Raw genomic sequence first — 114,592 nt, 5'->3', positions numbered from 1 at the left:
TGGGTCTGTGGGCTTTTAACGACGATTGGCGAACCGCTTTTTATGTTCCTGCATTTTTTGCCACTCTCGTTGCTATTTTTATTTGGTTCACAGTAAGAGACACCCCTCAATCTTGTGGTCTACCGCCAATTGAAGAGCACAAAAACGACTACCCAGATGACTACGACAAATCTCACGAAACTGAGATGACAGCGAAAGAGATCTTCTTTAAGTACGTATTCAATAACAAACTGCTGTGGTCTATCGCAATTGCAAACGCGTTCGTTTACCTAATTCGTTATGGCGTACTGGACTGGGCACCTGTTTACCTAAAAGAAGCGAAAGACTTCTCTGTAGATAAATCTTCTTGGGCTTACTTCTTGTATGAGTGGGCAGGTATCCCTGGCACGCTATTGTGTGGTTGGATCTCAGATAAGCTATTCAAGGGGCGTCGTGCTCCAGCTGGTATCTTGTTCATGGTATTGGTGACTATCGCGGTTCTAGTTTACTGGTTTAACCCGGCAGGTAACCCAACTATTGATATGATGGCATTGGTTGCAATTGGTTTCCTAATCTACGGTCCGGTAATGCTAATTGGTCTATACGCACTTGAACTTGCACCTAAGAAAGCTGCGGGTACAGCTGCTGGTCTAACAGGTCTATTTGGTTACTTAGGTGGCGCAGTTGCAGCAAACGCAGTACTTGGCTTCATGGTTGACCATTACGGATGGGATGGTGGTTTCACTATCTTGGTGGGTGCTTGTGTTGCTTCAATCATCTGTCTGCTGTACGCGTTTGTCGGTGAGCGTAAGCACCATAAAGAGAAAAGCCTTGAGCGAGAGAAAGAGGCAATAGCTTAATCATTCTTTAACTCAAAATCATCATACTAATAATTAAACGAGGCAGGGATAACCTGCCTCTATTTTATCAAGGAATAGAACAATGAAAACAACGTCACTGTCCCTGACTCTATTGGCTCTAAGCTTATCGGCTAACGCCTTTGCCGATCCTTTGGTTATTGCTCACCGAGGCGCATCGGGCTACTTACCTGAGCACACTCTGCCTGCTAAGGCTCTTGCGTACGCAATGAAGCCGGACTACATCGAACAAGATGTTGTGATGACCAAAGACGACCAACTCGTCGTACTTCACGATCATTATCTAGATCGCGTTACCGATGTTGCAGAGCGCTTTCCTGACCGTGCGCGTGAAGATGGGCGCTACTACGCGATAGATTTTACACTCGCTGAGATAAAATCATTAAGAGTGACAGAAGGCTTTAAGCTTGATGAGCAAGGGAACAAAGTCGCAGGTTACCCAACACGCTTCCCAATGTGGCAGTCTGATTTCCGAGTACCAACGTTTGCAGAAGAAATCGAAATGATCCAAGGCTTGAATAAGACCCTTGGCTATGACGTTGGTATCTACCCAGAAATCAAAGCACCTTGGTTCCACCGTCATGAAGGCAAAGACATCTCTAAAGCAGTACTGGCTACCTTGCATCAATATGGTTACCTATCTAAAGACGATAAGGTCTACTTGCAGTGTTTCGATGCGAACGAACTAAAACGTATAAACGACGAACTCATGCCTGCGATGGAAATGGACCTTAAGCTTGTTCAGCTAATGGCTTACACGGACTGGAATGAAACCATGACTTACAAAGGCGATGTAGCGACGCCTTATAGTTATGATTGGATGTTCGAGAAGGGCGGCATGGCAAAAGTCGCGACTTATGCTGACGGTATTGGTCCTTGGAAGCCTATGCTGGTGGACGATGCATCAACCAAAGACAACATCATTATTAAGCCATTGATGAAGTCAGCGAAAGACGCTGGCTTAGATGTTCACCCATATACATTCCGCGCTGATCCAGGCCGAATTCCAGGCTATGCTGATAACTTCGATGGGATGTTGGATGTGTTTTATAACCAAGTGAAAGTCGACGGTGTGTTTACCGACTTCCCAGACAAAGCTGTAGACTTTTTAAACCGTTAATTGGTTAATCGACTATAAATTACAAAGAGTTAAAAGCACTGCCTGAAGGTGTTTTTAGCTCTTTTTTTGATCTAACAACCCTGCGTTAAATCTGCTTTCTTAACACACTTTCATCGTTACTTGGTTTACACCGTTTACGCTCCTTGATAGGTTACGCGCAATGCAGTCAGTTGCTCAATATGTTGTGATTCTGGCTGAAACAAATATTGAAAATGGACCCATCATGGAAGAAAGAAGCAAAGCTTATCTAGATAGCTATCTCAATACACTGCCGGCTGAGGTTGCCAAACAATACACCTCATTCAGTGCCGACTATTACTGTGCGGATGAATACAATGCCAACCTGTGTGCGCAGCTGATACTGAAAGGTGAAAAACAAGCCTCGTGCAGCTTGGAGTATTGGTACAGCCATGAAGGCGAAACCATACCCGTTGTTGGACATTTACAGGTGGTCACTGATTGGAACGGTGATCCTGTCTGTATTGTTGAACTTACCTCGGTGTCATTGTGCCCATATAACCAAGTGACGGCTGAGTTTGCTGCCGCTGAAGGCGAGGGGGACAAAACGTTGGCATGGTGGCGAGAAGCGCACTGGAACTTTTTCTCTCGTGAGTGTGAAGAGCTAAAGATTACGCCAAGTGAAGACATGATGTTGGTGCTTGAGCGTTTCAAAGTCGTCCATCAATAATTGGTTTGATTTATAGAGAGTGTCACAAGTTAGATGAATCTTAACCCGTGGCACTTAACGCTCAAAAATAGCAAAGCAGTAGAACAAGGAGTGTGAAGTGAAAATTGCGATATTGGATGATTATCAAAATGCAGTAAAAAGTCTCGAGTGTTACCGAAAGTTGGAAGATCATGACGTAACCGTATTCACCGAGACCTATCCAGAAAATGAACTAGCGTTGAAGCTGTACGATTTTGAGGCGCTTGTGCTGATCCGCGAGCGTACCGAAATTACGGAGTCGCTGCTATCTAAACTGCCAAACTTAAAAGTGATCAGCCAAACCGGAAAAGTCAGTAATCACATAGATCCTCAGCTGTGTGAACGTTTCGGTGTTAAAGTGCTAGAAGGGCGAGGTTCACCTGTCGCGCCCTCTGAGCTCTGTTGGGCATTGATTATGGCGGCATCTCGTCACATTCCTACTTACGCTTCAAACCTTAAACAGAACCAATGGCAAGATTCAGGTGTACTCGGTTTAGGCAGAACGCTAAGGGGCCTAAAGCTTGGCATTTGGGGCTATGGAAAAATTGGGCGCTGCATCGCGCAATATGCCAAAGCATTCGGGATGGATGTTATGGTGTGGGGTAGCCAAAATTCGCGAGAACAAGCACAAGCCGATGGGTTCGAGGCGGCAGCAACCAAGCAGGCATTTTTCGAGAGTGTTGACGTACTCTCATTACACCTCCGTTTAAACAGTGTCACTAAAGGCTGTGTTACTGCTAATGACCTGAGCGTAATGAAACCTGATTCACTATTCGTGAATATCAGCCGTGCGGAGTTAGTCGAGCCTAATGCGTTATTTAATGAACTCACCAAGGTACCAAGTAAACGAGCAGCAATTGATGTGTTTGATATTGAACCTGCGACTCCGAATAACGAACCTCTGTTATCTCTACCAAATGTGACTGCAACGCCGCATTTGGGCTACGTTGAACAAAATAGTTACGAACTCTACTTTGATATCGCTTTTGATAACATTCTGTCCTATCACAAAGTTGGCATATAGAGCTAGAATCTGCCCATACAAAAAAGGTAGAGAAAGTATGAACTTAACAGTCAGACAAGTCGTGGTAAGCGATGCTCAAGGCATAATTGACGTATTGAATCCAATTATCACTGAAGCGCGTTACACTATCTTGGATAAGACGTTTACGGTCGAAGAAGAAAAGGCATTTATTGAGTCGTTTCCAGAGCGAGGTGTATTCAGTGTTGCTGTCAATGAAACGACTGGTGACCTGCTTGGTTTTCAAAACGTAGAGCCGTTTGCCTCATATACCAAAGCCTTTGACCACGTCGGTATTATTGGGACTTATGTTGACGCAAATAGCCGTGGGCAAGGCGTCGCAAAGCATTTATTTGAACATACATTCGAAGTCGCAAAAGCCAAAGGCTACGAAAAGCTTTTTGCTTATGTCCTAGCAGATAACGAGCGCGCATTAGCGGCGTACCTCAAACAAGGCTTTGAAACTGTCGGAATTGCAAAGAAACACGCCAAGATTGGTGAGCAATACTTTGATGAGATTCTTATCGAGAAATTCTTGTAAGTACGGTAAAACATTCGAAACATCATCGATGCAGGAGGCATGATGAACAAGGGTACAAAATCAACGGTTGCAACCAAGCTGACCAAAACAGTGTTATTTGATTGGGGCAATACCTTAATGATCGACTTCCCAGACGCACAAGGGAAAATGTGTGACTGGGAAATCGTACAAGAAGTGAGTGGAGCACAAGCTTTACTCGCTGAATTGTCCAAGCATCACAACATCTACATCGCTACTAATGCGGCCGATTCAAGCAAAACTGACATCATCTGTGCGTTTGAGCGAGTTGGCCTGTCGCAATACATTGATGGTTACTTCTGTAAGGCGAGTATTGGTTTATCTAAATACGAGCCGGGCTTCTATCCTGCGATCATCTCGCAACTCGGGATAAAGCCAAAAGAGATCACCATGATTGGCGATACCCTAGAGAAAGATATCTACCCAGCGCTAGAAGCTGGCCTACAGGCAGTTTGGCTCAACACAGAAGGTGATATTCCAGATACAATCTTACCTATTGTTGAGGTTCAAAACCTGATCGAACTACTGGAGTTATGCAATGGATGAACATTCTGAGATTTGGCGTCAGTATTATCAAAAAGCCTTAGATAAGCCTCATTCAAAAAGAACAGAATTCGCTATGAAGCTGAACGAGTCAGGCTTAAATGTCGCGATTGACTGCGGTTGTGGTACAGGAAGTGACATTGAGTTTTTAGAGCAGCAAGGCCACCAAGTTTATGGCTTCGACGTTAACTCTGACTCGATATCGATATGTCGAGACAGGTTCGGTCAAAAAGCTTTGGTCGAGATATCTCAAAGCGCATTTGAAGGTTATGATTATCCCAAAGCCGGGCTAGTGATTGCGAACTCCAGCCTATTTTTTGCAGAGCCAAATCAGTTCGATCAGACGTGGCAGCGAATCATCGAAAGCATTGAAATCGGTGGTGTATTCGCGGGCGATTTCATGGGGGTAGACGATAGTTGGGCTTATGGTTATCGAACCTCTACAACGCCCCTCACAAAGGCAAAAGTACTGAGTTTATTTGATACGTTCGAAGTTATCCGTTTTCACGAGCGAGACGAACAAGCGCTTACATCATTAGGCAAGATGAAGCATTGGCATACTTACTCTGTTGTGGCGATTAAGCGACGTCCAACCTAGTAACGTTAATCTAAAATTTTCTGTGCGTTCATTTTGAAAGCAATCTCTCATTTGTTGTCTAATTAATACTCTAAGCTAAGCCTATATTTCTAATAGAAGGGCTAGGTTATGAGTGTCGAACGTCATGGAATATCGGTTGGAATTGAGCGTGTTAGCGGCGAAACCATTATCGTGTTCAAAGCGAAAGGGAAACTAACGCACGACGACTATCAAGCGATGATACCTATCTTAAAAACCACCATAAAAGAGATCGATTCATCAGCATTAAAGATGATGGTCGATATCTCAACGCTGACGGGGTGGGAATTACGCGCCGCATTGGATGATTTCAAACTCGGGTTAGAGCTCAACTCCAAGATAGACAAGATCGCTATTTGTGGTGATAAAAGCTGGCAAGAACTGGCATCAAAAGTGGGGAGCTGGTTTGTGTCTGGTGAAATCAAATCATTCGAAGATCACGACTCTGCCATAGAGTGGCTTGTTGATTAGATTCATCACATCTTATTTCAAATGACAGCCAGTGGTAAGCGTTGACCTTTAACTAACCACCAGCTGTCATTCATCGACTCCCAACGTTATTTTTTATGTAATTCAATAGAATATGCTGAGTGCTGCAGGTAACATACCGCTCGTGCGATAACGTCGCTCTAACCAGAATAAGAAACGCTATAACAAGGTCTAACAATATGAATAAGGTAATTGATAAGCTCGCTTGGATATTTATTCAAGATGGCAAGCTGCTGATGGTGAGATCAAAAGGCAAAGAACTATTTTACTTACCGGGCGGAAAACGCGAAGCGGGTGAAAGTGATGAGCAAGCATTGCTTCGTGAAATCAAAGAAGAGATTTCAGTCGATTTAGTACCTGATTCAATCAAATACGTTGAGACGTTTACTGGCCAAGCTGATGGCAAAGCGGAAGGCGTTTCTGTGCAATTGACTTGTTACGCTGCTGACTACACAGGTGAACTATCACCAGACGCTGAAATCGAAGAGCTTAAGTTTGTCGATGGCAATGACAGAGAAGTATGTTCATTGGCAGCACTGGTCGCGCTAGATTGGTTAGAAGAGAATCAGTACTTGTCGTAAAGGCGAGGTAAGCTCCCCAAAAGATCACAATTATCAAAAGCTTGAAGGGCGACTTCCTTTCATTAAAAGGTCGAGTTTTCTTTGAGCTTTTTTCGTATCTTGCAGATCCACTACTTCAATCATCTCACACTCATCCCTGACCATCTCATTGATTAGACTAGGGTAGTGTCGGCAATCCTCTGGGCGGTCTAAGTAAATACTGCAGGTGTATTTGGCTTGAGCGTTTGTGTTTTTATTCGGGGCGACCTCTAGAAACGGACAACGAGTTAAACGTTCGCCGGATAGAGGATCGAACCAAATTTCACCACCGCGAACATATTCAAAGATGTCCGGGTTGAACAGTTCCCACAAATCAATCTCTTCTTGAGTTGCGGCGAGGTCGCCATCCCCATATTTGATGCAACATTTTCCGCATTGATTACAATCTTTCATTCTTGGCTTCTTCGTTGGCTGACTCTTTTAATGTTACCACTGATACGCGTGGCACGTTGATTTTGTTGTTCAAAGTATAAAAATGGCGCGATAAACAGTGATACAATTTGGCTTCATAAGTGATTAATACTAAAGGCTTCAAATGAGAACTATCTACACCACTGAAGGCGATATAAACGCAAAGAAACAGAAGGACGCTTACCCAAAGCTAGCATTATGTGAAAGTTGCGTGCGTGATTACGTGGTAATTGAACAAGGCGAACGTACTTACCAGCCTTGTGCAAAATGTGGTGCTGACGATTAACTCATATTCAAACCCTGCACGTTCAATGAGGTGGTTGTTACGTGACAATGTCACCTAACATTTACCTCATTGCTAAGCTCAACATCAATCACTAAGGAATGGCCTGTAATGGAGAAGGAAATGTCCAACGTAGAAAACCTGAAAGTCACTGAAATAAAATCGTTTGTTCCCGCAGAAGATTTCGACCTATCTAAGAGATTTTACCAAGCTCTGGGGTTTGAACTCATGTCTGAATTCCATGATATCGCTTATTTTCGTCACGGCGATTATGCATTCCTGTTACAAGATTTTTACGAACCTGCGCACTGTCACAATTACATGATGCACTTGCTCGTAGAAGACGTAAAAAGTTGGTATCAGCACCTACAAAACTCTAATGTAATGGCGGAATTTGAAGTAACCGTTACCGAGGTTGTTGAGCAACCTTGGGGAATGCTTGAGTTTTGTATCACTGACCCAAGTGGTGTGCTTTGGCGTGTAGCCGAGAACATAAAGCCGCGTAACTCTTAACTTGTTTTAAGGCCAGTGAAACGCTTCAAATTATCCATATGTCGCTTTATTTATGCCGGTCTTCGGTAATTATCAAATAGGTTCAAACATGGATATAAAGGCAAAAATGCACAGCCAAGACGTTTATTACTGTGATGACGTCGATCTGGTCGCCGAGCAAACACAATGCTTAGAAGTGCTGTACGATTTCAACCACACTCGCCCGAGTGAGGGTAAAAAACGCCAACAAATTATGAAGCAACTGTTCGCAGAAGTCGGCGAGGGTTGTTACATAGAGCCACCACTGCACGCCAACTGGGGGCGTCACACTCACCTCGGTAACAACGTATACGTAAACTTCAACCTAACGCTTGTCGACGACACCGACGTATTCATCGGTGATAACGTGATGATTGCACCTAACGTAACCATCGCGACAGGCACACATCCCATCAGCCCAGAACTCAGGCTCAAAGCTGCGCAGTTCAATGTTCCTGTCCGTATCTGTAACAACGTATGGCTTGGTGCGCACACAGTTGTGTTGCCGGGCGTCACCATAGGTGAAAACTCGGTAATTGGCGCTGGCAGCATAGTCACGAAAGACATCCCAGCCAATGTGGTAGCTGTTGGTAACCCTTGCAAAGTCGTACGAGAAATCAACGAACACGACCGAGAGTACTATCACAAAGATCGCCGCATTCCAGAAGAGCTGAAGTAAACCGTATTGACCAAATTCTTATGTTGGGAGTTTGGTCATACTAGACAGAAATATTCCGTACTTTACCAAAAGCCGACACTAGCTGTGATATAAGTCGTTGTTATATAATGACTAGATTGCATATGAGCTGTGAACGGTAGAAACTAGACAGAATTAATCTGCATTTAAATACAGAATTTTTCAGTCTAATAGAGCTGTTAGATGAGCAAGGAGGCTCTAGTGATTGAAAGGAAACGTGGGGTATATCAAGGACGCAATAAGTCATCTGCATATAAAGACTTAGTGTGGACGGTTGCTACGGCGTCAAATACAGAGCTTGGGATCGCAGAACAAACCAAGTCAACTTTAGAAATAATCGAGCGCAATTTAGAAGAATTGGGCTCAAATAAGTTTCAAATTGTCAGTTCTCAAGTTTATATCGCAGACATAAAAGATAAACCAATTATGGACTCAATTTGGTGTGACTGGCTAGGTGATAATCCAGATAACTGGCCTCAACGAGCATGCCTAGGTGTTGAACTAGAGGGCAAAGTACTGATAGAAGTAACCGTCACAGCGGTACGTGGGTAATACTCATCTAACAAAATGTTCAAGGCAGATTCCCAACGCTTGCGATCTTCAGGGTTAACTTTGGCTTCTGTGTTTACGGTGGTATGGTTTGAGTTAGGTGGAGCGTTGCTCACTACTTAACATGGCGTTATACAAAATTAGAAGTATCGTACTAGAGGTTAGTTTACTAGATGAGTATTAGAGAGCACCTAACTGCATTGGTTGCCGAGTTAACATATATTCATTCGAAAGAGTTTTCTTGGGGTAGCGAACATGGTTTTCCTTGTTTCGTAACAGATGACACTCACGGATATCAAATTAGCTTTACACCAGACGCGAATGAGCACTTAAGAAAGCTAACGACAGTTATATTTGAAAACCGAAAAAATGGGTTACCAAGGATTGAGCTGGGAAGTTACATGAAAGTAACGCAACAAATCGTTGCAAATATGTTCGTAGAAGGCGCTTTTGACAATGAATATATGGCTGGTGATAAATCCGCAATTAAAGAACTTAAGTGCAAAATTGAACAAGTAATTTCTGATAACGTAACATCATTTACTCATTACTTCCCTGCTTGGACTTTGGGAATAGAGTCTGAAGCTCCTTTTGAGTTAGGTCCTATTACATTTATAACTAGAGACAATTGGATTGATGCAGTTGATTTCCCACAATCTGGCAAGGATAGTTATCTAGGAGAAAAAGAAGCTAACAATAATTGGAAAATATTAGTAAAAGAGGCTTTAAATAACCCGAAGCATCGAGAAAAAATACCAGGTTTGGGTTCGGATATTTATCTCGCGATAAAAGATTGCCCGTCTTTAATTAAGGTGACTATTTCAGGTTTTGAAAGAGATTATTCTCGAAAGCTTGCTCAAATTGTCGCCAAAAGTGCTCTTGACTCGCTTTCGTTACTTCTTGGAGGGCGCTCTTTCTTTTTGCAGCAAGCACTCCATGAAGAAAGGTTAGGTCCTGTTAGTACCCATCGGTTAATTGAAACAAATGGCAATCTTTGGCTCCCTGGATCAGGATTAAGTGACCGATTTATTGGAGTATCTAAAACTAGGCTCGAGGAAGCTATGTCGAGTATAAAATCATTTATTCCATCAATCGCTTCAATTTTAGAAGGGTTACTACATCCAGGACAACATTCTCATCCTAAGTTAGTTGTTCGTTGGGCTACAGCTTTAGATTGGTTTGGCGAAGCATGTCGTGAATCGAGTGATGCAGTTGCTATTGCAAAGTTAGGGACAAGTTTAGATGTTCTTTCAAATGGAGGTAAGTCCGGCGGTATCTCAGACATGGTTTCAACTTTGCTTGGGGTTGATGGACAAGAGGTCGTAACGAAAGGAAACAAACCTAAAACGTTAGATCAATTGATCAAGCAAATTTATGACGATGGGCGTTCAAAGGTATTGCATGGCACTTACTATGACAGGTTGGAGTCTCTACACGCTGAAAGGAAAATTGCCTATGAAGTTGCCAGAAATACGCTGATATCTGCTGCGATGTGTTTGTATGAATACACAGGTGATGATAACGACAAAGCATTCAGAAGTATGCAGCCTATATAAGCTAATTAGTTTCTTACACTTTTTGTATAACAAACTGTTTAAGAGTGATTCGCAACGCGTGGCATTTTTACCACGCGTTGGTTTTAGTGTTTAAGGTGGTATGCGGCTACTTCGGTATTGCGTTGCTCACACCTTAACAGGGCGTTATGTAATATGGAGGTTCAATGAAGATCGCAGTAATACTAGGTACTTCTAAATCTGATGGAAATACACGAGTTTTAGTTGGTTCATTCATAGAGAAATCAGGCGCAAAGTTGTTTGATTTATCCAATTACATCATTAGCTTCTATGATTATGAGCACAATAATAGAAGCGATGATTTCCTATCAGTCATCCATGACTTAGCGGACTATGACCATCTTGTCTTTGCCTCTCCAGTCTATTGGTACTCAATGTCAGCGCAATTAAAGGTTTTCTTTGACCGCTTGTCTGACCTGCTCACGATTGAAAAAGATTTAGGGCGTAAGCTAAAAGGGAAGTCTATTTCAGTGCTATCAACTGGGTACAATACAGAACTCCCAGATTGTTTCATACAACCTTTTAAACTAACCGCAAACTATATGCAATTTGAGTTCAAAGGTTGCGAATACCTAGCTATACAAAGTGAATCAGATTTAGGTAAAGTGGCAAATAGTGCAGTGCGACTGGTTGAAAATATTACATAACAATGCATTTAAGAGTGATTCGCAACGCTTAGCAGTTTCGCTTCGCTCAAGTATAGCCAAGCGCCGCTCACACCTTAATGCGGCGTTATGTGAATGGCGAAAAATCACAGAATCTAATCTCTAACTTCTTGCTACAACTCATATTTACAGCAGCTCCAATTCGGTAAAATGCTCGAATATATTAGTCGTAGTCTGGTGAGTTATGATCGCAGTAATTTTTGAAGTACAGGTAGCAGAGGGTAAAACTTCTGAATATCTAGATATTGCAAGTGAACTAAAACCGCTGCTATCAGATATTGATGGTTTTATCTCAATCGAACGTTTCCAAAGTCTAACAAATGACAGCAAGGTTCTATCTTTGTCATTTTGGCGTGACGAAGAAGCAATTCAAGAGTGGCGGAATCTAGAATCTCATCGATTTGCTCAATTAAAAGGTCGTAGTGGTGTTTTTGAAAGCTACAGACTCAGAGTTGGGGGTGTCATCAGAGACTATGGCATGGACATACGTTCAGAAGCCCCAAAAGATAGTATCGACGCACACGGCTAAAATTCACATAACAAAGCGTTTAAGACAGATTCCCAACGCTTGGCATTTTGCGTTTGAATCAGCTTTAGTGATTAAGGCACAATGGATTAGGTTTGGTACGGCGTTGCTCACTACTTAACGCGGCGTTATATTTTTCTTGGCAACGGAGAACTTGCTTGAGAGTTAGAAAACTAAACAAATACAAATTCAAGCGTATGAACGATAGTTATCCTCTGTACGCAAGGTTACTTGCTAGAGATATCGTCAAAATTCCAGAACTGCCAGATTTTAGCTCCGATGATGGGCTATTTATAATGTCAGATTTTGGAGGCGAGCACAAAGGTGCTGATTTCTCAACTTACGCATTTCTTATATTGTCAGCAGATAAGCGTTTTGTATTTGAAGAACACGTAAAAGAACTCAGGGAAAAGCATTCTTTGAATGAACCATTCAAAGAGCTTAACTATAAGGACTTGAGGTACGGTCCAATCAAGAGAGCACTATCAGAATATTTAGAATTAGTAGATAAATATATACATGGTGCTTTAGTTACTGTTTCAATTGACCGAAATATTGAAACTGTTTTTGGCTTGAATGCACAAGCATCTCATAAAGAATTAGTGGCTCTTTTATCCAATCATGGTTTCTCAGGCTGGAAAGGAAAGGACGCGGAAAAACTCTTTAGAGTGTTACATCCGCTTTGCATGTTTTTAAGCGCGCTTGGACATCATGGACAGAAAACCTTGTGGCTTTGCGACAATGATACAATTAATGAAGATGGCAATGAACGGTCATTTGAAGACACGCAAAAAATATATAGTAATGTCCTAAAAATGTACTGTGATTATGAGTTTGATATTCTAGGCTTTGCTAAACCGTTTGATAACGAGCCATTAACGAGCGACTTGTTAAGTGTTACAGATTTTGCTGCTGGGACGATACAAGATATTTTACAGTCCCATGTAAAAAAGAAGGATTATAAAGGTAATGAGTCTAAGGTTAAGCTAGTCAAATGGATGGCAAAAGAGAGCACGTTTTTGTCGAAAATAAATCTCATAATTACCAGGTTAGAAGATGGCGATTGGGGATGTGGGACAGTCGAGTTGGGTGAAAAAATATAACAAATTGTTTAAGAGTGATTCGCAACGCGTGGCATTTGTACTATGCGTTGGTTTTAGTGTTTAAGGTGGGTTATTTAGCAGGGTGGCAGGTTTGTTAGCCACTTAGCTTGGCGTTATAAGCCTTACTTCATGCACTGTTTGCATATACAGTTATCATGTGGTTGAATAGGAGGGAATTATTAGATTGCTGTAATTACTATGGAACAAAGTAAAAAAGAACTACGAATCAAGCTTTTTAGTTGGATTGCTGTACTTTGCATAGCACAATTCATGGTAGATAAAGTGATTTTTGACATTCCTAAGCCTATGATGGATAAGGATATTGAATTTTATCAGCCCAAAAGTGACTTAGATTCTAACTTGCGAAATATGAACCTATATATTCACGATAAAGATTTGATATCGGAGCTTAGTATCGAAACTGGGCAAAAAACCGTCAATGACGAATATATTGCCATTTTGCGTGAATACCATAACCAAATGTTAGAATTGTATAACCTTGTATCTTCCAAGCCTGTTCTAATGTCGATCGAGAAGATGGCTGATAATATCGCTGTATCTCTTGAATACACTAATTCAGATCAGTGTTTATTCATTGATGATTCAAAGGATATATATAATAAGTTAGTCCAAGAATACCCTACACTAATTGAAAGGTTGAGCCAAAGACCAGATGCTATTATGCGGATACATAAGCGAATATATAGTGTCAAGCCGGAAAGAAATGAAAATGGTGAGTACAACCTCGATGGGATGGTTGAACGAATCGAAATTATTCGTGATTTAATGCAAGACCAATACTTAGCCGTAAGAAAAGGCAATACTGAAGCGTTGCAAGAAATTAACCAATTCCTAGTTCGTTTTGATGATCTTCATGCGGTCTATACTCGTTGTGCCAAAAACTATAACAGTGAAGTCAAGAATATGACAGACATAAGGGACGTAGTTAGCTTTCTTATCTTTATAGTGTTAACTGTACTCGTTTATCGTAAAGAAATTCTCAGCTAACAATTTAGCTGGCGGCTTATAACAAAGCATTTAAGAGTGATTCCCAACGCATGGCATTTTTCATTCCATCGTTGGGGTTTGTGTTTACGGTTGTATGGTTAAGTTCCGTGGTAGCGTTGCTCACACCTTAATGCGGCGTTAGGTTTTCGGAGTCACATGAAGAAAGTTCTGTTTATTTTTTGTATGCTGATGTCAGGGGTAGTAATGTCTGAGGGTTTGTTTTTAATCTCATATAACGAAGTGTCCGAACGTTATGCAATTCTCGATGAGTTTGAAGAGTCTGGGGTTCTTTACCTAACTAAGCCTCAAACTCAAAAGCCAGAAAGAGATGCTGTGGCGTACATACAGTACGCACCTGTTTCCGAGGAATCTTGGAAGGAGAAAATGAGAGCAGGGGAACCGCCACAATTACACCAAGGGCTAGTTTCCAAAACAGCAATTATTGAGAAGACAGTAGAGCAAGATTTTAGCTTTCAATGGTCGGCTGATGGTAATTCAGTAGCCTTACTATATAGAAGCGTTCCTATAGCTTTCGTTACTAAAAGCGAAAAGTATGGTTTTAGCAAAGCGGTTGTATCAGATTCGCCAGTTGTTTCAGTCTGGAATTCAGAGAAGTTTAGTGAACTATTTGAGTAAAAACCTAACAAAGAATTTAAGAGTGATTCGCAACGCTTGGCGCTTTCGCTGCGCTCAAGTATAGCCAAGCGTCGCTAATACCTTAATGCGGCGTTATAAATACCATCTACTTTTGAGTCTGGTGGTTCTTGGAAGCATACATATTCGAATGTGAGGGAGAGTACATTGAAGTTTTGGTTTGTAGGCGAAGCTATATGTTTGGTCTTTTATATCTACGTTTTTTCAGAGATTAACTATGATGTAACCCATAATTTTCTTTACTCTGCTGTAGTAATGCTTGTATCTGCAGTCATTGTCTATTTAATGTTTGTTGTGAAATTTATTAGGGTACAGTCTCGAAATCAGACTGCGGTTGAAAGCAATACATTCAAACAATATGGGCCTAAGAAAAGCCGTTGGTATGAAAAATACTCGAAGTCAACAGTTGCTTTCTTATTATGGGTAGCAATAACTTTCTTACTTTCGACGATTGATCAAAGTATTGAGCTAGATAAAAGAGTGACTACTGGGCTGAGCATACTTGAGTCAAAGTCAACGACTATTGGAAGATCTTGGGCAGCGTTAGTAGAGGTTTCTGAAGACGGGAAAAGCATAACTTGTCGGGGATCTTACAATCACATTATTGAGAAAAATCTGCCCGCTACAGTTAGCCTTATATACTCTAAGACACTAATTGGCTTCGAGAAGATCAACTGCCAACTACATTTAGACAAAGAGTAATTCTCTGTGTTGTGAGAATTTAAGCGGGATGCTTGTAAGCAATGTATTTATAACAAAGTGTTTAAGACAGATTCCCAACACTCGGCATTTTCAGTTTGATTTAGCTTCAGTGTCTACGGCCTAATCTTTTAGGTGAGGTGGCCTGCGTTGTTCACCACTTAACGCGGCGTTATATGCCAATACAGCTAGGAAGTAAAAATGAACCTTGTATATGAATTTCTATATGTGCTTTCATTATCCAAACGCACTCAATTAGCATTGATTCTTGGCGTCGTTTTTCACTTCGTCATTTTATTGGTCGGCAAATACTACATCGCTGAAATTGAGTTCCAAGGGGTAATGAAACCTTTGGAAGATGCCATAGTTGGGAAGCTATTACATAGGTACGACAAGGTAGCATTGTTTGCCTTAGTTTCGTTCTGGGTCTTGGCTTTTAAGTGCTATCGTAAAGATCGCAAAAGGCTATATAGCTTGTAGCTCTTGCTTTGGGGACTCACTAAGGGACTCTCCGGCTTTGGGTTGAGGCATATAACAATCTGTTTAAGAGTGATTCGCAACGCGTGGCATTTTTACTATGCGTTGATTTTAGTGTTTAAGGTGGTATGCGGCGACTTCGGTATTGCGTTGCTCCTCCCCTCAACAGGACGCTATGAGTTCTAAATGGAAATCGAACATGAAATTACCAAATTTGAGACAGCGAGATGGAAGCTATCTATGTGGAGCCTACAGTGTAGTTGCCTGCATTAGGTATTTTGGGTTGGAAAATAGAAAGGTTAATATCCCTGTTTTTGATGTAGAAAGAGAGTGCTTTTCTAACAAATCTAAAGAAGTAAATACCTCACTGGAATCGAATGAATTAGCAAATGTCATTTACCAAATCACGGGTATTGGCTTACCAATGAGCGATGGGAAGTATGTGAAATCAGGTGGTTTTAGCCCGATGTTTATGGTTGTTCACGTGCTTAGAACTTTTGGATTTGATGTGGCATTAGCCTGTGCTCCGGGGGCAGAAGAACTTTTGAATACTCGGTATCCGGATGAGTACAATCGACTAAAAAGTTCAAACATTATATTTGAGCTAGATGATGCTGAACAATTCACAAATGAATATAGTTTGAAAATATCAGTGATATTTTATGAACTACCAAATGGGAGTTTAACTAGTCACTATATCGTTAATGATGAACAAGGGAATTGGTTAGACACCGAACTGGACGAACATCCTTTGTATTGGGACAGAATCAATGATTGGCACACTAGTAGTAATAAACGTAAAGGTAGCAGTTGGGCTGGGATATCTTTGATAGTGAGACTCCCGAACTCATAACAAAACGTTTAATTCAGATTCGCAATGCGTGGCATTTTTACAGTGCGTTGACTTAAGTGATTAAGGCGGTATGGAGCGGCTTCGGTATTGCGTGGCTCACCCCTTAACAGGGCGCTATCTATCACATGAGGATTTATGGAACTAGCTAATTTTAAAGATGACTTTTGGCACCTAAGGAATGGAGAAAAATGTCATAGAGACAACCCAGATACCTTTTGGATTCCTTCCTTAAATGACCGGAAAGCTCTGAAAGTTGGAGATGCAGCTAAGATAATCTTGGAAATTGAGTGTGAAGATGAAATGGGTCAAGTCCACATTGAATCTGAGCGAGGGTACGTAATTATATCTCAAATCGTTGACGATAAGTTTATCGGTATTCTGGATTTTCAACCTTGTTGTATCGAACCTAACGAGGAAAGTGTATATCTTGGGTTTGGGGTCGAAATCCCGTTTGGTATAGAACATATAATCGATATAGATCGACCACCACAAGACTATATCGATTGGCAATTAGATCGGAAACCTGAAAAAGTCTGGTATCGTCGGTGATACATAACAAGCGTTCAAGACGAATTCCCAACGCTTGGCAGTTTTGGTTCAAAGTGTTTTGTGTAATCGAGAGCTAAAGAAAGAATGAAAGTACTGATAGCAGGATCTAATGGGTATATTGGTAGCCACGTGACTAAGTTGTTTGTCGAATGTGGCTTTGAAGTTTCGACATACAGCAGGACTCTCGGTGTCTTATCTTCTATTCGGAGGCTCAACCAAGCCCCATCAGATTTCTCTGGTTACTTTGATATCGTTATAAATTGTGCTCGCCCACATTGGTCAGAATTTTCGCCGGAGGAAATAGCTGATTTAGAGTCCAAGCTGCTAACTCAGTTGGATAGATTCGCAGCTGAAGGTGCGACAAAAATCCACACATCGGGTGTTTGGCTATTCGGTAATGCTTCGTGCCATGACCTCAAAGAGTTTAGGCTTAGGCCTCTAGAGGTGGTGAAACCGGACACGGTTACAATAGGCGACGCTATCAAGAGGAAGTGGCATGTCGTTTACTGTCCTAGTTTGGTTTATGGTGGCGAAAACTGCCAGCTAAAGCGAATTGTAGATTCTTTATCCGACCAAACTCTCCAAGTAGCGATACCATCTAAAGGCAATAACCAATATATCCATGTTGATGACATCGCTAAATTTTATTTGGCACTAGTTCGAGGTAAACGTCCCGCTATGCAACATTTTATTGCAGAGATTGAAGGGTATAGTCCTGAGGCTTTTTCCCAGCTGTTACTAGACTGTCAAATCGTAAAGCGGGTTCATAAGATCAGTTGGGGTGAATTTGAGAGGCAACATGGCGCTTCAGCAGCCGAAATTGAAAAGCTAAATCTTAACCTTCCAATTAGTCCTTTGTTTGAACCGACAGAGTCATTGAGGAAGTATATAGAAAATTATACATAACAAACTGTACAAAATTGATTCGTAATGCATGGCATTTCGTACCTCACATCATTACTAGGCGCCATGTATACGCGCGAATATCTACGAAGGCTTAAAACAGATGGTTACCAACGACTATATAAAAAATACGGAGTTTACAGAGCTCCCTAATGATTTGCTCGATATCAGTAAAGTGCCTGATGATATAGCGGGTATATGTAAGTTTGTTCAAGGAAACCTTATTCACTCGTATTGGCTTGAGCATTATGGTGTAGAGGCTGACCCGCTAACCAAACTTACAGAAATGCAGACTCGGCATGCTAAAGACTTAGTCTCTTTGGCAATGTTGAAATCAGCTGAACCTTCTCATACGTTCAAGAAGCCAAACCAGCGAATTATCAGTATTTGTAGAGACTTTTCCCTGCTGGTTTGCGCTATCTTGAGGGACAAAGGAGTGCCAGCTCGGCTAAGGAGTGGGTTTGCGACTTATTTGGCTCAAAACCATTTTGAAGATCACTGGGTATGTGAATATTGGAACGAAGGGAAAGGGTGGGTATCCGTGGATGCTCAGCTAGACGAGGTTCATCGTCAAGTCCTGCAGTTTGAATTTGAACCGTGTGATGTACCGTCATCAAACTTTATAGTAGCAGGCAAGGCTTGGAAGTTATGTCGTGAAAATAGGGAGTCGGCTGATAAATTTGGTTTTCGAGATTTTAAAGGCTTAGCGTTTATCAAAGGGAGCCTCATTCGAGACCTGTATGCATTATCAAAATTTGAAATGCATACATGGGATACAGGGTGGGGCATACTGCCTAAATTCATAAGCCCGATTTCTGGAGAATCTGAATTAGCTTTACTGGATGAACTTGCCGAGGTTAGTTGCTCTTCAGATAGCGCCAAAGCTGTTGAGTTAGTTAAGTCGTGCAGTGAAATAAAGCTTCCAAGTGATTGGGATTGCTCTAAGTTCCCGACTTTAACTGAGCTCTATGCGTCACTGTAGCCGCATAATTTGTATAACACTGTAATAACTCGACATTTTCAACCCATCCTAGGGTTTTGTGTTTATGGCACAATGCTTTATGTTAGACACAAGCACTACTTGATGTAGCTTTATACGTTCCGAATATATTTGAGGACAGATGCATGAAACACGCTCCAATTAAAGATGAAATCACATTTGATGACTTCGCAAAAATCGACATTCGTGTGGGTTTGATCGTTGAGGTTTCCGAGGTTGCTAAATCCGATAAGCTGATGAAGTTGACGGTCGATTTTGGTGACCATAAGCGTTCGATCTTGGCTGGCATAAAGCAAGAGCGTGAAAACCCGAAGGAAATAGAAGGTAAGCAAGCATTGTTCGTTGTTAACCTACCTGAACGTAAGATGGCTGGTCAAGTGTCTCAGGGTATGTTGTTTGATATCGGCTATGAAGACAAATTACAGCCATGTTTAGCTTGCCCAGAGAGTGAAATGCCAAACGGCGCCAGAGCAGGGTAAACCTCGCATCAGAGGTTATGGCTAAGTCATTTAACGTAACAGCCTAGTCTGCAATTTGATTGAATGTAAGGAGGCTCAGTGGTTTCTTATCAACAAACAAAAGATCTATCTGCTTCTGCGCAGATGACTTTTTTAAACATGCGTTCTTACTATGAGCAATACTCGGTCGAATGGGATTGCTTGAAGATCGAAGAGCAAATTCGCGATTTAACCAACTTCGATATTTTGCTCAATGGCGAAATCGTTGGTGCAATCCGCTTAGTCTTTGATGATGACAGTTGTTATATTCGAGACTTACAGGTCAGTGAGCAACACCAAGGTAAAGGCATTGGTGCACTTGCCTTTACGGAGTGTGAGCGTTTAGCGGTTGAGGCTGGTGTAAATCGACTTAAGTTACGAGTCTTTAAAATTAGCCCTGCATTCCGACTTTATGAAAGAGCGGGGTTTGTAGTAGATAGGACTGATGACAGGTTTTACAACATGTCGAAAAAGCTCTTCTAGCTAACTGTTGGTGTTAAATGTAGGTCCTCACACTTGGTACCAAGTGCTCTATGAATTCACCGGATATAATGTGATGAAAAATATAGAAATAGAAGGCGTCTTGGAGTTTTTAAGAGGTGCTGAGCAGCTTAAGAACACATTGCGAACAGCTCGCACTTCAAATGGTCGACATGAAAGTACCGCTGAACACACTTGGCGTTTATGTTTGATGGTAATGATGTTCTCAGAGCAGTACCCACATATTGATTCGCTCAAACTGATAAAGATGTGCATCATTCACGATTTGGGTGAGGCCATTGGTGGTGATATTGCCGCCATCGATCAAGTCGAAGGTTCGAATAAGGGAGAGCAAGAAAGGCGTGATCTGATTACGTTGATTGAACCTCTTCCTGATAACTTGCAAAAAGATATTCTTGTGCTTTGGGATGAATACGAAAACGCGTCATCAGAAGAAGCAAAGTTAGCTAAAGCTCTCGATAAAATTGAAACCTTGCTACAGCATACTCAAGGGCAAAACCCAGATGACTTTGATTATGGCTTCAATTTGTCTTATGGCAGAAAGTACACTGACAACGATGAACTCACAGCTTCGATACGCAAAATTATAGATAAAGACACAGAAGCTTTAGCATCTGCAAACAACACGCTTTAAAGACTAAGGTAACGAGGAATTATGGCTAAAATCTATTTCGTATGTGGTTTCATTGGTTCCGGTAAGACGACTTACTCCAAGCAGCTTGCAGATAAACATAACGCTTTTCGTTTCTCGATTGATGAGTGGATGATTCCCCTATATGGCGAGCACATGGAGCGCGATGTGTTCGATAAACGGCTCGCTACGCTACAAGGCTTGTTTAAAGAATCTGCGCTTCAGCTATTTTCTCTCGATGTCCCTGTTATTTTCGACTTTGGCTTTTGGAAGAAAGCAGACCGTGATGCTTTTATAACATGGGCATCGACTGTCGGTGTTGAAAGTGAAGTTCATTATCTCGATGTATCGTTTGAGACATGTAAGCAGAGGGCATTGAAGCGCAACGCAAATCTGAACGGAAAGTCGTATGAAATGACGCCTGATATGCTAGCGTTGTTCTGGTCTTGGTTTGAAATACCAACCTCAAATGAAAATGTGGTCTGGGTTCAGCAGACAACCTAGGCATTAATCAAAAGGTTTAACGTTTTCATCATAATCATTCAAGGAAGAAGCATTGTGAAACTCGCTCAATTAAATATCGCACTCGCGAAATACCCTTTAGACGCACCAGAGATTAAAGACTTCGTCGATAATTTGGAATTGGTAAATGGCATTGCCGAAAGTAGTGAAGGGTTTGTGTGGCGCCTTAAAGATGAATCTGGCGATGCAACCAACATAAAAGCGTTTGATGATCCGAACATGATCGTCAATATGTCTGTCTGGGAATCGGTCGACGTGTTAAAGAACTTCATGTTTCGAACTCACCACCGCGACTTTATGCGAAGAAAGGGCGAATGGTTTCATCGTTTAGCGGAAGACACATATGTGCTTTGGTGGGTTAAGGATGATCACATCCCAACCCTTGATGAAGCGATTGAACGTTTAGAGCACCTCAGAGAAGTGGGAGACTCTCCTTACGCATTTACCTTCAAAACAAACTTCACTGAGGAAGAGGCTCCAAGATAGCCTGCTGTCGGAACTTGTTGGTGATCGGCTTACCTCAATAACTGGGTTATAAAACATTTTATCCATAGTAGCTCTTTGTTAATAATGTGTATCACTACGCACTTCCGCATCTATCCGGACTGGAGGCATATTTGCTATGGTAGTCAGTACGTTACGGAAATGTATTAGCCAGTTAGCGAAGGTTTATAACTTCTTTTCACCACTCAGTTTGACCTTTTGCTGCTGTATTCTCCTTTCGTAACATACTAATTATTAACAGGGCGCCTCCGATAAATAAGTACCACATCAATGTGTCAACTTGGCGGTAGTAGAATCCGTGTTGCCATAAATTTGGTTTAGGAGGAAATTCATGATCAGGGAAATGTCTAAATCTGACTTTGAGTCATTTTGGCCTACTTTCTCGGCTGTGATTCAAGCACAAGAAACCTACGCATTTGATCCGGAGATGACGATGGAACAAGCTTTTTCGGTTTGGTGTGAACAGCCATCAAAAACTTATGTCTACACCGAGAATGACGTTGTTTTAGGCTCGTACTACATAAAGCCTAATGCAATGGGTCCAAGCGGTCATATTTGTAACTGCGGTTACATGGTTTCCGAAGAGGCAAGGGGGCAGGGAATCGCTCGGTCTTTGTGCGAACACTCACAACAAGTCGCGATTGAATTAGGCTTTGAGGCGATGCAATTCAACAGTGTCGTGTCGACGAACAAAACTGCAATCAAGCTTTGGGAAAGGCTTGGCTTTAGTATTATCGGTGCCATCCCAAAGGCATATAAGCATCCTAAATTTGGTCCAGTTAACAGTTACATCATGTACAAGTCACTCAAAAAATAATGAAGCGCTATGTACGTCCTATAGCTCGTTAAGAAGGTTAATGCTCAAAACTGAAACTTGGAGATTTTAAATGACAATAGTCGAAAAAATTGTTCGCCGCGAAATGGAGGCTGTCATCGTTTATGAATCCGATGACGTGATTGCTTTTGCTGACCACAATCCTATCAACTTTGGGCATATTTTGATTTGTCCGACACATCCGTACGCCAACTATATAGATCTACCAGAAGGTGTTCTTACCGAAATTCATTCCGTCGTTAGGCAGGTGTATAGACGTATTGAAGAGGCGTTTAAACCTGATGGTATTTCATTCTTGCAAAATAACGGTGAGTTTAATGAGTTGTCTCATTACCACCTGCATATCTTTCCAAGATTTGAGGGCGATCAGTTCGGTTGGCAGAGTAGTGAACTCGGCATTCAAAGTATAGAGAAACTGCACGAGTCATTAAAACACTTGTAATTTATAGTAAAAATTAGATGCACAAAAGTGCACGAAAAGGCTTAACAATGAGTGAAATAAAAACATTAGAACAATTGAATGAGCTTTATGCTGAGCCGAGTAAAAGGGCTAAAAATAAAGTACTTCCAGCACTGGATGCCCATGCGATTACTTTGATCAACCATTGCCATTTCGCCGTGTTGGGCACGACAGACTCGCACGGCTTTGGCGATTTGTCTCCAAAAGGCGGCGAGCCCGGTTTTATTAAGGTTGTCGATGAGTCTACGGTTCTAATACCTGACAGCTCGGGAAATAATCGAATTGATGGTTTAAAAAACATCATCAATAACCCTGAAGTTGGATTGCTGCTGATGGTTAATGGGATTGATGAGGTGGTACGTCTTAAAGGTAAAGCCAGCATCCATACCGATCCAAATTTGCTTGCCGCTTGTCCTGATGGCAAGAAAGCCCCAAAAGTCGTGATTAAAATCGCTGTAGAGTCTATGTACTTTCATTGCGCTAAAGCGGTAATGAGAGGCAAGCTTTGGTCTGAAACGTTTAAAGTCGAGCGTTCTATTCTGCCTTCACTTGCACAGATCATGAAAGATCAACAGAGCTTAGAAGGCCCAGCGATCAATCAAGACGATATGGTCAAATATTACCAATCGACACTGTGATACTCATGAAGAATGTAGTCCAAATTATCTTTGTGTCGGGTTCTAAGTTTCTGCTCGGCTTTCGTCAAAACACAGAAGCGTTCGACCAATACTGGGGATTTCCTTCGGGAAGGATAGAGCAAGGGGAGTTGCCTCGGACCGCAGCAGAGCGAGAAGCACGAGAAGAGGTCGCAGTTGACGTTGGTAACTTAGCACTGTTCGCGATTGTCTCTGACCCAGCGCTACCCATTTGTCACTATTTCTACTTATGCCATGAATGGACTGGCGACATACAGAATGCTGAGCCCCATTTATGCCAAGAGTTACGTTGGTTTGACCGTGATGAGCTACCCGAAAATTGCACACCGATAACTTACTTGATCACTCAGCAATTGAACGATGCGCCACGTGTCGAACACTTAGATCGAAATGCCAGTCACCATTCATTTTGTGCGTAGTTCAGAACCAGTATGGTGAGCGTTGACTAGTGGTTAGTGAACGGTGGTTACCGAAGAAGCGGATTTGGAATACCTCGGGGTCTGTTTGTTCGGCAGCACCGATATTCTGCGTGAATTTACGAAAAAGTTGAGTCTGTACAAATAGGCCTTTGTGCTACAGCGCTCAATACCTCCAGTGACAACTAGGCTATGTATTTAAATAACAATAATTTAGTGCTAGTTTTACGAGTCTAAGATACTAAGCAGTATTATACGATATTGGTCATTTTCATGGAGTAGATTCGGCATGAGCGATGAATACAGTGACGAAATTTCTAAACACTATGCGGCGTATCGCCCTCCAATTCATCAAGAAATCCTGGGCGTCGCCCTTCCTAATGACACTCATTTCGAACTAGGTTTGGATATAGGTTGTGGAACCGGTGTTTCGAGTGAAGCACTTATTAAGTTTTGCAGCCGAGTGATTGGTATTGATCCAAGTAGCGCGATGCTTGCACAGGCAAGTCGTGCCGAAGGTTTAAATTACCTCCAAGGTACTGGCGACAATATTCCTTTGGGCAATAACTCAGTCGATGTTGTCTCGTTTGCAGGTTCGTTATCTTATGCAAAATCTGAAGCATTGATCGATGAGATTGTTCGAGTCTGTCGAAACAATGCTTGGGTGATTGCTTACGATTTTGAAGTTCTGCTCGACGAGCATCTTGAGTCACTTGGCGTTACGCTTCCTTCTAGAGCTTCAACTTACAACCATGCTGAGAACTTCGAAGGAAGCAATAGTATGGTCGAACAGCAAGTTAACCAAGCAACAATTACGTTAGAGGTTAGCTCAGATCAACTCGCTCATGTCTTGTTCTCATCATCAAGACGCTACTCGGCACTATCTGAACACTATGGTCCTAATCACACGTTTGGCGCGGTAGTGAGTGCTTTGAGTGAAATGAACGAACGTCATACAATTTCTGTCGATACATACTTCTCCACGTATCAAGTTAATGTGTCGACATCGCTGGTTTAGGAAAAATTAATGGAATACACGTTAGATACCGAGCCATCGGATAGTGACATAAACGAAGTTCGTTCTGGTCTAATTAAACACAATACGCCATTTCTTGAAGGCATACCTAAATCTCAAGTGGGCTATTACGCCATGGAAGAGGGTGTTAAGGTCGGTGGTGTTATTGCGGATCTTTGGGGAAACTGGTTATTGATAAAATTTCTTTGGGTTGATGACTCGATGCGAGGAAAACAGGTGGGTAGCAAGCTACTGCAACGCCTAGAGGAGTATGCACAGTCCCAAGGCTGCACGTCGTCATTGGTCGACACGTTAAGTTTTCAGGCCAAACCTTTTTATGAGAAGCATGGCTACCAATGCCAAATGGTGCTTGAGAATTATCCTCTAGACTCATCACTAGCGTTCCTCACTAAGGCGCTCACAAGGCAGTAAACTGCACAATTATTAAGGAGCAAGATTTGCCACATTGTATTATCGAACACTCGTCGACGATTAACGCCGAGCAACTGAATAACAAAGTGTTTCTAGGAGCGCTTAACTCAGAGTTATTCGAAGCAGACGGGCGAGACATCAAAGTCCGAAGCATTGCTTATGAGAACTACCAAACGGGTACAGAAAAAGAAGATTTTATCCATGTGACGGTGCGGATATTGTCTGGCCGAAGTGATACAGACAAAGCAATGCTATCTGAGACAGTGATGACGCAACTGCTGTCTTTGTCCCTCAGCAGAGCATCGGTCACCGTTGAGGTGCTTGATATGGACAGAAACAGTTATGCAAAGGTCGTTGTTTAACAGGCTGGAAGTCGCATTTTATACGCTGATCTTTGTATCTTCACTCCAACTCGCTGCAGGAATATTGGGAAATGTTGTTTATCCATAAATCTCAACCTTTGGTTCATGGCCCAGAACTATGCTCTGAGCTCACCGATTTTTTAACTGACAATAAGAGTAAGTTTGAGGACAAACTGGTTCCAGACCTGTCGTACATCGATGATATGGCACATGTGGTCAACGGAATCAAAATCAAAAGTGTGCAACATGTGAATCATAACCAGTATCGTCTTGAATATGCGTTCGACTGGGAACTCTTTCTCGGATGTTCTGATAGAAATGAAACGGGCGTTGAAAATGGGCGTGTTCTGTTTATCTTGCAAGACGATAATAATCTGAATTTTGATTTTCCAGATAGGATCTCTCGCGATACCTGTGACGAGTTTTAACTGACCCGAGTGGCATTGTTTTGTATCGATGTCGATTCTTTAGATTTGGCATTAACGATATTCAATGTCTAAGGCGACAAAACATTTCTGCCATTTGAGGCAAAGTTGGAATAGGAGTAGTAATGAAAATAGTAGAAGCACAACACTCTGATATAGAGAGTTTGTTCGTATATCTGGATACACAGTTGTCAGAAATCGCATTAGAAGAGACACCGCTATTCCAACCAGTCTCAAAGTCAGATTGTAAAATGTCGGAAGCACATAGGGCTCGCTTTTCTGATGGGTTTAAGTTTGAGTTTGGAGAGAATGGCTGGCGAAAAATTTGGTTAGCTAAAGATTCGAATGGTGCTATTCGCGGCCATATCGATTTGCGCCATCATAAGGGCAATTACTGTTCTCACCGTGTGTTGCTTGGCATGGGTGTCGACAGCAGTGTGAGAAAGCAAGGCTTAGGCTCCAAGCTAATGGATGTGGCGACTCAATATTGCAGAGAGAACGAAGCGATTGATTGGCTAGACCTTAATGTATTGTCAAACAACCTTCCTGCTAAAAATCTTTATTTGAGAACGGGGTTTACGGTTGTCGGCGAAATGGAAGACTACTATCGAATTGATGGTCAGTCGGTGTCTGAGCTAACTATGACGTTGCAGACGAAAGGAAAACAATGATCACTATCGAAAGACTCAATGAGGCTCATATTGAGCAAGTTAACGAAATTCAGCTCGCAGATGAGCAGGTTAAATTCGCAGGAACAGCAACGGACTTTTTGTCAGACGGTAGCGAGACCACGCATCTACATATTATTAAACATGGCAATGAGGTGGTGGGCTTCTTTAAGCTTGATGTTGCTTACCCGGCTCACTACAAATTTTGCCCTGAAGGCAGTATTGGCTTAAGGGCGTTTGCTCTAGATAAAAATCAACAAGGAAAGGGGTTAGGTACAGGCGCGGTGAAAGCGCTATTTCCTTATCTAGCAGCCAATTATGAAGGGTATGATTGGATCTACTTAACCGTCAATTGTAAAAATCCCGCAGCCTATAACTGCTATGTTAAAGGTGGTTTTGAGGATACCAATGAACAGTACCTAGGCGGCGCTGCCGGCCCACAGTTCATTATGCGTGGCCTAATCAGAGATTAGTCACTTGGTTTAGATGGACAGTTGTGAGGGATAATGGATAGTTTGAATACTTGGTGTAATGTTACTGAGAGAGACATCGATTTGCTTCTAGTCGAAGAATTGCATGTATCTCAATCATTTGCCAGTTGGTTTGTGTCTAAAGCTTTTGAACAAAATATTGTTCCAACTATCTTAGGTTGCTGGCATTCCGTAACAGATGGTGCGCTTGGAGAGTCCGATATAATATTCAAATTTGTCGATGAAACTGGGGTATCGCAGTCTCTTCTGATTGAGAACAAAGTGGATGCTTGTCCGCAACCAAGCCAAGGAAAGCGTTACCAGCTCCGAGGGGAAAAAGGAAAACAAGACGGTTTTTGGTCGTCTTTTAAAACATGCTTGATGGCACCAAATGCATATTTGGACCGAAGTAGTGAAATCTATGACAGTTATATATCGTACGAATCTATTGTCCAGCATTTCCAAGAGGCTGGAGATGAGCGCAGTAAGTATCGCGCTAGTGTCTTAATATCAGCCATAGAGAAACAAAAAAGAGGTTATGTGTCATCCGTGTCGGATGCCATGACTGAATACGCAAAAGACTACTTGAGTTACGTAGCTAAGAATTACCCTGAGCTAAAGCCAGAACAAGCGAAACCAAGAGCTGAGGGACATACTTGGATTCATTTTCATCCCTTTAGAGATCACCAAGGTATTAAGATAATTCATCAGATATATGGTGATGTAGTTAAAGTTATGTTTTCAGCTCAAGCAGATAGATATGACGAGCTTAAGCTAATTTTTAATGAATTTGCTTCTTATCCAATAAGTGTGAAGCAGTCTGGAAAGTCGGTCGTTGCTGAAGTGAAAGTCCCCCCAATTGATCCTATAAAAGAGACTTTTGATAGCTCTCTTTTTGCCGCTGAACAAGCGATAGCGGTAGCATTGGAGTTGTTTAATTATATGGAATCAGTTCGCCATAAGTTAATAACGTAATAATATAAAAACAAGGAAAGGTCATGAAAGTTCAATATCTTGAAATTGTTACCCCTGAAGTAGATACGGTTTGTGCAACTTACGCGCAGATCTACGATGTGAAGTTTAGTGATGCGGATGTGAACTTAGGTGGCGCTCGTACCGCTAAGCTCTCAAATGGTGGAGTTATTGGTGTGAGAGGACCACTTCGTGAAACTGAGGAGCCAGTCGTTCGCCATTACACGCTGGTGAAGGACATTGAAGCGGCAGTAAACGCAGCTAGATGGGTGCTGAAGTTGCAGTTCCACCAATGGAGTTACCACGTCACGGAATGTGTGCCATTGTCATTCAAAGTGGTGTTGAGCTCGGTTTTTGGCAATTGTAGCTGTCGTTTGACCAAGAAGTTTAAAATTTAAAGTGGCATTTGTTCTAAGGAGGGAACATGTCAATTACATCTGGTATCGCCTTGTTTCTAGCTATGGCGCTGTCTGCGGCCATACCTGGGCCAAGTGTTTTAGCTGTAGTCTCTAGGTCAATTAGTCATGGATGGCGACAAGGTTTGTTAGTTGTATTTGGTGTACTCATCGCAGACTATATCTTTATCTTCCTTGCTCTTTCCGGTCTCACTGCACTGGCCAGTGCGATGGGAGACTTTGCAACAGTCATCAAGTACATCGGAATTACGTACCTGTTTTGGTTAGCTTATACGACATGGACTTCAAGCAATGATGTTTCACCAGTTAAAACTTCGGAAGCAACAAGGGCGTCAAGTGTCATTGTCGGTGTTTTGATGACCCTTTCAAACCCTAAAGCGATACTGTTTTATATGGGCTTTTTTCCTGCCTTTATCGATCTCCAGTCATTCTCTTCGCTAGATGTCGCGACTGTATTAGTTATCTCAACGTTTTCTGTTGGTGGCGTGTTGGGAATCTATGCGTGTATGGCATCAAAGGCGAGTTTCGTTTTTCAAGGGCGAGCAGCTAAGACTTTACTTAACAAGGTTTCGGGCGGCTTTTTGGCGACATGTGGGGTGTTACTCGCAACAAAGTCATGAGGTTATGTTCTAGAGTAGTGCGGTCTTAACTGCGGGAAAGAAAGGAGCTCACCCAATATGAAGACTCGTTTTAAAACGGTAACTTTCTTGTTGGCGTCACTCGCTCTATTTGCTTGTAAAGACAAAGCCGATATATACGCCAACCCACCAGCTAACCTTGTGGAACAGATCGAAGCGTATTATCCGCTTTCGATAAAGTATGTGAAAAAGCATGAGCAAATCGCATTGTCTCAAGGTGTTCCTTTACGCCCTCAGTATCTAAAGATTGCACGCGACATCGGTATCCAACATCCAGAAAAAATACGCGTTCTTTATGTCGATAAAATGCCATTACCTGAAAATGAGTCACTGCGTTTTCAGATGCAAAGGTTGGGCTTAGATTCACCTTATTTTACGGGATCGGCTTTCGGATATGGTATTTGGATTGCGAATAGGGCCAAAGGAGATAAGTTGTTGCTTGCCCATGAGTTGATCCATGTAAAACAGGCAGAAGATCTTGGGATAGAGGCGTTTACTAAGAAGTATTTATTGCAGTTAGCGGTGTTTGGTTACGGTGAGGCTCCGATCGAGTTAGAAGCTTATCACAATGCGCCCAATTACTTGTAATTCAGAACAATATGGTTTGTTTTAAGCTACGCACCAGGAAGCTTTTTCTCTATTTTAAGGAATCTATTTCTAGAGTATGAACTGAAGGCATGGCATGATTTTGGTCTTGCTTAACCCATAACAAGGTACGTTATGAAACAAAATATTGTTCATATTGCACTTGTCGTAAAAGACTACGATGAAGCCCTAGATTTCTACGTGAACAAACTCAAGTTTGAGCTTATCGAAGATACCTACTTACCAGAAGAAGATAAGCGTTGGGTTGTTGTTGCTCCACCCAATTCACACGGTGTGAGCCTATTATTGGCGAGAGCATCCAAGCCCGAGCAACTGGATTTTATCGGTAATCAAGCTGGTGGTCGTGTATTCCTGTTCCTAAATACCGATGATTTTTGGCGTGACTATGAACGTATGGTGTCTTTGGGAATCAAATTCGTTCGGGAGCCGAAAGAGCAAGCCTACGGCACTGTGGCGGTATTCGAAGACCTTTATGGAAACTTATGGGATCTTCTGCAATTAAATCCCGATCACCCGATGGCGAATCGATAAGCCTGAACCTTAAAAGCCAACACCAAATGGTATCGGAGCAACATGGACATAATCAAAATTTCAGCGGCTGATGTGCTGCCCATTCGTCATCAAGTACTGTGGCCAAGCAAACCAATGTCGTTTTGTGCGGTAGAAGGCGATGAGCATGCCACGCATTATGGTGCCTATATTGATGACCGATTAGTTTGTGTTGCGTCTGTTTACGTCCAAGAGAAGCAAGCCAGACTGCGTAAGTTTGCCACATTGCCAGAATACCAAGGGCAGGGTGTTGGCTCTAAGGTCATCGAACACATCATCAAAGACCTACAAGCGGATCAAGTGAGTTATTTTTGGTGTGATGCTCGTACAACTGCTTTGGGTTTCTATCAAAGGTTTGAGATGCAGGTCGAAGGCGTTGAATTCCAAAAATCGGGAGTCTCTTACTACAAGATGTCGGTTCAGTGGGGGGAAAGACTCTCCCTGTAACCCTGTGCATCACTAAAACATCAATTCAAGTTAAGGAAGCGTATCGTGGAAGAAATCAAAGGCATTTTGGAATTCATGGCTGAAGTGGAAAAGTTGAAGGATGTTCATAGACAAACGAAGCCAGTCGGTCTGGATCGCTATGAAAACTCCGCTGAGCATAGCTGGCATGTCTGTTTGAGTGCTCTGATGTTGAAAGACTATGCGAATGAAGAGATCGATATTACCCGAGTGATGAAGATGTTGCTGATACACGATCTCGGTGAAATCGATGCAGGTGACACGATTATTTACGCCAGTGAAACGGAAGAAAACAAACTTAAAGAGAGAAACTGTGTCGAGCGTTTGCTTGAGTCATTGCCGAGCCAACTAAAGTCCGAATATTTGGAGTTATGGCTAGAATTTGAAGCGGGTGAGTCACCGGAAGCAAGGTTCGGTAAAGCGATCGATAGAGTGCCCCCTTTACTTCATAACATCCATGGTGGCGGTCATAGCTGGAAGAAGCACAATATATCCAAAGATAAGGTACTGACATTTAACGGTGAACGCATTTCTAAAGGCAGCAAGGCACTGTGGAGCGAACTAGAAGTTCAACTTGAAGCCGCCGCCGACCAAGGGTTATTGAAGTAAATTTAAATCCAGCTTGCCAAGGACGATGGACAAGGAATGACATCATCCTCCTTTTGGGCTGTTATATGCCCTTTAGATTGTGACATTCTCATCAAAATATCGAGGCACTGTTTATTTATACAGTTATGGTGTGTATTCTCACTGCTCATCATAAGGAGCAGTAAAAATGGCGTTCAAATACGAAGAAAAAGTCCCAAATCCAGCCGAGTTTTGTGAGATGCGGGTGAAAGCAAAATTGTCACCGAAGTCACTGAAAGCAGCCACAATCGCTTTACCAAATAGTTTATACGGTATCTCAATTCGAGATGGTGACCAACTCATTGCGATGGGGCGTGTTGTCGGTGATGGTGCATGTAATTTTGAAGTGGTTGACGTCGCTGTCGATCCAATCTATCAAGGGCAGGGTTTGGGCAGAAAAGTGATGGAATACATCGATAATTACCTATCTTCTGTTGCACTGGAAGGGTCGTATGTTTCCATGATTGCTGATGAACCAGTGTTTTATGAGAAACTCGGTTATAAGCTTGTATCTCCTTCTAGCCAAGGCATGACAAAGAAGTTTCCACCCAAGCACATGTAATAAAAACTTGTGGCTCTACCATGACGTTATGCAAAGAGCCCCAAGTTTAAAAGGAACACATCAATTAATGAAAAATAGAATCCTAGCGTTATCGCTGCTTGGCCTATCAAGCAGTGTATTCGCTGACAGTGAATTACCAAGCAGTAGTTATGAAATGACCGTTACAGTGGTAGAGCAATCCTTAAAGCGCGACTTTCCATCGGTTAAATTTGATTACCTTGGCCAGACGCTTACCACAAGCGTTGATGAGTGTTCGTATACAGGAACGCTCTCTGAACATGATGACAACACGATTGTTCTATCGGCCACGATGTCATGTACTAATGAAAGTGGATCAAGCTACAGTGAGATGCCAGATTTCGTGCTCAAGCCTGAGGGTGGTGAAGTGAGTATGAGTTTTGGTGATGACGACACTGATGTGTGGACATACGCCGTCACAGTAAAGAAGCTCGATTTATAGTTAACCTTCTTTAGCTAGTTGACACATTAGCCACGGCACTCTCGTCGTCTTGTGTAGCGTAATTACATGCCATAAGACGTCGATCAATATAATAAGTTAGATAATCCAACGTTAGCTTGTTACTATGCAATTAACTTTATAAATGTGTGTTGGTTTATATAAATGATTGATAGTAAATACATTAAGCACCCATACTACTGTGAAAACTGTAACTCAATGACTCCACACCTTGCTATGAGCAGCTCTGTAGAGGAGCAAAAGGAGCAAGCGGAATCAGAAGCAAGACAGTGGAAAATAGGGATGTTAGTGGAGTATATCGTAAACCTGTTCTTTAAAGACGACAAAGACACGCCTGGATTTTTCCTAGACCAAGAATATCAATATCAGTGTGAGAAGTGTGGCACCAAGTCATGGCATTGATATTATTGGATTTGGTTTCATTCGATACCTAACTTTTAGGATCTAAAACTTCTGCTACTCAGCATCTTAGATTACAGTAACCTGTCTATGTGAGTGTGCCTATATCTTGAGGTTTAAATGGAATATGTCGTCGTCGATGCTACGCAAGTCCCAATGTCATTGTTACTTGAAGCGGACCCGTCTGAAGCAAGTATTGCATCGTACTTAAGCGAATCATGGTGTTACGCAGCGAAACGAGATAACCAAACTCTTGGTGTCTGTGTTGTTAAACGAATCAGTGACGATACTGCAGAGATTTTTAACGTGTCAGTCTGCCCTGAACATCAACAGCAAGGCATTGGGTCTCAGGTTTTAAATTTCGCTCTCAAGCAAGTGGGTAACCAAGGAATTAAGCGTGTTGAACTGGGAACGGGTACGTTCGGTTATCAACTCACTTATTATCAACGAGCTGGTTTTAGGGTTGATCGCGTGGTTAAAAACCACTTTATCGACCATTATCCAGAACCCATCTTTGAAAACGGTATTCAACATCAAGATATGTTGAGGTTGTATATCGAGCTTTAATTGTGCTGGATGCACTGTTTAAGCAGAATAAAGACAAGCTCGAATAACCTCATCTAATAAGGCTCATGATGCCGTTTCCTTTTTGTTATGGAGGACAAAGGAAGTGATTTACCCAAAGGCTTTAAACATCGGTGACAAAATTGGCTTTTTCTCACCGTCTTCCCCAGCGACAGTGTTCGCTCCCAATCGGTTTGCTCGCGCTAAAAATTACTTGGAATCGAAAGGTTTTACCTTAGTCGAAGGCTCATTGACGGGTAAGTCTGATAGCTACCGTTCTGGCACTATTCAAGCAAGAGCCGAAGAGCTAAACCAACTGATTCGAGATCCTGAAGTTCGCTGCATTATGTCTACAATTGGCGGCAATAATAGCAACTCGTTATTACCGTATATTGATTATGAGGCACTCAAAAAGGATCCAAAGATCATCATCGGTTACTCCGACGTAACCGCATTGCTATTGGCGATTCATGCACAAACTGGCTTAGTCACATTTTATGGTCCGGCACTTGTTGCCTCATTTGGTGAGTTTCCGCCGCTGGTTGATCAAACGTTCCAATCATTCAGTGAGTTGTTGTTCGAGAGTACAAGTCAACATCAATACACCATGCCCAAGGTATGGACGGATATTAAACATGATTGGGAAACTCAGAACTCCGCGAAGCCAGTCTATGACAATGAATGGAAGTTTATCGGTAAAGGAAAAGTTAGTGGCCGAGTGATTGGTGGTAACTTGAGTACGATGGCTGGGATATGGGGTAGCCAATATATGCCCGAAATTCTCGATGGCGATATTTTCCTTATCGAAGACTCATTGAAGGGTATCGAAACCGTAGAGCGCTCTTTTGCACACCTGTTGGCTTGCGGAGTGTTTGATAAGGTGGGTGCTATCATCTTAGGCAAGCATGAGTTGTTCGATAATAAAGGGACCGGACGAACGCCTCTTGATGTGCTTCTTGAAGTGTTAAACGGTAAAAGCGTGCCGATACTGTATGGATTTGATAGCTGCCACACTCACCCAATGTTAGTCACGCCACTAGGCGTTCAAGGAAGTATCGACTTTGACAATCAGACCTTTGAGCTGCAGGGGCCTTGGGTAAAAATACCTAGCGAAAGGTGATCCTCTCAGCAAACTGAGTTTATAAACCTGTCTATACTGAGTTAGGTTACGCCACAACGTTGAGATGGCGCGATAAACGTATGTTCAATTCGGTAAACTTCAGAGGTCACAATGAAAAAACTACTACCGCTATGCGCCATTCTACTTTCTGCATCCTTTTCCGTTGCTGCGTCTGACGGTTTGATAAAGTACCAAAGTAATTATTCCGTGAAAGAAACAGCTGACCGTTTTGAAGAGATCGCGAAGAGCAAAGGTTTGACGTTATTTGCGAGAATTGATCATCAAAAGAATGCCAGCAAAGTGGATCTAGAATTAAGACCCACTCAAGTCATTATTTTCGGCAACCCCAAAGTAGGTACGCCTTTAATGCAATGCTCGCAAGAGGTGGCGATTGATTTACCTCAGAAGGTGTTAGTGACTGAAGATGCAAACAAAAAAGTGTGGTTGTCTTATAACGATCCTAATTACTTAGTCAATCGTCATGCGATTAATGGCTGTGATGAGGTAATCAAGAAAATCTCAGGTGTGCTTAGTAAGTTATCTGAAGCGACAGTTGCGAAAAACTAGCACACAAGGCTTATAACGTGCAGTTTAAGGTTTGAGAACAATACTCAGCTTGGTCACAAAAATGGATGTTAAAGGGGACAGCAGCGACTTCTAGCTGCTGTCCTTTTTGATCAATGAGGCTATTTTTAATTACACACTAAGCTAGAGGAACCACTTCATATTCGTGAATCTTAACGCTGGTGTTTTCATCAACAGAGACTAACCAAGTTTCGTTCACGACAAAATCAACTTGCTGACCTTCCATTGTAGAATCGGTGTAAGTGCCTGCTTTTACCCTTACATGCAGGCTCACTTGATACTGCGAACCTAACGGTTTTACTTCGAGTTGTTCTATGTCATGAGAGCAGTTTGGCTTAAAGGTGGAGCGTAGCAACGCATACCAATCTTTGAACCCAGCATGACCGATAAAATCGCCTTCAGGAACATTAAATACCACATCTGGCGACAGTGACTCAGTGAAGATGTCAGTTTGTTCTGACAGAGAGTCCATTTGTTCAAACCATTCATTGGAGAACTTACGAATGATCTGCTCGTCCGATTGTGTGACCTTGCGAATTTCGCCGATAAGACGTGAAGCATGGTCTTTAGCGCGCTCTTGAACCTCTTCCAATTTGTTATACACATTAGGGATATAAACCATTCGGTGTGTATAAACTGGCGCATGGTAGTTCATGTTCGCTAAGTAAGCAGTCTGCTGCAGAGGGTACATGAACTGTTCAATCGTAAAGTGGTTGTAGTTTAAAGGATCATAAGACTCTTTAGGCCCACCAACCGTGAAAGAGAGGAAGAAGTCTTTGCCTTTAAGCTTGTTTCCTTCTGGGCCGTAAGCAAAGTTAAACGTCATCACATCATCTATCCACTTTTTCAGCAAAGCTGGTACTGAATACCAATAGAAGGGGAACTGAAGCACAATCACATCAGCTTCGATTAGGGCTGCTTGCTCTGCTTCGACATCAATTTTGTAATCTGGATAGAGTGTATCTAAACGGCGAACGGACACGTCTTTCATCTCGGTTTCTAATGTGTCGATGATTAACGTGTTTGTGTATGACTCAGCTAGATTAGGGTGACCTGAAATAACAACTGTTTTGCTCATGGTGACTGTCTCATTGTTCGTATTTGATGAAGCAATCATAAACGTGTTGTGTTGTTAGTTTTAGATGACTAATTTCTAAATAACTATTAGGCTATGCCTAATAATCGACTGTGGTTATTTAGAATAATTCAATCAAATATCGGGGAACGGACGATGAAGGGAGCCACTTACAACCAGCTAACCATGTTTCATGCGATTGTCAGTGAAGGCTCGATCTCTGGAGCTGCACGTCAACTGGAAGTCGCGCCTCCTTCCGTCAGTCAGGCACTAAAGACGCTAGAAAATGAACTAGGGTTACCGCTTTTTACTCGCACCACACGAAGAGTTGAACTGACTGAGGCGGGGAGAACCTTATACGCCAAAACGGTAGATGCTATTAGCGATTTAAGCAGTGCGATGGAAAGTGTTGCAGATCTGAGTCGTAACCCTTCAGGGCATGTCTCTATCACAGTTCCCCGTTTTGCTTATAAGAAGTGGATAGAGCCCATCTACGCCGAGTTTTGTGTTCAATACCCAGACATACAGCTTGAAATATCTATTTCAGATGCGACGGTGGATATCTTGAAAGATGGAATTGACCTTGGTATCCGATTTGGTGACAAGGTCGAAGAAGGGATGGTGGCAAGGCCAATAACCCCGCAGCTTAAAGAAGCGCTATTTGCTTCACCAGCTTACATAGAAAGACATGGTGTGCCCAAATGTATTGAAGAGCTACAAGAACACAAGTTAATCCAGTACCGTTTCATTACGTCGAATAAACTCGCTCTATTGCCTTTAATGGATGGTGGTAACACGGTTCAGGCAAGTGTTGAAAGCGCAATGATAGTCAATGACACCGATATCATGGTGGATGCCGCTAAGAAGGGGCTTGGTATCGGGCGTTTACTTGAACCTATGGTCGAGAGAGAGCTTGAGTCCGGTGAACTGATACCAATTCTAGAAGATTGTTGGAGTGATAATTCTGGGCTCTATTTGTACTTTCATCGCAATAGCCAAAAAGCGCGTCGTGTGCGTGTACTCATAGACTTCTTACATGAAAAGATAGTCGGCGGCTCGCTCTAACTTAACTTCTAGAGTTGGTTGACAATCTATTCGCAATATATAAAAGTGGTCTTATGAAAATGAATTTAGCGCCACTTAACCAACGAATTATCATCATTCCATAGGAATGGTGGGAAGCTTGATGCGCTGTATTTATCGAACCCACCCATAAGGTGGGTTTTTTGTATCTGTCTTATGGGTTTATCTCAATTGAGGAAGTCATATGAAGAAAATAGCGGTTTTTGGTAAGCCTGGGAGTGGTAAATCTACGGTTAGTAAGGCGCTAGCGCAGGCGACAGGGATAGACTTACACCAACTTGATTCGCTGGTTTACAAAGCGAATGGTGAGTTTGTCGATAGCGAGGTGTTTTCACACATGCATGAGCGCATTCTTAGCTCTGAAAGCTGGATTATCGATGGATTAGGCCCTATAGAATCCTTTAAAAAGCGCCTAGATACCGCAGACACGCTAATTTATATCGACCTTCCTTATCCTGTGAGCTATTGGTTTGTGACTAAACGTTTACTGAAGGGCTTGTTTGTGAAACCTGAAGGTTGGCCTGACGGAAGCTCAGTGATCAAAGGAACGATACAAAGCTACAAGATGCTTAAGCTTAGCCCCACATTTTGGAATGACGACTTTAGGTCGCGCTTAGAACTACGTACGAAAGAGCAAGAGGTTCACATCATCAGAAGTGTGAGCGAGTTAAACTGCTTTGTGCGTGACCATGTAATTTGACCATTATTCAAATAAATTGAATAACTCTATCAGCTTCGTCAAGTTGTGCTGGTTATATCCTTAACTTAAAGTTTTATTCAGGTTAATTAATAAGGTAAGTAAGATATGGCAGCACTAACAAAAGGTGTACATCACGTAGGACTCACTGTTTCAAAGTTGGAAGAGAGTGCGAAGTTTTTCGTAGAACAGCTTGGTTGGAACGAGGTTAAAAGAAACCCTAGCTACCCAGCTATTTTTGTCAGTGATGGTAATATTATGCTGACACTTTGGGACGCAAAAGCGGATTCACCTGTCGAGTTTGACCGAAAAGCTAATGTCGGTTTGCATCACTTAGCTTTGCTAGTCGAATCTGAGGGGCACTTAGATGAGTTACACAAACAGTTTCTAAACTCTGGCGTAACCGTTGAGTTTGGTCCTGAATTAGTTAGAGAAGGGCCTGCTAAACACCTTATGTGCTATGACCCAAGTGGAATTCGTATTGAGTTTTTCTGGAGTGGTGTGTAAACAATTAAATTCAAAATCAATCCTAGCTTAACGCGTGAACACTCCGTCATGCGTTGAGTGTTTATGAGCAAGAAGGTTGCCGAAGTCATGTATGGAAGTGAACAAACACGAGCATTTTGTTGTAACTGCAAAGCGCTAACATTGCACAAATACACTTTGTTCAGTAACCAAGCACAAAAAGCACCGCAAGATGAGAAGAAACCGGGCTTGCTGATGCAAATCTTGTCCGGGTTTATTTCCAATGGTGCAACGGGAGATTACAAATGCTCTCGATGCGGTACCTACCTAGAGACGCCGGACCATCTAGATTGATGAAGGGTTTGAGCAAATAAAAACGGGAAGATCGCAGCGATCTTCCCGTTGTCTTTCGTTTTACTATTGGCAATTCAATTCAGAAGTCTTAAGCGCAACACTTCTTATATTTCTTACCGCTACCGCAAGAGCATGGGTCGTTGCGGTTCGGCGTCTTTTCAAATGTCATCGTTTTTGGCTTGTTTAGGAATGTATCAAGCTCGATGGTGTTCTCTTCTTGTTGCGCGTCTACTGTGATTTCTACAAAGAACTCTTGCTCTGCAGCCAGTGTTTCGATCTCAGCTTTGCGACCTTCGTTTTGAACCGTTACTTTGATTGGTGCTTCTTCAGTACCCGCTTTTACATCGCGGTTTACGTTGTAGCCTGCAAGGACGTGGTTTTGTCTTGTTTCGATACGGCCTTTGAAAAATAGTTTCGACATGGGGTACTCATTAAGAAATAGTGTTATGGCGCTAATGTTCATGTTGATAGCGCATGGAGCGGGGGATTATACGCATATATTCCAATTGATAAAGCAATGATCTAAGCAAAGCTTATTAGGCTTGTCCTTACACGGAAATACCTAGTGTGATCCGTTAAACTTTTGCTTTTGTGTGGATTAGGTTTGAAGTTAAAGATATTTACATTTCGCTCTATAGCCATAGGAGTGATAAATTAAAATACTTAATTTAAACAAAGAGATAAACAATGAAGTTAGATGCTATCTTGTGGGACTATGATGGAACCTTAGTCAATTCGGTGCCAAAGAATATCGCCATAACGAAGGACATTATCTCTGTGGTTGCACCGCACCTCTCTGGAGAAAACTTGCCAAAGTACTTAACGAGCGAGGCGCTTTATCACGAAGCAAATCATGGCGCTAAAAACTGGCAAGCTTTATATGTCGACTACTACGGTATGTCTCATGATGAAATGTTGGTTGCTGGTGGGATGTGGGCAGAACATCAAGAAAAGAACCAAACGCCAGTCGAGCTGTTTGAGGGTATGGAAGCGGTGATAAACCGGTTTGCACATCTTCCTCATGGCATCTGTTCTCAAAATTCTCAATTGAATATTCGCGGTGTACTCGATAGCTATGGTATTGGCGAGTTGTTTAAAGCGGTTGTTGGTTATGATGACGTATCAAATGGCAATCAAAAGCCACATCCATTTGGTGGTATTAAGTGCGTTGAAAATATTTTTGGTGAAGGTCAAACCGACGAGCTTTGTTTAATGTATATCGGTGATCATGAAGCGGATACTCAGTTTGCCCGTAACATCGAGGCTGCACTTGGTGGGAGAGCTAAAGTGGTCGCTGTTGCCGCGGGTTACAGCCGTTCTGAACCAGAAAAGTGGGAGACTAAACCCGATTACATCGCTAGTAATGTCGATGATCTTTTGGCGATCATTGGCAAGTATGCGTAATCAACAAGTACCAAGTAATTCGATAAATTTGAGGAAGAACAATGACACCGAAAGAAGTGGTATTAGGTTTTTGGGAAGCCATGCGTACCAATGATTTTGCAAAAGCGAGCGAATGGTTGGCGGAGGATTTCCAAGGCTATTGGCCACAGTCATCTGAGCTAACCGTCGGGCGAGATAACTTCACAGCGATCAACTCTGAATACCCAGCAAATGATGTATGGAAATTTACGCTCAACTCGATTGTATGTGAGGGCGATACTGTTGTTACCGATGTGTCGGTGACTGACAGTGTTCTTAATGACCGTGTGATTACCTTCCATACCGTGGTTGACGGCTTGATTCAAAAGCAAACCGAGTTTTGGCCAGATGGCTTTGCTCCACAAGAGTGGCGCTCACAATGGGTTCAGTTAGTCAGCCCTGAATCACTCAAACAATAACATCAAATGTCACAACACGAACTCACAGAAGCATACGTGCATAACAACAATCAGATAAACAAAAAGTCAGCAAGTTAGGAGAGTCCATGAACAAGGTCGTAATTGTTACCGGTGGAAGCCGAGGTATTGGAGCTGCAACATCTAAGCTATTAGCAAAACAAGGCTATGCGGTTTGTGTCAATTTCATCCAAAATGAATCGAGAGCTGAAGCACTGGTTAACGAAATTAGAGAACAAGGCGGCACTGCTATCAGTGTACGAGCCGATGTTTCTGTTGAATCAGACGTTAAATCCTTGTTTGAAATTGCACGCAATAAACTCGGGCCTGTAACTCATTTGGTTAACAATGCGGGCATCTTGTTTACTCAATCTGCATTAGAAGAGATAGAACTGGATCGCTTTGAAAAGGTCATGAAGTCAAATGTATCGAGCTGCTTCCTCTGCAGTAAAGCTTTTATCAAGCAAGCGGATGGTGCTGGCTCTATTGTGAATGTCTCGTCTGCAGCGTCACGTACCGGAGCGCCATTTGAATATGTAGATTATGCGGCTTCGAAAGGTGCAATGGACTCCCTTACTAAAGGCTTATCTCTTGAACTGGCGTCAAGAAACATCCGTGTCAATGGTGTAAGACCTGGCTGTATCTATACTGAAATGCATGCCGATGGCGGTGAGCCGGGCAGAGTAGATAGGTTAGCTTCACAATTACCGTTGCAACGAGGCGGTACGCCAGAAGAAGTCGCAAACTCTATCGCTTGGTTACTCTCAGATGAAGCCTCTTATGTGACAGGGTCATTTATTGACATTGCCGGCGGGCGTTAGGGTACTAAGGCTTTTACGCAAAAATAGAAATTAGTTAGAATCATAACGCAATAAACAGTACCCAACTAAAAGAACGAAACTAAGAGTACAAATATGAATAACTATTTTGAAAGCCCATTCGTGGGCAAATCACTTAAAGAACAAGTAACCAACCCAAATATCATCGTGGGTGAGCACAGTTACTATTCCGGCTACTATCACAACCATAGTTTTGATGATTGTGCACGCTACCTGCTTCCTGACAGAACTGACATCGACAAGTTGATCATCGGTAGCTACTGCTCGATTGGTTCTGGTGCCGTGTTTATGATGGCAGGCAATCAAGGTCACCAAAACCAGTGGGTGAGTACATTCCCATTTTTCTACCAAGATGATGAAAAATTTGAAGGGGCGATCGACGGCTTCGAACGTTCTGGAGACACAGTGATTGGTAATGATGTCTGGATTGGCACAGAGGCGATGATCATGAGTGGCGTAAAGGTGGGCGACGGTGCCATTATCGCCAGTCGTGCCGTCGTAACCAAAGACGTTGAGCCATACTCAATTGTCGGTTCTAACCCAGCTCGTCATATCCGCTATCGTTTTAGTGAAACTGAAATTGCGCAGTTGCTAGAAATGAAATGGTGGGAATGGAATGAAGAGCAAATCAAAGGTGCAATGTCCTTGATGTGCTCTTCTGATATCGATGGCTTGTACCAGTATTGGAAGACCTTTGCTTAATTCCTTCCAGTCGGTCTATTGAATCGTGATTTAGCTAGATACCGGCTCCGACTTGAAAGTAGAGTGCGGTATCCTCTTCGCTGAACGCAATATCAATCCCTGATATTAGCCCATAACGCCTTGCGATAAGGTAACGAAATCCAACGCCATACGCTGAGTGTGAGCTTTGGTCGAACATATCGCTGTCACTGTCGCCAGCATAACCAATCCCGGTAAATACTCCTGTTGACCAACGTGGCGTCCATTGTTTGCTTACTTGTACCTCTGCCGCAAAGGTATGCTCTCCTTGATAGCGGTTTCTTGCAATACCCCTTAGCTGAATGTCTGGGTAATATTGAGGCGAGAGAAAGCGTTCATCAGTCGATAAGGATTTGTATTGACCGCGCAATGCGAGATTCCATTCTTTGTTGAGTTCCCAATAATTCAGTCCCTCTAGATTGAACGTTTGGTAGTTGTAATCACTGCCAAGTCCATCACCAAACCATAGATACTCGGCGACATAGTTATAGCCTTGAGTTGGATTTAGAAAGCTGTTTTTACTGTCGTACTCAGCGATTAAGCCTAAGCCTGATGAAGTAGGTGAGGTATTCCCAATATTGTTTAGGATCTCTTGCGCTTTAGGGTGGTTATTGAGTGACAATTTAGGTGCAAAAAATTGTTGAGATAGGCCAACTAACCATGGCGAGTCTTGGATTCTAAATTGAAGCTTTTGAATCCCTCCCATGCCTTTTAAGCCAAGCTCGATACCTTCGTTTGGATCGAGTGGTGAAAGGGCATTGGGAGAACTTTGTCGGTAGAAAGTCATGTTGATATCGCCGTAACCCAAACCACCAAGGTAGCGTATCGAATCCTCTTTCCAGCTTCGCTTGTGACCAATAAATGCCATCCAAGTGCCATTTTCTGTCGCAAAGCCACCAACTGCGGTGATTGCAGGTGTTAAGAGTTGTGCGCCTCCATCAAGGGACTTCTCCGCCAGTGCTTTGCGTGTGTTTTTCTGCTCTTCTGATTCATGAAGAAAGATACCGGTGAAACCACCACCGTAGCCAACCGCTGGCTCTGTAATGAGAATCGGGACGGGTAAAAAGCCATAGGCATTTTCAGCTAGGTATTCACCCATGTCCAAGTGACCATCGATTTGGTCTATAAAACTCACCGCACTTGCTGTTGTAGAGACGAGCATGAGAGCACTTGCGGCTAGGGGGTTTAAGTTCATAACGTTCCGTATTATTCACTGTCCAATAACTTCAGTGTAATCAAACGAATAGATAGCGCAATAAAACGAACGTTATTAAGTAAGTTCAGCGTTAAAAAGTTGAATCGATTAGCAATTATCGTTGGATCATTTCGACATAATCAAGAATATCAATGGCATCTTGTCTTGTAATCACTCCCTGCCACGATGGCATTCCTTCTTCCGTGTCACCTTCTAAAATGTCATCAACCAAGGAGTTCTTTGTCGTAAAGAATTCACCGAGCTTATTTGGAATATTGGCGGGTTTACTTGGCAGGGATGCTGCTGTTGGACCATCACCTAAACCTTTGTCACCATGACACGCTTGGCAAAGCTGTCGATATTTGGTTTTGCCGTTGACGAAGTGGCTTGCATCATTTGCTGTCGCGGCACTTGCGGTGAATGACATGATTGACGCCACTAAGCAAAAAATGAAAAGGGGTATGTGTTTGATGGTTTTCATTGTTTGGTACTCGGTTGTTACTGAACAATGAAAGCATAAGCAGAGGTGAGTAGAAGAAACGTGAATGGTTAAAGAGCGGCTATGCTTAAATTGACGCTGCTCTAGGCTGGTGCTGTATTCATGTGATCTGAGTAAACGATTGATTATAAACAGTTTGCATAGAATAGCGTGCCGCATTAGCTTGGTGGAAGAATGGGAGGCATTATGATTAGTTGCAGTGATTACGATTATATTGAAATTGTGTGTATGCACAGATACCCAGTTAAGCTCACTTTACGCTCTGGTGAACAGATCGAGGGTGTTGCTTTAGATACCCAGCGAAACCAAGACAAAGATGAATGCATTAAGCTAAGTGTTGCTGGTCGAGAACAACTTGTTGTGTTGACCGAAATTAATGAATTAGAAGTGTGTGTCGACAACCCTCATTTTAAGCAAATCTCTTTCAAAACGTCATAGGGTGACATATGAATAATTCAATAGAGCAAAGCTACTGCACATCTTGCCGTGAACGTACGCAACACGTTGTCGTTTTGGTGAGAAAGGAAAGTGAATTTGCGGGCAAACCAAACCAAAAGCGGCTTGAGTTTATCTCCGGTCTGGTCAAAGGCTGGTTTCTTGGCGGCTTTGTCGCTGCCATGGATGAATTTTCTCGCCATGTTGTTTGTGAAAAGTGCGGACATAAAGAGATCCAAGACTAGAATCGAGTTGGCTTAGCAGTTGATGCAATAAAATGGCTTAGGAAATAAAAGAGTGAAAGAACAAATATTAGAAGCGGTAAAAGCGTATGGCTTTGTGGTACGAACCAACAATACCGACGAGGTTGATCCAGCTAAGGCAAAAATAGGGCAGTTATGGCAAGGCTTTTTCGAACAAGCTTTTCCTAAGCTGACCCCGGACTCAAAGGTATACGGCGTATACACCAATTACGAGTCAGATTTTACAGGTGACTTTGATGTGATTGCTTGTACCAATGCACTCACTGATAACAGCATTGACCAATTGGTCGAAACAAAGATTGAAGCAGGAAAATACCTGACGTTCTCTGCAGAAGGCGAATTACCACAAGCGGTGATCGATTTATGGGGAGAAGTGTGGGCGTATTTTAACGCGCCAGATTGCCCACATACACGCACGTACACAACCGACTTTGAACTCTACAAAGGCGAAACTGAAGTCGAGATATCTATAGCGATTCAATAACCTTTAAGCGCCGATATATCGTGTAAGAGTTTATGAAATAAAAGAGCCGCTCGGTATGAGCGGCTCTTTTGTTTAAGCAATTTAAAGTTCGCTTGTTACATCATTCTCATGAAGTAAGGGATGATGAGCGCGTTAGCCAAATCGATAAAGAAGGCGCACACTAAAGGCACGATGATAAAGGCCTGTACAGAGTGTCCATATTTTTGGCTAACGGCCGACATGTTGGCCATGGCTGTAGGTGTTGAACCCAGCGATATCCCGCCAAACCCCGCACATACTACAGCAGCATCATAAGTTTTACCCATCGCTGGAAACACCACAAAGATGTTGATGATCACGGCGAGTAGAAGCTGCATCGCCAATATAGCGAAGATTGGGCCTGCTAAATCAATGAGGGTCCAAAGCTGCATGCTCATTAACGACATCGCTAAGAATGTGCCTAGTGAAATATCGGCAATCAAGGTGATGGCAGGTGAGCGAGTTGGCCACTTGGAGCCCGATATTCTTGGGTAAGCGTCAGGGATGACATTAGTAATAACAATACCTGCGAACAGACAAGAGACGAACAGTGGAAGCTGTAACCCTGTTTGGCTTATTAACTCGTTAAGTAATGCGCCAAATATCACGCAAATGTGGATAGCTAAAACGGCATCTAAGAATTGGAAAGAGGTCAATTGCTGTGTCTTACTCTCTTTGACCTCACTTTTTATTGCTGAGCCTGAATCCGAAGACTTTAGGTTGTGTCGTTTAATTAGGAACTTAGCTATAGGACCACCCATTAAACTCGCCAAGATAAGTCCAAAGGTTGCACTAGCGATGCCGATTTCCATTGCGCTCTCTAACCCAAACTGTTCTCCCACTTTAGGTGCCCAAGCGATAGCAGTCCCGTGCCCGCCAATCAAAGAGATACTTCCGCTTAATAGGCCAAAAACAGGCTCAAGCCCAAACATCGACGCTACCGAAATTCCGACAATGTTTTGCATGATCATAAAGAAGATAGTGATGACCAACAGAATCACTAAAGGTTTACCGCCTTTGAACAAATCACGTAAGCTTGAGTTGATACCTATGGTAGTAAAGAAGTACACTAGCAATACATCGCGGGCGAACAGGTCGAACTGCACTTCAATGGATGTCGTTGCGTAAAGTACGCCAAATAGAATAGACGCTAAAATGCCACCAGAAACGGGTTCGGGGATACTGAACTCTTTTAAAAAGCCGATGACTTGATTAAGCCTTCTTCCGACAAATAAAACCACGATACCCATGGTCACAGCGAAAAACGACCCAAGGTGTAGGATGTTGTTTTCAAATTCCATAGTGCGCCTTGTATAAATAAAATTCTGACGTGATGTAACTGATAATTGCTTGATTTATAAGCAACCAGATTAACATTATTTGTTGTTTTCAAACGATAAGAAGGCTTGAAATGTAGGGTCGGTCGTAAGCTGTTGGTTACCTTCTTCGATCAACAGGTCAACCTTGTCTTTGTCTATAGTAAAGTCGGTCGGGACCTGATTCAGTTGATAACGTTTTTTGTTGTCGCTCACCTTGCTCAAGCTGACTTCAATAAAATACGGAACGACTTGATGCCCTTCGTAAGATGCGAACTCAGACCATGAGTCCAACTCATCCACGATCAAGTCTTTGGTGGTGTCGTTGTATCGGTGCAATTGAATATCTGTAATAACATCGACCGTCTGCTTAACGGTTGGTAACTCAATTGAACTACCAATGCCGGATTCTGGTTTAGTAGCCGCATCAACCGAGATGATGACAATAGGGCGGACAGGTTGATCTTTGTGTAGCGTTTTCAATTTTCTTTCATCGTTATAACGTAAGTATTCCGACATCTCATAAAGCGACAGCAGCCCCAAGTTGTCTGTAATCCCACCATCAACTAAATGAAGATATCCCACTGCGTCTTTGTCACTGTAAGAGTCTAATGATTGAATGAGATTCTTGTTCCGATAAGTAGTGGCATCAAAAGAAGGCTTGATGTGCCGACTTTTGTCACAGTCACTTCTGTTTTCAAGCACGACAGGCGTAAAAACGAAAGGCACAGCAGAAGAGGCGGCCACGGAGCTGGACACGGAATAACGATTTAAATCAGAACAGATCAAATCGAAGTACTCTTGTGTGAAAGAAAAGCGTGAACCTGTTGAGATGTCCGTAGCGTTGATCACTATGTAAGGCGAACCTTCTCTTTGCATATCAGCAAATGTGCTGTCACCAAAAATGTTCGCGTCGTAATAATCGGTCGCCTTGTCTGTTCTTGTCGCGTAGGAGAACCAGTAGCTCGGTGATAATAGAATAGAGATAAGATCCTCAGACACTTTGTGATAAAGAAACGCGTCTTCGTAGTCATCAAATATCTTGTCGCCATAAAGGCCGTAATACGCAGCCGTAAAACTCCCACCCGATACTGAGCTGATCATGTCGACTTCTTCAAGCAGATTGATGTGTTGTCCATCTATCTCCATGTCGGTATCACGCAGTGCCTGCAAGACACCATAGGAAAGGGCTGCAGCACGCGTTCCACCGCCAGAAAAAGCGAGGATCACTGTGACTTTGTTGTCTTGCTTGTAAAAGTTCTCAGCGGTATAGGGTTGATTTGCTGAGTTGAGTGCTGAAGCATTTGATGGGGCGGTGTTAGTGGCTTTGTTCTTAGCGCTGCAACCTGAGAGGTTTAGTGAACACGCGACCAACAACGACACTTTTGCTAATCCCGTTAGCCAATGTATCGGAATGTCTAGGGTGTTTCTTTTCGTTTTCGCCATAGCGCCTTTCAAACTAACCTTGTATCGAATTGAAAGGCTATTTTGAGTGAGATCTAATATGCCATCAATGGCACCGCGCGCGACACAGTGTCATGAAATTCGGCACAATCTTTTAGATAATGGTGGCTTTGATGCGGTTTGGTCTTATCCAAAAAGACAATCCTGCTTGGTGTCATTCCATAATGGGTACTGTTTCATTACTTGGGTATAGAGTTTACTTTCGAGGTGTGACCGTAACCAAAGCCCAACGTTCTGGTATTCAGACTGCACAAACCATTTCTTTTCTACTCTTACAAACTGGCTTACGAATGGCATCACGGCAAAGTCGGCTAGGCTAGGGGAATCTCCAAACAAATAGTCGTGGTGGGCGAGCTTAGCCTCAAGCTCGCTGATAAAGGCTTCGCACAAGTTCCTACGTTGCTCGATGTCGTCATTGCGATAGCGAACAGAAGCGCGATACTTCTCTAAGTGACCAATAAACTCATTGTCATTACGTTGAATAAGCTGGTGGATTTGCTCACTGAGCGGAGGGTTACTCGAACGTAGAAGATCCTGAGGATCGTTCTGTTGAAGCGCCCACATCATCACATCTAAGCTCTGCTCAATAACCTTTCCATCGGATAACACTAGAACTGGAACTGTACCTTTTGGCGAACTGGCCAATAGTTCACTAGGCTTGTCTTTGGTGACGATTTCTCTCAGCAGTACTTGTTGTTTCGATAAGGCGATGCCCATTCTTCCACGCATTGCATAAGGACAGCGACGGAGAGAGTACAAGATAGGTAAAGCTGAAGGATTAGGCATTGTTGAGGTCATTGAGTTTGAAAAGTGTTGTACGGTGGTAAACAGATCGTGATGTGGGTAGAATACGCGGCTTAAAAATTATAAGTAAGTGAGCGACTTCAAAAATGAGCAGAAAAATTGAGTTATTAGCCCCTGGTGGCGATGTAGAAGCGATCAAAGCAGCCATCGTAGCCGGAGCCAATGCAGTTTATTGCGGTTTAGACACCTTCAACGCTCGTAACAGAGCTTCTAACCTATCGTTAGATGAGTTGAACGGGGTAATCCGCCTTGCTCATGAATACGGTTGTGAGATCTTTCTAACGCTTAACGTTGTGCTGCTGGAGCACGAAACGAAGAGCATCACTAAGCTATTAAACCAGTTAGTGAATACTAAGGTAGACGGCATCATTGTCCAAGATTTGGGCTTGTTTAACCTAGTGAAGAAGCACTTTCCATCGTTAGATGTTCACGCTTCAACTCAGCTAACCACACACAATGAAGGCCAGATTAAGTTTCTGTCTAAGATTGGTGCATCGCGCGTTAACTTGTCTCGTGAGTTGAACCTGCCTGAAATTAAAATGCTGACTGAAGTCGCACACGACCATGATGTACTGACCGAAGTATTCGTACATGGCGCATTGTGTATCGCGTTTTCGGGTCAATGTTACTCAAGCTCAGTAAGTGTCGGTAACTCAGGTAACCGCGGCCGTTGTAGCCAAGCATGTCGTGATGAATATGAAATCACCAATGCGGGTAACCGTTTCCCACTAAACCTAAAAGACAACTCTGCCTATTACGATTTGCCTGAACTGGTAGACGCAAAGGTAGACTCGCTTAAAGTCGAAGGCCGCATTAAAGGCGCACACTACGTTTACACCGTGGTAGATACGTGGCGTAAGCAGATCGATAGCTTTGTACAAGAAGGTTTGTTGCTTGAAGACGATTCTAACCTACACAAAGTATTCAACCGTGAATTCACGAACTCTTTCCTTAAGGGCAACCTAACGAAAGACATGTTCATCGATAACCCTCGTGACAACAGCATTAACTATGCGGTTGAGCAGGCAAAAGAGAAGAACAACGAAATCTCAGTGGTTCAGATTCAAGAAGCGACGGTACAGCTGCATGAAGCGAAAGACGTACTTGGTGACGAAATGCGTGACAAGATTAAGTTCCTTGATATCCGCAAGACGCCAGTTGCTATGTCTTTCAGCGCAAAAGCAGGTCAGCCATTTACGGTGACAGTGAAGACAGAGAAAGAGAACTTCACCCTGCAATCTAAGTCGCTGCTTACTGCAACAGAAGAGAAAGCGATTACTCAAGAGCTACTTGAGAAGCGATTCAAGAACGTGAAGAGTGCGGTTCACACACTAGAAAGCCAAGATTTTAGCGAAGTGGACTCTGGACTTGTGATTCCGTTGAAAGAAATTTCTGACATTAAGGACGAAATTGACTTCATTCTAAACGGCTCTGTTGAAGTGATTAAGCACGTTGAAGTACCAGCACTGCCACAGCATCCTAAAGTGAACGAGAAGCCGACTATGTCGATGCTTATCGCTGACGTTGCAGACTTGCACCTATGTGATGTGACGGATGCGGACGTTTACTTCAAGCTCCCAGAAAGCTTCAAGAAGCGTTGTAACAAGTACATCGATATCTTAGCGGCAAACCCACGTTTGATTCCGTGGTTCCCAGCAGTATTGATTGGCAAGGACTACGACGAAGCCGTTCGTATTCTTGAAGTCGTTAAGCCAGCTCGCATCGTGACTAACAACACGGGTATCGCGTACAAGGCTTACGAGATGGGTATCGAGTGGGTTGCTGGTCCGTTCATGAACACGACAAACTCTCACGCATTAGTGACGCTCAAAGAAGAGCTAAACTGTGCGGGTGCGTTCATTTCGAACGAGATCAACAAAGGTCAGATTCGTCATATTCGCCGACCAGAGAACTTCAAACTGTTCTACAGTATTTACCACCCAATCTTGATGATGACTAGCCGCCAATGTTTCTTCCAAAGAACAGTAGGCTGTAACAAGCCAAGCATCGAAGCGGGTTGTATGTTGAAGTGTGAGAAAGCAACTACGATTACTAACGTGAAAGGTATCTCGTTCGCGGTTGATAAACAGAAAGGTGGCTACCCAAGCATTTATAACCACGAGCAGTTCTTAAACCATGACGCTGTAACGGATTTCTCTGGCCTGTTTGACGAATTCTTCATTGACCTAACCAACATCGGCGCGGGTTCAAAAGAAGTTCAAGACAAGGTAGAGCTGATCAAGCACTTCGAAGGTTTAATCAACGGCGTTGAAGGCTCACAGCAACACCTAGAGCAACTTGTCGAGATTCGTACTAACGCTCAGTACGTCCAAGGTTTATAGCGTTCAAGGTTTATAAGGCTTAACTGCTTGTAAGCGCTGGCAACAAAGAAACAAAAAGCCACTCAATTGAGTGGCTTTTTTAATGCGTGAGATTTTCTGACTCGATCTGAATTAACGAACCGTTTATTCCGTTACTGCTTCTTGTTTGAAGCATGGGCTTTTAAGCGTGTTCATGCGTTCAATTTCACTGGTCAGGCGCAGTGACAGCAGCGCTTTTTGGTTCGATGCAAAGTCGAACATCACGATGGTCGCTGTACCAACAGTAGTCAGCTTTTGTTGCGCTTTACTGACGATCGCGTATTCCATGGTAAAGCGGTCGTCTTGAATGTCGGTGACTCGTGAACCCACCATCAAAGTATCAGGGTAGGTGACAGGTCGGAAATATTTACAATAAGTGTCGCCAAGAACAGGGCCAACCTTGGTGATTGCCATCTCTTCCATCAGTTCGACGTGCTTAAAGAAATCTAAGCGAGCGGTTTCAAAGTAGCGAAAATACACAGCGTTATTGACGTGATTGAGTGCGTCCATTTCTCCCCAAGCGACTGGGATTTCTGTTACTACCGGGTAGTCAGATAATAATGCTTCCATGCGAACTCTCTTATTGTTATCTGCTTATCCTTCATCGGGATAAGTTGTTATTGGAATAAAAACCCTACCGCTAATTTAACAAAACTGCAACACGTGTGATTTAAGTTTTTGAAGCTAGAAATCACACGTTGTCAGAGACTTGGCTGTTAGCTATTAACGGGTTCGTCACTCAGGTGTTTGAATTGCAGTTCAACCAAGCGTTGGTATAGTTCACAGCTATTGATGAGCGACTGGTGGTTGCCGATGTCTACAAGCTGTCCTTGATCGAGTACTGCAATTTGGTCTGCGTGTTTGATTGTCGATAAACGGTGGGCGATGATGATCGTCGTTCTGCCACGCATTAATTCTTCCAATGCTTGCTGAACATGATGCTCACTTTCGCTGTCTAGAGCGCTTGTTGCTTCATCCAATAGTAAAATGTTTGGATCTTTCAAGATGGCACGCGCGATGGCAATACGCTGACGTTGACCACCAGACAGTCTTACGCCTCGTTCTCCAAGGAAACTATGATATCCATCTGGTAGGTTCTGAATGAACTCATGTGCGTGTGCTTTTTTCGCCGCTTCAATCACTTGTTCATCGGTCGCTTCTGGGTTGCCGTAGCGAATGTTATGGAACACATCGTTGCTGAACAGAGCGGGTTGTTGAGGAACAAGCGCCATCTGCTTTCTTAGTTCGTTCGGGTCAAACTGATTCAGTTCCACGCCACCTAGCGTCACTTTGCCAATTTGAGGGTCGTAGAAACGTTGCAGCAATTCAAATAGGGTGGTTTTACCTGCACCAGATGGGCCTACTAACGCTAGCACCTTACCTTCGTGGGCGGTTAACGACAGGTTACTTGTTGCTGGTTGACCCGATCTAGACGGGTAACAGAAGGTCACATCATCAAAAGCGACTTCTGGTGTTAGGTTATCGAGTGATGTTGGATTCTCGACAGGGGCAACGATGTGGCTTTCCACTTGTAGAATTTCGATTAAACGCTCTGTAGCACCGGCTGCGCGCTGCAGTTCGCCCATCACTTCAGAAATAGTACCCAGAGATGAAGCGACCATAATCGCATAAAAGACAAACGCAGCCAGATCACCCGCGGACATGGTGCCGTTGATGACATCAGTACCACCCACCCAAAGCATGCCTGCAATCGCACTGAACACGATAACAATCACGCCAGAGATCAAAATAGCGCGCTGTTTTACGCGTTGACGACCAATTTCATACGCCTTTTCTACTTCAAGCGCGAACGATGTTTTCTCTTGGGCTTCTCGGCTGTAGCTCTGAACGGTTTTGATGTGCTCAATCGCTTCACCTGCATATGAGCCGACGTCTGACATCGAATCTTGGCTTTTACGTGATAGTGCTCTTACCCGACGTCCGTAAACCAAAATTGGAATCAAGATAAACGGCACCGATGCCAACACGATCAGTGTGAGTTTAATGTTGGTCGCAAACAACATGATGATTGCACCAAGGCACATCAGCGCGCTGCGCATCGCCATCGAGAAAGATGAACCAATGATACTTTGAAGTAGCGTTGTGTCTGTGGTGATGCGCGACATGATGTCGCCACTGCCATTGGTTTCAAAATAACTCGGATGAAGTGTCACAACGTGATTGAAGACGGATAGGCGGATATCCGCACTTACACGTTCACCAACTGAAGAGACTAAGTAGAAGCGGAAGAAGGTACCAATAGAGATCAATACCACCACGACCATGATGAATTGGATAGCGCTACCTAAGTCGGATAATGATTGTTGGCTAAAACCCTGGTCAATGAGAAGGCGAATACCGTGTCCCACTGAAAGGGTTAAGCTCGCTGTGAAGATCAAAGCAATCAACGCTGCGATCACACGACCTTTATACGGCTGAATAAATTTAATCAGCTCAAGCAAAATGCTGAGGCTTTTCTTCTCTGGTTTTGATTCTGGGTTCTGTTGAGTCTGTCGCTGAGTTGCCTCAAGCGTAGAAGAGACATCGTTTTGCATATGATTGCCTTAGTGTTTGTCGCTTTAAGAATAGATGACTGGTTACTTGTAATACGTCTTGTTCGCTGGCAAGTGCTAGTTATTGAGAATAGATGCCATTAAAGCATTTATTGGAGCATCACGCTTCCTAGGAAACTCAATTTTCAATAATTGCTGTGTATTCGATGTGCGCATAGAAAGCTAAATAAAAGGAATATTAAGCACTCTTGTTCACTGGTGTTAGGGCAGAAGTTGAGTGGTTATCCATGAACTTTATGCAGGTATATAACTGCCATTAAGAATTTACCACCTTTGCTGAACAAGTGAGTTTGGATTTATAAAAACGTTTGCTTTTTGGTGTCATATTCGAGTTTTCAATAACTTGGGTGATAAAGAGGTAAGAGCAGTTAATGAGGCTGTTTTTTGTACGGTATTTGTTACAAAAATTCAACAAATTAATTTTTTATACATTTTTCTTGCATAAAAGTTCAGTTTAAATAGAATAGCCAACAAATGACAATTAATGCAGTAATTTGGCATGAGTATTCAAGTAAAGAGCATCAACAAATCATACGGCGATATCCAAGTTCTTCACGACATCAGTTTTAACTGTGAGAGTGGCGAAACCTTGGTACTGCTTGGCCCAAGCGGTGCTGGTAAGAGTTCACTACTGCGTGTTTTGAACCTGCTAGAAATCGCAGACGATGGCGAACTGAACATTGCTAACGAGCAATTTGATTTCTCAAGCCAGATCCAAGAGAAGCAGGGGCTTAAGCTACGTCGTAAAGTCGGCATGGTTTTCCAACAATACAACTTGTGGCCACACATGACGGTAATGGAAAACTTGATTGAAGCACCAACTAAGGTTGCAGGCCTAGATAAGAAAGAAGCGATCAAACAAGCGCAAACGGTTTTGAAAACTTTACAGCTTGCAGATAAAGCAGACGCTTGGCCGTTACAGCTATCAGGTGGTCAGCAACAACGTGTCGCTATTGCTCGTGCTCTTATGATGAAGCCAGATGTATTGCTGTTTGACGAACCAACAGCGGCTCTAGACCCAGAGATCACTAACCAAGTTGTTAGCATCATCAAAGAGCTAAGCGGCACTGGAATTACTCAGGTGGTAGTGACTCATGAAGTTGACTTCGCCAAGAAGATTGCGAGCCACGTTCTTTACCTTGAGAAGGGTTACATCGTGGAACACGGCACCAGCGACGCATTTATCAATCCGCAGACTCCAGAGTTTGCAGAGTATTTGACTCACTAAGTCATTGACTATATTTACCTAAACACAACATCGATTAAAACAATCAAATTATAAGAATGGCCACAGGCCGCTATTACACAGTATTCGGAGTAACAAAATGAAAAAGATTCTACTAGCTTCTCTTATCGGCCTTGCTTCTTTCAATGCAGCAGCTCAAGAAGAAATCAAATTCGCAATGGAAGCGACTTATGCACCATTCGAATACATGGACGAGAACAACCAAATCCAAGGCTTCGACGTTGATCTAGCAAACGCACTTTGTGAAGAGATGAAAGCAACGTGTACTTTCCACAACCAAGCATTCGACAGCCTAATCCCAGCTCTTAAATTCAAACGTTACGATGCGGCTATCTCTGCAATGGACATCACTGAAGCACGTCTTCAACAAGTAAACTTCTCTGACGCTTACTACGACAACTCTGCAGCATTCATCTCTATTGAAGGCAAAGTAGCAGACCAAGCAGCATTAGAAGGCAAGCGTATCGGTGTTCAAAACGGTTCTACTCACCAAAGCTACCTTCTTGAGCAACTACCAGGTGTGACAGCAGTACCTTACTCAAGCTACCAAGATGCATTCATCGATATGAAAAACGGTCGTATCGACTCTGTATTCGGTGACACAGCAGTAGTCGCTGAATGGTTTAAGAAAGAAGACAACCTAACGTACGTTGGCGACCAAGTAACAAACCAAGAGTACTTCGGTAACGGTTTTGGTATCGCAGTAAACAAGAGCAACCCAGAGCTAGTTGCACAATTGAACACAGCACTTGCAGCAGTTAAAGCAAACGGCGAGTACGACAAGATCTTCAACAAGTACTTCGGTAAGTAATTTATGGAATTAACGGGTTACTCTTTAGGGCTCGTCGAGGCAAGCTGGATGACTATTCAGCTTGCATTCGTAAGCCTATTGGTTGGATTAGTTTTAGCGGTAATGTTTGCAGGCGGTGAAATGTCTCGTCGTGTTGCAATCAAATGGCCGACAACTGCGTTCGTGACAATCGTACGTGGTCTACCAGAAATCTTGGTGGTTTTGTTTATCTACTTTGGCTCAACACAAGTGCTCTTCATGATCACTGGTGACTTTGTTGAAGTTAGCCCGTTCTTATCTGGTGTTGTTGCGTTGTCACTTATTTTCGCTTCATACGCTTCACAAACTATTCGTGGTGCATTGAAAGCGGTAGGTAAAGGGCAGAGAGAAGCGGCGAGTGCATTGGGTATCCCACAATCGCACGCATTCTTCAGAATTGTTTTGCCACAAGCAGTAAGACACGCACTACCAGGCTTAACGAACCAGTGGTTGGTTCTATTGAAAGACACTGCACTGGTTTCTCTGATTGGTGTCACCGATCTCCTGAAACAAGCGCAATTAACATCAGCAGCAACGCACGAAGCATTTACTTGGTACGCAACGGCGGCAGCTATCTACCTAATCATCACATTGATTACGCAAAGAGCAGTAAAAGTGATTGATGGTAAGTTCTCTATTCAAGGTTTGGGTAACAAAGGGGCAATGGCATGAATCAACAATACCTCTCTCAAATGCTTGAAGGTTTAGTAACTAGCCTGCAACTAACAGGCGCGTCGCTGCTTGTTGGATGTATCTTGTCGCTGCTGATGACGGTAACACTGATCCTAAGACTCCCTGCGATTCACTGGGTAACACGCGGCATCATCACCTTGTTCACCGGTACACCATTACTGGTTCAGATCTTCTTGGTGTATTACGGCCCTGGTCAGTTCGATTGGATTCGTGAAAGTTTCATGTGGACATGGCTTAGCCAACCTTGGTTCTGCGCAATGTTGGCACTGGCTTTGAACACTGCCGCATACAGCACGCTACTGTTCAGAGGCGCATTCAACGCGATTCCTGCAGGGCAGTGGGAAGCATGTCGTGCACTAGGTATGGACAAAATCGCGACGCTTAAAGTGCTTCTGCCATACGCATTACGCCGTGCCGTTCCAGCTTACTCAAACGAAGTGATTCTAGTCTTCAAAGGCACATCACTAGCAAGCACTATTACTATCATGGATTTGATGGGCTACGCTCAGCGTATTAACGGCCAAACGTACGATACACTGACTGTGTTCGGTATCGCTGGTGCATTCTACCTAGCAGTAAACGGCATTTTAACACTTATCTTCCGCCAAGTAGAAAAGAAAGCCCTCGCATTTGAAGCGGCGTAAGCTAGCCAGTCAAAAGCTTAACTAACGTATAAAGCCTGCCATTTATGTTCGCATAGATGGCAGGCTTTTTTGTGCTTTCAACATGGTCAGAAGATCTGTGAGTACATACACTACGAAAGGGTTTTTACTGGATTCATACTATATGGAAATATTCTGTATTTTGTTATTTTACGCGCTTATCTATGTTTTAAGTCACTGAAATAATGAAACTAATTGTGCTAGAGTGCCATGCATATAAAACTAGATAGAATGATTCTATCTAATAGTTGTTATGTGATTTAAGAGGAAACAATCAATGTTCTCAAAACGATACACGTTTTCTGAATGGTCTAACTCTGGTATTCCTCAAGTCGCAGCTGGGGTTTATGCCATTTGGCGCGGTCAAGAATTAGTCTACTGTGGTATGTCTGGTCGTCAGATTGAAAATAATCGCCATAAAGCTAAATTTGGTTTGATAACTCGTATTCAAAGTCATGCATCCGGACGATTAAGCGGTGATCAGTTCTGTGTTTATGTTGCTAATCGTTTGGTTATTCCTAGCCTGAAACAAGAAGACTTACCAAGGTTTGCGTCTGGTGAGCTTAAGTTGGATGGTCTTACTAAGTCATACATCCATGAACATCTTGAGTATCAATACCTTTTAGTAGAGTCTAGTGAAGAAGCCTATAACATTGAAAATCAAGCTAGGGCGGGTGAAACTTTTGGCGTATTGCCACTGTTGAACCCAATCACATAACAAACTGTTCAACACGGATTCGCAACGCGTGGCATTTTTACTGTGCGTTGCTTTTAGTGATTAAGGTGGTTGCAGAGGCATCGGTATTGCGTTGCTCCCCCTTAACAGTGCGTTAGCTGAAAGGAGAGCCAAATTGCTATGACTACAATAATAGATGTATTGGATACTGCTGTAAAAATCGGATTGGGGGCAGCAATAACAGGGTTTGTTGCGCTGAAGAGTTCAAAAGTCAGCCACCAACAAGAGGTTTTTAAAGCAACTTTAGAAGATAAAAAGAAATTAGTGTTTCAATTAACAGAGTTGTTGGAAAGCATTGAAACCTCAATGAATGAGTGCATCGTAGCAAAAAATTCAGAGCGAGATATTATTAAATCAAAACAGCACTTGTCAGAGCTGTGTAGTTCAGCATACCGATCTCGTTCTATAGCAAATTTATTAGGTAATGATGAGCTGGTCAGCTTAACCTCTTGTATTTGTAAAGATGCTGAACAAATTTATCCGTTACTATTTCGCTCAGATAGTGACATTGAAGAGTTAAGTCGTAGCATTACGGAATACAAGCTATCAACTTATCCAGTTATAAGAAAGTTGTATAGTGAACTAAGTTGAAAAATCACATAACAAATTGTTTAAGAGTGATTCGCAATGCGTGGCATTTTTGCTTCAAGGGAAAGGTTAAATATGAGAGGAACAATTGTACGTTGGGTCGATGACCGAGGTTTTGGCTTTATCAATTCTGACGATCACCAAGGTGATATTTTCGTCCATATATCAAAGTTTGAAAAAGGCTTTAGACATCCTGAAATTGGCGATTCTGTCGAGTTTCAACTCGTATGGAGAAACGGTAAGGCTAATGCTCATTTCGTATCTTTGGTTGGTGTAGCGCCTAATAAAAGCACTAGCGTTTTGTCATCGATATTATCGGGGCTTTTAGCGTGTTTAGTTTTAGGTTCAATAGGGTACTTTACTTACGGAAAGGTCGCAGTAGCCCCTGCATACGAAAATATGGGCTTTAGATGTGAAGGTAAGACTTACTGTAGCCAAATGAGATCTTGCGACGAAGCAAAGTTCTACTTAGCGAATTGCCCCAATGTAAAAATTGACGGGGATAATGATGGAGAGCCCTGTGAAATGCAATGGTGCACTCATTAGGGCGTGATATACAAACAATCTAAGACCTGATTCCCAAAGCATGTCTTTTTCCATCCAATAGTTGAGTTCGATTTTTACGATGGTAAGGTGAAGCTTTGTCGTCGCATTGCTCGTGCTTAAATGCGGGTTTAGTAGTGAGAAGTAAAAAGGATTTATAGATGGAATTAAAGTATCGTTCAGCTGAATTTGAAGATTTGGAAAGCCTTGTTGCTTTGCTTTCAAATGACCCACTTGGTAGTAAAAGAGAAGATGCGTCTATTCCGTTGAATCGTGGCTACATTGAAGCGTTCGAAGCGATTGCACGAGACCCAAACAACGAATTATTGGTTGTTGAACTGGAAGGTGCTCTAGTCGGGATGCTTCAACTAACCTTTATTCCGTATCTAACGCATATTGGTAGTTGGCGTTGTCTTATCGAAGGTGTTCGAATCCACAGTGACTATCGTGGACAAGGTTTCGGTGAGCAAATGTTCGGACACGCTATCGAACTGGCAAAAAACAAAGGCTGTACAATCGTTCAGTTAACAAGTGACAAGCAGCGCCCTGATGCGATCAGGTTCTACGAGAAACTCGGATTCAAAGCAACACATGAAGGGTTCAAACTCGCGTTGTAGGCTGTTTACTCACGATCTGCTTCAGTGATTCATTTCAATCTTCTTCACCTTTAGCATGCTCTAATAGGCCAGTATGAACAAACAACTTGAATATTTAATCCATCAAGTTCCTGAGTTAGTTGAGACTGCTAAAGTGTGTCGAGAAGTAGGGTTGCCAAACTTCTATATTGCTGGTGGCGCTATTACTCAAGTAGTCTGGAATAGTATTGAAAATAAGCCACTTCTCGATCAGGTGAAGGACTTTGATATCGTTTATTTCGACAGTTCTCAGCTCACCAGTGAAGATGGGTTTAAAAGTCGCATTTGCTCGCGGTTAAGTCATATCGTAGATATTGATGTAAAAAATCAGGCAACTATCCATGAACGCTATTCGACGAAGTTCGGATGTTCCATTCAGCCATATGAGTGTGTTGAGCAAGGTATTGAATCTTGGTTATCTGCTTTTGCTATTGGCTTCACCATAGAAGGGTCAGATCACATCAGAATATTTGCACCTTACGGATTAGAGGACGCATTTAACATGTTGATCAAGCCAAATAAGCGAGCAATGACTAAAGAGAACTACAGCAAAATGATAGCTAGTTACAAAGCTAGATGGCCGCAAGTGAGAGTGCTATCTTGGGTTTGACAACCAATTCCCGGTACATCTAGAGGTCAGGGAAGGGATAACTTTCGTCTTTAAAACGTTTGGAGCTTACTTGTTCATGAAAATCAGAGAAATGGATTTAGCTGATCTACCAGCCTTATACGACATTTATACCGATAAAGAAGTCGTGAACAACAATCGCTATTCAGCAGATATCAAACGGGAAGAGTTTGATGCGATGTTCAATGATAACCAACGCCATTTCGTTGCCATTGCTAAAGATGGCGAACTTTTAGGGCATTTAGCGTTAAATCTCTCGACAAAACCAAGATTAAAACACTCTGCTTCTTTTGGAGTTGCGGTAGCAAAAGCTTCTCGTGGAAAGGGCGTAGGTCGTTTTTTATTAGGACACTTGGTGTCTTATTGTGACAAAGAGTTGGATCTAGCACGCCTTGAATTGGAAGTTCATGCTAACAATGCTGCTGCGTTGTCGCTGTATAAGTCATTTGGCTTTGAGGTCGAGGGGACAAAACGCAAGGCAGTGTTGGTTGACGGTGAATTAATAGACATCATTATCATGTCGAGGGTAACAGGCTAAACGGCAATACAATCCCCCATAGCTCAATTAGAAGAAAGGATAATCAGAGGTAGTAATGGAAATAAGAACTGCAAAGCTTGAGGATATCAGGCAACTAGTCGCATTGCAGGAATCGTGTCATGTTTCAAATTTGGATGAGTCGGATAAATCAGATGGTTTCTTGAACACTGTCCTAGACGAAGGGCTGCTCAAAAAAGTAATCCAGCAAGAAGAGGCGGTGTTTGTTGCTGAAATCGACCATGTCATTGTTGCGATGGCGGTTTGTGCTTCATGGCAATTTTGGAGATGTTCCGAGGGGTTAACATCAGTCGCGACTAAGCTTTCTACTGTGACTATTGAAAGCACTCAGTTAAATACAACCAATTCATACTTCTGGGGGCCAGTTTGTGTGGGTAAGGGGAGCCGCGGCCAAGGTGTGTTTGAGAAGCTGTTTCAATTTAGTTGTAAGGCAAAAAGTGACGAGTTCCCGTATGTTTACACCTACGTACACCAGGATAACGCTCGTTCTTTTTCCGCTCATATTCAAAAAGCAGGCTTTACATACGTTAAAGACTTCGAATTAAACGGGCAAATCTTTAAAGAAATGGTGCGACCGACAAAAGTTGCCTAACGTATGAGTTCAGAGACAACTTTCCTGACAAGGTTAATAAGTCGATTCGAAATAAGCGGTACTTTTCGTTGTGATTGTTTAACCAATACCCAATTAAATTCTGAGTAAACACTTTATGTTTTGCGTAATGCAGCAACCAACGTAAAACTGCGTTACATGAAGTTCACCGAAGACTGAGTTTTCTATCGAGTTATTGAGATATAAGTGCAATTCAGATGTGCAACTTTTGGTAATTAACGTTCCCTGTCGATTATCGAATTTTTCTTCAAGCTAATTACTAAGACAGGGAACTGAAATGAACAGATTAACATGGACTGCACTTGTGCCGCTTTTGCTCTCAATGGCCATGGTGTTTAGCACTTATAGTTATGGAAGCGAGAGTGGGTCAGAAGCGTTCACTGTCTCTTTGGTGCTGTCTGCGCCTTTAATTTTTACCTTTTTACTCGTTTTCTCATTTTGCCGAGATGGCGCTCTTGATAGGCATGCGTTGTTTGGAACTATTGCCATTTGTATGCATTTATCTACGGTATTGTTACATGTTTGGTGGAATGGGTTCATGTTCACCGATGTGACCAGAAACGACGGTTTAGGGCCAGCACAAGGGTACTCTGGTTTGATACTTTGGCTGGGTAGCATCAAGGCAATGATCATTGGCATCGCTGTTGGAGTCTGCGCACATTTTGTGACTCGAATGGTTAGAAGGCTGGCCTTTAGATAAGGTTACGTAGCTTACCAACACCTCTAGCAAAAGGAGTTTGAAGTATGTTTTATAGCAAGGAGCTCAACAAAGGGTTGCTACTGATCCTCATTATGCTTAGCGTGTTTATTGTATTTACATCTGACGACGGCCTCGGAGCCTTCTTTGCCCTGTCGATAAACGCTTTAATTGCGATTCTTTTTTTCTCCATGACGATTGAGCTTAAAGGCGACACGCTAACTTGGTATTTCGGCTTTGGTTTTTGGCGAAAGGTTGTAAAGGTATCTGATATCGTCGACACATCGTTTTACCAAACTAAGTGGTATCAAGGTATTGGTATCCGAATGTTGAGCGATGGTTGGTTGTATAACGCATCGACAGGCTCAGCAATAAAGCTAAGCTTAAGCGGTGGAAAACACATTTATATTGGTTGTAAAGACGCACAAGGTTTGAAGGCTGCCTTGGGTAAAAGCAATTAGCGGAGAGAAGTGGTTAATTGAGTGAATGAACTGGGTTGGTTTTAGTGGGTAAAGGTAAGTTGTGATTGAATTTAAAACGGTAGGTCTATTTGTACTTACGGCGATAGCGGAAATAGTAGGGTGTTATTTACCTTACCTTTGGCTAAGGGAAGACAAGAGTGTCTGGTTACTGATCCCGGCAGCAATAAGCCTTGCAGCATTTGCTTGGTTGCTGACTCTGCACCCTACAGCAACAGGGCGTGTTTATGCGGCTTACGGTGGTGTGTACATCTCAGTCGCGCTGGTATGGTTGTGGCTTGTTGATGGTGAGAAGCCAACAACCTGGGATTTAGTTGGTGGTTCGGTGGCGCTGCTTGGCATGGCGATTATTATGTTCGCACCAAGAAACGTGTAATTAGACGCTGTTCTGGCGTAATTTGAATCGCTTATTTTCAAGGAGGAATTAGAGTACATGACAAAGGTTGATTGGCACAAAAATCAGATAGATGAGAATACGTTAATCACAGATAGCTATAAAACGACTCAGAATGTCCGTCGATACTTTAAATCCCAATTTGGTGAGCAGTTCAAGTTTGATCGTGATTTCATGCTTTGGATGAAAAGCTCAACAGGATTAACGATGGGTGATGCCGTACAAGAGTGGGCGAAGCGCAACCAAGCTAAGTAGTCACGTTTGTATGAATAGAAAAATACCGCTGATTGATTCAGCGGTATTTTTTTGCTTATTGCTTATTGCTTATTGCTTCGGTGAATTGCGTGACGGTCTTTTAGTTCACAGCAGCTAACTCGACACTTTCTGTATTGTTAGAGACTTTCCAATCACCACCGAGTGCTTTGTATACAGCGATAGTCGTGTTCGCGGTTTGCAGCTTGGCGGCCACTTGGCGGTCTTGCATCATCTTTTGTTGTCTTTGTGCATCTAACACAGACAAGTAGTCAACAAGGCCAGCCTTGTACAAGGATTTTGCCTTGCTGACGGCGTTATCAACGGCAAGGGTGGCTTCATCAATGCGCTTTTGATTCTCTTGGCTTCGACCGTATGCGAACAAGCTTGAATCTACCTCAGCGAATGCGCTATCTACCGAATGTTGGTAATTAAGTGCAGCTGAGCGGAATCTCGATTCATTCATCTCGACCATGGCTTCACCGCGGCCACCATCAAACACATTCCAACTAATGCCCGCTGACGCAGCCCAACCGAATGAATCGCTGCTGAACAAGTCGTCAAAACTTCCAGCGGTAACGCCAGGCGTACCTGTTAAGAAGAACTTTGGATAACGATTGGCAATACTTGCACCAAGTTCTTCGTTGATAGCGGCCATTTCACGTTCTGCGATGCGAATGTCTGGGCGCTGTTCCAATAAATCTGAAGGGATGCCTGTTGGGATAACATCTTTCATTCTTGGAAGAGTATAGTCACCCGCTAAACGCTGATTAACGTTCGAAAGTGACTCGCCTAGTAACACCGCCATACGCTGCTTGTGAACTTGTTCTGCAATTTCTAGCTGAGGAACAATAGCTTCCGTTGCTGCTAGCATTGCTTTGGCCTGTGCCAGATCTAACTCAGAGCCATAGCCACTTCGAACCACTTTAGTTACTAACTCAAGTGTGCGTTGTTGGTCTTGTATGTTCTCCATTGCAATTGCTTTGCGTTCTTGTGCGCCACGGTATTGAAGGTAGTTGTGGATCACGTCTGCGGTGATCAAGGTATTTAACCCTGATTGGAAGATTTCGGCTTGTTCGACACGAATCGAAGCTGCGTTTGCTTGTCTGTCGATGCGTCCAAACAGGTCCATTTCCCACGCGATGCTCGCGCCAAGAAAACCGCCATCGTGTTGTGCCTCCAGCAATGACATACCGGTTGCTGATTCAACCGCATCTGATGCACCAAATACTGGGCCGAGTAGGGAGTCATTCTCACTCAGTTGGTAGTTGTAGTAACCACCACCGACATTTAGTGTCGGTACTTTAAAAGATTCAACAACACTCTTATAGGAGTTGGCCATATTGATTCGTTCAGCAGCGAGTTTGAGTGGTATGTTTTGGCTTTGCACATCAGCCACTAACTGATTGAGTGTCGGATCATTGAACTGAGTCCACCAATGGTTCTGCTGTTGATTCGTCTCACTGTGGCTTTCACTGTCTTGGCTGTACAGGAAGGTTTCTGCCATTGTGGTTTGTGGCTCCTCGTAATCTGGGCCAACCGCGCAACCGGTAAGTAACAAGGCTAGGGCAATAGGAGCCACTTTAAACTTAGGTAATCGATACATGTTTACTGCTCCTTATTGAGTGACGTTAGTTTGTTGGTTATCTGTATTGCTCGGCGTCGCGTCAAGCACAACAACAGCATCCTTTATCGCATCTGAAATACTCACGGTTTCTTCGGCACGATAGAATAGTTTGTATAGCGCGGGCATCACGAACAGAGACAACACGGTTGCTGCCGCCAAACCACCAATAATCGTTGCTGCCATCTGGTCGAATAGGAGGTCCGTTAGTAGCGGGATCATACCAAGAGCCGTTGTTAGTGCGCCCATCGAGATCGCCATGGTACGGTTCACGGTTGCTTCTTTAATAGCATCCGACAGCGTACGACCATTGGTGCGTTCCAGTTCAATTTGATCCATCAGTACAATACCGTTTTTGATGATCATACCTGTTAGGGTGACTGCACCAATCAAAGCCATGAAGCCGAAAGGTTTATCCAATAACAACAAGCTGAATGTCGCCCCCGTTGCTGCAAGCGGCAATGTGGTGAAGATAATCACTGGTTGCTTAAAGCCGTTAAACATCGCGACTAGAATGATCACCATCAACAACATCGCTTTTGGTAGTTGTTTGAGGATGTCACTTACTGCTTTATGCTCGTCGTAGTATTCACCACCCCATTCAAGGCTGTAACCTGGCGGAAGTTCGATAGCTTCAATATCGTCAATGACGGCATTTCTTACTGCAGCCGGAGTGGTGTAGCGGCCCACACCTGCTTGTGCGGTAATGGTTTTGACACGATCACGACGCCAAATCATGGTCTCTTCGCTTGTTAGTTCAAACCCGTCCACCACTTGGCCGAGAGGTACGCTATGTAAGCCCAATAGCGAGCGAACCGGCAATGTTTCTAGTGATTGAAGGCTGCGATCTGTACCTCTTAGTTGAATCGTAATGAGTTCATCGTTGAGGTTCATGCGTCCTAGTGGCATGCCTTCAGAAGCACGCTTCATTGCGAATGCGATGTCGGCGCGGTTGATACCTGCTTGGCGAACCTTGTCTTGGTTGATGATCGGTTGAAGCACTTTGCTCTTTTGTCGCCAGTCGTCACGCACATATTTGGTATCAGGGTGCGCTTCAAAAATCGCTTTGGCTTTGTTAGATAGGTCATGCAGCACAGCCACGTCAGGGCCAGAGAAGCGAGCTTCTACGCTGAATTTATCTGATGTCGCAAGCTTCAAACCTCTAAACCTTGGGTTTGCGTTTGGAAACTCTTTGGCAAGCCATTTGTCACCACGAGCGATTAAGGTACTGAGTGATGGATAATCGGTCGCGTTAATCAAGATCTGACCATACGCAGGGTCGAACGGCTCAGGCTCGATCGTTACTGAGAATCGCGGTGCACCAGCGCCAACATAGGTAGAGATGCTCGTCACTTCTGGTTGTTCTAATAACCAAGCTTCAATACGCTCCATGTCTTGTGACGTTTGTTCGATCTTTGCGCCATTCGGTAGCCAGTAATCAAGGAACAAGATTGGACGATCTGCTTGTGGGATGAAGTTAATCGCAATGCTTGGAATCGCTAGCGCGGTAACCAGAATCAAAGGTATCAGTGCTGACAGGGCTTTAATTGGATTATCGACTGTCCAGTTCACGCTCTTTCGGTACAAGCTGACTTTTGTATCCGTTTTTTGCACAGTTGGCTTAATGAACATCCAGCACATTAACGCGGTGAACGTCATTGCCACAAACCATGACAGCAGTAGTGAAGAGGCGATGATTAAGAATACTGAGCTCGCAAATTCAGCGGCATCTGTCTGGGAGAAGATAACCGGGCTTGCACCCATAATCGCAATCACGGTAGCGCCAAACAGTGGTGTTGCCGTCTCTTTTACTGAGTCGATAGCTGCAACCGTTCGGTCGATACCTTTGTTGATCTTCACGATCATCATGTCGGTAATCACAATTGCATTATCAACCAACATACCTAGGGCAAGGATAAAGGTACCAAGAGACACACGGTGTAAATCGATATCTGCGATGTTCATATAGATGAGCGTCAGCAGAATCGTAAGTAGTAGGCTAGAGCCAACAATGGTTGCACTCTTTAAGCCCATGAAAACGGATAGTACGACAAATACAATCGCAACACTCTCAAGCAGGTTGCTTACGAAGTTATCTATCGACTTTTGAACTTCTTCAGGCTGGTTGGCAACGGTTGCGACCTCTACACCTAGAGGCAGCGATGCTTGGAACTCATTGACGATTCGATTGATGTCATCGCCTAGAGATACGACGTTCACACCAGACACCGGGCTCATCGCAAGCGTCACGGCTGGTACGCCGTTGTAGCGATTTTCTGTCATCATCGGCTCTTGATAGCCCATGGTCACATCAGCAATATCGCCCAGACGTATAAGACCAGTACCTAAATCACTTACACCACCTTTGATCATCAGGTTTTTGATGTCCGCTAAAGAAGTGAATTGGCTTGATTGCTGAACACGAATTCGTTCGCTACCCGCAGAGAACTTACCTGCGTCAAACGTGGTGTTCTGCGTGTTTAACTGGCTCCATACCTGCGCCATAGATAAGCCGTACTGCGCCAAACGTTCATCAGGGATATCGATATGAACAACGCGCGGTTGGACACCATGCAATTCTACTTTCTTAATCCCATCGACGGTTTTAATGCGACGTTGTAACTCTTCCGCATAACTACGAAGCTCTGATGGAGTCGCGTCTTTACCGTAAACTGAGAAAAGCATCCCGTACACTTCAGAGAACTCATCTTGTACGATGCTGATTTGCGCCGTACTCGGTAGCAGCATTTTCATGTCTGATACTTTACGACGAAGTAGATCCCATTCCTGTGGAAGTTCTTTTGAGTTTAACGACTCTTTCAAATCGACAAACACCATCGACATCCCTGGACGAGAAAGCGATCGTAGTCGGTTTAAAGTCGCCATTTCTTGAAGTTTGGTTTCAACCGTATCCGTGACTTGTTGCTCTACTTCTTCAGCCGAAGCACCAGGGTAGAGAGTGACGACGACAGCCGTTTTTACTGTGAAGCTTGGGTCTTCGAGTTTTCCTAGGTCAAAATAGGAATAGAGCCCAGCAATCACGCTTAACGCGGTGAAGAACAAGACAAAGGTTCGTTGCTTTATGGCAAAGTCAGCTAAGTTCATAGTGTTCACCTACAGTCCTTTAACTTGGATGGATGAGAAATGCTGGCCTTCCTTGATGTATTGAGCGCCGCTCACGACAACAAAGTCACCATCATTCAACGTTGAATCGACACAGGCGCTGTTTTCTCTCACAGAGGTGATGTTGATAGGCACGGATTCAGCTTGTGAGCCCTTGATAACAAACACTTGCTCATTGCCAGACTGATTAACAATCGATGAGTAAGGTAGGCAGAAGTTGTTGCTACTTTCACCTAATTCAGTGGTGAGCGTCACTGCTTTGCCAGGTAATAGATTTCGAGTGTCTGCACTGGTCAAATCATCCAAACGATAGGTCACAGAATAGGTCTGTTTTATTGGGTGAGGGAGCGTCGAGATTTCAGTCGCATGACCAGTAATAGACTTTTTTGCGTGATACCAACTAATGGTTGCTTGTTGCTCAGCTTCGAATTGGTGAATCAAGTTTTCTGGTACATCGATGGTCACTTCAAGCTGTTCTGGCTTATGAATAGTAAACACAGCTACACCCGGCAGCACTTGTTCATATTGATCGAAGTTCGATGAAGCAATCACACCATCGAAAGGCGCTAACAAGCGGGTGTAGCGCACCGAATCTTTCGCTCGACGAATGTTTTGTTCTACCACCTTAACTGCGGCTTCACTGCGTTCATAACCGCTGATTGCACGGTCTAGGTTTACGTTGGCAATGGCATCATCAGCAATCGCTTGTTTCACGCGAGCTAATTCAGCTTTTGCCAACTTATGTGCAGATTTCGCTTCTAAAGCGCGAGCTTGCAGCTCTTCTAACGCGACTTGATAATCGTGTGGATCGAGTTGCGCGATAGGTTGACCTTTTTGCACGCGATCGCCCGTTTTAACAAGCAATTCTTGTATGGTGCCGGGAACACGAAATGCCACGCCTGCGGTTTCTACTGATTGAAGCTTACCTGTGAAGGTCTTACTCGATTGTTGAGATGCAGATTCAAGTTGGATGACTTGAATAGGGCGTTCCTGCTTTGCTTTTGCTGAATCAGCATGTGATGAGGTAACAGACGCTTGGTTGCAACCAATAAGAGATACAAGGCTGGCAGCGAGTAGAGAGTAGCGATAGATGGACATCATGAATTGCTCCTAAATATTAATGGAGCAATTCTATCGAGATGAAACGAAGAGATAATCAGTGCTAATGGTATAACACTGTCACGGAAATTGAGACAATTACTATAGTTTTGGTAGTTCTTGTAACAAGAAATCAATCAATAATTGACTCGCATGGCTCAACGCTTTTCGTTGTGGGTAAAGCAGCCAAGCTTCTTCTTTTTGCAACGTCTCGTTAGGGAAGAGGTTAACCAACGTGCCTTCTTTGAGCTCTTGCCTCACCATGAGTTGTGGCAATAACGCAATACCACGGTGTCGCGCCGACGCGCCTTTCACAAAACCAATACTGTCACTAACAATAGATGGCTCTACTTTGACGACTTGATTGGATATTTCCCACTCTTTATCGATGTCACCACTTGGCCAACGAAAACAGACAAACGGAAATTTCGCTAATTCCTCAAGAGTGGCAGGTCTACCGGTTTTAGCGATGTATTCTGGGCTAGCAACGAATATACGCTGTAGATCCATTACCTTACGTGCAACTACATTTGAGTCGCTTAAACGACCGCCATGCATTGCAAGGTCTAACCCTTGTCGATACATGTCGATAAAACCGTTACTGATGCTGCGAATATCGAGCTCGATTTCCGGGTAGAGATCTTGGAACTTAAATAGAGTGGCTTGGACGATATCACCGGTCTCTGGAAGCAAACCGATCTTGACTCGCCCGTGAGGCACTTCTAATAAGTTTGACGCCACATGATTGGCTTTTTCCAAAGCACTCAATGCTTTCAACAGCTCGTTGTAATACAACTCGCCAGACTTAGTAACCGATAGGCTGCGCGTTGTACGGAAGAATAACTGTATATTGAGTGATTTCTCTAAATCATTGATTCGGCGACTGACATTTGCTCGCGGAAGATCCAGTGCGTTCGCGGCGGCGGTAAAGCTTCCAAGCTCAACGACGGTCGTAAATAATTTAAGATCTTCAATTTTCATAGCAAAGCGGCATCGAATATAAAGTGGGAATGTTTACGCGGCATCGTATATCAAATGGTATATAAAATCGAAAAAACCAATGAGTAATTAATTACTCATTGGTTTTAATAGGACGTAAATCAAAAAGTGCAGAACTATCTGTGACCGAATCTGATAAATGAATGCAAAGTCGACTTTTTAGCGACCTCGGCCATCAACCATCACAACGATCGTTTTAGTGATAATGCTTAGGTCAGTCGCAATCCAAGATTTAACCGAGCATAGGCTTAATGCGTAACTGTGGTCGAATCCAACTTTACGGCGCACGTCTTCAATACAAGTGTCATAGCCTTGGTTAACTTGTGCTAGCCCTGTGATACCAGGCATAACGCCATAAGTACGGTCTGCAAAGTATGGAATTTCGTTTTCTAACTTAGTGTAGAAGGTAGGGCGTTCCGGGCGTGGACCAATTAGAGACATTTCACCTTTTAGTACATTGAATAACTGAGGGATTTCATCAAGTCGAGTTTTTCTTAAAAAGCGACCTACAGGTGTAATTCTTGGGTCGTTTTGTGTAGCCCAAACCGCACCAGAGCGAGACTCGGCATCTTCATACATGCTTCGAAATTTCATGATCTCAAAGATTTCCATTTTCTCTGGTGTTGATTTACCGACACGAAGCTGACGATAAAATACTGGACCACGAGAAGTGAGAACAATCGCTAGGGCAATGATAGGGAACACTGGTGACAAGATAATAAGTGCAACCAATGAGCTTACAAAATCGAAGGTACGCTTCGCACGAGAGATTTTGTTTTGGTATAGGTTTTGATTTGATAGTTGGTCAATATTCATCATGGTCAATCCTTAACGATTTGCTCGAGTCCAAGGTGAGTTTTCTAATCCAAGTAGGTAGCGTAAGCCACCGATGAAGTTGGCGTAATGACCAACGACTAAGTAAGAGATTAATGAAATAGGTTTGTTGACTAGGCGCTTTGGTAATATGCAGCCAAGTAAGCCAATGGTGTATACCGCAATCTGTGCCCACAGTAGTGCTTCAAACACTAAATAATGATTTAGGAGAGCTGAACACACTAAGCACATGATCATTAAATAGGGAGTCAGTAGGCGTAGCCCTTTTCCTGAAAAGAAAGCAAAAGCGATGCCTTTGAACTTAGGGCTGAACAAGCCGAACAGTCGTATCGCTTGCTGCATATTGCCAGCTGAGATACGTAAGCGACGTTTGAAGTCAGTATCTAGGTTCGATTCTTCAAGCTCTAGCGCTACCATTTGCGTTTCATATTCAGCGATGTAGCCTTGTTTAACGATTTGCATTGGAAGAATGAAGTCGTCGTTGATGGTATTGGCAGGCAACATCTCGAATAAGTGCGTTCTAAACAGATAAAATGCACCGTGCGAACCAAGGCTTGAGCCTAACGACGCCTCTGACTCTTTCACTGCTGTTTGGTATTGCCAATAGGTGTTTTCACCTTCGTTACCTGATGGACAAAGCTGGTAAGTGGCATTCACCACGCCAACCTTGTCACTTTCAAAGTGAGCGGCTGCGATTAGTAACGCATCAAGTGATATAAGGGCTGAAACGTCACTAAGGGCGGTAATGTCACTCTTAATGTTTGTCACTTCTTCATTAATAACCGCTACTTTGCCTCGGTTTTGTTTGTGGTCGTGTATTTCCACATGTATGTCGCTGCACATAGCTTCTTGAATCGTCATCTGAGCAATATCGACGGTGTTATCTGTACAGCCATCACACGCGATAATCACTCGTAGCTTCTTTTTCGGATAGTCCAGAGAAGCAAGGTTGCGGACTTTATCTGCGATCCATTGTTCTTCGTTGAATGCTGGCACCAAAATCGTGATAGTTGGTAGCGTACAATCTTGTTTTTCATCTTTATAACAGCGATGACTCTCTTCAACTTGGCGCGCCGGGTGACCCTTTGCGTACCAGCGTAGCAGGATTGGATATGCTGCATGATGGTAGACAATAAGCGCTCCAGAGAACAAACATAAACTTGCAAGTACCCAATCAATCATGCGTATACTCCTTCAGAAATGTCATCGTATGAAGCAACCATCTTAACTATGTCGAAGTTATTCAGAATGTATGGGCGAGGTGATAGAAAGCGTTCACCTTGATGTTCTAGTAAGGCATGAGCTAAGCCCGTGATACTTCCTCTTTTCACTAGCGTTCCGCTAACAGGGCACAATGTTTCATCCACGGCACCAACATCCATCGCAACGGTTGGGATGTTGCATGCTTGAGCTTCTAGTGTCGAAAGTGGTAACCCCTCATGACGAGAAGGTAAGCAAAAGGTATCAAGCGCGCCGTAAAAAGTGGTCATGTCTTCCACCAAGCCAAGAAAAACAATGCGGTCTGTTAAGTTAAGGCGGCTAGCAAGCTGTTGAAGTTCTTTTCGTTTAGAGCCATCACCAGCGAAGGCAACGACCATGTTTTTTGGAAGAAGAGCTAGGGCTTTAATCAGTTGGTCTTGGCCTTTAACGTGTTCCAATCGACCTGCACACCCGATGATTTTTTTGTCTAGCGGAAGGTTTAATTGGGTTCTTGCATCGCTTTTCGATGTTGGTTTGAACTTGTTGCAATCGACGCCATTTTTAATGGTAATGATATTGCTGTAGGTAAAAGCAGAACGAAGTTGTTTGTAAACACAAGTTGCATCAGCCACTAATGTCGGCTTCGCTGCCTTTAAAGCAAGTGCCTGTAAGCGGCGACGTTTATTGTTTTGTAAATGCCAAGCGTCATGCTCAGTATGAATGCGAGTAGGGACACCAGAAACGCGAGCGGCACACCCTGCGTAAAGAAGTGGGCCGATGTGATGAGTGTGAACCACGTCTGGACGAATCGCCTTAAACGCAGTTATCAGCTTAGAGATAATATTAACTTGAACACCTGGCGCTTTGTCCATAAATACGATTTGACTCTCATAAGGTTGAAGCTTAGGCCAGTTGTCGATAGATTCTTTCTTAGTTCCTTCAAGGCTCACAATCAATACTTGGTCTACTGGTTTTGCCAAGCGAAGTAGATCAAGAGTTAGTGTTTCAAGGCCTCCAGGGGCGAGGTGTTGAACGACATGTATTATTTTTTTACCTGTTCTAGCGACTTGTTGATTTGCCATGATGACGCTCCCTGCGATAACGCTTTTAATGTTGCACCTAGCTTTAGTTCGTTGTTTTTCTTGTTACGGTTACTCTATTGCACGTGCTGTGCCAATTTATTAAGCTATATTTTTCAATGGGTTATGCCATTGCTGGAAGCTTGGGTTTGTCATTCTCAAATTGGGAATCAAAACACGACAGTAAATCAAAGAGCTAAGTCGCAAATAAAGAGCAACTCAACATCCGTTTTGCCCCGTTCTAAACAAAAAAACACCAACAAAGGTTGGTGTTTTCGTGATATTTGGTTGTCTAATTCATTTTAGGAATGACGGTGAGAACTGGGACATTCAAGATGTCTTCAATTTCACTTTTTCGTTTAACAGAAGAGTCAAAGAGCTCAAAAAGTATCGCAAGACCAACACCTAATCCAATACCCGCGACTAAACCAGCAATAACAAACAGAAATGTGGGCATGTTGGATTTAATACTTGGTGTGTAAGGTAAATCAATGATCTTCACTCGCTTGTTTTCTTCAAATACACCCAGTGAACCTGTTAACTGAGCCATCTCATATCGCTCAGTCAACTCATCGTACAGTTGGCGCTTAATTTTTACGTCACGTTGAAGTCGGTACATCTCTTTTGCGTTATCACCAAAGTTATTCGCTTTGTGTTCTAGCTCGAAGATCATGGTACGAAGGCTTTTCGTTTCTTCCTTAAGAGATTCGAATTGTGCACGAACTAGCTGAAGACTATGCAGTTGAGTCACGAGTAAAGGTTGCGTGTCAGACAGCTTAGTCATTGTTGTGCTACTCGCAATATCCCATAACTGGTCGCTGTTTAAACCGGGTTGCTTAAGCGCAAGTAGTGTCTTTCTTTCGTTTTCTAACCTTTCTAGCTCAAGCATCTTCGCTTGTACTGCACTGTGTTTGTTAGTGTACTTGGCTTTTAGCAGGGTTAGTGCGCTTTGAGTATCAATGATTTGGTCTTCTAGTCGGCCGATCACAGGGTTAGTTTTAGACAATTGTTGATCGATAGACCCAAGACTTTTTTGAACGCCGGACAGCTCCGCTTCTTTCTCTGCCAATGTTTGTTTAAGTGAAGCTAATCGGTTCAAGCTTTGACTCTGAACTTCTGGCGTTGAATGAACATTCTCGTTTACGTATCTTGCGAGCGCTTCTTCCGCTTCGGCCAACGCCGCACTTCGCTCATCAATGTGGATTTTTAGAAAGCTACTTGAGTCTTGTATCGAAGAGCGTTCAGGTGCTAGCAGTTGTTCGATAAAGTGCTGACTAACGGAAGTCAGAGTCGCTTCCATACCGATAGGGGTATCTGAGCTAAGGCTGATTTTAATGAAGTCTTTACCCAACTGATTGACGGACAATCGCTGTGATAAGTCGGTGATAATCTCTTGTTTCTCGACACTAGACATCTCAGGAGTCGTTAATTCAAGCTCTTCCGCAACGGAGTAAAGTACATGACGACTGTGAAGCAAAGTTCTCAAAGCACTCATACGATCTTTAAGCATGGTCGAGACTGCAATGTCCTCAAGGAACGGGTTCATTTTCGCGGTTTCTTGAATCAACATACTGGTATGCGAATCGTATTTAGTTGGTGCAAGTTTGCTCACACCAAAACCAACGAAAGGTAATATCAGAATAGGCACGAATATTACGTAACGTTGACGCCACGCCGCATTTAACAAGCCCAACAGTCGTAATTTAAGGTTATTCATAATAGCTCCAACATCCAATGTACGAAGTTACCGCGGTTTTTCCAGCTGTCTTTTTCAACAACAGAGATTGGTGAGTTTGTTAAATCACGAGCATGGTCTAGTGCCCAAATCATTTGGTTTGCGCTACCGACTGTGGTCACGTGTTCCTGATATGGAATAAGCGCAGGGAAAGGTGTTGTGACAATGGGCGTACCCGCCGCTAGGTATTCCATCAACTTAAGTGGGCTGCAAGCACGAATCTGTTCGTTATCAACAAACGGTAGAAGGCTTACATCCCAATGCTGCGAGTAACTTGGCAACGTATGATGAGGACGAGGACCAAGATAATGCACGTTATCCAAATTAGGCAACATAAGCGTATCTAGCTCGTTCGGGCCGATGAAAACGAAATCCCATTCAGGAACGGCTTTCGCAACTTTCTCGATCATGTCGTAATCAAGCCATTTAGAAAGGCTGCCATAGAAACCAGCAATAGGGCGGTGGCTACTTGGCAAATCTTTCGCACGTGGAGCTGGTGTTGAAAACAGGCTCACATCGACGCCGTGTGGCAACAGCTGAGCTTTACCCTCTGGAAATTTAGCCATCAGCTTTTGACTGGCTGCAAAGATAAGGTCTGACTTTTCAATTAGCTCAGACTCATGCTTAGCCACGGTTTTATGGTCAACACCTGCCAATGCACTAAAGTCGTCACCACAGTAATAAACGACAGATGACTCCCCTAAGTGACCACACAAATCGACAGCCGTTGGTAATGAGGTCCATAGAATCGGCGCTTTAAGTTGTAGGTCAGCAATGATTGGTTTTAACTGACGTAGCATCATATGTTGTGCGATCTTTCTCGATGCCGCTGATGCTGGTGCGGGAATCGTTTTGAGATTAACGACCGTGATATTGTCGTGACCTTGTGAGTCGAGCATGTTCTGTGTCACCGCTTTGGTTTTACCAAACAGCTTGTTGAATGCTCGCGTTGCATCTTTGATTGACAGTCTTGGTTGTCTTAGGCCAATAGAGTTAACCCAAAGTACTTTGTGTCGCTTTGCAAGATGACGAACGAGGTGTTGTGTTGAAGACGGAAGGCCGCCAAAATCTTCACCGAAGACGATTAAATCACGCATGGTCACCTCCGTGTGTTTCTAGTGAGTCGAATACGTCAGATTCAGTGACTTCTACTGATTTGATGTGTCCCACGATTTTCGCCGGGTTTCCCGCTGCAATAGAGAATGCAGGGATATCTTTCGTTACCACACTGCCTGCAGCAACGACTGCGCCTTCACCTATTGTCACACCGCCTTTAACCGTTACATTAGTCCCAAGCCATACATCTTGTTCAAGAATGATGTCGCCGATCTGCTGCGGGTCATCGCCTTCGCCTCGTGCTCTTCGCGTTGCATCAAGTGGGTGGCCTGAATAACCGAACAGAAATGCACCACCGGCGATACGAACGTTGTCTGAGATGATGACTCGCTTTCCTACCGCGATAGTCGACTGCCAACCGATGTCTACGTTGTTGCCGATAGAGAGTAGAGGGTGCTCTAAACCTTCAAGCGGTTGGGTACAGCCAGAGAAAGTGGTGTGCCCAGATATGCGGCAATCGTCACCAATTGAGATTTGTAGCGGACCGCTTACAAAAGGAAGGCCACCATAAAGATAAAGGCGTTTACCACACTGAGCGACTCTGCCTTTGAACGCTGGCGTCCAATAACAAAAGCGGGTAAAACCGCCAATGACGTTCACAACAAGCTTGTGCGTCTGGTACAGACAGCGATTAAAGATTTGAGGAGTAGGGAGCTCGGCGCTTCTGATATTTTTCAAAATGAAAAACACATTTCTAATTCGAGAATTAGGGTGAAACTTAAGCCAGTGTTTGAATTGATGGATAGATGCTGACGTCATAATGAGATTCCTTCTGTGTTGTTATATAGAAGTACTTTCATATTGTGTGCCAGTTAATAAGTTCAATAATTTCAATTGGTTAAAAAATAGCTTTTAGATTTTCTCATTTTGACAAGCAGTTTGGGATACATTCGAAACGCAAACAGTGAGTGCTGCGAGGATGTAAATCGGCCAGTTGAAGCCTTGAGTTAGAAAAGTACCGGATACAATGGTACCGATCAGGCCTGCATAGACCGCGTAGGCCACAGCATTCAGTTCTGGTGGGACATTGGAGCCCGCAGCTTTAAGTCGCGCTAACGTGGCACGAGATGTTTTGATCAGAGAGACAATAAGCCCTACAAAAATGATCAATCCAATAAACCCAGTTTCAGCCAGAACGCCAAACCATGTGCTATGCACAGCGTGATTTAAGCCATCCCAATGAGAGCTGTAAAAGAAGTAGTTTGAAAAGAAGTTGTTTAAGCCAACACCAGTAAGAGGATTATCCAACGCCATTTTAAACGCAGCTTCCCACGCATAGATTCTTCCCATTGCGGATTCATCGATACCTTCTTCGGCCGCACCGCCTGAGGATCTGTCTGAAATACCCGCGACGAGGTAAAGGACAACACCAGCAACCGCACCGCCTGATATTAATAACACTTTTGAGCGCACCAATTTCCACGCAAAGATGCCGATAACCGCGATACATCCTAATAGTCCACCACGACTTTGTGTTGCAATTATGGCCGCGAGTAATAGTAGGCAAACGAGGGCACTGATTATTCGTTTGAACCAAGGTATTCCAGGTGTGCTGGCTTGGCTTATCGTAAATGCTAGCGGGAACATGAGCACTAACGACAGGTCGTTTGGATCACCTAACATGGAGCCAAAATCTCGTCCGATTGTTACCCTAGAACCCTCAACGAGCCCAATTCCGTTAGCCGAGTTGTACACTGCAATACAGCTAACCAATGCTCCTGCATAAATGATGGTCATCGCCGTTTTCGCAAGATCCTCGGTGGTATTCACTAGCCACATGATCGCGAGTGTCATAACGATAATTTTCCAATAAATCCCTTTAAACTCAGCCAATGCGATCGGCCTATTCGACGCGAACACGATACCAATGATGGTAAGAATCCAAAATATTGCGAGCCAGTTGAAAGAGTGATGCCAGAAGATTTTTAGCTCTTTACTCACGAATGCGTGCCAGAGCAAAGCGGACAGTGCGCCCATAGAGAGCAACAACGGAATTTTCATCGGATAGAGGACGGGAAGTGCTTCATGAATTCTGAAGAATGAAAAGACAACGAACAGCAAAACAAACCAAAACGCTTTGTTAATAACGAATAGAGCGCCCAAAGGTATAAAAGCAAGCACTATAACCACGACCGGGTGAGGAACGAGATACCAAGCAGCACCAATAATAAGGCTTAGGAATGAGAGCCCTAAAATTAGCGGTATTCGATTAACTTGGTCTCTCATTGTAAATCCCTAGCGTTTTTTATTATTGAACTAAAGAGATAGCAAGGTGAATGCCACATATCAACTCACGCTAAGTCATTGTATTTATGTTCAATTTAGATTTTTCTAAAACGTAGAGTTGAGGTGGGTCAAAATGAGAATCAAATTGGAAACGAGCTTGCCATTGTTATTTGGACTAAATCTATGGTGTGGCAATGCTATGCACTGTAGAAGGCAAGAATCTGTGGGATAACGGCTTGTGGAGAGTATTGTTCGATGATGGTATTTCTGGCTTTTTCGGCCATACCTGCTTTTTTCTGATCAGAAAGTGCAATCCAATCAACCAAACAAGTTTGTAGATCAGTTTCGTCCTGAGCAATATAGCCATTGTCTTGGTGGTTGATGAGTTGTGGCAGATTACCAACCTTTGACGCGATAACTGGAATACCGCGAGCCATGGCTTCTAGTGCTGCCATAGGTAAACCTTCATAGCGAGATGGTATGACTAAAACATCAATGGCTTTCCATGCATTGTCCATACTTGTTTGATGACCATGGAAGGTTAAGTTATCCGGCTTGGTTTGTTCGAGTGCCTGCCTTTCCGGCCCATCGCCAAATAGATGAAAATGATGATTAGCCAGAGATCGAGCAAGGCTGACAAATCTGTCTGGCGCTTTCTCATGGCTTAAACGTCCGACGAAACCAACGTGATACATTTTGTCCCTGTTGCCTACGTCATATAAATGTTCAGAAGTCGCGGAGCTATCAGGTATCGCAATAAAATTATTAAGTAGGGTGGTTTTTGAAGGAATCTTATCTTGTATCTTGTTGCTGACAACAAAACAGTGGTTCGACAGGAATCCCGTATACCTATCTAAAAGGTCATAAAGCCAGACTTTTCCTTTTGGTGTTTCTCCTGCGTGATACGTCGATATTTGACGTGGCTTTGAAGGGCTTATACTCACCAGTTTTACAAACTTACTTACTATGCTTGCCTTGTATCCATGGGCGTGGATATGGGAAGGATGATAGTGCTCTATCGCTTGTTTGAGCTGAGAAAGTGCGTTGGTTTGATTAGACGCTAATTCGCTAAGGTGACTAAAAGGAATATCTAGCTCAGTTAGTCGCGTTACGATAGGAGGGAGAGGGGCAAACTTGGTAAGCAGGACCACTCTGGTTTCACACTGATACTTAAGTAAACCGAGTGCAAGCTCGATGACATGGGTTTCAATACCACCAAATGTTTGGCTGTCTATTAACAGCCAAACTTCATTTGGTTTAGGAGTACTAGGCTTGATTGCACTCATCTTCAGATTCCCAAGCCTGTTTCTTACGATAAACAGTAGAAGGGCTAAGTTCCAATAGCACCGCTGCGTTTAACACATTGCCATCACAATGGTTTATAGCGTGTTGTATTGCCTCTCGTTCTATCTGCCACATAGGTCGAATAGCACCATCACTCGTCGTGAAGGCCGGTGTCGCTGGAGAAGCTTGAACATCACTAGCTGATGAACGCTCTAGCTCTTCAGGCGTAATCGGTGGAAGCTTAGTTTCAGTAATAGTAGGCGTTACCGAATCCACCGGGACGCTTCGTATTGGTGTTACACTTTTAGGCGCGGCAACGTCGGCCTTATTGATTGGTGCCGGTAGCATCTCTTTAGTCACGCTGATTTCATTGTTTAACACCACGATATTTCTAATGATGTTTTGCAATTGACGTACGTTACCAGGCCATGTGTAACGCTTTAGTAAGCTTTGAGTCTCTTTATCAATTGATTTGAATTTTTTCTTATCTTGTTTCGCATACAGCTTAAGAAAATGATTGGACAGAGTGACAATGTCACTTCCTCTTTCTCTGAGTGGCGGCATCTCAATAGGCACAACATGTACACGATAATATAGGTCTTCACGGAATCGTCCTTCTTCAACCTCTAAAAGCGGGTCGCGGTTGGTTGCACAGATGATTCTAACGTCGACTTTGATTTCTCTATTGCCACCTAGTGGGGTAAAGGTCCCCGTTTGCAGGAATCGAAGTAGTTTCTTCTGCATCTCGAGTTCCATTTCACAAAGCTCATCGAGAAACAGTGTACCACCATGGGCTTGCATCGCCGCACCTTTACGGTCTGTAGTCGCGCCTGTAAAGGCTCCTTTAACATGACCAAAGATTTCACTTTCCATCAAATCACGTGGGATCGCTCCACAGTTAATAGCAACAAATGGTTTATTGCAGCGCTGGCTCTCTTGGTGAATGGCTTCAGCACACACTTCCTTACCAGTACCACTTTCGCCATTAATAAATACGCTCGCTGTAGTGGGAGCGACAGAATCAATGGTTTTATAAACGGCTTGCATTGGCAAACAAGAGCCAATGAAGTTATGGAAGCGATCACGATCAAACTTACTTTGAATGTCATCGACAAGGTTTTCGAGTTTGGCTCTGCGCAGGTGCAAGTTAACGGATGTTTTTAGGCGGTCAGCTTGAATTGGTTTCTCTAAGAAGTCTTCCGCGCCGCGTTGAATTAAATCAACAGCAATATTTACAGAACCATGAGCTGTTGCGATGATGACGGCGGTAGGGATGTCATTGTCGGTTATCCAGTCTAGAACTTCTTCTCCCGGCATATCGGGTAATTTGAGATCAAGGATAACAAGCTGAGGAGCGTGTCTTTCAATAAATGTTTTCGCTTCCGAACCTGTTTCGACATGGAAAATGTCGTATGGCTCGTCTTTAACGTACTGTTTGTACAGTACGGCGAGGGAGGTGGAGTCTTCAACTAACAATACTTTAGGGCGCATTGTGTTATTCCTTTTGAAACTTTATCCTAATCAATCAATAGCATAGTGAAAGTTAACCATCAATTTAAATATTGGTCACTGGCTAGGCTGCGTTGAATCTTATACCTGTTACACGTGACGTCGATAAGCTAGTTAAAACCAGCATTTTTTCTCTGGATCAACGCCTCGATTGAACGTTCTGCCAATTTAATTAACTCGCTAACTTTTGAAAACGCGTCTTCGTGATTTTGTTCTAAACACTGCTTTTCTAATGCTCTCGCTAATTCACCTAAAGGGCGGTTGCCAAGTGAGAGCGCGGTGCTGCCGAGCGTATGTACTTCAAATTCGAGGGTTTGGGCATCTTTACTTGTTGCAGCTTCTTGAATCGCGACCAATCTAGTTTGTGATTCTTCTACGTAGTGGTCGATTAAAATTGGAATGATGTCTGCACTGGTGTCTCGAATCATTTGCTCCAGCACGCTTTCGTCAACAAGCTCTGTATGGGCCTGCTGACCTACATCTGTATTTGTGTCTGACGCTATTGTCGAGTTCATCAATCAAAATCCTTTTATTGAACTAAAAACAAGCCCGATATGAGAAGGCCAATATCTTTATCCACTCTTAAGTTTTAGTCATTTTTTAGAATAATTTCAACTGGTTGGCATATAAAGAAGGGAAATAGTGCTTATAGACATATGCTTATAGCCAGCTTTGTGACCAAGCTAACGCACTGTTGTCAGGTGTTTTGTCTTACGAAATATGCACTTAGGTGGCTATGTGGTTTGAGAGGCGGTTATTCGACATTAATCTATAGAAGCTTTCGTGCTAGCAAGGCATTAACGAAAAGAAAAAAGGCCACTGCTGTTTTTACACAACCAGTGGCCATATATGCATTAAATTAGGCGGTTTTTAACCAGAATAAGAAGGTTAGGATGCCTTATCAATCTTTGGCTTTGGGGCAGGTTCTACTTCCTCCTCGCTAGTCTCGGAGAAGATGTCTGCGACTGCACTTCTCTCTAGTTCGCCTTTGAGGTTACCGTCTTCATCAACGACTGGCAGTGAGTAATCGCAAGACATTGTGTCTGGCAAGACTTCTTCGATCACAGCATCAGGTAGTACGGCGGGTACTTCCTCATAGATTTCGTCACTGAAATCATGAACAGAAGAGTCTTCTACTGCATCTTCGAGGCTCTCTTTCGTTACAAGCCCTTGGTAACCGTCGTCGGTTACATGGTAGGCGTAATCATGCTTGAGCATTTTCATCTGCGCCAACGCTCCCTCGATGGTTTCTGAAGTGATTCGATACAACGGAGGTTGCATAACTGTTTCAACAGTAAGAGCTCGAGCGCGATTTACATCTTTAACGAAGGCTTCAACATAGTCATCAGCAGGATTGAGAAGAATCTCATGTGGTGTGCCTTGCTGTACTAACTCGCCATCTTTAAGGATCGCGATTCTGTCACCGAGACGCAGTGCCTCATCCAAATCGTGAGTGATGAACACTATCGTTTTATGAAGCTTCTCTTGGAGTTCAATCAACTGATCTTGCATTTCACTTCGGATAAGAGGGTCGAGTGCAGAGAAAGCTTCATCCATTAGTAAGATTTCAGCGTTAGTACACAATGCTCGGGATAAACCGACACGTTGCTGCTGACCACCTGACAGTTGGGCAGGGTATTGATTCCCATATCCCTTAAGACCGACCGTTTCTAACCATTCGGTTGCTTTAGCCAATCGCTGCTCTTTCTTAATTCCTTGAACTTCTAGACCGTAGGCAACGTTTTCAACAACGGTACGGTGTGGCATCAAACCAAAGCGTTGAAATACCATAGACATTTTGTGGCGGCGAAACTCTTCTAGCTCTTTGGTATTCAAGCTCATTACATCGATACCTTCGACCGTGATCTTTCCTTGAGTGGGATCGATCAAACGGTTGAAATGACGGATGAGTGTTGATTTACCAGAGCCCGAAAGCCCCATAATGACAAAAATTTCGCCTCGATTGATCTGAAGATTTATCTCTTTCAAGCCGACGGTATGACCTGTGTCTGCAAGGATCGCATCTTTGTGTTCACCCTTTTTCACGCGGTCCATAACAGACAAAGGCTTAGGTCCAAACACTTTGAACAGCCCACTAATTTCGATTAATGGTTTAGTCATGTTTGAATCCTCCTAGGTGCGCATTGGTTCTACGTGCATAAGCTTGCGAAGCTCGGTCAAATAGAATCGCGAGCGCGACAATTGCAAACCCATTCATTAAGCCTAGAGTGAAGTATTGATTGGTAATCGATTTAAGAACAGGTTGTCCTAAACCCTTAACACCAATCATCGACGCGATAACTACCATCGATAGCGCCATCATGATGGTTTGGTTGATACCAGCCATGATAGTTGGCATTGCAAGGGGTAGCTGTACGCCCCATAAGCGCTGTTTCTTGCTTGCACCAAAAGCGGTCGCTGCCTCTAGCACTTCCTTATCGACCAAGCGAATACCTAAGTTAGTCAAACGAATAACCGGGGGAATTGCGTAGATAACTACGGCAATTAGGCCAGGGATCTTACCGATACCAAGTAACATCACGACAGGGATTAGGTAAACGAATGCTGGCATGGTTTGCATGATATCAAGCAACGGCGTCACTATGGATTGTGCGCGGTTAGAACGCGCCATGGCGATACCAATAGGAATACCCAAGAAAATAGAAACCAGCGTACAAACAGTGATGATACTGAGTGTCCGCATTGTATCTTCCCACATACCAAAGTAGCCGATGAGCAGTAGAGAAGCGACACAGCCTAACGCCAGTTTCCAAGAGCGACTCGCCGCGTAAACTAAACCAGTGCAAACACCGAGAACGATGAGCCACGGGGTAGAGATGAGAAGTTTTTCAAACCACACTAAGAAGGAAAGAAGAGGGTCAAATAATGATTCGATCATTTCGCCATATTCACGGGAAAATTCACGATATGCGCCGTCTAGCGTCTTTTTAATTGCTCGCAAATCAGAGCGTTCCATTTCAGGGAAGCTCGATAACCAATTGCTGTCAGCCATTTTATATCCTTATAGTTCGGAGCGACTTGTTCAACACAATGAGATGCCATGTGAACAAGGCTCCGAATTACGAATAACATCAAGTATAGCGACGTTATTTCCATTGAATTGAAGCGTAGCCATAGAGAAATATAACTACTCTCTAAGTCTTGCTATTAAAGCTCAGCTTCAACTTTCTTCGCGACTTCTTCAGAAACCCATGGGTGCCATACTTCTGGGAATTTACTCAAGAAATGTATGCTTGCTTCTTCACCATCGGCTTGGTTGTCTTCCATCCAAGCGAGCAAGGCATTCATTTTTTCATTAGTGAAACCACGCTTAGTAAAGTAGTCGTACGCTTCCGGTGCGCGCGATGCAAAACTTTCAGTGGTAATTGTATGGACAGGAGAAGGTGGGTACATGGTTGCTTTCGGTGATTCACAGCCTTCTTGGGTCGTACAGCTGATAAACTCTTCCTTATCTACGCCGCTACCAAAGTCGACTTTAACCATGTCGTATTTACCAAGAACTGCGGTTGGTGCCCAGTAGTAACCGAACCATGCTTCTTCACGCTCGTAAGCTTTCGCGATAGAGCCAGATAAACCAGCACTTGAGCCAGGGTCAACGATAGTAAAACCACTGTCTTCTAAGTTGAGTGCTTCAAACAGGTTTGCGGCACTGATTTGACAGTTCCAACCTGCAGGACAGCTATAAAATGCGGATGTATCTGGGTCTTCAGGGTGTTTGAATAACGCAGCGTTCTTACGTACACCTTCGATTGTCGCCATTTCTGGGTTTTGTTTAACTAGGTAAGACGGAACCCAAAAACCTTCTTCACCACCGTTTACAAGTGCTTTACCTGCGTAGCGAAGTCGTTTCTCTTCAACACCTTTATCAAGCGCGTCTTTGAGGCTGTTACTCCATAATTCTGGTGCAACGTCGGGCTGGCCTTTTTCTATCATGGATGTGCCGGTTGGCATGGTATCACCAGGGATGAGCTCGGCATCACACCCGTAACCGTGTTCAAGGATGAATTGGTCGATGTTGGCGATGAGGGTTGCAGAGTTCCAGTTCATATCTGCGATTGTTACGCTGCCACATTCTCCAGCGTTAGCATGACCACTGGCTGCTGCAACTAACAAAAATACGGAGCTTAACTTGTATTTCATATTGAGTTTCCTTTCTCTTTAATAATACAACCAAGCTAATCAAGGTCGATTGACTAACTAAATTGCTCGATGGTGATCCTTTCCGTGTTTGAACCATTTGAGCAGAAGGAGGGATGGGGGAAGTGCTTATAGAAAAATCAATAAACCGATAAGGTCGCAAAGCATAAAGTGTGTTTGCTTGATTTATCCACGGTGTTTCACCGCCATCGGATAACTTTGTCAAACTATTACAAATTCGTCAAAAACCACCTCTATTTATAATCTTAGGGAATATTCCTACGAATTCCATCTTTGACGCGATTTACATGGCACTTTAATAGACTGTGTCACATTAACGCCTAAGTTAAGTGATGGGTGGTATTTTTAAGGGAGGAAGACCACTCAATTTGTGTATGAAATGCATTGAATGAACGTAAACGTCGTATTTTCTACATTAACTTCGGTTAAAACAGAAAATACGATGAATGTGTTGGGAGATATGTTCAGTGATTCATTAGCTAACGATAATGGCGACACTACATCGGTAGGTTAAGAAATTCGTTTTGATACAACTTGTTTGCAAAGCGTTCGCGGAGCTTTGCTGGAATAAACTTCATTCGGTTTAGTTGTCTAACCAATTCTTGTGCGAAGCTCGGCGTGTGCTTCATATTCATGATGCAACCCATTAAAGAGATACTGTTCGCATCGAGAAGCTTTTTAGCTTGCTCAAGGTGGTGGGTCGACGTTTCGCCAAAAGCCACAACAAGAAGTGTACAATCGCAGGCACTCGCAACTGACTGAGCAGGGATGTTGCCTTTGTTTACATTGAGCAGTGGAGAGGTGTCGATAATTACACGGTCATACTTCTCAAGCCATTTAGATACCGCTTTTTGTAGAGTTGCTGGATCTTTATAGGCAAGTTGTGTCGATGAAACGGTAGGGGCAGGTACACCAATAAACATTCGTTGGGATTCGATATGTTCAATCAGTTGTCCCGGCTGATCATTATCAAGCAGGTGTAAATCTTTGAAACCAGGGTTGAATAGATTCAAATCTACATAAAGTGTTGAATGGCCGGCCAATAGAAATCGCTCCGCAAGAGCTGTCGCCACTGATGTTACACCGTCACCAGAGTGACAGGCAGTGACACAGATAGAGCGTTGTCCGTTTAATTCAGACGCCAAATAGATTTGCTCAACTTCGGCATGCGTTGCTGAAATAGTCATTATAACGCTCCTATCAGTACAATAGTGGTCGTGATTCTTAGGATATCTTCTAGGCCTACACGTGCTTTTTCCATAAAGCTGTCGCGACGGTCTGGAATGTAAATGGTGTCACCAGCGCGTAAAACTGGAAGATTGTAAATGTTCGCTGTTTTACTGAATTCGACTAGGTCGAACGTACGCGCTTGTCCTTGGCAACAAGACATATTCACAATGGTAATCTTCTCAACGTATGCGTTGTCAGTCGGTCCGGCAGCTTCCGCTAGGATGTCTAAAATGGTCATGTTGTCGTTGAACACATAACGGCCTGGGTTATTGATTGCGCCAAGCACACGTACAGTTTCTTCTTTTGGTTTGTCTAGCCAGTTTTTATTCTTCTCGGGGATATAAATGGTATCGCCAGTGGTGACATTCGGTAGTAACGATTCATCGCCTGTTTCAAAATACAAAGACAGATTCAGTTTGCTGACTTTAGCGTATGATTTGTCGCGGTGTGTTACGCGAATATTGTGGATGTCTGCATCACCAGTAGGGCCGTCGGCCGCAGACAAAATATCTAGGAAATGCATGTCTTTAGTGAAGCGGTAACGACCAGGAGCATTCACTTGACCGAAGATATAGATAGAGGCATCTGAACTTTGGCGAACCCACTGTGATTTATTGTCTGAAGGGTCTTGTGGTAAGTCGTGTACACGAACAATTGAACCTGCAGCGATGTAGGGCATTTGGTCACGAGGTGCACCGTTTTTGATAAACTCGTCCAAATCAAACACGACCAGTTTTCTTCCAGTTACGATTTCAATCTTTGTCGTGTCGGCACGAAGAGTTGGGCCGCCCACATGAGCAAGTAAGCCCATGAAGTTCATTTCGTCTGACCATTCAATGCGACCTGGGCGATTCACTTCTCCGATTACATTTACTGCTCGGTCTGGCGCGATCTTCAACCATGACTTCTCATTCATATCTGTTTTCTCAGGAACGAAAATCGCATCACCGGCTTTAATCGCAGGTGGGTTGGAGTTAGGTAAGCCTTCTGTGTACGCCGCTAAGTCGAATCTTAGAACTCGACCGTCCGCTTTAATGACGCGAATTTGGCGTGATTCAGCAAAACGAGTAGGACCGCCGGCATTCGCTAGAATATCCATGAAGGTTGCGCCTTTTTTACCTTCAAATGCACCCGGGGCAGCAACTTCGCCCATGACGTAAACCATATTGGCGCCAGACTTAATCTCTTCTTCTTGTTTTGGTACAAAAATAGTCGAACCTGGGCGTAACACTGGCAGTAGGCTTTCATCCCCTGAATCTAAGTAACGCTTTAGGTTAAACAGTGTAGGAGTGTTGTTTGAAATTACACGGATTTGCTCAACACTTGCGTAGCGAGTTACACCGCCAGAGCGCATCAACACATCAACAAGATCGGTATTTTCTTTATAAGTGAATGAACCAGGTGCGTTGACCTCACCAAACACTTTGATAGAACTGCGAGAATCCGCACTATCGCCAGAGTTTGCTAATTTTGCAGGGTCAAATTCTTGTTCAATATTACCAACTAGCGGTGATGCTGGTACAAACAGGGAGTCAAGAGATTGAAGTTTTGGTAGGTTAGCTTCATCGCCAGAGTCTAAAAAGCGTTTGTAGTTGAACTCTTTACGTTCTGCACCACGCTTTAAGATTAACTTGTCCAATTGAGCACCAGCACGAAGTCCGCCCGCCGCATAAAGCGCCATTTGAACACTAGAACCCAAAGCTAGTGTGTATTCGCCCGGTTGTTGAACATAACCTTGAACGTAGATGATAATTTGTTGCTCTTTCACATACACAGAAGCGTTGGATAGGTCTTTATAAGCGGTTGCTAAAGCCTCTAAAACCACTTTATTTAGCTGCTGTTTGTCGTAACCAGCAACAAATACAGCGCCAACCTCAGGTAGAGTAATTCGACCACGCTTATCAACTTGGAAGCCTTTGTTTAATGTGGTTTCACCAGGAACATTAACTTGGATAAGATCACCAACTTGAACGGCATCAGAAAACTCGTCGTTCGCCTGCAAGAATGCTGAAAAGCTTAGCGCGAACATCACGAATAAGGTGATTAATGATTTCATAGTGCACCTCCCATCTTAGCCGCATTTTCTGGTGAGATAACTTCGATACTTACTCGACGATTGGTTAAGCGTGTCCCTTCCGATTCGCCTTCAAACAGCGGTACGGTTTCACCAACCGAAACGGCTTTGATACGGCTAGGGCTCAAGCCAAATATAGTGAGGTAGCGCTCAACTTGTTTCGCTCGGCCTAAGGCGAGTTTGTCGTTGTACTCTTCTGAGCCTGTTGCATCTGCATGGCCTGTCACTATTAGCTCTAGAGACTTGTTGTCTTTTAAGATGTAAGACGCCTCGGCAAGCTTGCCCATGTATTTAGGATTCACTTCGATAGAGTTGTGTGCGAATTGATTGTCAACATTAAGTAGATCGTACAGCTGTTGGATTATCGACAACTGCATACGGAATTGGTTTTCGTTCTTAGGTGGTTCGCAACGTGCTTGCGACGTTACATAGTCGAGTTGAAGTTCAAGCTCGTTTAAGCGTTTTCTTTGGATAACCAAATCGTTCGCTGCATCAAGTAGTAGGCCACCTTGAAGTTCTCGAGCGATTCGATTTTGCTTCTCTATTGCTTGAACAACAGCAGCAGGAAAACACCAGCGTGCGCCTTCTTGGATTAAAGCATCTAGATGAAGTTTCGCAAGTTGCCAATCAAAACGTAAGCCGTGTTCTGGACCTAGAGGCTCATCAGGCATAACCGGTGAAAAATCAGCATTCTGATAATTCATCGAATCATAACTCTCTGCCAGCCCGCCAGTGCCGTGTTCTGGGTAACTTGTGCAACCCAGAACTAGCACAGACAGAGATAGGGCTATGTAGTTTTTGATTGTATTCATGCCAACGTCCTTTGTTTTTTTAACTTTTTATTATTATTTTTTGTTACTTCTAGCTTAGTGGATCTTCATGAATTTGTAGGATTTTTTGAGTTAACAGGGATAGCGTGTCCAATTCGTAGCAGATTCATAATTTCTAGCGGTTGACCTGATACGTTTTCTAATCGCATATTACGTTCACGTTCAGTTAGGCGTTTGAACATGTAAACAATCGCGCCCACACCTGACGAATCCAAAAACTCTACCTGGCTGAAATCAACTTCGATCTCAGGATGACCATCGTTTGAAATCACATCATCGATGTCCGTTTGTGCATCGCGGCTACCAGCGGCATCTAGGTCACCGTAAATAGAAAGAGTTAGTGTTGTTGTGTTTAAGTCAATCTTACGTAGTTCCATAGTCTTATCTCCTTGTTTACTTGTGTTTACCAAAGCACTGAATGTGCCAACTTTTTTATCTTTATTTTTCAATTAGTTAGAGGAGTGCATTTTGTGTGTTTCATATTGAGAAAAGCCGTTTCTCAATATGAGAACTAAAAACGGTTGGATTTTTGGGAGCTGTAACGAATTGATTTTGCGAATGAAACACAATGCTAGATAAGGTTGGTGTATTGATCGCATCTTAACCGAAAGTTTGAATGATGAATGGCTAGAAGACCTAGGATAGGACATAGAGCTGACCAAAACGCTCAATACTGAGAACTGACGATGACACAAAAGGAATTTTGAAATGAGGCTAACCAGATTGGCAATAGCAACACTGTGTGCATTTTCTGCGTTACCTTCTCATGCTTCTTATCTCCCTCCTGAACAATTGGTTCTAGCTAATACCTATAAGCAAGGCATCGATGTCTCTGAATATTGGACAAGTGAAAAACTGGACGGCATTAGGGCTCTGTGGGATGGCCAACATCTTTATACCCGAAATGGCAATCGAATTTATACGCCGAAGTGGTTTGTTCAACAGTTACCGGATGTTCACTTAGAAGGAGAATTGTGGGCAGGAAGAGGCAATTTTCATCTAGTCCAAACAACGGTCTTAGACCACACGCCAAGTGATACTGCGTGGCAGCAAATCGAATTCATGCTGTTCGATATGCCAGGCGCAGCGGGCGACTATCAGAAACGTTACTACAACATCTTGCATTGGGTAAGAGTGATAAACGAGCCGCATATTGGGTATGTGGAGCACAGACCAATTTTAAGTGAAGAGGCATTGTTTCATCAACTCGATAATGTCGATGAAAGCCAAGGCGAAGGATTGATGCTTCGTAAGATTACCAGCCGCTATCAAGCGGGAAGAAGTAATGACTTGTTAAAACTCAAACGTCATCACGATGCCGAAGCGACCGTTATTGGTTATAAAACGGGAACAGGCAAGTATAAGGGGATGATGGGCTCAATTTTGGTACACACAGAAGATGGTGTGGAGTTTTATATTGGAAGTGGCTTCACCGATAAGATGCGATTATCTCCGCCTGAAATTGGTAGTCGAATTACCTACCGTTACAATGGCTTGACTCAAAATGGCAAGCCCAAATTCGCAAGGTTCGTTAGAGAGAAAAGTGACTATTAAACACTTGTGAATAAGCATCGCGAACAAGCCTTGCTGATAACTATTTGGGATGCGGAGTAATGTTGATACGGAATAAACACGGGCACAGAATAAAAAAGAGCTCTGATAGTCAGAGCTCTTTCGCTTAATCAACATGTTTGGAAGAAATACTTAGCGAGAGCCAAACTCCAACTGTACTTCATCACTTTGTTTGTGCATCCAGTGCAAACGCATACCTAACATAATCGCTGCCGAAGACAAACCAACAATGAAGCCAATCCAGAAGCCGTGTGCGCCCATTGGTTCAACAACCCAGTCCGTCATTCCTAAGATGTAGCCAATCGGTAGACCAAGCAGCCAGTAAGCGATAAAAGTACGATTGAAGATTGAACGCATATCTTTATAACCACGAAGTGCACCCGCAGCGATAACTTGAATTGCATCTGTACATTGGTATACCGCGGCAAAAATCAGAAGCTGCATTGCGATGGTAATTACTGCTGTGTTTTCCGTGTAAAGAAGTGACACTTGCTCTCTAAACATCACGGTTAGTGCCGCTGTGATAAACGCTGTTACCAAGCCAACAATAATACCAACATGAGTCGCTATTTTAGCGCCTTCAGTGTTGTTCTCGCCCAGTTTATGACCAACACGGATACTAACCGCAGCACCAATACTCATTGGGATCATAAATACCAATGAAGAGAAGTTAATCGCAACTTGGTGTGCCGCTACGATCAATGAACCGAGTGGGGCAACTAACAGCGCAACTACCGCAAACAGTGTCACCTCGAAGAAAAGCGCTGCGGCGACTGGGAAGCCGAGCTTGAATAAACGAACTTGAGCTTTTAACTGAGGTTTATGGAATTGACCGAAAATGTTGATTTTAGCTAAGCGCTTAGAAGTCAACACATAGGTAAACAGTAAGCCAAACATGATCCAATAAACGATAGCGGTTGCCACGCCACAACCCACACCGCCAAGTGCTGGTGCACCAAGCTTACCGTAAACAAACATCCAGTTAAGCGGGATGTTCAGTAAAAGGCCGATAAAACCAATGACCATTGCAGGCTTAGTCAAAGACATACCATCAGTAAAGCTTCTTAAGGTTTGGAACAACAAGAAGGCTGGCACCGCAAACATCACGGCATTCATATAGCCGATAGTCTTTTCTGCCATTAAAGTTTCAATATCCATCAATTGCAAAATGGCTTGAGTTTGGAAAAGAACGCCAATAATTGGAATCGAAAGGACAAGCGCTAGAAATGCACCTTGCTGAATCTCAAAAGGAATCTTAATTTGACGACCAGAGCCATTCAGTTGTGCGACCACAGGCACCAACGCCATAAGTAATCCGACACCAAACAAAATCGAAGGAAGCCAGATACTTGCCGCAATTGATACCGCAGCCATATCGATAGCACTGACGCCACCGGCCATAACGGTATCAACGAAACTCATGCCGGTTTGCGCGATAGATGCGATCAATACTGGCGTCGCAAGTTTGATTAGATTTGAGGCTTCTTCTTTGTAACGATGCACAAATAACTCCAGATGAGACAGAAATAAGAGACGGAATGAATATTCAGAAGGAATCAGAGACACTGATCGTTAAGCTTCCATTGGACGAATCATAAAGAAATGTCACAATAACTGCTATAGTAAAGTGCTAAATAGGAAACTTATGTTTACAGGTATCGTTCAAGGCATGGCAACACTGGTTGCTATCAATAAAAAAGATATGTTTCAGACTCATACCATTGAGTTGACTGATGAAATGGTAGAAGGATTAGCGATTGGCGCTTCTGTTGCTCACAATGGTTGTTGTCTAACTGTGACAGAAATTTCAGGCAACCAAATCTCTTTCGACTTGATGCAAGCGACACTACGTTTAACGAATTTAGGTGCTCTAAATGTCGGCGATAAAGTGAACGTCGAGCGTGCTGCGAAATTTGGTGACGAAATTGGCGGACACAGTATGTCTGGTCATATTTCGTTAATGGCTAAGTTAGTTGAAGTCATCAAAACGGAAAACAACCGCACACTTTGGTTTGAACTACCAGAAACATCAATGAAGTATGTTCTTAGTAAAGGGTACATTGGTGTTGATGGTTGCTCACTAACGATTGGTGAAGTGGAAGATAACCGTTTCTCTGTACATTTAATCCCAGAAACACTAAATCGCACTCTATTTGGTGGCCGCGAAGTGGGCGACGAAGTAAACATCGAGTTTGACCCTCAAACCCAAGCGATTGTTGATACTGTGGAACGTGTACTAGCAAATCAGAAGTAATTAACTGACGCATTCAATTTGTGTTGTTCGATTTACGCAGATCGCTAAATTAAAAAGAGCACCGTATGTGCTCTTTTTTGGTATTGTTACCAGTGAGAATCGTGGATTAGAACACCTGTTCATCGTCGGCATCGATCGACAGATTGATTCTGTCTCGCACTTCATCGACTTGCATGTCTAGATGAATGGCATTGCAACACGCAGGGCAGTCGTCGTAAAAATCTTGGCTGCCATTGGAGGCATCGAGCGTTATATTAATACCGTGCCCGCAATGAGGGCAGGAGACATGTTTCTCTGTGTATTTCTGCATGACAAATTCTCCTCAAGCTAACTTATACCATCTGACTGCTTAACTATTGTGACAAGTATTACACAGCCTGAATCTTCTGAATGCACGCTTCTGTTTGCGCCAGATATTCACCGCCAAATTGATTACAGTGATTAAGAAGGTGGTACAAGTTGTAAATGTCTTTTCGATCAGTATAGCCAACGTCAAGCGGCATGATGCTTTGGTATCCTTCATAAAACTCGGGCGGGAAGCCTTGAAACAATTCAGTGAGCGCTAAATCGCACTCATGGTCGCCCCAATAACAAGCGGGGTCGTAACAAATAGGGCCGAATGCCGAATTAGCTACATTGCCACTCCAAAGATCACCATGGAGTAATGAAGGACGAGGGTTGTGGCCAGCAAGTCTCATATTCACCATATCAACGATGTCGTCAATATCCCCGAACTCAATACCTTTCTCTTTTAGGAGTTGGAGTTGGAAACCGATGCGTTGCTCTGAAAAGAAACGGCCCCATTTTTTATGCCAGGGATTTGGTTGAAGTGTGCTGCCGATGTAATTGTCTTGGTCGCATCCAAACTCTTTTTGCTCACCCCATTGATGAAGTTTGGCAAGCTGGACACCAAAGTCGTAACTGTTGTTGCCTGTCTCGAGTGGTTTAGTAGGCAGATAGTTAAGAATGATAAATGAACACTCTTTGGTTTTACCAATCAGCACCAGCTCAGGCACGTAGACGGTGGAAGTATCTCTTAACAAACGAAGGTTCTCAGCTTCAATCTCAAACTTAGGTAGGAACTCTCGCTGATTCACCTTTACGAAGTAGCGTTCATTACCATCGCTAATCATATAGCAATCGTTAATGTCACCACCAGGCACTTTAACGCGCTCGGTAATCTGGAAATTGAATAGAAGTGTGTCTGAAAGCTGTTGAGAAATGGCCTGCCACATAGGAAATCCTCAATGAACTGTTGGAGTAAAATACTATCGTTTGATAGCAATAGTTTAGGACAAATCTGCGTGATTTATAGACGTTCTGGTCAATGTTCTCAGCACTAGTACAAGAGAGTGCCGATCAATTAGCGGTTTTGTGAACTCGGACTGTGCGAATACCTTTGATAATTCAGTAAAAAGTGAGTTACCAACCGTGAAATAGTTGGAACAAATATCACGTGCGACACCAAATAACGTTACTTCCACTAGAAAATCATCGATAGCTTGTTAAGGTCAATACACTAATGCTAGAGAGAGTTGTTGTTAGGTTGTGGTTTGAATAGAGCGGGGACTTGTTATCGAGTGAGCTGCATAGTGTGTTTATTGATTCAATTTTGCACTGAAATACTAACAAAGATCATTTTAATACTCGTTATAGCAATAAAATGATGACAAATGACTTCATATACATAGTATTAGCCTAATACGTATTAATCTGCCTTAGAGCTTAAAACGGAGATTTATTGTGGTTGTAGAAACCGATGGCTACCTAGCTTTGATCGAGCACTTATCATTCAACCTAGATGTATTTACTAATGGTAACGGTGATACTGGAAACGAAAGTGTCGAAGACATCGTGACTGACATGATTTCAAGCAACATTATGGCGATCTTCGAGCAAAACCCTGAGCTGCATTCAAGTGTACGTTTTCAATTGCTTAAAGAAGCAGATGCCGTGGTTGCTGATTTAGGGGAAGTGCTTGCAGGTGTGTGGGCTAAGAAAGCGACGAACGAACAGATAGTATTTCTAGACGAGTACATCGCATTGGTGAAGAACCTGTTTGATACTGCAGTAGCAAAATACGATTAACCTCTATTCGTCGTTATTGACGGGACTGAAAGCGTAGCACTTCTATGAGGTTGCCCTTAATTCGATTGGTGACCTCGCAAACACACTATATACGCCTAAAGTGCCAAAATTTAGAAGCCCAATATGGGTTATCTAGTCGAGATATGATCACACCTTTCGACGTAGACGCATGTAGGAACTGGTTGTTTCCCAAATACACACCTACATGCCTAACGGTGAAAGACGTCTTGAAAAACACCAAATCTCCACTTTTTGCTTGTTCGTAAGCAATTTCAACACCTTGTTTGCTCTGATCTTTTGTCGTTCTTGGCAATGCTTGCTGCGTCGCATTTTGCACGGCAATTTGGACGAAAGCAGAACAATCCACGCCTCTGAATGAAGTTCCACCGAAATGATAAGGCACGCCTTTCCACTGCTTATAGACACTCATATAAGCATTAGTAGTCAATTGTTCTGACTTTGATAGAGGTTTATTTGCAATTTGGCTATTTTTAGAAGGAGATGGTGCTGAGCTACAAGCGGTTAATGTTGCGAAAGTTATTGTAACTGCAAGCATTTTTCTGAATTTCATATGTAACTCTTCTGAAAGAAAACTGAAATAAAAGCGTAATCAATGGCTTCTAGTATACCGACTAACTTAAGGATATCTCTTTTTGTAGTCAAACTGGATTTCGCATGACTGACACCAACTTATCAATAAAACCCTCACGATATACATTCTCGCTCATTCAAACGGTTAGTGCCGTATTTATTTCGATTCTTCTACTTGTTAGCTTTTTATCTATGGTCAGTATTCGTGGCGTAGATAGAGTAGGTGGATACTTTGATACTCTGTCTGAACAAGCTCTGCCACTCGCTCTGCATAACGCAGAATTAACCCAAAGCGTACTAGAACAAGTCAAACTTCTTACCTATAGCACTCAATCGACGGACTTAGACACGTTAAACCAAACACGTCATTTGATCGATGACCTCGTTGCTGAGAGTAACAACACGCTTAAGGAACTTCTTTTTATTTCCCAATCTTTTCCTGATGCGATTTCTCTTGAACAAAAGCAAAGCCTTATAGACGATATGGCACAGCTACAACAAATGACCAACACGGTGCTTTCTGCACAAATTGAAATACAAAGTAAGCAAAATCTGATCGACAGTAAAATTGGTGAGTTTCGTTACGGCGTAGGATCTATCGGTCCTGAAATGAATCGTATTAGCTCATTCTTAGTTGAAGATAATCCAGAAGCGAGCGATGCGGCCAACCGCTTTACGTCGAGTGCATCTGCGATGGCCAATACTTTCTTAATGTTGATGATGCAAAACGACCTTGAGAAAGCAGAAGATGAATATCGTCAATTGAGGAACCGAATCGCAGGTCTTAACTTGGCCTACAGTGATTTCTCAGATTGGCACCCGGACATTGTCGAATTCGCGAGCCTAATCGCCCCTTATGAAATGGTAAAAGAGGGCTTTACAGAAGAGGGCGTGATCAAACAAATATTGCTTAAGCTAGAGCTAGTTAAACAACAAGAGCAAAACTTAGCGCAAGTGATTGGACTTGCGAATACGGTGATTAATACGCTTAATCAACTATCGTCGACAGCGTCTCAATTGATCGATGAAAGTGAGCTGGTCGTAAATCAAACCATTACTAACATCGACCGCGTGTTATTCATTAGTGGTTTTGTGATAGCAGTGATCATTATTGCGTCATGGCTATTGCTGCGTCGTTGGATGAACAAAGGCTTAAAAAACATTACACGTCAGTTAACGTCACTTGCAGAACATGACTTCTCGAAGCAGAGTGAGTTGCTTGGCCCACTCGAACTACAAGTCATCACTTCTAAACTTAATACGGTTGTTGATTCAACGGCCGATTCTATACGTTTGGTTACTCGAAACTGCGAAACGCTTTATCAGACCGCAGAAGTGAGTCACGACGCTGCAGAGCAAACCAACTTAAGTTTGCATGAGCAGAATGAATCTCTGCAGAATATGATCACCACAATCACACAACTTGAAGCGTCTATTGGTGAAATCGCACGTATTTCAAACGCATCGAATGATGATGCTCAAGTCGCAGAAGATGAGTCAGTGAGTGGTAGCCAAGTTATTGGTTTAAACCAGGAGCGCTTACAAGCTTTAGAGCATTCGTTGAACATGAACGAACAGTCAATGGCTGATCTTGATGGACGAGTAAAGCAAATTCGTGAAATGGTCGACATGATCAGTGGTATTGCAGAAAACACCAATCTGTTGGCATTGAATGCAGCGATAGAAGCAGCGCGAGCAGGAGAACAAGGTCGTGGTTTTGCGGTAGTTGCAGATGAAGTAAGGAAATTAGCGAGTGGTACATCCCAACAAACCACCAATATCCGAAATATGATGAATGAGCTGGTGGCGGCGGCGGATCGTTCTCGTACCTCCGTGACTGAATCACGAACTGAAATGGCAAATGCACTACAAGCGAGCGGCGATGTAAAACAAGCTTTTGAAAAAATTGAAGTTGCGGTTAACCAGATTAAAGGCCGTGTGGAGCAAATTATGGTCGCAACTGAGCAACAGGCTCGTGCAACTGTTGATGTGACACACTCAATCACGCGCGTATCCGAGCAGGGAGAAAACACCAAACTGCAACTTGAATCTATGATTGAAAGCTCTGAGCAAGTGGGTGAAATCGCAGGTCATCAACAAGCTATGCTTCATAAGTATCAATTCGACGCAGAGAAATAGCCTTGCGGTTTAACACACTTAGTGCAGTCACAAGCTGCCTCGCCCGAAAATACTAAAAATCCGAAATACCCAAAGCAAAAAGGCAGAGTTCACGCTCTGCCTTTTTGCTTATAGCTAGTGTTGGAATGCTTACATAAAAAAGGTAGGCATGACGTGTTGGAAAAATATCAGCGATGCAACGCCACTGATTACCACCCAAATCAAATCGAAGCGCAGGCTCACAAGCGTACAAACAATTGCGGCCAATACTTTTGGGTTGTGTAGATCAAATTCCATATCTGGCCCTGCTCCTAATATCTCGACAGCAATAATCGCAGGTAAAACCGTAACCGGGACAAAGCGCAGCGTCTTTTTGAATCGTTCCGACATCTCAAACTTACCAGCTAAACCAATCACTGAGAACCGAATAACAAAGGTCGCCGCTGCCATCGCAAGAGTAATAAGAATAAAAGTTGTAGTATTCATTGTTATGCCACTCCACGTTCTTGAGGTAATAGGTCAGTTTGCATCGCTTCTTGTTCCGCTTGTTCAGTTGATAGGTCCATTCGGTAGCCTGCGTACACCCCAACAACGGCAGCAATGACAAGGCCAAGAGAGTAGGGAAGTTCTGCAAGAAGCACCCCAGTAAAGGTCGCGACAATGGCTGCAACAATACATTCACGGCTTTTCACTTGAGGAATCACGATAGCGATAAAGGCTGCGACCATCGCGAAATCCAATCCGTAGTTAGCAATTTCAGGGAACGAAGAACCGATCAGTGCGCCAAGGAAATCTGCCACTACCCAGTTAACCCAAAAACCACCCATTGCCGCTAAATAGAACCAGTGTCGACTTTCACCTTCTTCCTTCATCTCATTGATCGTTGCTGCATAGACCTCATCGGTAAGGCCGTAGGACATCAACATACGAACGTGAAAGGGATAGGATTTCATGTGCTCTGACATTGAAGCGCTGTATAGCATATGGCGCAGGTTTATGATGAAGGTCGTAAACATGATGACCACAATACTTGCTGATGACTGAACTAGCCCTAACGCCACCATTTGTGATGATCCGGCAAACACAGTGAAAGACCATAAGGTACTCTGAGTCACGCTCATTCCTGCGGTAATACTGACCGCTCCCACAATGAACGAAAACGGAAATGCACCAACGCATAGAGGGAAGATTGCTCTTAACCCTGCCTGGATTTGTTGTTTATTCATGACATGCTCACCCTAGATTAAAAATTCAAATTTATTTGCAAATTATGGTGAGAATCGTATTGGCGAATGAAATTATTTTCAAATCAAGATTAAAATTTATTTGATTTAGATCGATGTTTTGAAATCATCAAAATATGGATATGCCATCAAGCTATTAATAATCAACAGCTTAAAATGACTTCCATTTTTGAGATCTTTGATTGAATGGTTTTTTTAGTATTTATTGCAACTATTTTTGCATTTTATTATTTTCAGTGTTTAAACTGTAGTTGAAATATTTAGCCAATCTGAATAGGAAGAATCATGAAAGAAATCATTACAGCAAATCAAGCGCCGGAAGCCATTGGTCCATACTCACACGGTAACGCATTCGGAAACCTTGTTTTCACATCAGGTCAATTACCGGTGTGTAAAGAGAAAGGTGGTGTTGTAGAAGGTGGCGTAAGTGAGCAATCTCGTCAGTCACTGCTTAACCTCCAATATGTTTTACAAGCTGCAGGCAGCGACCTAGATCAAGTACTAAAAACAACGTGTTACTTATCAGACATTAATGACTTTGCAGCTTTCAATGAAGTGTACAAAGAGTTCTTTGAAAAAGACTGTCCTGCACGTAGCTGTTTTGCAGTGAAGGATCTTCCTTTAGGCGTGAAAATCGAAATCGAAGCGATTGCTGGTCGTAAGTAACTGCTCGTAAATAATTGAAGAATAGTGTGAGGTCCTTACTATGAAACACCAATGGCAACAGTATAAAGATATTTTGAATACCGTCGTGAAGCCAGCGCTTGGCTGTACAGAGCCCATCTCCGCAGCTTACGCTTGTTCTGTTGCGGCCAAGATGCTTGTGGGTGCTCCCGATAAAGTTCGCGTGTATGTGTCGGATAATTTATACAAAAACTCTATGGGCGTGTTTGTTCCGGGGACAGGAAAAATTGGCCTACCCATAGCTGCAGCCGTGGGTGCGATTGGTGGGGACCCACACGCTGGCTTAGAAGTGTTGGCGAACATCAGCGAAAAAGATGTCGAAAAAGCACAAGCGTTGATTGACGCAGGCCAAGTCAGCGCACACCGTAAAGATGTAGACGAATTCATCTATTGCTATGCGGAAGTAGAATCTGAAGGTCAAATAGCGGCCGTAGAAATCAGCGGCGGTCATACTCAGATCATCAAAAAAACCTTAAATGGCACAGTTCTATTCAGCCAAGATTGCGATCAAACAATACCAACAGGTTCTATCTGTGATGGAATCGATATTGATATTGGTAGCATCTACAACTTTGCCACCAGTGCGGACTTCGACGATATTGCTTTTATACTCGAAGCATCGGCTCTCAACGGCAAGCTGTCAGAAGAAGGGTTAGCTCATGCCTATGGGCTTGAAGTCGGGCGTACTATGGTACAAGGCATTCAATTAGGCCTAATGGCAGAAGACTTGATGAATAAGATCGTCATGCAAACGGCTGCCGCGTCTGATGCTCGAATGGGCGGTGCGACTCTACCTGCCATGAGTAACTTTGGTAGCGGTAACCAAGGGATAGCTGCAACAATCCCTGTCGCGGTTATTGCCGAGCACTTTAAAGCGACTCAAGAACAATTGGCACGAGCATTAATCATGAGTCACTTAGGTGCGATTTACATTAAGTCGCATTATCCACCGTTGTCTGCATTTTGTGGGAACACAGTCACGAGCGCTTCAGCGGCTATGGCGATGGTATATCTAGCAAAAGGGTCGTTTGAGCAAGGCTGCTACGCGATTCAAAATGTCCTGAGTGATTGTTCAGGCATGGTGTGTGATGGCGCTAAGTCTACCTGCGCAATGAAAGTGAAAACCTCAACCAGTGCTGCAGTTAATGGTTTCTTAATGGCAATGCGCTGTAATGAGGCACACAACCAGGGCATCGTTGCTGATGATGTTGAGACCAGTATCCGCAATATTGGAAAATTGGTTACCGCTGGTATGAGTGTTACAGACTCTACGATTATTGATATAATGTCAGCGTAATCAAACGTTTTTGATTCAAACTATTTTTAAGACGAACCGCTTGGTAATTTTTACTTAGCGGTTTTCTCGCCAAAAGAGGAAGGACTCAGTGTTCGAATTATCTCAAAGTGACTATGACATCTTGCACGCAATCGAGAACATCGTTGATGGCATCGCCGCAATGTATGGCGAGCATACCGAAGTGTTACTACACAGTTTAGATGTTCGTAATCCTTCGATTATTAAAATTGCGAATAGCCACGTCACCGGGCGAGAAGTAGGGGCTCCAATTACTAATTTAGCATTGATGAAGCTCACTCAAGGTAACGATGTTTCGGGCGCTTACATGACAAAATGTCCCGATGGCAAAACCTTACGCTCAATGACGACCATCATTCGAAACCCTCAACAACAAGCCATTGGTTTGTTGTGCATCAACACCAACCTCGACGCACCTTTTCAAGAAGTGATGCATTCACTTGTCCCTTGTTTGCTACCACATGTCGACCGTCCTCAAACAACGCCTGAAACCTTTGCGCGTAGTAATGAAGAGATGATGCACAGCTCAATTGAAACGGTAAGAGAACAGGTAAGTAACGACGCAGACATCGCGCCATCGAAGAAGAGCCGAGAGATTGTCACTCGATTGCATGAGATGGGGATTTTCGATTTAAAAGACAGCGCCCAAATCGCGGCAAAAGGACTCGATATCTCTATCCATACCATCTACCGCTACCTACGTGAACTAAAAGCCTAACGTTTGTTGGTTAGCTATCTCTCATTCTATTTGTTCTGGTTGTATCTAAATGGCTGGGTAATCAGTTTATCTAGCCTCTGTTCCTTCCCATCACGTATTTCTGGTACACCGATGCTTACCTTATCGTGACCAAGCTCGGGTTGAGCACGATACGTCTTAAACCAGATATCCCACACCGATAAGAAGAAACCAAAATTAGAGTGGGTCTCTTTGACGATGACTGAATGGTGCACTCGATGCATGTCTGGCGTAACAATGACTTTGCGAAGCTGTTTGTCGAACCATAAAGGTAAACGACCGTTGCTGTGATTGAACATGGCACTCACATTCAGTACGACCTCGAATATTACAACCGCTAGTGCCGGTACGCCCAAAACGGAAATCAACGCGACCTTAATCAACATCGATAAAATCATCTCAATTGGATGAAAGCGGGTACCCGTAGTTACGTCTATATCCAGATCGGCGTGATGAACGCGATGAAGTTTCCATAGAGCTGGTATACGGTGGAAGACGAGGTGCTGAGTGTAAATGGCAAGATCTAATAACAAGACACAAAGGAACACGGTGATTTCAAAGGGTAGGCTGACGTTATTGAACAGACCCCATTGATTTTGTTCCGCAATCAGTGCCGCTTGAAATGCCGCAACAGGTATTAATGTCGCCAGTAAAACACTGTTAAGCGCCATTAATGAGAAGTTATTTCCCCATCGAAACCACTTGTTTTGCGTTAGTTTTTTTCTAGGTGCTTGGTATTCCCACAAAGCACACAAGACAAAAGCGGTGATAAAACAGACAAGGCGAAGTAGTGATGGGTCCTGCATAAGAATTCCTTCTATCATTATCAAGCCACTGTAAGTACAATCGTGCCACTTTTCTAGTTCTATCTATCGTTATTGTCCATGAGAATTCACGCTTTCCACCGTTTGTACCAACACCGTTTATCACTTTCTACAAAGCCGTTTAACGCGCGTGGATGTAAGGTGGTGCGATGTGAGTATTGCAAAATCAAACAAGACAGTTGTATCTGCGAGCATCAACCAGACATAGATACGAACGTAGCGACCATGTTGATCTTGTCTGATAACGAAATCTTAAAACCAAGTAACACGGGCCGTTTGATAGTAGACACGGTGAAAGACAGCCATGTGTACCTTTGGTATCGAACTGAGCCAAACACAGAGATGCTTGATGTTCTTAAGGACGAAAAGTATCAACCTGTGATTGTATTCCCAGAAGACTATACCGATGACAAATCACGAGTGGTTCAAGACCTGCCGCAAATGCGTGATCCAAACAAAAAGCTACTTCTGATCTTCATCGATGGTAGCTGGCGTGAAGCAAGACGTATCTTTAGACGTTCTGAGTACCTGCAAGATTTACCTGTGTTGTCGATTGAACCTGAATCGGTTTCTCAATACATGATGCGAAAGTCAGATAATGAGCAACACCTCTCAACTGCAGAAGTAGCAAGCTTGGTATTAAAACAGGCTGGTGAAGAGCAGGGCGCAAAAACATTACAGCTCTGGTTTGAAGCATTTCGCGAAAGCTACATGCTAAGTAAGACTCGTTACAAGTCGGATCCGACCAAACCAAGCCTGAATGCTTTCATAGAGCACAGTAAAAATGAGACGTCACTCTAACCTTTAACCGCTTTGTGCTGACTTGTTGTTCAAACAGACTCAAACACGAGATAAGTTTGTTATCTATCACGGTTTGTAGGGGGAGTGTTATGGATAATGTTCCCCAGTTGTTTTATTTAAAGAGTTTATTTGCCCGAATTTAGGGAAAAATTGGAGAGATTTCATGTATTACGGCTTCGATGTTGGCGGCACTAAAATTGAATTTGGTGCATTCAATGAGAAACTTGAGCGAGTAGCGACAGAGCGCGTTCCAACACCAACAGATGACTATCAATTACTGCTGGATACGATCGCTGGTTTAGTAAAGAAATACGATAGCGAATTCTCTTGCGAAGGCAAAATCGGCCTTGGCCTTCCTGGTATGGAAAACGCAGACGACGGCACTATGCTGGTTGTTAATGTTCCTGCATCAACAGGTAAGCCATTACGTAAAGATTTAGAAGCGCTAATCGGTCGTAGCGTAAAGATCGAAAACGATGCGAACTGTTTCGCGCTTTCTGAAGCATGGGATGACGAGCTAAAAGACGAGCCATCAGTTGCAGGTCTAATTCTAGGTACAGGTTTTGGCGGCGGTTTAGTTTACGAAGGTAAGGTATTCTCTGGTCGTAACCACGTTGCCGGTGAGCTAGGCCATATGCGTCTACCTTTGGATGCATGGTTCCACCTTGGCGACAACGCACCGCTATTAGGTTGTGGTTGTGGTAAAAAAGGTTGTCTAGACAGCTACCTATCGGGCCGTGGTTTCGAATTGATTTACGAGCACTACTTTGGCGAGAAGAAGAAAGCGATTGAGATTATCCAAGCTTACAACGAAGGTGAGGCTAAAGCGGCTGAACACGTTGACCGCTTCATGGAGCTTTTAGCAATCTGCTTTGCGAACTTGTTTACTGGCCTAGATCCACACGTTGTTGCTTTGGGTGGCGGTCTTTCAAACTTCGAGCTTATCTACGAAGAAATGCCAAAGCGTGTGCCTAAGTACTTACTGTCTGTTGCTAAGTGTCCGAAGATCATCAAAGCAAAACACGGTGATTCAGGCGGCGTTCGTGGTGCTGCATTCTTAAACATCAAATAGTGATGGTTTTCAGCTAAACACATTACGCAGAATAAATAAAAATGCCGCAATCTCAAAAGAGGTTGCGGCATTTTTTATTGTTTGGTGATTAGAGCCAGTAACTCGTTATTAAGAACGAAGCTCACTAGGAAATTACTTCTTCTTTTTACCAACACCAAGGTTTTCTTTTTGCTTCAGTGTAAGCTTTGAAAAACCTAGCTTACGGAAGTAGTTGTCTTGGTAGTTACGAACCGCTTTAGTGTCTGAAATCAACTCAAGCTGCTGCTCTGTTTTTAGGTATTCAGTGATATCTATGCCTTCAGCATCCGCAACCGCTTCTTGGATCGTGCGGTGTTCTTGTTTTGAAAACAGTAACTCTTTTTCTTCGTCTTTGTACGTGTACAGAATGGTACGAGCCATGATGCGCTCCAATAGAATTTTTACTTTGGGCGCACTCTACATAAAAACCGTACGTCGCTCAAGGTAATGGTAAGAAATCTTAAGATTAACTTAGTTAATGGGTTACTTATTAAGGTTAGCTCAGAAATATAAAAGCCCCTTGCGACTAAACCATCGTAGAAGGGGCTTCGAATGTTCGAGCTCTAGTGCAATCAACATACCTTAGGCTGTTTTATTAATTAAACACGGCCTTGCAGTGGAATGATCGTCACTGTTTCACCAACTTTTACGGTATCAACCGATGGTGAAATTTCAATTAAGCAGTTTGCTTCACTCATTGAGCGCAGAATGCCTGAGCCTTGTTTACCCGTTGTCTTAACTTCAAGTACACCTGATTCGTTCATAGTAAACACACCACGACTAAATTCAGTACGACCTTGGCGAGAACGTAATTGCTCAGTAGCTACTGCATTCGCTTTTACTGGTGTCCAGTTTGTTTGGCCTTGCAGCTTGCGAATCGCTGGCTCGACAAAGTTGATGAATGACACCATTACTGCGACTGGATTGCCTGGCAAACCAAAGAATGGTTTATCTTCAATTTTACCGTAAGCAAGAGGACGCCCCGGGCGCATGTTGATACGCCAGAAGTTAATCTCACCCAATTTATCGAGCGCGAGTTTGATGTAGTCAGCGTCACCAACAGATACACCGCCAGACGTTAATACCATGTCAGTCTCTAACGACGCAGCATGAAGGACATCCATCATCTTCTGTTCGTCATCTTCAATAATGCCGTAATCAACGATGTCACAGCCCAGTTTTTGAAGCATACCAATAATAGTAAAACGGTTTGAATCGTAAATAGAATTTGGTTTTTGCTCGCTACCTGGTGCTTGAACTTCATCACCTGTCGAGAATACGCCAACTTTCACTTTACGTAGAACAGGGCAGGTACCAAAACCTAGTGATGCCATCATGCCCATTTCTGGTGCTTCGATTCTTGTACCACGAGTAAAGACAGGTTGGCCGATTTCAAGATCTTCACCCGCCATACGGACATTTTGTCCTACTGAGATTTTCGCATCTGGGAAACTAACTGTGTCACCTTCTTGAACAGCCTGCTCACGCATAACAACCACATCAACACCCTCCGGCATTGGTGCACCTGTCATGATCTTAACCGCTTCACCTTGTTGAACTGTCTTGTCGTAGCTGTGTCCTGCCATAACTTCAGCAACAACGTGGTAGCTATCCAGATCCAAATCTTCACTACGAATGGCGTAACCGTCCATTGCAGAGTTCGTGTTCTGAGGTACATTGATTGGTGAGATAACATCTTCCGCCAATACGCGACCATACCCTTGTTCTAGGGCAACAGATTCCGTCAGCTCTAGTGCATCAATACTATCAACAATCTTTTGCTGACCTTGAGTCACGGTAAGACCTGCGGGAGAGAAAGAGTCGCAACATACAATCGGTGTATTATCTTTTGATGATGAACACGCCGATGTTTTGCTTGTTTTCGATACTGGATCAAATGACTGAGCGTATTCAATGATGAAATCACGAATTGCTTCTAAGTCGCTGATTGCCATTTGTGGCAGATCAGATTCGACTTTGCTGTCTGCTGCGATAGCAATGATGTTGTCATCGTTTGGATAAAGCCAAGGTTTACCTACTTCATCACGGTGAAGCTCGATTTTAGGGAAAGCGATGTTCTTGCAGCCTTCAACCAAAATCAGATCAAGCGTGCTCGTATCGAAGCGCGTTAATAGGTAATCAAAATCCGCTTCTGCTTCCGGTGTTTCGGTCATCATCACATTACGGTTGCGAGAGCTGATCAACATTTGGTTCGCACCAGCTTTACGTAAGCGATAGCTGTCTTTGCCCGGCTTATCGACATCAAAATCGTGGTGAGCATGTTTAAGAACGCCAACTTTCAAACCTGCGTCGGTTAACAAAGGTAACAGAGCTTCAAGTACAGTTGTTTTACCTGTGCCGCTGTAGGCTGCGAAACCTAATAACGGCAGGTTAGGGCGTTGTTTTGAATCTTTCATTATTGAAGCGTTCCGAATTGGGTGAGTTCTTCTGGCGTATTAAGGTTTACAAAGCAGTTTGGTGCATCGCTGAAATCAACGTACTCAGTGACACACTCTTTGTAGAGTAAGATTATCTTGCGATCGCCACGTTCTAAAAAGGCTTCTAGCTTTGGAAGAACACGCTTGTGGAATAGGGTAAACACGGGTTGTTTAAATTCACCATCGTGAGCCACAAGAATGTCACTGTCTTCTTTTACAGCCGCACAAAAGCGTTGTACGAGATCATCACTAATTTGTGGGCTGTCACACGGGACAAAACCGACCCAATCAGTGGTCGCATTTTTAAGGCCGGCATGAATACCGCCCAATGGACCTGGATAATCAGGGAAGGAATCGGATACAACCGGAGCGAATGCTTGGTAACTTTCTAAGTTACGGTTGGCATTGATGGTGATGCTGACATCTTGTCGTGACAGCTTGTCTATTACGTATTGAATAAGCGGGGAACCGTTGAGCTCAACGAGTCCTTTATCTTTTCCGCCCATACGGCTGGCTTGTCCGCCAGCCAAAATAACCCAACTAGTTTGCGTTGGAAGCAGCATAAATATTCTCTTGTGCTTTGTTCTTTTTAATTACTTGCAGAAGCGGTGACTCAGTCAGGGTGTTGTCTTTGATCCACCATTGCTTCTTGCACAAATCGGTTAACGCGTTGGTTTGGTGACTGGTAATGACTAAACTCGCGCCTCTCTGAAGAAGATCTTCGGCCATAATCACCAATCTTTCAATAGATTCTTTGTCTAAAGAAGCACTTGGCTCGTCCATCAGCAAAATTGATGGCTTGAGAATCCAAGCTCTTGCCATTGCTACGCGTTGACGTTCACCACCAGACAACACAGAAATGTGTTCATCTGCTAGGGTTTCTAAACCTACCATCCTCAACGCGTTAATAATTTGAGCTCGCTTATCTTTTTGGCTCTCTTTATTAAAGCGAATCCCATAAGCGACATTTTGGTACACAGAACCATCAAATAGGTAAGGCGTCTGATGCAGATAGATGATGTCTTTAAATTTTAGTCGAGGAAACAGATTATGTTGCCAGCTTTGTGTCGGTGACTGAATACGGCCAGAACTCGGCTTAATCAATCCAGACAGAATTTTTAGTAGAGTGGTTTTTCCTACACCGTTATCGCCCTTAAGATAAATCGCATCGTTCGGACCGATCGACAGTTCAGGGATGTGGAACAAAACACGCTCTTTGTAGCGCATTGAAATTTGCTGCGTTGTTATTTTTATACTCATGACAGCGTTCCTAAGTTCTTAAATAGCCTTTTCCTCTCACACTCGAAAGGAAAAAGTTAAGGGCTAATGCCAGTGCCAATAAAACCATGCCTAACGCCACACCTTGAGCGAAAGCACCTTTGTGACTTTCCATTGCAATAGCAGTAGGGATGTTTCTTGTCATTCCCATAATGTTGCCGCCAACCATCATTGAACAACCGACTTCAGTGACGATGCGAGAAAACGCTGCAATGACTGCCGCCAATAGAGGAAAACGAGTTTCCCAAATCAAGGTACACGCAACACGAGTGGTTGAAACTCCCAGAGTGCGTGCCGTTTCCACAGCTCGGCGATCACTGGCTTGCAGCGCACCGTGCATCATGGCAACTAGAATAGGGAAGCAGATCAGCATCTGACCTAAAATCATAGCTTTTTGAGTGAATAGCAGTTGCCAGTCGCCCAGTGGGCCAGAACGAGAAAGCATCATGTACATCAACAAGCCAATAACCACGGTTGGTATTGCTTGTAATGTGTTGATTACAGAAAGTAACGCCCATTTCCCAGGGAATTCCGTGTAGGCCAATAAGAAAGCCATGATGATAGAGGGAACAATTACCAAAGAGATGGCGGACAAAGATACACTGAAGGACACCGCGACGATTTGCCACAGATCGTGGTCAAAATTCACCAGTAAATTCAATGCATCTAGCGTTGTTTGCCATAAGGTCATGAAGTATCTCGTGTGAATCGATAATAGGTTTTTATCGGTAATGACTGATGTTAATCATAGCTGACACAATATTAATGAGCCTTATTGGCCAGCTATTATTTCTTTACTTGTTTGGTTTGCTGACTAGTTAAGCGTAGTGCTATTTGGCAAAGAGTGAATCTTTAAACCTATTTAGCACAAGCTAAGGATTAGTCCGCGTAAGCCACAAACTACTCAGCACTTGCCACAAACAGTTGCTTGCCGTGCAGCTTAAAGTCGTTAATCAGTTTTTGACCTTTAGGATTAACTAACCAATCGCTGAACGTTTTTGCTGCTTGGTAATGAATGCTTGGGTAACGCTCTGGGTTAACTAGAATCACTTGGTAAGGGTTGAATAGGTTTTCGTCACCTTGGAAAAGGATTTTAAGATCCAATTTGTTTTGGTAAGCCAACCAAGTGCCACGGTCAGTCATTGTATAGCCTTGCATCTCTGACGCCATGTTCAGAGTAGGGCCCATGCCTTGGCCAACACTGCGGTAACCGCCAAAGTTTGGCTCCATCTTAGTTTGAGCCCAGATACCCATCTCTTTCTTATGTGTACCTGAATCGTCACCACGAGACACGAATGTGACATTGTTTGTCGCAATCGCTTTAAATACATCAGCGACTGCTTTTTGAGATTCAACTTTCGCTGGGTCACTTGCAGGGCCAACGATTACAAAATCGTTGTACATTAGTTTACGAGGAAGTACACCGTAGCCTTTCTCAACAAAGTTAGCTTCGGCTTTTGGTGCGTGTGTCATCACCAAATCCACATCGCCGTTTTCACCCATGCGAAGTGATTTACCAGTACCCGCCGCTAAAACATCAACTTTGATACCCGAATCTTTTTCGAATTCAGGCAGTAAGTAGTCCAGAAGACCTGAGTGATAAGTGCTTGTCGTTGTCGCAAGCTTGATATGAGTGGTGTCTTCTGCGCTGCTAGCCGAGTAACTGACGATAGATAGAGCTGCAATAGTTAGGGGAATTGCTTTCATTATTATTATGTCCATTTTGTTAGAAATGAATGACATGTCTTCTGTTTTAAAGGGCTCAAAGAAGGACATGTGCATAAGATGCCAATTATAGTAATTAGAAATCCTCTCCCTATAAGCAATCTTAATGCCAATAAATAATGCATCAAGTCTCATTAAATTGCTGTTATTTCGGACAAAACTGCGTCATTTTGCGAGATAAAATAAACCAAAACATGAGCTAGGACAAAATGTCGCACATTGTCCCTGTTGAACAAAAGGTTAATTGGTACACTCTGTCCCAACTTTCCCCAACGGCTGATCATTATGTCTTTACCTAGTTCAAACGCCTCTAACCCCAATCCAAACACTTTGACCCAATATCAGGCATTTTCTGTCCTGGTGGTTGATGATGAAATTGGTATGCAGGCAATTTTAAAGAAAGCACTAGGTAAGTATTTTGGCAAGGTGTCGAGTGCGGGCTCTGTAGAAGAAGCTGAAACGCTACGTTGCAATGAACACTTCGATCTAATCGTTCTTGATATCAATCTTCCGGGCCGCTCTGGTATCGAGTGGGAAGAAGCCTTCAATGATAGCGACCGAAAAGCAGATGTCATCTTTATGACTGGCTATGCCGATCTGGAGATGACCATATCTGCACTCAAGCTCGGTGCTTCAGATTTTATTTTAAAACCATTCAACCTAGAGCAGATGATACAAGCTGTACTTCGTTGTATGGATAAGCGCCTTGACCAAAGAATGCAGTACGCGTTGAAGCGTGATGTCAGCCGCCACATAAAAACCGAGATTATTGGTAATTCAGATAAGACCAAACAACTCAAACTGCTTATCAGCCAGTTTGCACCATCACGAGCGTCAGTGCTGGTAGAAGGTGAGTCAGGTACCGGTAAAGAGTTGGTTGCCCGTGGTATTCATGAGGCCAGTAAGCGCAATGGACCATTCGTACCAATCAACTGTGGTGCGATTGCACCAGAGCTTCTCGAAAGTGAATTATTTGGTCACACCTCTGGCGCCTTTACTGGTGCGAAGAAGAATCGTGAAGGTTTATTCAGAGTCGCTAACGGCGGTACGTTATTCCTTGATGAAATCGGCGAAATGCCACTGCCAATGCAATCCGCATTATTGCGAGTGCTCGAGCAGCGAACCATTCGCCCGGTAGGCAGTGAGAAAGAGATTTCTGTAGACGTTCGTGTTGTCGCGGCAACCAATCGAAACCTTCAAGAAGAGGTCGAGAAAGGGCATTTCCGTCGCGATCTATTTTACCGACTCAATGTACTCAAGATTGATGTGACTCCTTTACGTGAAAGACCATCCGATCTGATAGAGCTTGTTCCATATTTCACTCGTCTATTGTCGAGTGAACTGGGTATGCCGGTTCCTCATTGGGCGCACGAAGATATCTTGGCGATGAATGAATACGAATGGCCAGGCAATATTCGTGAGCTTAAGAACATGGTTGAGCGCTGCATTCTATTAGATAAGCCACCAGCTCACTATTGGCGAGAGATAAATGGCGAACCTGCGCCAGCGAATATTTCAGTGACGGTGTCACACGGAGCTGAAGTGCCAAACTTGAATCCAACGGACGCTGCTGAAGGATACCCGAACACTTGGACACTCAAAGAAGTTGAGAAAGCACATATCGAACAACTTGTGAGTTTCCACGATGGCAATAAATCTGCTGCTGCGAGAGATCTTGGCGTTGCACGCAAAACGTTAGAACGCAAATACAAAGATTGGAACACAGAAGGCTCTGAATATGCCGATTAGACGTCATTGGTGGGCAAAGTGGGCGTTCCGTTTCAAAACAATGGTGCGTTACCGCTTACTGTTTCTCACATCAGCGCCGATTTTTCTGACGCTTTGTGCTCTCGTTGCTATCACTTTGTACTGGTCTGTGCACTATACGTGGCAGGGTGCTTTAATTGATGTCGATGAGCGCTTAGACGTGGCAGACAACAGTATTCATCTGATTCAAAACCAACAAGCTTACAACGTACGTGCGTTCGCCGAGTCTTACAGTTTTCAAATGAAACTATCGAGTGGCGTTTCTCAGAAGGAACTTATCCATTGGGTTTCAGAGAATAAGGCGCGCTACGAACTCGACTTTTTGCGCTGGCGTAGTGTTGAAAGCGTGGCAAAGAAACTCGAGTACTTAGATTTAACCAATAAATCGTCATTCTTTAGTGTGTTAGACAGTAAAGAACTCAATTACTTAGATCGTGACCTTGCCAAAAAAGCGGAAGTCCCGATGCTCAATGGTAATGACGTTGAGACTCGTGGTTTGGTGAGCCGCACTGTAGTGTCGATTAGAGATGAGCAAGGCCATGTGATCGGTTTTCTTGATGGCGGGATCTTACTGAACAACAGCACACAGTTGGTTGATCAAATCAGTAACCTGATCTATCCGCAAAGAGATGGATTTAATCGCCATGTCGGTACTGTCACTGTGTTTCTTGATGACCTTCGTGTGAGCACAAACGTCCCGCTAAGCAGCGAAAACAGTGAAGGTCGAGCGATTGGTACGCGCGTTTCTCATGAGGTTCACTCAAAAGTTCTCAACGAGGGCAAAGAGTGGTTGGACCGTGCCTATGTTTATGACGCATGGTACATCACCGCTTATCAGCCAATTCATGACCAGTCTGGCAAGGTTATTGGCATGCTTTACACGGGTTATCTAATCTGGCCACTTATTGAAACCTACCTGACTAACCTTGGCGAAATCAGCATCATCATTGTGTTGCTGTTGCTTGCTTCTGGTTTGATAGTTCACCGCGGTGCTCGGGATCTTTTCGACCCAATTGAACGAATTCATAAGGTGGTGAAGCTCGTGCAATTGGGCAAAGATAAACGCATCGGCACGTTGGGCTTGGATGATCAACACGAGCTTACTTTACTCGCTAAACAGTTCGATAAGATGCTGGATCTGCTTCATGAGCGTAATCAAGAGATTCAACAGGCGGCGTTAGAACTTGAGTGTAAAGTGCATTCACGTACCGCAAGTTTGAAGGAGAAAACCGAAGAGCTTGAGTTACACATTAAACTGCTCAATCAAGCGAGAGATAAGCTGGTGGTCAATGAGAAACTGGCAGCGCTCGGTGAGCTTACCGCTGGTATTGCTCATGAGATCAATAACCCAACAGCAGTAATTCTTGGCAACGTTGAGTTGATGAAATTTGAGCTAGGTGATGAAGTCAGCCGTGTCGAAGAAGAGGTCCATGCCATCATGGAGCAAATCGACCGAATTCGAAACATTACGCGAAGCTTGCTGCAATATAGCCGACACGGTGGTGTGCAGGATGAGATCACGTGGCAACACATCAACCCGATCGTTGATGAAAGTATCACGCTCGTGAAAACCGGGGCGAAAAAGCGCGATATGGTTTACGTTTCGAACCTAAACGCTAAAACATCGGTTGAAGTAAATCGAAACCAACTGCTACAGATTCTGGTAAACCTACAAATGAATGCGATTCATGCGATGGACGGGCAGGGAACATTGACGATTTCGAGTGAAGACTGGGTTGAGAACGGCGTATCTCATGGTGCTATCGTACATGTTGAAGACGAAGGTTGTGGCATCAAAGAAGAGCAATTAAAGCGAATCTTCTCACCATTCTATACAACGAAACGCGACGGTACTGGCTTAGGCTTATCCGTATCTCAGAGTATCTTGAGCCAAATTGGGGGCGAGATACGTGTAGAATCAGAAGTGGGTAAAGGCAGCCGCTTTAGTATCTACCTTCAACAAAAAGCGACACCTCAATTGTTAATATCAAACCTATAAGTTTAGGCAAAAATATAACTGTATAACTCACTCGTCAGTGGGACTCCCGAGTGAGTTTAGTTTTAATAGGTTAGTATTTTTTTAGAATGTTACAGACACATTTTCTCTAAAATGTTTCAAGACTTTGAATTCGATAGAGCTATTGTCATAATTTAAGACTTCGATTCTAGCACCTTTGTAATTGATAAGGTTTGATTTTGACATATCGTACTCAACATCATTAGTGAAAGCCCCACGAGCCAAATCATTGGTAAATTCACGGTATGAAATGTTTAGCTTTGTTCCCACTGAACCATTGTATATCAACGTTTGGCGAAAGCTTGCGCTATCGTTGATTGTTTTATCTTCAATCTTAGATGTTCCTTCATAGCACTTTACTTCTTTTGCTATCACAGAAGAAACACAAATCTGCTTAGTTTCATCCACAGATAATGCATAAGGAGGATCAACAAAAGCCCCTGGAGAAACTAGTCCTCCATTAGTCGAATAAATGTTAAACCATGATTTCTT

At 43.3% G+C, this 114,592-nt stretch carries 138 protein-coding genes and 1 pseudogene (2 of these 139 cut by a window edge); 94 read left to right on the top strand and 45 right to left on the bottom strand.

Annotated features, from left to right (window positions below; all coding sequences use genetic code 11):
- From glpT to L0991_06145, 9 genes are all read left to right on the top strand, one after another.
- Positions 1–839 carry the 3' portion of a glycerol-3-phosphate transporter gene (glpT, locus tag L0991_06185; protein XGB63657.1) on the top strand. 532 nt of this gene lie to the left of the window's left edge, so the window shows 839 of its 1,371 coding nt (coding positions 533–1,371); its start codon lies beyond the left edge, outside the window; it ends in the stop codon at positions 837–839.
- 82 nt (positions 840–921) lie between these two features.
- The gene (gene glpQ, locus L0991_06180; protein XGB63656.1) at positions 922–1,977 is read left to right on the top strand and encodes a glycerophosphodiester phosphodiesterase; all 1,056 of its coding nucleotides are present in this window, start codon (positions 922–924) and stop codon (positions 1,975–1,977) included.
- A gap of 223 nt (positions 1,978–2,200) precedes the next feature.
- Entirely contained in the window at positions 2,201–2,665 is a 465-nt protein-coding gene (locus tag L0991_06175) for an ASCH domain-containing protein (GenBank protein XGB63858.1), read from the top strand.
- Positions 2,666–2,762: 97 nt separating this feature from the next.
- Entirely contained in the window at positions 2,763–3,707 is a 945-nt protein-coding gene (locus tag L0991_06170) for a D-2-hydroxyacid dehydrogenase family protein (GenBank protein ID XGB63655.1), read from the top strand.
- Between the two features lie 37 nt (positions 3,708–3,744).
- Complete coding sequence (locus L0991_06165; protein ID XGB63654.1) at positions 3,745–4,245, top strand: GNAT family N-acetyltransferase; 501 nt, start codon at positions 3,745–3,747, stop codon at positions 4,243–4,245.
- Between the two features lie 42 nt (positions 4,246–4,287).
- Positions 4,288–4,809 (top strand): HAD family hydrolase, encoded by a 522-nt coding sequence (locus tag L0991_06160; GenBank protein XGB63653.1) that lies wholly within the window; start codon positions 4,288–4,290, stop codon positions 4,807–4,809.
- Positions 4,802–5,404, top strand: coding sequence for a class I SAM-dependent methyltransferase (locus L0991_06155; GenBank protein ID XGB63652.1), 603 nt, complete (start codon positions 4,802–4,804; stop codon positions 5,402–5,404). The genes L0991_06160 and L0991_06155 overlap by 8 nt, the downstream gene beginning before the upstream one ends.
- A 108-nt stretch (positions 5,405–5,512) precedes the next feature.
- Positions 5,513–5,893, top strand: coding sequence for an STAS/SEC14 domain-containing protein (locus L0991_06150; protein ID XGB63651.1), 381 nt, complete (start codon positions 5,513–5,515; stop codon positions 5,891–5,893).
- Positions 5,894–6,090: 197 nt separating this feature from the next.
- Positions 6,091–6,492 (top strand): NUDIX domain-containing protein, encoded by a 402-nt coding sequence (locus L0991_06145; protein XGB63650.1) that lies wholly within the window; start codon positions 6,091–6,093, stop codon positions 6,490–6,492.
- Between the two features lie 33 nt (positions 6,493–6,525).
- Here the strand turns inward: L0991_06145 and L0991_06140 are convergent, their stop codons facing one another.
- On the bottom strand, positions 6,526–6,924 hold the full coding sequence (locus tag L0991_06140; GenBank protein XGB63649.1) for a YkgJ family cysteine cluster protein: 399 nt from the start codon (positions 6,922–6,924) through the stop codon (positions 6,526–6,528).
- Between the two features lie 142 nt (positions 6,925–7,066).
- Here L0991_06140 and L0991_06135 point away from each other — a divergent pair, with 142 nt between their 5' ends.
- The 47 genes and pseudogenes from L0991_06135 to L0991_05905 all read left to right on the top strand — a co-directional run bounded on the left by L0991_06135 (position 7,067) and on the right by L0991_05905 (position 35,370).
- The gene (locus tag L0991_06135) at positions 7,067–7,228 is read left to right on the top strand and encodes a hypothetical protein (protein XGB63648.1); all 162 of its coding nucleotides are present in this window, start codon (positions 7,067–7,069) and stop codon (positions 7,226–7,228) included.
- Positions 7,229–7,348: 120 nt separating this feature from the next.
- On the top strand, positions 7,349–7,738 hold the full coding sequence (locus L0991_06130; GenBank protein XGB63647.1) for a VOC family protein: 390 nt from the start codon (positions 7,349–7,351) through the stop codon (positions 7,736–7,738).
- An 88-nt stretch (positions 7,739–7,826) separates the two neighbouring features.
- A complete protein-coding gene (locus L0991_06125; protein ID XGB63646.1) occupies positions 7,827–8,435 on the top strand; it encodes a sugar O-acetyltransferase in 609 nt (202 codons plus the stop codon).
- 219 nt (positions 8,436–8,654) lie between these two features.
- A complete protein-coding gene (locus L0991_06120) occupies positions 8,655–9,005 on the top strand; it encodes a RidA family protein (protein ID XGB63645.1) in 351 nt (116 codons plus the stop codon).
- A 398-nt stretch (positions 9,006–9,403) separates the two neighbouring features.
- Entirely contained in the window at positions 9,404–10,558 is a 1,155-nt protein-coding gene (locus L0991_06115) for a hypothetical protein (protein XGB63644.1), read from the top strand.
- Between the two features lie 44 nt (positions 10,559–10,602).
- The gene (locus L0991_06110) at positions 10,603–10,695 is read left to right on the top strand and encodes a DUF3265 domain-containing protein (GenBank protein ID XGB63643.1); all 93 of its coding nucleotides are present in this window, start codon (positions 10,603–10,605) and stop codon (positions 10,693–10,695) included.
- 27 nt (positions 10,696–10,722) lie between these two features.
- Positions 10,723–11,223: an NAD(P)H-dependent oxidoreductase gene (locus L0991_06105; GenBank protein XGB63642.1), complete on the top strand. Its 501-nt coding sequence runs from the start codon at positions 10,723–10,725 to the stop codon at positions 11,221–11,223.
- Between the two features lie 202 nt (positions 11,224–11,425).
- Entirely contained in the window at positions 11,426–11,770 is a 345-nt protein-coding gene (locus L0991_06100; GenBank protein ID XGB63641.1) for an antibiotic biosynthesis monooxygenase, read from the top strand.
- A gap of 155 nt (positions 11,771–11,925) precedes the next feature.
- Positions 11,926–12,870, top strand: a complete 945-nt coding sequence (locus tag L0991_06095; protein ID XGB63640.1) for a hypothetical protein — start codon at positions 11,926–11,928, stop codon at positions 12,868–12,870.
- 198 nt (positions 12,871–13,068) lie between these two features.
- Positions 13,069–13,878, top strand: coding sequence for a hypothetical protein (locus L0991_06090; GenBank protein XGB63639.1), 810 nt, complete (start codon positions 13,069–13,071; stop codon positions 13,876–13,878).
- 156 nt (positions 13,879–14,034) lie between these two features.
- Entirely contained in the window at positions 14,035–14,514 is a 480-nt protein-coding gene (locus L0991_06085; protein ID XGB63638.1) for a hypothetical protein, read from the top strand.
- Positions 14,515–14,679: 165 nt separating this feature from the next.
- Positions 14,680–15,234, top strand: coding sequence for a hypothetical protein (locus tag L0991_06080; protein XGB63637.1), 555 nt, complete (start codon positions 14,680–14,682; stop codon positions 15,232–15,234).
- A 198-nt stretch (positions 15,235–15,432) separates the two neighbouring features.
- Complete coding sequence (locus L0991_06075; GenBank protein XGB63636.1) at positions 15,433–15,711, top strand: hypothetical protein; 279 nt, start codon at positions 15,433–15,435, stop codon at positions 15,709–15,711.
- Positions 15,712–15,780: 69 nt separating this feature from the next.
- Positions 15,781–15,894, top strand: a complete 114-nt coding sequence (locus L0991_06070) for a DUF3265 domain-containing protein (protein XGB63635.1) — start codon at positions 15,781–15,783, stop codon at positions 15,892–15,894.
- A 13-nt stretch (positions 15,895–15,907) separates the two neighbouring features.
- A complete protein-coding gene (locus tag L0991_06065; protein XGB63634.1) occupies positions 15,908–16,561 on the top strand; it encodes a hypothetical protein in 654 nt (217 codons plus the stop codon).
- A gap of 135 nt (positions 16,562–16,696) precedes the next feature.
- Entirely contained in the window at positions 16,697–17,110 is a 414-nt protein-coding gene (locus tag L0991_06060) for a hypothetical protein (GenBank protein XGB63633.1), read from the top strand.
- A gap of 84 nt (positions 17,111–17,194) precedes the next feature.
- Positions 17,195–18,016, top strand: coding sequence for an NAD(P)-dependent oxidoreductase (locus L0991_06055; GenBank protein ID XGB63632.1), 822 nt, complete (start codon positions 17,195–17,197; stop codon positions 18,014–18,016).
- Positions 18,017–18,116: 100 nt separating this feature from the next.
- Positions 18,117–18,995 (top strand): transglutaminase-like domain-containing protein, encoded by an 879-nt coding sequence (locus L0991_06050; protein XGB63631.1) that lies wholly within the window; start codon positions 18,117–18,119, stop codon positions 18,993–18,995.
- A 143-nt stretch (positions 18,996–19,138) separates the two neighbouring features.
- Positions 19,139–19,492 carry a tRNA-binding protein gene (locus L0991_06045; GenBank protein XGB63630.1) on the top strand — a complete coding sequence of 118 codons (354 nt, stop codon included), beginning with the start codon at positions 19,139–19,141 and terminating at the stop codon, positions 19,490–19,492.
- A gap of 78 nt (positions 19,493–19,570) precedes the next feature.
- Positions 19,571–19,993, top strand: coding sequence for a GNAT family N-acetyltransferase (locus L0991_06040; GenBank protein ID XGB63629.1), 423 nt, complete (start codon positions 19,571–19,573; stop codon positions 19,991–19,993).
- 73 nt (positions 19,994–20,066) lie between these two features.
- A complete protein-coding gene (locus L0991_06035) occupies positions 20,067–20,645 on the top strand; it encodes an HD domain-containing protein (GenBank protein XGB63628.1) in 579 nt (192 codons plus the stop codon).
- A gap of 21 nt (positions 20,646–20,666) precedes the next feature.
- Positions 20,667–21,146 (top strand): ATP-binding protein, encoded by a 480-nt coding sequence (locus L0991_06030; GenBank protein XGB63627.1) that lies wholly within the window; start codon positions 20,667–20,669, stop codon positions 21,144–21,146.
- Between the two features lie 54 nt (positions 21,147–21,200).
- Complete coding sequence (locus L0991_06025; GenBank protein XGB63626.1) at positions 21,201–21,650, top strand: DUF3291 domain-containing protein; 450 nt, start codon at positions 21,201–21,203, stop codon at positions 21,648–21,650.
- A 349-nt stretch (positions 21,651–21,999) separates the two neighbouring features.
- Positions 22,000–22,485 (top strand): GNAT family N-acetyltransferase, encoded by a 486-nt coding sequence (locus L0991_06020; protein XGB63625.1) that lies wholly within the window; start codon positions 22,000–22,002, stop codon positions 22,483–22,485.
- Between the two features lie 70 nt (positions 22,486–22,555).
- A complete protein-coding gene (locus tag L0991_06015; GenBank protein ID XGB63624.1) occupies positions 22,556–22,945 on the top strand; it encodes an HIT family protein in 390 nt (129 codons plus the stop codon).
- Positions 22,946–22,992: 47 nt separating this feature from the next.
- Positions 22,993–23,601 (top strand): pyridoxamine 5'-phosphate oxidase family protein, encoded by a 609-nt coding sequence (locus tag L0991_06010; GenBank protein XGB63623.1) that lies wholly within the window; start codon positions 22,993–22,995, stop codon positions 23,599–23,601.
- A 5-nt stretch (positions 23,602–23,606) separates the two neighbouring features.
- The gene (locus L0991_06005) at positions 23,607–24,038 is read left to right on the top strand and encodes an NUDIX domain-containing protein (GenBank protein XGB63622.1); all 432 of its coding nucleotides are present in this window, start codon (positions 23,607–23,609) and stop codon (positions 24,036–24,038) included.
- Positions 24,039–24,087: 49 nt separating this feature from the next.
- Positions 24,088–24,183 (top strand): annotated as a pseudogene (locus L0991_06000) (DUF2000 domain-containing protein).
- 141 nt (positions 24,184–24,324) lie between these two features.
- On the top strand, positions 24,325–25,053 hold the full coding sequence (locus tag L0991_05995; protein ID XGB63621.1) for a class I SAM-dependent methyltransferase: 729 nt from the start codon (positions 24,325–24,327) through the stop codon (positions 25,051–25,053).
- Between the two features lie 9 nt (positions 25,054–25,062).
- Positions 25,063–25,482 carry a GNAT family N-acetyltransferase gene (locus tag L0991_05990; protein XGB63620.1) on the top strand — a complete coding sequence of 140 codons (420 nt, stop codon included), beginning with the start codon at positions 25,063–25,065 and terminating at the stop codon, positions 25,480–25,482.
- Positions 25,483–25,508: 26 nt separating this feature from the next.
- The gene (locus tag L0991_05985; GenBank protein XGB63619.1) at positions 25,509–25,844 is read left to right on the top strand and encodes a 5-carboxymethyl-2-hydroxymuconate isomerase; all 336 of its coding nucleotides are present in this window, start codon (positions 25,509–25,511) and stop codon (positions 25,842–25,844) included.
- 71 nt (positions 25,845–25,915) lie between these two features.
- Positions 25,916–26,272 (top strand): hypothetical protein, encoded by a 357-nt coding sequence (locus L0991_05980; GenBank protein ID XGB63618.1) that lies wholly within the window; start codon positions 25,916–25,918, stop codon positions 26,270–26,272.
- A gap of 122 nt (positions 26,273–26,394) precedes the next feature.
- Positions 26,395–26,940, top strand: coding sequence for a GNAT family N-acetyltransferase (locus tag L0991_05975; GenBank protein ID XGB63617.1), 546 nt, complete (start codon positions 26,395–26,397; stop codon positions 26,938–26,940).
- Entirely contained in the window at positions 26,937–27,410 is a 474-nt protein-coding gene (locus L0991_05970) for a GNAT family N-acetyltransferase (protein ID XGB63616.1), read from the top strand. Before L0991_05975 ends, L0991_05970 begins: the two co-directional genes overlap by 4 nt.
- Before the next feature lie 33 nt (positions 27,411–27,443).
- Positions 27,444–28,382, top strand: a complete 939-nt coding sequence (locus tag L0991_05965) for a PD-(D/E)XK nuclease superfamily protein (GenBank protein XGB63615.1) — start codon at positions 27,444–27,446, stop codon at positions 28,380–28,382.
- Positions 28,383–28,405: 23 nt separating this feature from the next.
- Positions 28,406–28,777, top strand: a complete 372-nt coding sequence (locus tag L0991_05960; GenBank protein XGB63614.1) for a hypothetical protein — start codon at positions 28,406–28,408, stop codon at positions 28,775–28,777.
- A 26-nt stretch (positions 28,778–28,803) separates the two neighbouring features.
- Positions 28,804–29,415, top strand: coding sequence for a LysE family translocator (locus L0991_05955; GenBank protein ID XGB63613.1), 612 nt, complete (start codon positions 28,804–28,806; stop codon positions 29,413–29,415).
- Between the two features lie 57 nt (positions 29,416–29,472).
- Complete coding sequence (locus tag L0991_05950; protein ID XGB63612.1) at positions 29,473–30,021, top strand: hypothetical protein; 549 nt, start codon at positions 29,473–29,475, stop codon at positions 30,019–30,021.
- A 132-nt stretch (positions 30,022–30,153) separates the two neighbouring features.
- The gene (locus tag L0991_05945) at positions 30,154–30,570 is read left to right on the top strand and encodes a VOC family protein (GenBank protein XGB63611.1); all 417 of its coding nucleotides are present in this window, start codon (positions 30,154–30,156) and stop codon (positions 30,568–30,570) included.
- A gap of 42 nt (positions 30,571–30,612) precedes the next feature.
- Complete coding sequence (locus L0991_05940) at positions 30,613–31,035, top strand: GNAT family N-acetyltransferase (GenBank protein ID XGB63610.1); 423 nt, start codon at positions 30,613–30,615, stop codon at positions 31,033–31,035.
- A gap of 45 nt (positions 31,036–31,080) precedes the next feature.
- The gene (locus L0991_05935; protein XGB63609.1) at positions 31,081–31,662 is read left to right on the top strand and encodes an HD domain-containing protein; all 582 of its coding nucleotides are present in this window, start codon (positions 31,081–31,083) and stop codon (positions 31,660–31,662) included.
- A 166-nt stretch (positions 31,663–31,828) separates the two neighbouring features.
- Positions 31,829–32,242, top strand: coding sequence for a GNAT family N-acetyltransferase (locus L0991_05930; protein XGB63608.1), 414 nt, complete (start codon positions 31,829–31,831; stop codon positions 32,240–32,242).
- Between the two features lie 67 nt (positions 32,243–32,309).
- Complete coding sequence (locus L0991_05925) at positions 32,310–32,702, top strand: hypothetical protein (GenBank protein XGB63607.1); 393 nt, start codon at positions 32,310–32,312, stop codon at positions 32,700–32,702.
- Positions 32,703–32,864: 162 nt separating this feature from the next.
- The gene (locus tag L0991_05920) at positions 32,865–33,122 is read left to right on the top strand and encodes a hypothetical protein (protein XGB63606.1); all 258 of its coding nucleotides are present in this window, start codon (positions 32,865–32,867) and stop codon (positions 33,120–33,122) included.
- Positions 33,123–33,239: 117 nt separating this feature from the next.
- The gene (locus tag L0991_05915) at positions 33,240–33,686 is read left to right on the top strand and encodes a GNAT family N-acetyltransferase (GenBank protein ID XGB63605.1); all 447 of its coding nucleotides are present in this window, start codon (positions 33,240–33,242) and stop codon (positions 33,684–33,686) included.
- Between the two features lie 103 nt (positions 33,687–33,789).
- On the top strand, positions 33,790–34,803 hold the full coding sequence (locus L0991_05910) for an LD-carboxypeptidase (protein ID XGB63604.1): 1,014 nt from the start codon (positions 33,790–33,792) through the stop codon (positions 34,801–34,803).
- 111 nt (positions 34,804–34,914) lie between these two features.
- Positions 34,915–35,370 (top strand): DUF302 domain-containing protein, encoded by a 456-nt coding sequence (locus L0991_05905; GenBank protein XGB63603.1) that lies wholly within the window; start codon positions 34,915–34,917, stop codon positions 35,368–35,370.
- 136 nt (positions 35,371–35,506) lie between these two features.
- Here the strand turns inward: L0991_05905 and L0991_05900 are convergent, their stop codons facing one another.
- Positions 35,507–36,466 carry an NAD(P)H-dependent oxidoreductase gene (locus L0991_05900; protein ID XGB63602.1) on the bottom strand — a complete coding sequence of 320 codons (960 nt, stop codon included), beginning with the start codon at positions 36,464–36,466 and terminating at the stop codon, positions 35,507–35,509.
- 153 nt (positions 36,467–36,619) lie between these two features.
- Here L0991_05900 and L0991_05895 point away from each other — a divergent pair, with 153 nt between their 5' ends.
- The 4 genes from L0991_05895 (at position 36,620) to L0991_05880 (ending at position 39,062) form a co-directional block, all read left to right on the top strand.
- A complete protein-coding gene (locus tag L0991_05895) occupies positions 36,620–37,528 on the top strand; it encodes a LysR family transcriptional regulator (GenBank protein ID XGB63601.1) in 909 nt (302 codons plus the stop codon).
- A 202-nt stretch (positions 37,529–37,730) separates the two neighbouring features.
- Positions 37,731–38,246 (top strand): adenylate kinase, encoded by a 516-nt coding sequence (locus L0991_05890; GenBank protein XGB63600.1) that lies wholly within the window; start codon positions 37,731–37,733, stop codon positions 38,244–38,246.
- A 105-nt stretch (positions 38,247–38,351) separates the two neighbouring features.
- Entirely contained in the window at positions 38,352–38,750 is a 399-nt protein-coding gene (locus L0991_05885; protein ID XGB63599.1) for a VOC family protein, read from the top strand.
- A gap of 87 nt (positions 38,751–38,837) precedes the next feature.
- Entirely contained in the window at positions 38,838–39,062 is a 225-nt protein-coding gene (locus tag L0991_05880; GenBank protein XGB63857.1) for a hypothetical protein, read from the top strand.
- A gap of 88 nt (positions 39,063–39,150) precedes the next feature.
- On the opposite strand, the gene L0991_05875 is transcribed toward L0991_05880, so the two are convergent.
- Complete coding sequence (locus tag L0991_05875) at positions 39,151–39,483, bottom strand: SEC-C domain-containing protein (GenBank protein XGB63598.1); 333 nt, start codon at positions 39,481–39,483, stop codon at positions 39,151–39,153.
- 266 nt (positions 39,484–39,749) lie between these two features.
- Here L0991_05875 and L0991_05870 point away from each other — a divergent pair, with 266 nt between their 5' ends.
- The 4 genes from L0991_05870 (at position 39,750) to catB (ending at position 42,441) form a co-directional block, all read left to right on the top strand.
- Positions 39,750–40,466, top strand: a complete 717-nt coding sequence (locus L0991_05870; GenBank protein XGB63597.1) for an HAD family hydrolase — start codon at positions 39,750–39,752, stop codon at positions 40,464–40,466.
- A gap of 41 nt (positions 40,467–40,507) precedes the next feature.
- A complete protein-coding gene (locus tag L0991_05865; GenBank protein XGB63596.1) occupies positions 40,508–40,903 on the top strand; it encodes a nuclear transport factor 2 family protein in 396 nt (131 codons plus the stop codon).
- A gap of 86 nt (positions 40,904–40,989) precedes the next feature.
- The gene (locus tag L0991_05860; protein XGB63595.1) at positions 40,990–41,721 is read left to right on the top strand and encodes a glucose 1-dehydrogenase; all 732 of its coding nucleotides are present in this window, start codon (positions 40,990–40,992) and stop codon (positions 41,719–41,721) included.
- A gap of 93 nt (positions 41,722–41,814) precedes the next feature.
- A complete protein-coding gene (gene catB / locus L0991_05855; GenBank protein XGB63594.1) occupies positions 41,815–42,441 on the top strand; it encodes a type B chloramphenicol O-acetyltransferase in 627 nt (208 codons plus the stop codon).
- Between the two features lie 34 nt (positions 42,442–42,475).
- Here catB and L0991_05850 read toward each other — a convergent pair whose 3' ends face one another.
- Positions 42,476–43,654: a BamA/TamA family outer membrane protein gene (locus L0991_05850; GenBank protein XGB63593.1), complete on the bottom strand. Its 1,179-nt coding sequence runs from the start codon at positions 43,652–43,654 to the stop codon at positions 42,476–42,478.
- A 115-nt stretch (positions 43,655–43,769) separates the two neighbouring features.
- The gene (locus L0991_05845; protein ID XGB63592.1) at positions 43,770–44,135 is read right to left on the bottom strand and encodes a cytochrome c; all 366 of its coding nucleotides are present in this window, start codon (positions 44,133–44,135) and stop codon (positions 43,770–43,772) included.
- Positions 44,136–44,339: 204 nt separating this feature from the next.
- On the opposite strand from L0991_05845, the gene L0991_05840 reads away from it, so the two are divergent.
- Genes L0991_05840 through L0991_05830 form a run of 3 tightly spaced genes read left to right on the top strand, consistent with a single transcriptional unit; the run spans position 44,340 to position 45,335 of the window.
- Entirely contained in the window at positions 44,340–44,591 is a 252-nt protein-coding gene (locus L0991_05840) for a Rho-binding antiterminator (GenBank protein ID XGB63591.1), read from the top strand.
- An 8-nt stretch (positions 44,592–44,599) separates the two neighbouring features.
- Positions 44,600–44,833, top strand: coding sequence for a hypothetical protein (locus L0991_05835; protein ID XGB63590.1), 234 nt, complete (start codon positions 44,600–44,602; stop codon positions 44,831–44,833).
- 52 nt (positions 44,834–44,885) lie between these two features.
- Positions 44,886–45,335, top strand: coding sequence for a GyrI-like domain-containing protein (locus tag L0991_05830; protein XGB63589.1), 450 nt, complete (start codon positions 44,886–44,888; stop codon positions 45,333–45,335).
- Between the two features lie 95 nt (positions 45,336–45,430).
- On the opposite strand, the gene gltS is transcribed toward L0991_05830, so the two are convergent.
- The 3 genes from gltS to L0991_05815 all read right to left on the bottom strand — a co-directional run bounded on the left by gltS (position 45,431) and on the right by L0991_05815 (position 48,919).
- Positions 45,431–46,654, bottom strand: a complete 1,224-nt coding sequence (gltS, locus tag L0991_05825) for a sodium/glutamate symporter (GenBank protein ID XGB63588.1) — start codon at positions 46,652–46,654, stop codon at positions 45,431–45,433.
- Positions 46,655–46,729: 75 nt separating this feature from the next.
- Positions 46,730–48,115 carry a patatin-like phospholipase family protein gene (locus tag L0991_05820; protein ID XGB63587.1) on the bottom strand — a complete coding sequence of 462 codons (1,386 nt, stop codon included), beginning with the start codon at positions 48,113–48,115 and terminating at the stop codon, positions 46,730–46,732.
- A gap of 144 nt (positions 48,116–48,259) precedes the next feature.
- Positions 48,260–48,919: a glutathione S-transferase gene (locus L0991_05815; protein ID XGB63586.1), complete on the bottom strand. Its 660-nt coding sequence runs from the start codon at positions 48,917–48,919 to the stop codon at positions 48,260–48,262.
- A gap of 104 nt (positions 48,920–49,023) precedes the next feature.
- On the opposite strand from L0991_05815, the gene L0991_05810 reads away from it, so the two are divergent.
- A complete protein-coding gene (locus tag L0991_05810; GenBank protein XGB63585.1) occupies positions 49,024–51,279 on the top strand; it encodes a U32 family peptidase in 2,256 nt (751 codons plus the stop codon).
- 123 nt (positions 51,280–51,402) lie between these two features.
- On the opposite strand, the gene L0991_05805 is transcribed toward L0991_05810, so the two are convergent.
- Both L0991_05805 and L0991_05800 read right to left on the bottom strand, forming a co-directional pair.
- The gene (locus tag L0991_05805) at positions 51,403–51,867 is read right to left on the bottom strand and encodes an acyl-CoA thioesterase (GenBank protein XGB63584.1); all 465 of its coding nucleotides are present in this window, start codon (positions 51,865–51,867) and stop codon (positions 51,403–51,405) included.
- 146 nt (positions 51,868–52,013) lie between these two features.
- Entirely contained in the window at positions 52,014–53,852 is a 1,839-nt protein-coding gene (locus L0991_05800) for an ABC transporter ATP-binding protein/permease (GenBank protein ID XGB63583.1), read from the bottom strand.
- 517 nt (positions 53,853–54,369) lie between these two features.
- Between L0991_05800 and artP the strand changes: the two genes are divergently transcribed.
- The 15 genes from artP (at position 54,370) to L0991_05725 (ending at position 63,421) form a co-directional block, all read left to right on the top strand.
- Entirely contained in the window at positions 54,370–55,098 is a 729-nt protein-coding gene (artP, locus tag L0991_05795; GenBank protein XGB63582.1) for an arginine ABC transporter ATP-binding protein ArtP, read from the top strand.
- Between the two features lie 97 nt (positions 55,099–55,195).
- Entirely contained in the window at positions 55,196–55,927 is a 732-nt protein-coding gene (locus L0991_05790; GenBank protein ID XGB63581.1) for an arginine ABC transporter substrate-binding protein, read from the top strand.
- Between the two features lie 3 nt (positions 55,928–55,930).
- On the top strand, positions 55,931–56,617 hold the full coding sequence (gene artQ / locus L0991_05785; GenBank protein ID XGB63580.1) for an arginine ABC transporter permease ArtQ: 687 nt from the start codon (positions 55,931–55,933) through the stop codon (positions 56,615–56,617).
- Positions 56,614–57,282: an arginine ABC transporter permease ArtM gene (gene artM, locus L0991_05780; protein XGB63579.1), complete on the top strand. Its 669-nt coding sequence runs from the start codon at positions 56,614–56,616 to the stop codon at positions 57,280–57,282. The genes artQ and artM overlap by 4 nt, the downstream gene beginning before the upstream one ends.
- Before the next feature lie 295 nt (positions 57,283–57,577).
- Complete coding sequence (locus L0991_05775) at positions 57,578–58,018, top strand: hypothetical protein (GenBank protein ID XGB63578.1); 441 nt, start codon at positions 57,578–57,580, stop codon at positions 58,016–58,018.
- Positions 58,019–58,156: 138 nt separating this feature from the next.
- Complete coding sequence (locus L0991_05770; protein ID XGB63577.1) at positions 58,157–58,627, top strand: hypothetical protein; 471 nt, start codon at positions 58,157–58,159, stop codon at positions 58,625–58,627.
- A 72-nt stretch (positions 58,628–58,699) separates the two neighbouring features.
- Entirely contained in the window at positions 58,700–59,170 is a 471-nt protein-coding gene (locus L0991_05765; protein XGB63576.1) for a cold shock domain-containing protein, read from the top strand.
- Positions 59,171–59,328: 158 nt separating this feature from the next.
- Positions 59,329–59,784: a GNAT family N-acetyltransferase gene (locus L0991_05760; GenBank protein XGB63575.1), complete on the top strand. Its 456-nt coding sequence runs from the start codon at positions 59,329–59,331 to the stop codon at positions 59,782–59,784.
- A gap of 73 nt (positions 59,785–59,857) precedes the next feature.
- Positions 59,858–60,412: a nucleotidyltransferase family protein gene (locus L0991_05755; protein XGB63574.1), complete on the top strand. Its 555-nt coding sequence runs from the start codon at positions 59,858–59,860 to the stop codon at positions 60,410–60,412.
- Positions 60,413–60,488: 76 nt separating this feature from the next.
- Complete coding sequence (locus L0991_05750) at positions 60,489–60,968, top strand: GNAT family N-acetyltransferase (GenBank protein ID XGB63573.1); 480 nt, start codon at positions 60,489–60,491, stop codon at positions 60,966–60,968.
- A gap of 55 nt (positions 60,969–61,023) precedes the next feature.
- On the top strand, positions 61,024–61,578 hold the full coding sequence (locus tag L0991_05745) for a GNAT family acetyltransferase (GenBank protein ID XGB63572.1): 555 nt from the start codon (positions 61,024–61,026) through the stop codon (positions 61,576–61,578).
- A gap of 295 nt (positions 61,579–61,873) precedes the next feature.
- A complete protein-coding gene (locus tag L0991_05740) occupies positions 61,874–62,296 on the top strand; it encodes a hypothetical protein (GenBank protein ID XGB63571.1) in 423 nt (140 codons plus the stop codon).
- 44 nt (positions 62,297–62,340) lie between these two features.
- Positions 62,341–62,754 carry a hypothetical protein gene (locus tag L0991_05735; protein ID XGB63570.1) on the top strand — a complete coding sequence of 138 codons (414 nt, stop codon included), beginning with the start codon at positions 62,341–62,343 and terminating at the stop codon, positions 62,752–62,754.
- 61 nt (positions 62,755–62,815) lie between these two features.
- Positions 62,816–63,148 carry a YnfA family protein gene (locus L0991_05730; GenBank protein XGB63569.1) on the top strand — a complete coding sequence of 111 codons (333 nt, stop codon included), beginning with the start codon at positions 62,816–62,818 and terminating at the stop codon, positions 63,146–63,148.
- Positions 63,149–63,205: 57 nt separating this feature from the next.
- On the top strand, positions 63,206–63,421 hold the full coding sequence (locus L0991_05725) for a DUF6434 domain-containing protein (GenBank protein ID XGB63568.1): 216 nt from the start codon (positions 63,206–63,208) through the stop codon (positions 63,419–63,421).
- A gap of 100 nt (positions 63,422–63,521) precedes the next feature.
- On the opposite strand, the gene L0991_05720 is transcribed toward L0991_05725, so the two are convergent.
- The 21 genes from L0991_05720 to L0991_05620 form a co-directional block, all read right to left on the bottom strand.
- A complete protein-coding gene (locus tag L0991_05720; GenBank protein XGB63567.1) occupies positions 63,522–65,024 on the bottom strand; it encodes an efflux transporter outer membrane subunit in 1,503 nt (500 codons plus the stop codon).
- Positions 65,025–65,036: 12 nt separating this feature from the next.
- Positions 65,037–68,147, bottom strand: a complete 3,111-nt coding sequence (locus L0991_05715; GenBank protein ID XGB63856.1) for an efflux RND transporter permease subunit — start codon at positions 68,145–68,147, stop codon at positions 65,037–65,039.
- A 9-nt stretch (positions 68,148–68,156) separates the two neighbouring features.
- Positions 68,157–69,266 (bottom strand): efflux RND transporter periplasmic adaptor subunit, encoded by a 1,110-nt coding sequence (locus L0991_05710; protein ID XGB63566.1) that lies wholly within the window; start codon positions 69,264–69,266, stop codon positions 68,157–68,159.
- A gap of 99 nt (positions 69,267–69,365) precedes the next feature.
- Entirely contained in the window at positions 69,366–70,244 is an 879-nt protein-coding gene (locus L0991_05705) for a LysR family transcriptional regulator (protein XGB63565.1), read from the bottom strand.
- Positions 70,245–70,421: 177 nt separating this feature from the next.
- A complete protein-coding gene (locus L0991_05700) occupies positions 70,422–71,081 on the bottom strand; it encodes a sugar transferase (protein XGB63564.1) in 660 nt (219 codons plus the stop codon).
- A gap of 9 nt (positions 71,082–71,090) precedes the next feature.
- Complete coding sequence (locus tag L0991_05695) at positions 71,091–72,278, bottom strand: glycosyltransferase family 2 protein (GenBank protein ID XGB63563.1); 1,188 nt, start codon at positions 72,276–72,278, stop codon at positions 71,091–71,093.
- Complete coding sequence (locus tag L0991_05690) at positions 72,275–73,378, bottom strand: glycosyltransferase (protein ID XGB63562.1); 1,104 nt, start codon at positions 73,376–73,378, stop codon at positions 72,275–72,277. Before L0991_05690 ends, L0991_05695 begins: the two co-directional genes overlap by 4 nt.
- 289 nt (positions 73,379–73,667) lie before the next feature.
- Complete coding sequence (locus L0991_05685; GenBank protein XGB63561.1) at positions 73,668–75,092, bottom strand: chain-length determining protein; 1,425 nt, start codon at positions 75,090–75,092, stop codon at positions 73,668–73,670.
- A complete protein-coding gene (locus tag L0991_05680; protein XGB63560.1) occupies positions 75,089–76,207 on the bottom strand; it encodes a glycosyltransferase in 1,119 nt (372 codons plus the stop codon). Before L0991_05680 ends, L0991_05685 begins: the two co-directional genes overlap by 4 nt.
- A complete protein-coding gene (locus L0991_05675) occupies positions 76,200–76,985 on the bottom strand; it encodes an acyltransferase (protein XGB63559.1) in 786 nt (261 codons plus the stop codon). The genes L0991_05680 and L0991_05675 overlap by 8 nt, the downstream gene beginning before the upstream one ends.
- Positions 76,986–77,078: 93 nt before the next feature.
- Positions 77,079–78,452 carry an O-antigen ligase family protein gene (locus tag L0991_05670; GenBank protein XGB63558.1) on the bottom strand — a complete coding sequence of 458 codons (1,374 nt, stop codon included), beginning with the start codon at positions 78,450–78,452 and terminating at the stop codon, positions 77,079–77,081.
- 197 nt (positions 78,453–78,649) lie between these two features.
- Positions 78,650–79,738: a glycosyltransferase family 4 protein gene (locus tag L0991_05665; GenBank protein ID XGB63557.1), complete on the bottom strand. Its 1,089-nt coding sequence runs from the start codon at positions 79,736–79,738 to the stop codon at positions 78,650–78,652.
- Entirely contained in the window at positions 79,719–81,227 is a 1,509-nt protein-coding gene (locus L0991_05660; protein XGB63556.1) for a sigma 54-interacting transcriptional regulator, read from the bottom strand. Before L0991_05660 ends, L0991_05665 begins: the two co-directional genes overlap by 20 nt.
- Positions 81,228–81,355: 128 nt before the next feature.
- Positions 81,356–81,760: an Hpt domain-containing protein gene (locus tag L0991_05655; protein ID XGB63555.1), complete on the bottom strand. Its 405-nt coding sequence runs from the start codon at positions 81,758–81,760 to the stop codon at positions 81,356–81,358.
- Positions 81,761–82,133: 373 nt separating this feature from the next.
- Entirely contained in the window at positions 82,134–83,366 is a 1,233-nt protein-coding gene (locus L0991_05650) for a glycine betaine/L-proline ABC transporter ATP-binding protein (protein ID XGB63554.1), read from the bottom strand.
- A complete protein-coding gene (locus L0991_05645; GenBank protein ID XGB63553.1) occupies positions 83,359–84,258 on the bottom strand; it encodes a proline/glycine betaine ABC transporter permease in 900 nt (299 codons plus the stop codon). The genes L0991_05650 and L0991_05645 overlap by 8 nt, the downstream gene beginning before the upstream one ends.
- A gap of 155 nt (positions 84,259–84,413) precedes the next feature.
- Positions 84,414–85,406 (bottom strand): ABC transporter substrate-binding protein, encoded by a 993-nt coding sequence (locus tag L0991_05640; GenBank protein ID XGB63552.1) that lies wholly within the window; start codon positions 85,404–85,406, stop codon positions 84,414–84,416.
- 515 nt (positions 85,407–85,921) lie between these two features.
- Positions 85,922–86,611: a CpsD/CapB family tyrosine-protein kinase gene (locus tag L0991_05635; GenBank protein ID XGB63551.1), complete on the bottom strand. Its 690-nt coding sequence runs from the start codon at positions 86,609–86,611 to the stop codon at positions 85,922–85,924.
- Entirely contained in the window at positions 86,611–88,710 is a 2,100-nt protein-coding gene (locus tag L0991_05630) for an SLBB domain-containing protein (protein ID XGB63550.1), read from the bottom strand. The genes L0991_05635 and L0991_05630 overlap by 1 nt, the downstream gene beginning before the upstream one ends.
- Positions 88,707–89,540: an OmpA family protein gene (locus L0991_05625; GenBank protein XGB63549.1), complete on the bottom strand. Its 834-nt coding sequence runs from the start codon at positions 89,538–89,540 to the stop codon at positions 88,707–88,709. Before L0991_05625 ends, L0991_05630 begins: the two co-directional genes overlap by 4 nt.
- A 65-nt stretch (positions 89,541–89,605) precedes the next feature.
- A complete protein-coding gene (locus L0991_05620) occupies positions 89,606–89,935 on the bottom strand; it encodes an STAS domain-containing protein (GenBank protein XGB63548.1) in 330 nt (109 codons plus the stop codon).
- A 331-nt stretch (positions 89,936–90,266) separates the two neighbouring features.
- Here L0991_05620 and L0991_05615 point away from each other — a divergent pair, with 331 nt between their 5' ends.
- A complete protein-coding gene (locus tag L0991_05615) occupies positions 90,267–91,112 on the top strand; it encodes a DNA ligase (protein XGB63547.1) in 846 nt (281 codons plus the stop codon).
- Between the two features lie 150 nt (positions 91,113–91,262).
- Here L0991_05615 and L0991_05610 read toward each other — a convergent pair whose 3' ends face one another.
- Positions 91,263–92,633 carry an MATE family efflux transporter gene (locus L0991_05610; GenBank protein XGB63546.1) on the bottom strand — a complete coding sequence of 457 codons (1,371 nt, stop codon included), beginning with the start codon at positions 92,631–92,633 and terminating at the stop codon, positions 91,263–91,265.
- 142 nt (positions 92,634–92,775) lie between these two features.
- Here L0991_05610 and L0991_05605 point away from each other — a divergent pair, with 142 nt between their 5' ends.
- On the top strand, positions 92,776–93,384 hold the full coding sequence (locus L0991_05605; protein XGB63545.1) for a riboflavin synthase subunit alpha: 609 nt from the start codon (positions 92,776–92,778) through the stop codon (positions 93,382–93,384).
- A gap of 106 nt (positions 93,385–93,490) precedes the next feature.
- On the opposite strand, the gene L0991_05600 is transcribed toward L0991_05605, so the two are convergent.
- Together L0991_05600 and L0991_05595 are read right to left on the bottom strand one after the other, a co-directional pair.
- Positions 93,491–93,694 (bottom strand): CPXCG motif-containing cysteine-rich protein, encoded by a 204-nt coding sequence (locus L0991_05600; GenBank protein XGB63544.1) that lies wholly within the window; start codon positions 93,692–93,694, stop codon positions 93,491–93,493.
- A 58-nt stretch (positions 93,695–93,752) separates the two neighbouring features.
- A complete protein-coding gene (locus tag L0991_05595) occupies positions 93,753–94,619 on the bottom strand; it encodes a fructosamine kinase family protein (protein XGB63543.1) in 867 nt (288 codons plus the stop codon).
- Between the two features lie 508 nt (positions 94,620–95,127).
- Here L0991_05595 and L0991_05590 point away from each other — a divergent pair.
- Positions 95,128–95,472, top strand: a complete 345-nt coding sequence (locus tag L0991_05590) for a DUF3802 family protein (protein XGB63542.1) — start codon at positions 95,128–95,130, stop codon at positions 95,470–95,472.
- An 85-nt stretch (positions 95,473–95,557) separates the two neighbouring features.
- On the opposite strand, the gene L0991_05585 is transcribed toward L0991_05590, so the two are convergent.
- Positions 95,558–96,043 (bottom strand): NlpC/P60 family protein, encoded by a 486-nt coding sequence (locus L0991_05585; GenBank protein XGB63541.1) that lies wholly within the window; start codon positions 96,041–96,043, stop codon positions 95,558–95,560.
- A gap of 104 nt (positions 96,044–96,147) precedes the next feature.
- On the opposite strand from L0991_05585, the gene L0991_05580 reads away from it, so the two are divergent.
- Positions 96,148–98,202, top strand: coding sequence for a methyl-accepting chemotaxis protein (locus tag L0991_05580; protein ID XGB63540.1), 2,055 nt, complete (start codon positions 96,148–96,150; stop codon positions 98,200–98,202).
- Between the two features lie 129 nt (positions 98,203–98,331).
- Here L0991_05580 and L0991_05575 read toward each other — a convergent pair whose 3' ends face one another.
- Positions 98,332–98,667: an AzlD domain-containing protein gene (locus L0991_05575; protein XGB63539.1), complete on the bottom strand. Its 336-nt coding sequence runs from the start codon at positions 98,665–98,667 to the stop codon at positions 98,332–98,334.
- Between the two features lie 2 nt (positions 98,668–98,669).
- Positions 98,670–99,407: an AzlC family ABC transporter permease gene (locus L0991_05570; GenBank protein XGB63538.1), complete on the bottom strand. Its 738-nt coding sequence runs from the start codon at positions 99,405–99,407 to the stop codon at positions 98,670–98,672.
- Positions 99,408–99,710: 303 nt separating this feature from the next.
- On the opposite strand from L0991_05570, the gene L0991_05565 reads away from it, so the two are divergent.
- The 3 genes from L0991_05565 to L0991_05555 all read left to right on the top strand — a co-directional run bounded on the left by L0991_05565 (position 99,711) and on the right by L0991_05555 (position 102,142).
- Complete coding sequence (locus tag L0991_05565) at positions 99,711–100,091, top strand: RidA family protein (protein XGB63537.1); 381 nt, start codon at positions 99,711–99,713, stop codon at positions 100,089–100,091.
- Between the two features lie 40 nt (positions 100,092–100,131).
- Complete coding sequence (locus L0991_05560; protein XGB63536.1) at positions 100,132–101,406, top strand: L-serine ammonia-lyase, iron-sulfur-dependent, subunit alpha; 1,275 nt, start codon at positions 100,132–100,134, stop codon at positions 101,404–101,406.
- Between the two features lie 88 nt (positions 101,407–101,494).
- Positions 101,495–102,142: a PAS domain-containing protein gene (locus L0991_05555; GenBank protein ID XGB63535.1), complete on the top strand. Its 648-nt coding sequence runs from the start codon at positions 101,495–101,497 to the stop codon at positions 102,140–102,142.
- A gap of 26 nt (positions 102,143–102,168) precedes the next feature.
- Here the strand turns inward: L0991_05555 and L0991_05550 are convergent, their stop codons facing one another.
- The gene (locus L0991_05550; GenBank protein XGB63534.1) at positions 102,169–102,966 is read right to left on the bottom strand and encodes a sterol desaturase family protein; all 798 of its coding nucleotides are present in this window, start codon (positions 102,964–102,966) and stop codon (positions 102,169–102,171) included.
- Positions 102,967–103,038: 72 nt separating this feature from the next.
- On the opposite strand from L0991_05550, the gene L0991_05545 reads away from it, so the two are divergent.
- Positions 103,039–103,785: a DTW domain-containing protein gene (locus L0991_05545; GenBank protein ID XGB63533.1), complete on the top strand. Its 747-nt coding sequence runs from the start codon at positions 103,039–103,041 to the stop codon at positions 103,783–103,785.
- Positions 103,786–103,948: 163 nt separating this feature from the next.
- On the top strand, positions 103,949–104,857 hold the full coding sequence (gene nagK / locus L0991_05540) for an N-acetylglucosamine kinase (protein XGB63532.1): 909 nt from the start codon (positions 103,949–103,951) through the stop codon (positions 104,855–104,857).
- 132 nt (positions 104,858–104,989) lie between these two features.
- Here nagK and L0991_05535 read toward each other — a convergent pair whose 3' ends face one another.
- The 6 genes from L0991_05535 to L0991_05510 form a co-directional block, all read right to left on the bottom strand.
- Positions 104,990–105,256: a DUF2960 domain-containing protein gene (locus tag L0991_05535; protein XGB63531.1), complete on the bottom strand. Its 267-nt coding sequence runs from the start codon at positions 105,254–105,256 to the stop codon at positions 104,990–104,992.
- 218 nt (positions 105,257–105,474) lie between these two features.
- A complete protein-coding gene (locus L0991_05530; GenBank protein ID XGB63530.1) occupies positions 105,475–107,292 on the bottom strand; it encodes a bifunctional molybdopterin-guanine dinucleotide biosynthesis adaptor protein MobB/molybdopterin molybdotransferase MoeA in 1,818 nt (605 codons plus the stop codon).
- Entirely contained in the window at positions 107,292–107,876 is a 585-nt protein-coding gene (gene mobA / locus L0991_05525) for a molybdenum cofactor guanylyltransferase MobA (protein ID XGB63529.1), read from the bottom strand. The genes L0991_05530 and mobA overlap by 1 nt, the downstream gene beginning before the upstream one ends.
- The gene (locus tag L0991_05520; protein XGB63528.1) at positions 107,854–108,573 is read right to left on the bottom strand and encodes an energy-coupling factor ABC transporter ATP-binding protein; all 720 of its coding nucleotides are present in this window, start codon (positions 108,571–108,573) and stop codon (positions 107,854–107,856) included. The genes mobA and L0991_05520 overlap by 23 nt, the downstream gene beginning before the upstream one ends.
- 10 nt (positions 108,574–108,583) lie before the next feature.
- A complete protein-coding gene (locus L0991_05515) occupies positions 108,584–109,282 on the bottom strand; it encodes an ABC transporter permease (GenBank protein ID XGB63527.1) in 699 nt (232 codons plus the stop codon).
- A gap of 209 nt (positions 109,283–109,491) precedes the next feature.
- Positions 109,492–110,298, bottom strand: coding sequence for a substrate-binding domain-containing protein (locus L0991_05510; GenBank protein XGB63526.1), 807 nt, complete (start codon positions 110,296–110,298; stop codon positions 109,492–109,494).
- Between the two features lie 303 nt (positions 110,299–110,601).
- Between L0991_05510 and L0991_05505 the strand changes: the two genes are divergently transcribed.
- On the top strand, positions 110,602–112,065 hold the full coding sequence (locus L0991_05505; protein XGB63525.1) for a sigma-54 dependent transcriptional regulator: 1,464 nt from the start codon (positions 110,602–110,604) through the stop codon (positions 112,063–112,065).
- On the top strand, positions 112,055–114,082 hold the full coding sequence (locus L0991_05500) for a cache domain-containing protein (protein ID XGB63524.1): 2,028 nt from the start codon (positions 112,055–112,057) through the stop codon (positions 114,080–114,082). Before L0991_05505 ends, L0991_05500 begins: the two co-directional genes overlap by 11 nt.
- 81 nt (positions 114,083–114,163) lie before the next feature.
- On the opposite strand, the gene L0991_05495 is transcribed toward L0991_05500, so the two are convergent.
- Positions 114,164–114,592, bottom strand: the 3' portion of a protein-coding gene (locus L0991_05495) for a hypothetical protein (protein ID XGB63523.1). 258 nt of this gene lie beyond the right edge of the window; 429 of the gene's 687 nt are visible here — the last part of the coding sequence; its start codon lies beyond the right edge, outside the window — the gene reads right to left on this strand; its stop codon occupies positions 114,164–114,166.

The sequence above is a fragment of the Vibrio chagasii genome, assembly GCA_041879415.1.
Lineage (GTDB): Bacteria > Pseudomonadota > Gammaproteobacteria > Enterobacterales > Vibrionaceae > Vibrio.
This window is presented reverse-complemented; position numbering and strand designations above follow the sequence as displayed.

Coding starts and splice junctions, on each gene's coding strand:
- L0991_05975 (XGB63617.1), top strand. CDS start 26,395: ATGAAAATAGTAGAAGCACAACACTCTGATATAGAGAGTTTGTTCGTA.
- L0991_05550 (XGB63534.1), bottom strand. CDS start 102,966: ATGCAGGACCCATCACTACTTCGCCTTGTCTGTTTTATCACCGCTTTT.
- L0991_05630 (XGB63550.1), bottom strand. CDS start 88,710: ATGAAATCATTAATCACCTTATTCGTGATGTTCGCGCTAAGCTTTTCA.
- L0991_05665 (XGB63557.1), bottom strand. CDS start 79,738: ATGAGTGCAATCAAGCCTAGTACTCCTAAACCAAATGAAGTTTGGCTG.
- L0991_05755 (XGB63574.1), top strand. CDS start 59,858: ATGAACAAACAACTTGAATATTTAATCCATCAAGTTCCTGAGTTAGTT.
- L0991_05900 (XGB63602.1), bottom strand. CDS start 36,466: ATGAGCAAAACAGTTGTTATTTCAGGTCACCCTAATCTAGCTGAGTCA.
- L0991_05740 (XGB63571.1), top strand. CDS start 61,874: ATGAACAGATTAACATGGACTGCACTTGTGCCGCTTTTGCTCTCAATG.
- L0991_06015 (XGB63624.1), top strand. CDS start 22,556: ATGACAATAGTCGAAAAAATTGTTCGCCGCGAAATGGAGGCTGTCATC.
- L0991_05640 (XGB63552.1), bottom strand. CDS start 85,406: ATGAAATACAAGTTAAGCTCCGTATTTTTGTTAGTTGCAGCAGCCAGT.
- L0991_05865 (XGB63596.1), top strand. CDS start 40,508: ATGACACCGAAAGAAGTGGTATTAGGTTTTTGGGAAGCCATGCGTACC.
- L0991_05970 (XGB63616.1), top strand. CDS start 26,937: ATGATCACTATCGAAAGACTCAATGAGGCTCATATTGAGCAAGTTAAC.
- L0991_06125 (XGB63646.1), top strand. CDS start 7,827: ATGGATATAAAGGCAAAAATGCACAGCCAAGACGTTTATTACTGTGAT.
- L0991_05790 (XGB63581.1), top strand. CDS start 55,196: ATGAAAAAGATTCTACTAGCTTCTCTTATCGGCCTTGCTTCTTTCAAT.
- L0991_06060 (XGB63633.1), top strand. CDS start 16,697: ATGGAACTAGCTAATTTTAAAGATGACTTTTGGCACCTAAGGAATGGA.
- L0991_05535 (XGB63531.1), bottom strand. CDS start 105,256: ATGGCTCGTACCATTCTGTACACGTACAAAGACGAAGAAAAAGAGTTA.
- L0991_06010 (XGB63623.1), top strand. CDS start 22,993: ATGAGTGAAATAAAAACATTAGAACAATTGAATGAGCTTTATGCTGAG.
- L0991_06155 (XGB63652.1), top strand. CDS start 4,802: ATGGATGAACATTCTGAGATTTGGCGTCAGTATTATCAAAAAGCCTTA.
- L0991_06135 (XGB63648.1), top strand. CDS start 7,067: ATGAGAACTATCTACACCACTGAAGGCGATATAAACGCAAAGAAACAG.
- L0991_05650 (XGB63554.1), bottom strand. CDS start 83,366: ATGACTAAACCATTAATCGAAATTAGTGGGCTGTTCAAAGTGTTTGGA.
- L0991_05745 (XGB63572.1), top strand. CDS start 61,024: ATGGAAATAAGAACTGCAAAGCTTGAGGATATCAGGCAACTAGTCGCA.
- L0991_05925 (XGB63607.1), top strand. CDS start 32,310: ATGAAAAATAGAATCCTAGCGTTATCGCTGCTTGGCCTATCAAGCAGT.
- L0991_05605 (XGB63545.1), top strand. CDS start 92,776: ATGTTTACAGGTATCGTTCAAGGCATGGCAACACTGGTTGCTATCAAT.
- artQ (XGB63580.1), top strand. CDS start 55,931: ATGGAATTAACGGGTTACTCTTTAGGGCTCGTCGAGGCAAGCTGGATG.
- L0991_05715 (XGB63856.1), bottom strand. CDS start 68,147: ATGAACTTAGCTGACTTTGCCATAAAGCAACGAACCTTTGTCTTGTTC.
- L0991_05645 (XGB63553.1), bottom strand. CDS start 84,258: ATGGCTGACAGCAATTGGTTATCGAGCTTCCCTGAAATGGAACGCTCT.
- L0991_05950 (XGB63612.1), top strand. CDS start 29,473: ATGAAGACTCGTTTTAAAACGGTAACTTTCTTGTTGGCGTCACTCGCT.
- L0991_05705 (XGB63565.1), bottom strand. CDS start 70,244: ATGAAAATTGAAGATCTTAAATTATTTACGACCGTCGTTGAGCTTGGA.
- L0991_05565 (XGB63537.1), top strand. CDS start 99,711: ATGAAAGAAATCATTACAGCAAATCAAGCGCCGGAAGCCATTGGTCCA.
- L0991_06055 (XGB63632.1), top strand. CDS start 17,195: ATGAAAGTACTGATAGCAGGATCTAATGGGTATATTGGTAGCCACGTG.
- L0991_05835 (XGB63590.1), top strand. CDS start 44,600: ATGAATAATTCAATAGAGCAAAGCTACTGCACATCTTGCCGTGAACGT.
- L0991_05750 (XGB63573.1), top strand. CDS start 60,489: ATGAAAATCAGAGAAATGGATTTAGCTGATCTACCAGCCTTATACGAC.
- L0991_05500 (XGB63524.1), top strand. CDS start 112,055: ATGCCGATTAGACGTCATTGGTGGGCAAAGTGGGCGTTCCGTTTCAAA.
- L0991_05615 (XGB63547.1), top strand. CDS start 90,267: ATGAGGCTAACCAGATTGGCAATAGCAACACTGTGTGCATTTTCTGCG.
- L0991_05635 (XGB63551.1), bottom strand. CDS start 86,611: ATGACTATTTCAGCAACGCATGCCGAAGTTGAGCAAATCTATTTGGCG.
- L0991_06075 (XGB63636.1), top strand. CDS start 15,433: ATGAACCTTGTATATGAATTTCTATATGTGCTTTCATTATCCAAACGC.
- L0991_05735 (XGB63570.1), top strand. CDS start 62,341: ATGTTTTATAGCAAGGAGCTCAACAAAGGGTTGCTACTGATCCTCATT.
- L0991_06160 (XGB63653.1), top strand. CDS start 4,288: ATGAACAAGGGTACAAAATCAACGGTTGCAACCAAGCTGACCAAAACA.
- L0991_05800 (XGB63583.1), bottom strand. CDS start 53,852: ATGCAAAACGATGTCTCTTCTACGCTTGAGGCAACTCAGCGACAGACT.
- L0991_06035 (XGB63628.1), top strand. CDS start 20,067: ATGAAAAATATAGAAATAGAAGGCGTCTTGGAGTTTTTAAGAGGTGCT.
- artP (XGB63582.1), top strand. CDS start 54,370: ATGAGTATTCAAGTAAAGAGCATCAACAAATCATACGGCGATATCCAA.
- L0991_05810 (XGB63585.1), top strand. CDS start 49,024: ATGAGCAGAAAAATTGAGTTATTAGCCCCTGGTGGCGATGTAGAAGCG.
- L0991_05685 (XGB63561.1), bottom strand. CDS start 75,092: ATGAATAACCTTAAATTACGACTGTTGGGCTTGTTAAATGCGGCGTGG.
- L0991_05585 (XGB63541.1), bottom strand. CDS start 96,043: ATGAAATTCAGAAAAATGCTTGCAGTTACAATAACTTTCGCAACATTA.
- L0991_05670 (XGB63558.1), bottom strand. CDS start 78,452: ATGAGAGACCAAGTTAATCGAATACCGCTAATTTTAGGGCTCTCATTC.
- L0991_05660 (XGB63556.1), bottom strand. CDS start 81,227: ATGCGCCCTAAAGTATTGTTAGTTGAAGACTCCACCTCCCTCGCCGTA.
- L0991_05875 (XGB63598.1), bottom strand. CDS start 39,483: ATGTCGAAACTATTTTTCAAAGGCCGTATCGAAACAAGACAAAACCAC.
- L0991_06020 (XGB63625.1), top strand. CDS start 22,000: ATGATCAGGGAAATGTCTAAATCTGACTTTGAGTCATTTTGGCCTACT.
- L0991_06150 (XGB63651.1), top strand. CDS start 5,513: ATGAGTGTCGAACGTCATGGAATATCGGTTGGAATTGAGCGTGTTAGC.
- L0991_05945 (XGB63611.1), top strand. CDS start 30,154: ATGAAACAAAATATTGTTCATATTGCACTTGTCGTAAAAGACTACGAT.
- L0991_05580 (XGB63540.1), top strand. CDS start 96,148: ATGACTGACACCAACTTATCAATAAAACCCTCACGATATACATTCTCG.
- L0991_06140 (XGB63649.1), bottom strand. CDS start 6,924: ATGAAAGATTGTAATCAATGCGGAAAATGTTGCATCAAATATGGGGAT.
- L0991_05505 (XGB63525.1), top strand. CDS start 110,602: ATGTCTTTACCTAGTTCAAACGCCTCTAACCCCAATCCAAACACTTTG.
- L0991_05770 (XGB63577.1), top strand. CDS start 58,157: ATGACTACAATAATAGATGTATTGGATACTGCTGTAAAAATCGGATTG.
- L0991_05690 (XGB63562.1), bottom strand. CDS start 73,378: ATGGCAAATCAACAAGTCGCTAGAACAGGTAAAAAAATAATACATGTC.
- L0991_05905 (XGB63603.1), top strand. CDS start 34,915: ATGAAAAAACTACTACCGCTATGCGCCATTCTACTTTCTGCATCCTTT.
- L0991_05955 (XGB63613.1), top strand. CDS start 28,804: ATGTCAATTACATCTGGTATCGCCTTGTTTCTAGCTATGGCGCTGTCT.
- L0991_05510 (XGB63526.1), bottom strand. CDS start 110,298: ATGAAAGCAATTCCCCTAACTATTGCAGCTCTATCTATCGTCAGTTAC.
- L0991_05895 (XGB63601.1), top strand. CDS start 36,620: ATGAAGGGAGCCACTTACAACCAGCTAACCATGTTTCATGCGATTGTC.
- L0991_05885 (XGB63599.1), top strand. CDS start 38,352: ATGGCAGCACTAACAAAAGGTGTACATCACGTAGGACTCACTGTTTCA.
- L0991_05965 (XGB63615.1), top strand. CDS start 27,444: ATGGATAGTTTGAATACTTGGTGTAATGTTACTGAGAGAGACATCGAT.
- L0991_05870 (XGB63597.1), top strand. CDS start 39,750: ATGAAGTTAGATGCTATCTTGTGGGACTATGATGGAACCTTAGTCAAT.
- catB (XGB63594.1), top strand. CDS start 41,815: ATGAATAACTATTTTGAAAGCCCATTCGTGGGCAAATCACTTAAAGAA.
- L0991_05700 (XGB63564.1), bottom strand. CDS start 71,081: ATGATGAATATTGACCAACTATCAAATCAAAACCTATACCAAAACAAA.
- L0991_06030 (XGB63627.1), top strand. CDS start 20,667: ATGGCTAAAATCTATTTCGTATGTGGTTTCATTGGTTCCGGTAAGACG.
- L0991_05760 (XGB63575.1), top strand. CDS start 59,329: ATGGAATTAAAGTATCGTTCAGCTGAATTTGAAGATTTGGAAAGCCTT.
- L0991_05765 (XGB63576.1), top strand. CDS start 58,700: ATGAGAGGAACAATTGTACGTTGGGTCGATGACCGAGGTTTTGGCTTT.
- L0991_05595 (XGB63543.1), bottom strand. CDS start 94,619: ATGTGGCAGGCCATTTCTCAACAGCTTTCAGACACACTTCTATTCAAT.
- L0991_05990 (XGB63620.1), top strand. CDS start 25,063: ATGGAATACACGTTAGATACCGAGCCATCGGATAGTGACATAAACGAA.
- nagK (XGB63532.1), top strand. CDS start 103,949: ATGTATTACGGCTTCGATGTTGGCGGCACTAAAATTGAATTTGGTGCA.
- L0991_05620 (XGB63548.1), bottom strand. CDS start 89,935: ATGGAACTACGTAAGATTGACTTAAACACAACAACACTAACTCTTTCT.
- L0991_05530 (XGB63530.1), bottom strand. CDS start 107,292: ATGAAAGATTCAAAACAACGCCCTAACCTGCCGTTATTAGGTTTCGCA.
- L0991_06085 (XGB63638.1), top strand. CDS start 14,035: ATGAAGAAAGTTCTGTTTATTTTTTGTATGCTGATGTCAGGGGTAGTA.
- L0991_05725 (XGB63568.1), top strand. CDS start 63,206: ATGACAAAGGTTGATTGGCACAAAAATCAGATAGATGAGAATACGTTA.
- L0991_05995 (XGB63621.1), top strand. CDS start 24,325: ATGAGCGATGAATACAGTGACGAAATTTCTAAACACTATGCGGCGTAT.
- L0991_06130 (XGB63647.1), top strand. CDS start 7,349: ATGTCCAACGTAGAAAACCTGAAAGTCACTGAAATAAAATCGTTTGTT.
- L0991_05820 (XGB63587.1), bottom strand. CDS start 48,115: ATGGCGAAAACGAAAAGAAACACCCTAGACATTCCGATACATTGGCTA.
- L0991_05815 (XGB63586.1), bottom strand. CDS start 48,919: ATGCCTAATCCTTCAGCTTTACCTATCTTGTACTCTCTCCGTCGCTGT.
- L0991_05890 (XGB63600.1), top strand. CDS start 37,731: ATGAAGAAAATAGCGGTTTTTGGTAAGCCTGGGAGTGGTAAATCTACG.
- L0991_06005 (XGB63622.1), top strand. CDS start 23,607: ATGAAGAATGTAGTCCAAATTATCTTTGTGTCGGGTTCTAAGTTTCTG.
- L0991_05940 (XGB63610.1), top strand. CDS start 30,613: ATGGACATAATCAAAATTTCAGCGGCTGATGTGCTGCCCATTCGTCAT.
- L0991_05560 (XGB63536.1), top strand. CDS start 100,132: ATGAAACACCAATGGCAACAGTATAAAGATATTTTGAATACCGTCGTG.
- L0991_05930 (XGB63608.1), top strand. CDS start 31,829: ATGGCGTTCAAATACGAAGAAAAAGTCCCAAATCCAGCCGAGTTTTGT.
- L0991_05520 (XGB63528.1), bottom strand. CDS start 108,573: ATGAGTATAAAAATAACAACGCAGCAAATTTCAATGCGCTACAAAGAG.
- L0991_05570 (XGB63538.1), bottom strand. CDS start 99,407: ATGAATAAACAACAAATCCAGGCAGGGTTAAGAGCAATCTTCCCTCTA.
- L0991_05775 (XGB63578.1), top strand. CDS start 57,578: ATGTTCTCAAAACGATACACGTTTTCTGAATGGTCTAACTCTGGTATT.
- L0991_06165 (XGB63654.1), top strand. CDS start 3,745: ATGAACTTAACAGTCAGACAAGTCGTGGTAAGCGATGCTCAAGGCATA.
- L0991_05860 (XGB63595.1), top strand. CDS start 40,990: ATGAACAAGGTCGTAATTGTTACCGGTGGAAGCCGAGGTATTGGAGCT.
- L0991_05680 (XGB63560.1), bottom strand. CDS start 76,207: ATGCGTGATTTAATCGTCTTCGGTGAAGATTTTGGCGGCCTTCCGTCT.
- L0991_05880 (XGB63857.1), top strand. CDS start 38,838: ATGTATGGAAGTGAACAAACACGAGCATTTTGTTGTAACTGCAAAGCG.
- L0991_06105 (XGB63642.1), top strand. CDS start 10,723: ATGAAGATCGCAGTAATACTAGGTACTTCTAAATCTGATGGAAATACA.
- L0991_05710 (XGB63566.1), bottom strand. CDS start 69,266: ATGATGTCCATCTATCGCTACTCTCTACTCGCTGCCAGCCTTGTATCT.
- L0991_05515 (XGB63527.1), bottom strand. CDS start 109,282: ATGACCTTATGGCAAACAACGCTAGATGCATTGAATTTACTGGTGAAT.
- glpQ (XGB63656.1), top strand. CDS start 922: ATGAAAACAACGTCACTGTCCCTGACTCTATTGGCTCTAAGCTTATCG.
- L0991_05695 (XGB63563.1), bottom strand. CDS start 72,278: ATGATTGATTGGGTACTTGCAAGTTTATGTTTGTTCTCTGGAGCGCTT.
- mobA (XGB63529.1), bottom strand. CDS start 107,876: ATGCTGCTTCCAACGCAAACTAGTTGGGTTATTTTGGCTGGCGGACAA.
- artM (XGB63579.1), top strand. CDS start 56,614: ATGAATCAACAATACCTCTCTCAAATGCTTGAAGGTTTAGTAACTAGC.
- L0991_06045 (XGB63630.1), top strand. CDS start 19,139: ATGAAACACGCTCCAATTAAAGATGAAATCACATTTGATGACTTCGCA.
- L0991_06065 (XGB63634.1), top strand. CDS start 15,908: ATGAAATTACCAAATTTGAGACAGCGAGATGGAAGCTATCTATGTGGA.
- L0991_05625 (XGB63549.1), bottom strand. CDS start 89,540: ATGAATACAATCAAAAACTACATAGCCCTATCTCTGTCTGTGCTAGTT.
- L0991_05980 (XGB63618.1), top strand. CDS start 25,916: ATGTTGTTTATCCATAAATCTCAACCTTTGGTTCATGGCCCAGAACTA.
- L0991_05845 (XGB63592.1), bottom strand. CDS start 44,135: ATGAAAACCATCAAACACATACCCCTTTTCATTTTTTGCTTAGTGGCG.
- L0991_05655 (XGB63555.1), bottom strand. CDS start 81,760: ATGAACTCGACAATAGCGTCAGACACAAATACAGATGTAGGTCAGCAG.
- L0991_06100 (XGB63641.1), top strand. CDS start 11,426: ATGATCGCAGTAATTTTTGAAGTACAGGTAGCAGAGGGTAAAACTTCT.
- L0991_06050 (XGB63631.1), top strand. CDS start 18,117: ATGGTTACCAACGACTATATAAAAAATACGGAGTTTACAGAGCTCCCT.
- L0991_06090 (XGB63639.1), top strand. CDS start 13,069: ATGGAACAAAGTAAAAAAGAACTACGAATCAAGCTTTTTAGTTGGATT.
- L0991_05575 (XGB63539.1), bottom strand. CDS start 98,667: ATGAATACTACAACTTTTATTCTTATTACTCTTGCGATGGCAGCGGCG.
- L0991_05850 (XGB63593.1), bottom strand. CDS start 43,654: ATGAACTTAAACCCCCTAGCCGCAAGTGCTCTCATGCTCGTCTCTACA.
- L0991_06175 (XGB63858.1), top strand. CDS start 2,201: ATGGAAGAAAGAAGCAAAGCTTATCTAGATAGCTATCTCAATACACTG.
- gltS (XGB63588.1), bottom strand. CDS start 46,654: ATGGAATTTGAAAACAACATCCTACACCTTGGGTCGTTTTTCGCTGTG.
- L0991_05600 (XGB63544.1), bottom strand. CDS start 93,694: ATGCAGAAATACACAGAGAAACATGTCTCCTGCCCTCATTGCGGGCAC.
- L0991_05675 (XGB63559.1), bottom strand. CDS start 76,985: ATGACGTCAGCATCTATCCATCAATTCAAACACTGGCTTAAGTTTCAC.
- L0991_05720 (XGB63567.1), bottom strand. CDS start 65,024: ATGTATCGATTACCTAAGTTTAAAGTGGCTCCTATTGCCCTAGCCTTG.
- L0991_05960 (XGB63614.1), top strand. CDS start 28,406: ATGAAAGTTCAATATCTTGAAATTGTTACCCCTGAAGTAGATACGGTT.
- L0991_06145 (XGB63650.1), top strand. CDS start 6,091: ATGAATAAGGTAATTGATAAGCTCGCTTGGATATTTATTCAAGATGGC.
- L0991_05840 (XGB63591.1), top strand. CDS start 44,340: ATGATTAGTTGCAGTGATTACGATTATATTGAAATTGTGTGTATGCAC.
- L0991_05805 (XGB63584.1), bottom strand. CDS start 51,867: ATGGAAGCATTATTATCTGACTACCCGGTAGTAACAGAAATCCCAGTC.
- L0991_05920 (XGB63606.1), top strand. CDS start 32,865: ATGATTGATAGTAAATACATTAAGCACCCATACTACTGTGAAAACTGT.
- L0991_05915 (XGB63605.1), top strand. CDS start 33,240: ATGGAATATGTCGTCGTCGATGCTACGCAAGTCCCAATGTCATTGTTA.
- L0991_06115 (XGB63644.1), top strand. CDS start 9,404: ATGAAAGTAACGCAACAAATCGTTGCAAATATGTTCGTAGAAGGCGCT.